General features: G+C 62.6%; 92 protein-coding genes and 3 pseudogenes (2 of these 95 only partly in view). 54 read left to right on the forward strand and 41 right to left on the reverse strand.

The window, feature by feature from the left end:
- A protein-coding gene (locus CXZ05_RS02990) for a PaaI family thioesterase (protein ID WP_102971130.1) crosses the window boundary here: on the reverse strand, nucleotides 1-162 show its beginning. The gene continues 363 nt to the left of window position 1, outside the view; only the first 162 of its 525 coding nucleotides appear in the window; its start codon is at nucleotides 160-162; its stop codon lies beyond the left edge, outside the window.
- A 48-nt stretch (nucleotides 163-210) separates the two neighbouring features.
- On the reverse strand, nucleotides 211-927 hold the full coding sequence (locus CXZ05_RS02995) for an SDR family oxidoreductase (protein WP_102971131.1): 717 nt from the start codon (nucleotides 925-927) through the stop codon (nucleotides 211-213).
- A gap of 126 nt (nucleotides 928-1053) precedes the next feature.
- On the opposite strand from CXZ05_RS02995, the gene CXZ05_RS03000 reads away from it, so the two are divergent.
- Nucleotides 1054-1536 (forward strand): helix-turn-helix domain-containing protein, encoded by a 483-nt coding sequence (locus CXZ05_RS03000; RefSeq protein WP_102971132.1) that lies wholly within the window; start codon nucleotides 1054-1056, stop codon nucleotides 1534-1536.
- A gap of 59 nt (nucleotides 1537-1595) precedes the next feature.
- Here the strand turns inward: CXZ05_RS03000 and CXZ05_RS03005 are convergent, their stop codons facing one another.
- Nucleotides 1596-1919 (reverse strand): hypothetical protein, encoded by a 324-nt coding sequence (locus CXZ05_RS03005; RefSeq protein WP_102971133.1) that lies wholly within the window; start codon nucleotides 1917-1919, stop codon nucleotides 1596-1598.
- A 126-nt stretch (nucleotides 1920-2045) separates the two neighbouring features.
- Nucleotides 2046-2402, reverse strand: a complete 357-nt coding sequence (locus CXZ05_RS03010) for a hypothetical protein (protein WP_146033036.1) — start codon at nucleotides 2400-2402, stop codon at nucleotides 2046-2048.
- A gap of 330 nt (nucleotides 2403-2732) precedes the next feature.
- On the opposite strand from CXZ05_RS03010, the gene CXZ05_RS03015 reads away from it, so the two are divergent.
- The gene (locus CXZ05_RS03015) at nucleotides 2733-4247 is read left to right on the forward strand and encodes an MFS transporter (RefSeq protein WP_102971266.1); all 1515 of its coding nucleotides are present in this window, start codon (nucleotides 2733-2735) and stop codon (nucleotides 4245-4247) included.
- Between the two features lie 43 nt (nucleotides 4248-4290).
- Here the strand turns inward: CXZ05_RS03015 and CXZ05_RS03020 are convergent, their stop codons facing one another.
- Both CXZ05_RS03020 and CXZ05_RS03025 read right to left on the reverse strand, forming a co-directional pair.
- Nucleotides 4291-5271: a hypothetical protein gene (locus tag CXZ05_RS03020; RefSeq protein WP_146033037.1), complete on the reverse strand. Its 981-nt coding sequence runs from the start codon at nucleotides 5269-5271 to the stop codon at nucleotides 4291-4293.
- Between the two features lie 369 nt (nucleotides 5272-5640).
- Complete coding sequence (locus CXZ05_RS03025) at nucleotides 5641-6876, reverse strand: MFS transporter (protein ID WP_102971136.1); 1236 nt, start codon at nucleotides 6874-6876, stop codon at nucleotides 5641-5643.
- A 490-nt stretch (nucleotides 6877-7366) separates the two neighbouring features.
- On the opposite strand from CXZ05_RS03025, the gene CXZ05_RS03030 reads away from it, so the two are divergent.
- Nucleotides 7367-7696, forward strand: a complete 330-nt coding sequence (locus tag CXZ05_RS03030; protein WP_102971137.1) for a DUF4234 domain-containing protein — start codon at nucleotides 7367-7369, stop codon at nucleotides 7694-7696.
- A gap of 981 nt (nucleotides 7697-8677) precedes the next feature.
- A complete protein-coding gene (locus CXZ05_RS03040; protein ID WP_102971139.1) occupies nucleotides 8678-9691 on the forward strand; it encodes an EcsC family protein in 1014 nt (337 codons plus the stop codon).
- A gap of 1135 nt (nucleotides 9692-10826) precedes the next feature.
- Here CXZ05_RS03040 and CXZ05_RS03045 read toward each other — a convergent pair.
- Nucleotides 10827-11267, reverse strand: a complete 441-nt coding sequence (locus CXZ05_RS03045) for a phosphohydrolase (protein WP_219726523.1) — start codon at nucleotides 11265-11267, stop codon at nucleotides 10827-10829.
- Between the two features lie 245 nt (nucleotides 11268-11512).
- Here CXZ05_RS03045 and CXZ05_RS03050 point away from each other — a divergent pair, with 245 nt between their 5' ends.
- Nucleotides 11513-11893: a hypothetical protein gene (locus CXZ05_RS03050; protein WP_146033038.1), complete on the forward strand. Its 381-nt coding sequence runs from the start codon at nucleotides 11513-11515 to the stop codon at nucleotides 11891-11893.
- 14 nt (nucleotides 11894-11907) lie between these two features.
- On the forward strand, nucleotides 11908-12096 hold the full coding sequence (locus tag CXZ05_RS22730; protein ID WP_146033039.1) for a hypothetical protein: 189 nt from the start codon (nucleotides 11908-11910) through the stop codon (nucleotides 12094-12096).
- A gap of 7 nt (nucleotides 12097-12103) precedes the next feature.
- Here CXZ05_RS22730 and CXZ05_RS03055 read toward each other — a convergent pair whose 3' ends face one another.
- The 5 genes from CXZ05_RS03055 to CXZ05_RS03075 all read right to left on the reverse strand — a co-directional run bounded on the left by CXZ05_RS03055 (nucleotide 12104) and on the right by CXZ05_RS03075 (nucleotide 23144).
- Nucleotides 12104-15298 carry an exodeoxyribonuclease V subunit beta gene (locus CXZ05_RS03055; protein WP_102971142.1) on the reverse strand — a complete coding sequence of 1065 codons (3195 nt, stop codon included), beginning with the start codon at nucleotides 15296-15298 and terminating at the stop codon, nucleotides 12104-12106.
- On the reverse strand, nucleotides 15295-17928 hold the full coding sequence (locus CXZ05_RS03060; protein WP_180987244.1) for a PD-(D/E)XK nuclease family protein: 2634 nt from the start codon (nucleotides 17926-17928) through the stop codon (nucleotides 15295-15297). The genes CXZ05_RS03055 and CXZ05_RS03060 overlap by 4 nt, the downstream gene beginning before the upstream one ends.
- Nucleotides 17929-18107: 179 nt before the next feature.
- The gene (locus tag CXZ05_RS03065) at nucleotides 18108-19199 is read right to left on the reverse strand and encodes a 5-methylcytosine-specific restriction endonuclease system specificity protein McrC (RefSeq protein ID WP_102971144.1); all 1092 of its coding nucleotides are present in this window, start codon (nucleotides 19197-19199) and stop codon (nucleotides 18108-18110) included.
- 1 nt (nucleotide 19200) lies between these two features.
- On the reverse strand, nucleotides 19201-21378 hold the full coding sequence (locus CXZ05_RS03070; protein WP_102971145.1) for an McrB family protein: 2178 nt from the start codon (nucleotides 21376-21378) through the stop codon (nucleotides 19201-19203).
- Between the two features lie 89 nt (nucleotides 21379-21467).
- Nucleotides 21468-23144: a nuclease-related domain-containing DEAD/DEAH box helicase gene (locus CXZ05_RS03075; RefSeq protein ID WP_102971146.1), complete on the reverse strand. Its 1677-nt coding sequence runs from the start codon at nucleotides 23142-23144 to the stop codon at nucleotides 21468-21470.
- Between the two features lie 477 nt (nucleotides 23145-23621).
- Here CXZ05_RS03075 and CXZ05_RS22735 point away from each other — a divergent pair, with 477 nt between their 5' ends.
- From CXZ05_RS22735 to CXZ05_RS03125, 8 genes and pseudogenes are all read left to right on the forward strand, one after another.
- Nucleotides 23622-24911: a PIN-like domain-containing protein gene (locus CXZ05_RS22735; RefSeq protein ID WP_146033040.1), complete on the forward strand. Its 1290-nt coding sequence runs from the start codon at nucleotides 23622-23624 to the stop codon at nucleotides 24909-24911.
- 362 nt (nucleotides 24912-25273) lie between these two features.
- Nucleotides 25274-28429: a DUF3427 domain-containing protein gene (locus tag CXZ05_RS03085; protein ID WP_102971148.1), complete on the forward strand. Its 3156-nt coding sequence runs from the start codon at nucleotides 25274-25276 to the stop codon at nucleotides 28427-28429.
- 1102 nt (nucleotides 28430-29531) lie between these two features.
- Nucleotides 29532-30371: an EcoRI family type II restriction endonuclease gene (locus CXZ05_RS03100; protein WP_102971151.1), complete on the forward strand. Its 840-nt coding sequence runs from the start codon at nucleotides 29532-29534 to the stop codon at nucleotides 30369-30371.
- A gap of 2 nt (nucleotides 30372-30373) precedes the next feature.
- Nucleotides 30374-31390 carry an adenine-specific methyltransferase EcoRI family protein gene (locus CXZ05_RS03105; RefSeq protein WP_102971152.1) on the forward strand — a complete coding sequence of 339 codons (1017 nt, stop codon included), beginning with the start codon at nucleotides 30374-30376 and terminating at the stop codon, nucleotides 31388-31390.
- Nucleotides 31391-31888: 498 nt separating this feature from the next.
- Nucleotides 31889-32149, forward strand: coding sequence for an IS110 family transposase (locus tag CXZ05_RS23645; protein ID WP_374754622.1), 261 nt, complete (start codon nucleotides 31889-31891; stop codon nucleotides 32147-32149).
- A complete protein-coding gene (locus CXZ05_RS03115; RefSeq protein WP_180987259.1) occupies nucleotides 32032-32412 on the forward strand; it encodes a hypothetical protein in 381 nt (126 codons plus the stop codon). The genes CXZ05_RS23645 and CXZ05_RS03115 overlap by 118 nt, the downstream gene beginning before the upstream one ends.
- A 244-nt stretch (nucleotides 32413-32656) precedes the next feature.
- Nucleotides 32657-33703 carry an IS110 family transposase gene (locus tag CXZ05_RS03120; RefSeq protein ID WP_258006419.1) on the forward strand — a complete coding sequence of 349 codons (1047 nt, stop codon included), beginning with the start codon at nucleotides 32657-32659 and terminating at the stop codon, nucleotides 33701-33703.
- A gap of 330 nt (nucleotides 33704-34033) precedes the next feature.
- Nucleotides 34034-34629 (forward strand): annotated as a pseudogene (locus tag CXZ05_RS03125) (recombinase family protein).
- An 835-nt stretch (nucleotides 34630-35464) separates the two neighbouring features.
- Here CXZ05_RS03125 and CXZ05_RS03130 read toward each other — a convergent pair.
- On the reverse strand, nucleotides 35465-37030 hold the full coding sequence (locus CXZ05_RS03130; protein WP_102971155.1) for a competence protein CoiA: 1566 nt from the start codon (nucleotides 37028-37030) through the stop codon (nucleotides 35465-35467).
- Between the two features lie 100 nt (nucleotides 37031-37130).
- On the opposite strand from CXZ05_RS03130, the gene CXZ05_RS03135 reads away from it, so the two are divergent.
- Together CXZ05_RS03135 and CXZ05_RS22745 are read left to right on the forward strand one after the other, a co-directional pair.
- Nucleotides 37131-37793, forward strand: a complete 663-nt coding sequence (locus CXZ05_RS03135) for a hypothetical protein (RefSeq protein ID WP_102971156.1) — start codon at nucleotides 37131-37133, stop codon at nucleotides 37791-37793.
- An 81-nt stretch (nucleotides 37794-37874) separates the two neighbouring features.
- Nucleotides 37875-38063 (forward strand): hypothetical protein, encoded by a 189-nt coding sequence (locus CXZ05_RS22745; RefSeq protein ID WP_146033041.1) that lies wholly within the window; start codon nucleotides 37875-37877, stop codon nucleotides 38061-38063.
- Between the two features lie 282 nt (nucleotides 38064-38345).
- Here the strand turns inward: CXZ05_RS22745 and CXZ05_RS03145 are convergent, their stop codons facing one another.
- The 6 genes from CXZ05_RS03145 to CXZ05_RS03170 form a co-directional block, all read right to left on the reverse strand.
- On the reverse strand, nucleotides 38346-39167 hold the full coding sequence (locus CXZ05_RS03145) for a hypothetical protein (protein WP_102971158.1): 822 nt from the start codon (nucleotides 39165-39167) through the stop codon (nucleotides 38346-38348).
- A 106-nt stretch (nucleotides 39168-39273) separates the two neighbouring features.
- Nucleotides 39274-39417, reverse strand: a complete 144-nt coding sequence (locus CXZ05_RS22960; protein WP_180987245.1) for a hypothetical protein — start codon at nucleotides 39415-39417, stop codon at nucleotides 39274-39276.
- 148 nt (nucleotides 39418-39565) lie between these two features.
- Complete coding sequence (locus tag CXZ05_RS03150) at nucleotides 39566-39847, reverse strand: hypothetical protein (RefSeq protein WP_146033042.1); 282 nt, start codon at nucleotides 39845-39847, stop codon at nucleotides 39566-39568.
- Nucleotides 39848-40452: 605 nt separating this feature from the next.
- Nucleotides 40453-41094, reverse strand: a complete 642-nt coding sequence (locus CXZ05_RS03155) for an HNH endonuclease (RefSeq protein WP_102971160.1) — start codon at nucleotides 41092-41094, stop codon at nucleotides 40453-40455.
- A gap of 19 nt (nucleotides 41095-41113) precedes the next feature.
- Entirely contained in the window at nucleotides 41114-42208 is a 1095-nt protein-coding gene (locus CXZ05_RS03160) for a hypothetical protein (protein WP_102971161.1), read from the reverse strand.
- 830 nt (nucleotides 42209-43038) lie between these two features.
- The gene (locus CXZ05_RS03170; RefSeq protein ID WP_102971163.1) at nucleotides 43039-44664 is read right to left on the reverse strand and encodes a class I SAM-dependent methyltransferase; all 1626 of its coding nucleotides are present in this window, start codon (nucleotides 44662-44664) and stop codon (nucleotides 43039-43041) included.
- Between the two features lie 74 nt (nucleotides 44665-44738).
- Here CXZ05_RS03170 and CXZ05_RS03175 point away from each other — a divergent pair, with 74 nt between their 5' ends.
- Nucleotides 44739-47705: an Eco57I restriction-modification methylase domain-containing protein gene (locus CXZ05_RS03175; protein ID WP_102971164.1), complete on the forward strand. Its 2967-nt coding sequence runs from the start codon at nucleotides 44739-44741 to the stop codon at nucleotides 47703-47705.
- A gap of 72 nt (nucleotides 47706-47777) precedes the next feature.
- Here CXZ05_RS03175 and CXZ05_RS23650 read toward each other — a convergent pair whose 3' ends face one another.
- From CXZ05_RS23650 to CXZ05_RS03190, 3 genes are all read right to left on the reverse strand, one after another.
- The gene (locus CXZ05_RS23650; protein ID WP_374754618.1) at nucleotides 47778-47903 is read right to left on the reverse strand and encodes a TraM recognition domain-containing protein; all 126 of its coding nucleotides are present in this window, start codon (nucleotides 47901-47903) and stop codon (nucleotides 47778-47780) included.
- 636 nt (nucleotides 47904-48539) lie between these two features.
- Nucleotides 48540-49211: a helicase associated domain-containing protein gene (locus CXZ05_RS03185; RefSeq protein WP_258006420.1), complete on the reverse strand. Its 672-nt coding sequence runs from the start codon at nucleotides 49209-49211 to the stop codon at nucleotides 48540-48542.
- 617 nt (nucleotides 49212-49828) lie between these two features.
- Entirely contained in the window at nucleotides 49829-50674 is an 846-nt protein-coding gene (locus CXZ05_RS03190; protein ID WP_102971166.1) for a ribokinase, read from the reverse strand.
- Between the two features lie 142 nt (nucleotides 50675-50816).
- Between CXZ05_RS03190 and CXZ05_RS03195 the strand changes: the two genes are divergently transcribed.
- From CXZ05_RS03195 to CXZ05_RS03220, 6 genes are all read left to right on the forward strand, one after another.
- Nucleotides 50817-52250 carry an MFS transporter gene (locus CXZ05_RS03195; RefSeq protein ID WP_374754619.1) on the forward strand — a complete coding sequence of 478 codons (1434 nt, stop codon included), beginning with the start codon at nucleotides 50817-50819 and terminating at the stop codon, nucleotides 52248-52250.
- Between the two features lie 33 nt (nucleotides 52251-52283).
- Complete coding sequence (locus CXZ05_RS03200) at nucleotides 52284-53291, forward strand: nucleoside hydrolase (protein ID WP_102971168.1); 1008 nt, start codon at nucleotides 52284-52286, stop codon at nucleotides 53289-53291.
- A 239-nt stretch (nucleotides 53292-53530) separates the two neighbouring features.
- Nucleotides 53531-54145, forward strand: a complete 615-nt coding sequence (locus tag CXZ05_RS03205) for a TetR/AcrR family transcriptional regulator (protein ID WP_180987246.1) — start codon at nucleotides 53531-53533, stop codon at nucleotides 54143-54145.
- Nucleotides 54146-54226: 81 nt separating this feature from the next.
- Nucleotides 54227-54946: a maleylpyruvate isomerase family mycothiol-dependent enzyme gene (locus CXZ05_RS03210; protein WP_258006427.1), complete on the forward strand. Its 720-nt coding sequence runs from the start codon at nucleotides 54227-54229 to the stop codon at nucleotides 54944-54946.
- Between the two features lie 125 nt (nucleotides 54947-55071).
- Nucleotides 55072-55308: a hypothetical protein gene (locus CXZ05_RS03215; protein ID WP_102971171.1), complete on the forward strand. Its 237-nt coding sequence runs from the start codon at nucleotides 55072-55074 to the stop codon at nucleotides 55306-55308.
- 161 nt (nucleotides 55309-55469) lie between these two features.
- Complete coding sequence (locus CXZ05_RS03220) at nucleotides 55470-55916, forward strand: hypothetical protein (protein WP_258006421.1); 447 nt, start codon at nucleotides 55470-55472, stop codon at nucleotides 55914-55916.
- A gap of 161 nt (nucleotides 55917-56077) precedes the next feature.
- On the opposite strand, the pseudogene CXZ05_RS23655 reads toward CXZ05_RS03220, so the two are convergent.
- Nucleotides 56078-56487: pseudogene (locus tag CXZ05_RS23655) on the reverse strand (Wadjet anti-phage system protein JetD domain-containing protein).
- 84 nt (nucleotides 56488-56571) lie between these two features.
- Between CXZ05_RS23655 and CXZ05_RS03230 the strand changes: the two are divergent.
- The 7 genes from CXZ05_RS03230 to CXZ05_RS03260 all read left to right on the forward strand — a co-directional run bounded on the left by CXZ05_RS03230 (nucleotide 56572) and on the right by CXZ05_RS03260 (nucleotide 64755).
- Complete coding sequence (locus CXZ05_RS03230) at nucleotides 56572-57387, forward strand: IclR family transcriptional regulator (RefSeq protein WP_102971172.1); 816 nt, start codon at nucleotides 56572-56574, stop codon at nucleotides 57385-57387.
- A 130-nt stretch (nucleotides 57388-57517) separates the two neighbouring features.
- Complete coding sequence (locus CXZ05_RS03235; RefSeq protein WP_102971173.1) at nucleotides 57518-58852, forward strand: MFS transporter; 1335 nt, start codon at nucleotides 57518-57520, stop codon at nucleotides 58850-58852.
- Complete coding sequence (locus tag CXZ05_RS03240) at nucleotides 58852-59895, forward strand: zinc-binding dehydrogenase (protein WP_102971174.1); 1044 nt, start codon at nucleotides 58852-58854, stop codon at nucleotides 59893-59895. The genes CXZ05_RS03235 and CXZ05_RS03240 overlap by 1 nt, the downstream gene beginning before the upstream one ends.
- Nucleotides 59895-61076: an L-rhamnonate dehydratase gene (gene rhmD / locus CXZ05_RS03245; protein WP_102971175.1), complete on the forward strand. Its 1182-nt coding sequence runs from the start codon at nucleotides 59895-59897 to the stop codon at nucleotides 61074-61076. The genes CXZ05_RS03240 and rhmD overlap by 1 nt, the downstream gene beginning before the upstream one ends.
- A gap of 28 nt (nucleotides 61077-61104) precedes the next feature.
- Nucleotides 61105-61962, forward strand: a complete 858-nt coding sequence (locus CXZ05_RS03250; RefSeq protein WP_102971176.1) for a fumarylacetoacetate hydrolase family protein — start codon at nucleotides 61105-61107, stop codon at nucleotides 61960-61962.
- Between the two features lie 239 nt (nucleotides 61963-62201).
- Nucleotides 62202-63467, forward strand: a complete 1266-nt coding sequence (locus CXZ05_RS03255) for a S8 family serine peptidase (protein ID WP_102971177.1) — start codon at nucleotides 62202-62204, stop codon at nucleotides 63465-63467.
- A gap of 46 nt (nucleotides 63468-63513) precedes the next feature.
- Nucleotides 63514-64755: a S8 family serine peptidase gene (locus CXZ05_RS03260; protein WP_102971178.1), complete on the forward strand. Its 1242-nt coding sequence runs from the start codon at nucleotides 63514-63516 to the stop codon at nucleotides 64753-64755.
- Nucleotides 64756-64806: 51 nt separating this feature from the next.
- On the opposite strand, the gene CXZ05_RS03265 is transcribed toward CXZ05_RS03260, so the two are convergent.
- A complete protein-coding gene (locus CXZ05_RS03265) occupies nucleotides 64807-65589 on the reverse strand; it encodes a GntR family transcriptional regulator (RefSeq protein ID WP_102971179.1) in 783 nt (260 codons plus the stop codon).
- A 1507-nt stretch (nucleotides 65590-67096) separates the two neighbouring features.
- Here CXZ05_RS03265 and CXZ05_RS03275 point away from each other — a divergent pair.
- The gene (locus CXZ05_RS03275) at nucleotides 67097-68272 is read left to right on the forward strand and encodes a serine hydrolase (protein ID WP_102971181.1); all 1176 of its coding nucleotides are present in this window, start codon (nucleotides 67097-67099) and stop codon (nucleotides 68270-68272) included.
- A 121-nt stretch (nucleotides 68273-68393) separates the two neighbouring features.
- Here CXZ05_RS03275 and CXZ05_RS03280 read toward each other — a convergent pair whose 3' ends face one another.
- The 3 genes from CXZ05_RS03280 to CXZ05_RS03290 all read right to left on the reverse strand — a co-directional run bounded on the left by CXZ05_RS03280 (nucleotide 68394) and on the right by CXZ05_RS03290 (nucleotide 71486).
- A complete protein-coding gene (locus CXZ05_RS03280; protein WP_102971182.1) occupies nucleotides 68394-69140 on the reverse strand; it encodes a haloacid dehalogenase type II in 747 nt (248 codons plus the stop codon).
- A gap of 123 nt (nucleotides 69141-69263) precedes the next feature.
- Nucleotides 69264-70655: an SLC13 family permease gene (locus tag CXZ05_RS03285; protein WP_102971183.1), complete on the reverse strand. Its 1392-nt coding sequence runs from the start codon at nucleotides 70653-70655 to the stop codon at nucleotides 69264-69266.
- Nucleotides 70656-70667: 12 nt separating this feature from the next.
- Nucleotides 70668-71486, reverse strand: coding sequence for an Asp/Glu racemase (locus tag CXZ05_RS03290; RefSeq protein WP_102971184.1), 819 nt, complete (start codon nucleotides 71484-71486; stop codon nucleotides 70668-70670).
- 175 nt (nucleotides 71487-71661) lie between these two features.
- Here CXZ05_RS03290 and CXZ05_RS03295 point away from each other — a divergent pair, with 175 nt between their 5' ends.
- Nucleotides 71662-72447 carry an IclR family transcriptional regulator gene (locus tag CXZ05_RS03295; RefSeq protein ID WP_102971185.1) on the forward strand — a complete coding sequence of 262 codons (786 nt, stop codon included), beginning with the start codon at nucleotides 71662-71664 and terminating at the stop codon, nucleotides 72445-72447.
- Between the two features lie 20 nt (nucleotides 72448-72467).
- Here CXZ05_RS03295 and CXZ05_RS03300 read toward each other — a convergent pair whose 3' ends face one another.
- The 3 genes from CXZ05_RS03300 to CXZ05_RS03315 all read right to left on the reverse strand — a co-directional run bounded on the left by CXZ05_RS03300 (nucleotide 72468) and on the right by CXZ05_RS03315 (nucleotide 77449).
- Nucleotides 72468-74645: a glycogen debranching N-terminal domain-containing protein gene (locus CXZ05_RS03300; RefSeq protein ID WP_102971186.1), complete on the reverse strand. Its 2178-nt coding sequence runs from the start codon at nucleotides 74643-74645 to the stop codon at nucleotides 72468-72470.
- A 456-nt stretch (nucleotides 74646-75101) separates the two neighbouring features.
- Nucleotides 75102-76502: a xylulokinase gene (xylB, locus tag CXZ05_RS03310; protein ID WP_102971188.1), complete on the reverse strand. Its 1401-nt coding sequence runs from the start codon at nucleotides 76500-76502 to the stop codon at nucleotides 75102-75104.
- A complete protein-coding gene (locus tag CXZ05_RS03315; protein WP_180987248.1) occupies nucleotides 76502-77449 on the reverse strand; it encodes a sugar-binding transcriptional regulator in 948 nt (315 codons plus the stop codon). The genes xylB and CXZ05_RS03315 overlap by 1 nt, the downstream gene beginning before the upstream one ends.
- A 208-nt stretch (nucleotides 77450-77657) precedes the next feature.
- Between CXZ05_RS03315 and CXZ05_RS03320 the strand changes: the two genes are divergently transcribed.
- Genes CXZ05_RS03320 through CXZ05_RS03340 form a run of 5 tightly spaced genes read left to right on the forward strand, consistent with a single transcriptional unit; the run spans nucleotide 77658 to nucleotide 83511 of the window.
- Nucleotides 77658-79004 carry a sugar ABC transporter substrate-binding protein gene (locus tag CXZ05_RS03320; RefSeq protein WP_102971190.1) on the forward strand — a complete coding sequence of 449 codons (1347 nt, stop codon included), beginning with the start codon at nucleotides 77658-77660 and terminating at the stop codon, nucleotides 79002-79004.
- A gap of 26 nt (nucleotides 79005-79030) precedes the next feature.
- Nucleotides 79031-79999: a carbohydrate ABC transporter permease gene (locus CXZ05_RS03325; RefSeq protein WP_102971267.1), complete on the forward strand. Its 969-nt coding sequence runs from the start codon at nucleotides 79031-79033 to the stop codon at nucleotides 79997-79999.
- Entirely contained in the window at nucleotides 79996-80925 is a 930-nt protein-coding gene (locus tag CXZ05_RS03330; RefSeq protein ID WP_102971191.1) for a carbohydrate ABC transporter permease, read from the forward strand. The genes CXZ05_RS03325 and CXZ05_RS03330 overlap by 4 nt, the downstream gene beginning before the upstream one ends.
- Before the next feature lie 34 nt (nucleotides 80926-80959).
- A complete protein-coding gene (locus CXZ05_RS03335; protein WP_102971192.1) occupies nucleotides 80960-82018 on the forward strand; it encodes an NAD(P)-dependent alcohol dehydrogenase in 1059 nt (352 codons plus the stop codon).
- 26 nt (nucleotides 82019-82044) lie between these two features.
- Nucleotides 82045-83511 (forward strand): mannitol dehydrogenase family protein, encoded by a 1467-nt coding sequence (locus tag CXZ05_RS03340; RefSeq protein WP_102971193.1) that lies wholly within the window; start codon nucleotides 82045-82047, stop codon nucleotides 83509-83511.
- Between the two features lie 85 nt (nucleotides 83512-83596).
- On the opposite strand, the gene CXZ05_RS22970 is transcribed toward CXZ05_RS03340, so the two are convergent.
- The 3 genes from CXZ05_RS22970 to CXZ05_RS03350 form a co-directional block, all read right to left on the reverse strand.
- The gene (locus CXZ05_RS22970) at nucleotides 83597-83746 is read right to left on the reverse strand and encodes a hypothetical protein (protein WP_180987249.1); all 150 of its coding nucleotides are present in this window, start codon (nucleotides 83744-83746) and stop codon (nucleotides 83597-83599) included.
- An 87-nt stretch (nucleotides 83747-83833) separates the two neighbouring features.
- Entirely contained in the window at nucleotides 83834-84547 is a 714-nt protein-coding gene (locus CXZ05_RS03345) for a hypothetical protein (protein ID WP_102971194.1), read from the reverse strand.
- On the reverse strand, nucleotides 84544-84930 hold the full coding sequence (locus CXZ05_RS03350; RefSeq protein ID WP_102971195.1) for a PadR family transcriptional regulator: 387 nt from the start codon (nucleotides 84928-84930) through the stop codon (nucleotides 84544-84546). Before CXZ05_RS03350 ends, CXZ05_RS03345 begins: the two co-directional genes overlap by 4 nt.
- A gap of 910 nt (nucleotides 84931-85840) precedes the next feature.
- Here CXZ05_RS03350 and CXZ05_RS03355 point away from each other — a divergent pair.
- Nucleotides 85841-86326 (forward strand): hypothetical protein, encoded by a 486-nt coding sequence (locus CXZ05_RS03355; protein WP_146033043.1) that lies wholly within the window; start codon nucleotides 85841-85843, stop codon nucleotides 86324-86326.
- 55 nt (nucleotides 86327-86381) lie between these two features.
- On the opposite strand, the gene CXZ05_RS03360 is transcribed toward CXZ05_RS03355, so the two are convergent.
- Complete coding sequence (locus tag CXZ05_RS03360) at nucleotides 86382-87248, reverse strand: AraC family transcriptional regulator (RefSeq protein WP_102971197.1); 867 nt, start codon at nucleotides 87246-87248, stop codon at nucleotides 86382-86384.
- 139 nt (nucleotides 87249-87387) lie between these two features.
- Here CXZ05_RS03360 and CXZ05_RS03365 point away from each other — a divergent pair, with 139 nt between their 5' ends.
- Entirely contained in the window at nucleotides 87388-87897 is a 510-nt protein-coding gene (locus CXZ05_RS03365) for a hypothetical protein (protein ID WP_102971198.1), read from the forward strand.
- Between the two features lie 37 nt (nucleotides 87898-87934).
- Here CXZ05_RS03365 and CXZ05_RS03370 read toward each other — a convergent pair whose 3' ends face one another.
- Entirely contained in the window at nucleotides 87935-88567 is a 633-nt protein-coding gene (locus CXZ05_RS03370; protein WP_180987250.1) for a flavin reductase family protein, read from the reverse strand.
- Between the two features lie 196 nt (nucleotides 88568-88763).
- Between CXZ05_RS03370 and CXZ05_RS03375 the strand changes: the two genes are divergently transcribed.
- Both CXZ05_RS03375 and CXZ05_RS03380 read left to right on the forward strand, forming a co-directional pair.
- A complete protein-coding gene (locus tag CXZ05_RS03375) occupies nucleotides 88764-89918 on the forward strand; it encodes a serine hydrolase (RefSeq protein ID WP_102971199.1) in 1155 nt (384 codons plus the stop codon).
- Nucleotides 89919-90011: 93 nt separating this feature from the next.
- Entirely contained in the window at nucleotides 90012-90452 is a 441-nt protein-coding gene (locus CXZ05_RS03380) for a VOC family protein (RefSeq protein ID WP_102971200.1), read from the forward strand.
- Between the two features lie 18 nt (nucleotides 90453-90470).
- On the opposite strand, the gene CXZ05_RS03385 is transcribed toward CXZ05_RS03380, so the two are convergent.
- A complete protein-coding gene (locus tag CXZ05_RS03385) occupies nucleotides 90471-92144 on the reverse strand; it encodes a thiamine pyrophosphate-binding protein (RefSeq protein WP_102971201.1) in 1674 nt (557 codons plus the stop codon).
- Between the two features lie 119 nt (nucleotides 92145-92263).
- On the reverse strand, nucleotides 92264-92767 hold the full coding sequence (locus CXZ05_RS03390) for an Lrp/AsnC family transcriptional regulator (RefSeq protein ID WP_102971202.1): 504 nt from the start codon (nucleotides 92765-92767) through the stop codon (nucleotides 92264-92266).
- 93 nt (nucleotides 92768-92860) lie between these two features.
- On the opposite strand from CXZ05_RS03390, the gene hisC reads away from it, so the two are divergent.
- The 5 genes and pseudogenes from hisC (at nucleotide 92861) to CXZ05_RS03415 (ending at nucleotide 98596) form a co-directional block, all read left to right on the forward strand.
- Nucleotides 92861-93970: a histidinol-phosphate transaminase gene (gene hisC / locus CXZ05_RS03395; RefSeq protein ID WP_102971203.1), complete on the forward strand. Its 1110-nt coding sequence runs from the start codon at nucleotides 92861-92863 to the stop codon at nucleotides 93968-93970.
- 54 nt (nucleotides 93971-94024) lie between these two features.
- Nucleotides 94025-95449, forward strand: a complete 1425-nt coding sequence (locus tag CXZ05_RS03400; RefSeq protein WP_180987251.1) for an amino acid permease — start codon at nucleotides 94025-94027, stop codon at nucleotides 95447-95449.
- Between the two features lie 444 nt (nucleotides 95450-95893).
- Nucleotides 95894-96937, forward strand: a pseudogene (locus tag CXZ05_RS03405) (IS110 family transposase); the annotation flags it as partial.
- A 125-nt stretch (nucleotides 96938-97062) separates the two neighbouring features.
- A complete protein-coding gene (locus CXZ05_RS03410; RefSeq protein ID WP_102971205.1) occupies nucleotides 97063-98130 on the forward strand; it encodes a CHAT domain-containing protein in 1068 nt (355 codons plus the stop codon).
- 274 nt (nucleotides 98131-98404) lie between these two features.
- Entirely contained in the window at nucleotides 98405-98596 is a 192-nt protein-coding gene (locus CXZ05_RS03415) for a hypothetical protein (RefSeq protein WP_102971206.1), read from the forward strand.
- 159 nt (nucleotides 98597-98755) lie between these two features.
- Here CXZ05_RS03415 and CXZ05_RS03420 read toward each other — a convergent pair whose 3' ends face one another.
- Entirely contained in the window at nucleotides 98756-99028 is a 273-nt protein-coding gene (locus CXZ05_RS03420; protein ID WP_102971207.1) for a DNA gyrase subunit A, read from the reverse strand.
- Between the two features lie 92 nt (nucleotides 99029-99120).
- Nucleotides 99121-99621, reverse strand: a complete 501-nt coding sequence (locus CXZ05_RS03425; protein WP_258006422.1) for a DUF2975 domain-containing protein — start codon at nucleotides 99619-99621, stop codon at nucleotides 99121-99123.
- Between the two features lie 227 nt (nucleotides 99622-99848).
- Between CXZ05_RS03425 and CXZ05_RS03430 the strand changes: the two genes are divergently transcribed.
- The 8 genes from CXZ05_RS03430 (at nucleotide 99849) to CXZ05_RS22975 (ending at nucleotide 113862) form a co-directional block, all read left to right on the forward strand.
- Nucleotides 99849-100415 (forward strand): recombinase family protein, encoded by a 567-nt coding sequence (locus tag CXZ05_RS03430; RefSeq protein ID WP_102971270.1) that lies wholly within the window; start codon nucleotides 99849-99851, stop codon nucleotides 100413-100415.
- Between the two features lie 1159 nt (nucleotides 100416-101574).
- The gene (locus tag CXZ05_RS03440; RefSeq protein WP_102971208.1) at nucleotides 101575-104697 is read left to right on the forward strand and encodes an RHS repeat domain-containing protein; all 3123 of its coding nucleotides are present in this window, start codon (nucleotides 101575-101577) and stop codon (nucleotides 104695-104697) included.
- Nucleotides 104698-105931: 1234 nt separating this feature from the next.
- A complete protein-coding gene (locus tag CXZ05_RS03445; RefSeq protein ID WP_180987252.1) occupies nucleotides 105932-106450 on the forward strand; it encodes a DUF2599 domain-containing protein in 519 nt (172 codons plus the stop codon).
- A gap of 629 nt (nucleotides 106451-107079) precedes the next feature.
- Nucleotides 107080-107676, forward strand: coding sequence for a recombinase family protein (locus CXZ05_RS03450; protein WP_102971210.1), 597 nt, complete (start codon nucleotides 107080-107082; stop codon nucleotides 107674-107676).
- 377 nt (nucleotides 107677-108053) lie between these two features.
- Nucleotides 108054-108899 (forward strand): DNA-processing protein DprA, encoded by an 846-nt coding sequence (locus CXZ05_RS03455; protein ID WP_308410978.1) that lies wholly within the window; start codon nucleotides 108054-108056, stop codon nucleotides 108897-108899.
- Between the two features lie 626 nt (nucleotides 108900-109525).
- Nucleotides 109526-110551, forward strand: a complete 1026-nt coding sequence (locus CXZ05_RS03460; protein ID WP_102971211.1) for a DUF4192 domain-containing protein — start codon at nucleotides 109526-109528, stop codon at nucleotides 110549-110551.
- Nucleotides 110552-111034: 483 nt separating this feature from the next.
- The gene (locus CXZ05_RS03465; RefSeq protein WP_102971212.1) at nucleotides 111035-112099 is read left to right on the forward strand and encodes an IS110 family transposase; all 1065 of its coding nucleotides are present in this window, start codon (nucleotides 111035-111037) and stop codon (nucleotides 112097-112099) included.
- Nucleotides 112100-113709: 1610 nt separating this feature from the next.
- The gene (locus CXZ05_RS22975) at nucleotides 113710-113862 is read left to right on the forward strand and encodes a hypothetical protein (RefSeq protein ID WP_174182301.1); all 153 of its coding nucleotides are present in this window, start codon (nucleotides 113710-113712) and stop codon (nucleotides 113860-113862) included.
- A 462-nt stretch (nucleotides 113863-114324) separates the two neighbouring features.
- On the opposite strand, the gene CXZ05_RS03470 is transcribed toward CXZ05_RS22975, so the two are convergent.
- Both CXZ05_RS03470 and CXZ05_RS03475 read right to left on the reverse strand, forming a co-directional pair.
- Complete coding sequence (locus CXZ05_RS03470; protein ID WP_102971213.1) at nucleotides 114325-114903, reverse strand: hypothetical protein; 579 nt, start codon at nucleotides 114901-114903, stop codon at nucleotides 114325-114327.
- Nucleotides 114904-114905: 2 nt separating this feature from the next.
- Nucleotides 114906-115343, reverse strand: the 3' portion of a protein-coding gene (locus tag CXZ05_RS03475) for a hypothetical protein (RefSeq protein WP_102971214.1). Its footprint extends 138 nt past the window's final position; the window shows 438 of its 576 coding nt (coding positions 139-576); the start codon falls outside the window, past its right edge; it ends in the stop codon at nucleotides 114906-114908.

Below are 115343 nucleotides of genomic sequence, written 5' to 3' on the forward strand. Positions count from 1 at the left end.
ATCGAAATTCATCAGCGAAGCGATCGGCGGCGGCGGAATGCTGCCGTCGCGGAGGCCGGAAAAGTAGTCCAGACCCGACAGCCGTGGCAGCTGTTCGAGCGCGATGGCCGGATCAGTCCAGGTGAAGGTTTCCGAGCGTTCCGCTGAAGCGTTGGTTGACACGGGGATTTTCTCCTTAGGTTCTCTGCAGGTCTTCAGGCTTTGTCGCGGTCATGCCGTGGCGTCGGCTGCCAGGGCAGGGTACAGATCCGAGATCGAGCCCGACAGGCCGAGCTTCACGCCGGCGCTGATGTCGTCCACGATGACCTCGTAATCACCCTGCTCGAGCCCATCGAACGACTTCCGCGCGACGTCCTCGGGGGAGGTCTTCGGGGCATCCACGCCTTTGGCCATGGCTGTGTCCATGTAGCCGACGTGAACGCCCGTGACCTGCGTGCCTTGCGGGGCCAGTTCCACACGGAAGGAGTTGGTCGCCGACCAGAGTGCGGCCTTGGATGCGCTGTAGGCGCCGGTGAGTGCGATCCAGCTGAGCACCGAGTGGATGTTGAGGACCGCTGTTGTCTCGCTGGCGGCGAGCACCGGCGCGAATGCCCTGGTCAGGGCGACTGGTCCGAAGAAGTTGGTCTCCATGACTTCACGGATCTCCTCGTCGGAGAGTGCCAACAAGGTGTCCGATTCGACGCTCATGCCGGCGTTGTTGATCAGGACCGTGACGTCCCGGGCCTGGGCAACGGCGGCCCGGATCGAGTCAGCGTTGGTGATATCGAGGGCGAGAGGGACGACCCGGGAATCGTTCCACTCTTGCGGGCGGCGGGCTGTCGCGTACACCTTCGCAGCGCCTCGGGCGAGGGCCTGCGCCACGAGCTCGCGGCCCAGTCCTCCGTTCGCACCGGTGACAAGAACGACGGCGCCAGATAGCAGTGGCATGGGTTCTCCTGGTCTCAGGTCGGGCGGCGACGCGGTTGTCACGGCCTCAAGATCTCAGGTTAGCCGAGTCGGTTGGATTTTCCAACTGACTGTACAATTGGAGAAAGTACTGAAAGCGGGTGAACGATGAATCGGCCGACCGAAACGCCAGCAGATGCGCCCAGGGCGTGCTTCATCGCGGCAGGCCTCGACGTTTTGGGGGAGCGCTGGGCGCTGCTGGCGCTTCGCGAGATGTCGTTGGGCGTTCACCGGTTCGATCAGATCGCGCGCAATACCGGCGCGTCCCGCGACATCCTGACGGGCCGGCTCCGCACGCTGGAAAGCCGTGGCGTGATCGAGCGCGTCCAGTACTCCGAACGCCCCGCGCGCTACGAGTACCACCTCACACGTTCTGGAGCCGAAGTCGCGCCCATTCTCATTTCCCTCGCGGCTTGGAGCAGTACGTGGATGCGGGACGAGACGCCCCGTGCCTCTTACAAACACACTTGCGGGGCCGACCTGAAACCGCTGGTGTTGTGTGCGGAATGCGGTGAGGAGTTCAAGCCAGGAAGTTTGATGCTCGGACCGCTTGTGTCAACAGGCGGTACGGACCCGGCGTCGGACCAGTAAGAACAAAACCGAAACAGAGGACGACGGCGGTACATCCCGCCGTCGTCCTCTGGCCACCGCTACTGGGTGGAGCGCCGGTTGTGTGCCTGCCGCGCCAGCCAGCTGAAGGCAAAGACGAAGACGGCCTCGATCAGCACCATCAGTCCGAGCAGCAGCCACCGGCCCTGGCTGATGAACACGGCCGCGCCGGTGAGGACCAGTACTGTTCCAAGCGCCAGGGCGTAGACGGCGAACCCGAGGGCCACCCTTGCACTGCGCACACCGGTGCGGAAACCAAAGCCCTGCGGCTGTCCGCCAGGCAGTCCCCGGACGCGGTCGGGCCCTGCGGGAGGGAGCCGGTCGAACTCCTGCCACAGATCCTCGTCGTGATCCCGATCGGTCATACTTCCATTATCCCGCGTCCCTGGGCGGCTGCCCCATGTTCCGGGAGGCGCGCAGGGGAGTGTCCCCGAGGGCGCAGGAGATGGCTAATCTCGGCAAAGGCACCAGCGGCATGTCCTCCGATTCACCTATCCGCAGGGTGCGCCAGCAACGATGTCCGCAATCCTCGCAGGCACCTGGACCGGATCGACCTGGAACTCAGCGAAGCCTTTATGTTTGCTCTGGTCAATCTCGGCCTCTAAAAGCCTGATCGGCTCCGTCAGCCGGAAGTCACCGAAATGTCCCGAGTGCATTCTGCGCTGATAGATCAACGATCCGATCTCACCCGCGATCTTCTTCGACAGGTGCCCGACATCGCGCAGACGAATGACCTCATCGGCCACGAACCGGGCCTCCCGCGCCAAAGGACTCGTGTCCTCCAGCACGTTCGCCACTGCCAACCACAGCTGAGCCGCGGGCAGCTCTACCATCACGTCGTCACTCATCCCCATACGTCCACCTTTTCGATGTCACTGACCGCAGTACTCCAACTCTGCCCTACCACCCGGTGAAGTGCAGTTATCAGTAGGTCCGGCCGGCAAGCTCTATGTTCCTAGTCTTTCGATTCTCCGGCTTGGGTGCCCAGAAATGATCAGAAGATAGCAACCCGAGGAAGCGGACGACGGCGCTGCCCGAGTCGTGTGAATCGGCTGCGGTTCCCATTGTTGTGCCAATTGGGCAGTGGGAAGATGGTCGGAGAGTTGGGCCTCCACCGATCGGGGATGCCGGCAAACTGGCGGCACGTGCCCAGCCTGAAAACAGGCGGTGACGGAGCCATGGCAGAGCGACCCCTGCAGCAGCGGCGATTGCGTGTGTCCGACGTCAACGTCGTCAACCACCGCACCCTGCGGAAAGCGCTGGGCGGCACCATCGTGGGCAACACGATGGAATGGTACGACGTCGGCGTGTTCGGCTACCTGATCACCACCATGGGCCCGGTGTTCCTGCCCGAGGCGGACCGGGCAGTCCAGAACCTGTTCCTGCTGGGGACCTTCGGCGCCACGTTCATCGCCCGCCCTTTGGGAGGCGTCTTTTTCGGCTGGCTCGGCGACAAGATCGGCCGCCAGAAGGTCCTGGCCATGACCCTGATGCTGATGGCCGGGGCGACGTTTGTCGTCGGCCTCCTCCCCGGGTACGCGGTGCTGGGCATCTGGGCCGCTGTGCTGCTGGTGGTCACCAAGCTGATCCAGGGCTTCTCCACCGGCGGCGAGTACTCCGGCGCCACCACGTTCGTGTGCGAGCACTCCCCGGACCACCGCCGCGGCTTCTTCGTCAGCTTCCTGGACATGGGCAGCTACCTCGGCTTCGCGCTGGGGGCCGGGATGGTGTCCGCCCTCCAGCTGATCCTCGGGCAGGGACAGATGGAGGCCTGGGGCTGGCGCATCCCGTTCCTCGTCGCGGGTCCGCTGGGCATCGTCGCCATCTACTTCCGCATGAAAATCGAAGAGTCGCCCGCCTTCAAGGCCACCCAGGAGGCCGAAGCCGTGGCCGCCGCCCACCACGAGACCGGCGACGAGCTCCGCCCGGTGGGCCCAGTGGGGATCTTCAAGGACCACTGGCGCAGCATTGTGCTGGCCATGATCCTGGTGGCCGCCGGCAACACCGTCGGCTATGCCCTCACGTCCTACATGCCCACGTACCTGACCACCAACAAGGGCTACGACGAGATCCACGGAACGCTGCTGACCGTTCCGGTGTTGGTGGTCATGTCGCTGTGCATCCCGCTGACAGGGCGCCTCTCGGACAGGATCGGGCGGCGGCCGGTGCTCTGGATCGGGGCCATCAGCACAGTGGTGTTTTCACTTCCCGCGTTCCTGCTGATCTCGATCGGAACCGTGCCGGCCACGCTCGCCGGCCTGGCCCTGGTCGCGTTTCCGGTGGCGTTCTTCGTGGCCATTCTCGCGTCCGCGCTACCGGCCCTCTTCCCCACGGCCCACCGCTACTCCGCGATGGGCATCGCCTACAACTTCGCCGTGGCGATCTTCGGCGGCACCGCCCCGTTCATCATCGCCGCGCTCATCCAGGCGACCGGCAACGACCTGATGCCGGCGTTCTACCTCATGGCGACGTCGGCCATCGCGGCGGTCGCCATCTACTTCCTGCCGGAGTCCGCCCAGCGGCACCTGCCCGGTTCCATGCCCAGCGTGGACTCGGATGAAGCCGCCCGCGAGCTGGTGGCGACGCAGGACCACAACCCGCTGCTGGAGATGGACACGCTGCCGTTCGACAGCAGCTATGAGGCCGCGCGGGCGTCCCATACGGGAGGCCCCGAGCGTCCGCCGGTGATGTGACAATTTCGCGGGTAATCGAGAGGGCTGTCGTGCGAATCCGCCGTCATTCGATAATGCGGTAGCCGTCGCCAGTAGCCTCAATATGCACTGGTTGGCCAGGGACTACCAGCTCGGACATCAGGGCAATGCCGAGACCCAGCCGACCGGACTTACCGTTACCAGGGTGCCAGGTCGCCGTCTGCGTTGCGCCCCTGACGATGACTGTTACCGCTCCCGGCTCGGACGGGAAGGCGTACTTCGAGGCTGCCGGAATGCGGAGGTAGGCGCGGTTTCGGTCTTTTGGCGTAAGCGCCTGCGACGGAACGATCACGTTGCTTACAGGCGCCTTGAGGCCAGCTCTGATCGATTTCAATGACCTGCCAAGAGGTTTGGCCAGCGTTGGATCAGGAGAAACGGAAGACGGTTCAGTTTTCGTACTTCTTGACACCTTGTAGTGGTCCAAACCATGCGCTTTATTGCCGTGTCCCGGAATTAGCACGTTTGCGAATGGACCGATGCGGTTCCTGTCCAGGAGCTTGGCCCGTGATGTCGGTGACAGCTGGCTCGCGAACTGGCTGATGAGGGCCCTCTCGGCGGCGTCGGCGTCAGTGTTTCGTGCGTAATGAAGAGTCAGCTCGGGAAGGATAGATAACACCTTGAGCCACCAGCCGCCGGCGTGCGGTCCCGTAGCACCAAGCTTGGTCGAGTAGTAGGCACTCGTCCTCGCTGTCAGCGACGTTTCCGCTTTGCCGATATATAGAATCGGCTCCTCGGGCAACCAAAAGTGCTGTAGCCGGTTCCTGAACGAACCTAGCGTTGCGGGCCCACCGTCAACGGCGAGGAACGGGCAGACACTCATCAGTTCATAAAATGCTCCAGTGCTCAGCGGTAGCTCTGCGACTGTGCCATGTGAAGCATAAGGCTCGGATGTCATCGAAAGCGCGTAAACTCCGGGCTCGTCAAGGGGAATCCGCTGTCTCCACTGAGCCGCTCCTGCCCATTGCAAGCCACACTGCTCAAAAAGGGCGCCTACTGAAATAGCCATGCTCAACCCTAATCGGTGACGCGCATTGGTAGAGGCCTTGCCCCAAGGAATGTTCGCCGAGCTGGGGAGCCTTGGCAGCCCGGAAACGACATTCAATTCGCCGGGCGGATTGGCCTGGGCTTGGCCAACTCTCAGTTAATACTCTGCGCGGCGCGTATGCCCTTGTTGTTTCACTGAGGGTTTTCAACTAGACACTGGATCCCATAAGCGCTTGCTTCGACCCCGTCGTCTAGTGATTTACGACGGAGACCGGTTGGCCCATCACATTCACGTTCGGACGCCAATGGTGCGCGGAAATCAGGGAGATAGACATGACCCGCCGTATGAGACTCGGGAGAAGACCCGAAAAATGTCAGGGACCGCCCATTGCTAGCGCTGTGGCACTGCTTCCTTGACCTCCGGCTCAGACCCTCCACGCTCCTTGCGTCCCGGCGGGTAGGCGTGCCTCCGGCCCGCCAGCGTGATGAAAAGTGCGACGACGACCGGGAGCGCAGCGGCGACCGGCACCATGAGCGGGCCGGCCACCATCAGGGCGGCGGAGCCGTAGAGCGCGCCGATGGTGATGCCGAGCTGGATGGTCAGGACGGTGAGGCCGTTGGCGGCGTCCCGGTCCTCGCGTCCGGCGCGGAGGATGGCGGCCTGGTTGTAGATGCCGATCGCGCCAAGGCCTGCGCCCCAGACGGTCATGAGAGTCATGGCGCCGGGAATGGTTCCGCTGCCGAGCGGGAGGAGGAGCATCGCGGCGGCGATGGCCGCCGTCGTGATCAGCAGCGAACGGCGGGGCCGGGAGTCAACGGTGATGCCCGCGATCCAGATGCCGATGAGGCCGGCGGTGCCGAGGACGGTGAGGGAGAGGCTGGTGGCGTAGTCGGGCAGGCCGGCTTCGCGGATGAATGGCGCGATGTAGGTGAAGAGCGCGAAGTGGGCCAGCACCAGCAGCGGCCACGCGATGGCCACGGACTTCACTCCGGGCTGGGCGATGGCTTTGCGCATCGAGGGGCGGACGGCGTCGGGGACCCGGCGGACCTGCGGAAGTAGCCAGACGGCCAGGCCGGTGAGGAGCAGGCTGAAGCCGGCCAGGAAGAGGAAGGAGGCGCGCCAGCCGAGGAGTCCGCCCAGCGCGGTGCCAACGGGGGCGCCGATGGCCATGCCCAGGCTGTTGCCGCTGAAGACGATGGCCAGGGCTTTGCCCACTTTGTCCACCGGGACCACCCGCGAAACGAACGGCGCCACGGTGGTCCAGAGCAGGCCGTGCGCCAGGCCGCCGACAAGCCGTGCGCCCATGGCCGCTGCGAAGCTGGGTGCGAGCCCGACGAGGACGTTGCTGAGCGCGAAGGTGAGGACGAGGGAGATGAGCAGCGTCTTCCGCGGGATCCTGGCCAGCAGCCGGGCGGCCGGGATCACGGTGACCACGATGACGGCGGCATAGGCTGCGGCAAGGTAGCCGGCCACCGGCTCGGAGACGTTCAGGCCTTCGCTGATCTGGGGCAGCAGGCCGGACGGCATGAGTTCGGTGGTGATAGCCGTGAACGTGATGGTGGCAAGAACCAGCATCGCGGCAAGCGGGAAGCGTTTGGGCGCAGGCAGCGGCAGTGCGGAAGACATGGGGGAGCGGATCCATTCAAAGGGGAGGAGCGGAAAGGGGCATCGCTGGCCCGGAAGTTCCAACCATAAAGTTAGCGGATTTATTCTGCGCGAGGCAGGGTCTGCCAGTGCCTGTTTAAAGGCCCTCCGCTCAGGGCAAGGCGGACATGGCCGCCGTTGAACTCCGTGAAGGGATCGCCCGGCGCCTCGGGGTCGAAAATACGGCTGACACAACGACAAGTACGAAAGACGTGCGACGGCGCCGCCCGGTTGAATGCGAACGTGGCCATGCTCCAGGGGATGACGGGTAGATGGAGCGCCAAATAGCCGCTTAGGAAAAAGTCACTACGACTGTCGAATATGACATTTCCCGCAGGATCACCTCAAGAATGGCGCAGATTCACTGCCCGAAGGACGGCCGGCGGATACGGTCATTCGGGGGAAATCTACGACGCTGTGTTGCGTCAGAGGTGTTACTCCGACAGTTTCATGAAACGTACTAAGGAGAATTATGAAATACCGCAGCATCGCAGCGCCCCTACTTCTGCCCCTCGTCACGTTCGGAATCTACTCTTTGGTTTGGAGTGTGAAAACGAAGAACGAAATGAATAAGTATGGCACGGGCATACCCACTGCTTGGTTGCTCATCGTTCCTATTGCCAACATCGTTTGGTTGTGGAAATACTCCGTGGGCGTCGAGGTTTTCACGCGTCGAGGCATGGGACGTCACGCAGCTTTTTGGCTGATGCTCCTTCTTGGAACCATCGGCTCAGCTATTGTCCAGCACGAGTTTAACCGGAAGGTTGCCCCAGCCTCGGTGAATGTTCCTGTCTCCGTCTGATCATGGATGCACTCGTCGACGCGTTCGTGCGCGATGTCAGACAGATCCCTGAAGAGCGGCTCGAAACTTACCGAAATGGCTGGGAAGGGCAAATCGGTATGGCCCTACTCGATGCCGTCTATTCCAAGCAAACGCAATATAGGACAAAACGGGGCAAGGGTCTCCTCCCACGGTTGCTGGCCTTCCATGGCAAGTATGAGCGGGCACGTTCGGACCTCCGCGACTGTCTATAACCCACGAACAGTACGAGCATCTGAACCCTTCCCACAGAAGTACTTACCTTGAAGTTCACGGATTGGGCCCTGTCACCCACAATTAATTCGGGATGTTGCTCGGCTATCCCGACACGAAGCCGGATACATGGATCATCCGCGCGGTTCAGCGGGTTGCAGATGCTGAGAACCTAGGAATTGTAGTCAACTCAATGCTGGCGAGGACTGTAGTCACTGAGGCGCATGTCATAACGAAACTGGGAGAGACTGTCACACATATGGACCACGCCATTTGGCTGACTGAACGCGACCGAAGAGCGTTAGATCAAGAGTGACGCACCGCAAGGAGGCCTAGCGTGCAGGTGGCGGAGGTTTCGCTGGAGACCGTGCAGCGGGTGGGGGAGTCATTCCCGGCATTCTGGCAGAGGCGGTTGTTTTCCAGGGCGGGCATTTTCAGCAGGCTTGGAAGAAAGTCATGAAGAGTATTTCCGTTGCCACGGCTAGGAGAGGTGTTGTGGCTGTCTGGGTCTTTCATCCCGGGATCCAGGTGCTGCAAACCCGCGGTCTAGGAGAGCGACAGAGACGAATCGAACGTCGGGTCCAGGCTATCGACAAGCCGAATCCTGGCCAGCAGGCGGGCGGCCGGGCTGTGATCGTCTGCCGTCACGTTCCGGAGAAACGACACGGACATCTAGGCGCTAATTGCAGGCGAATGCCTTGAAGACATGCATCATAGACCAAGCGATCACACTCGAAATGGAGAACCTCAATGAGCACTTATACCGGCACTCTCGTCGACGGGGCGATCTCGATGAGCGCGTACGAGGAGCAGGTGTGGGACACGCTCAACGAGCATTGGGAGCGCCGCAACAATCGCCGTGGTCTGCCGAACTGGGCGAGCACCGCGCTCAATCGTACCGGTGAGGCTGCGGGAAACGCCGTCAGCCGGGTTGCGGACGCCGTTCCAGAGGTGGTCATGAAACCGATCCGCCGCGCAGGCGACGTGGTCGCCAACAAAGCCGCGCGACCGGCCCTGGAAGGCGCGGCAGCGCTGCTCGAGCTGGTCAACGACTGGGCCATGGAGCTTAACGACCCGAAGACCGTCGAGAAGCTTGCCCGCAAGCAGGGTTTGGAATTCAACAGTTTCACCGATTTGCGGCAGCAGGACCTTAAGGTGTGCGACCGATTGTTGAAGTTCAACACGCTTACGTGGCGGACCGCTGGGGCGCTCGAAGGTGGCGCCATGGGACTGTTGGCGACGGTCCCCGTCGCTGGTACTTTCGCCGCGATGACAGCGGACATCCTCGTCATACAGGTCCTGAGCACGTCAATCGCATCGCGCATCGCCTACTCCTACGGCTATGACGCGAAAGACCCCGATGAGCAGATCTTCATCCAACGCCTAGTACGCCGATCCTTCATGGCGCAGGCGGCCAAAGCTGAGCCGTTGCGCGAGGCCGCCCGTGCGGCACACGCGATCAGGGGACGCGTCAGGTGGTCGGACAGGCTCCGTGCGGATCACCGTCTTCTCGCTGCCCTCGAAAAGTTGCTGCAACACCTAGGACCGGCAGGGGCCAGGGTCCCAGTTCAGAACGTCGCCAAGGTCGTGCCGTTCGTGGGTATCCTCATCGGTGCCGGCATGAATTCCGCGATCCTCGGCAATGTGGCCGCCGACGCTCAGCGGTACTGCCAGACCAGATTCCTCTGCGACAAGTATGGGCTTCCGCTGCCGGCCGCATTGACGACTGACCCGGAGGACGACCCCCAGAGTGATGCCACGTAAGCGGTGACCGCTCGGTTTACGATGCAGCCTCTGCGCGGGCGGTCCGTCGAGCTGTTCTGACTGCCCAGCCGCGGTCGTGAGTGCCACCGGCCTGCGGCAGTTACAAAAAATGCATAGGGCTAACCGTCTTTTGTAACTGCCGCAGGTGTCACCACCCAGGGATACATTGCATCCATGACTAACTACGTGAAGCCCGCAAAGAAGCGGGAGACTTTTCGCAGATGCCCTGTGTGCGGCCAGGAAGCGTGGCGGATTGCCTACGGCATGGTGGGGCCCGATGCCATGGCTGAGAGCTCGAAGACGGAGTTTGCCGGTTGCTGCCTGACCGAGGAAGTACGGATTTATCCAGCCACCGGCAAGGTTGAATCTGGGATACCGAGGTGGGCGTGTCAGAACCCGGAGTGCCGGCACCGCTGGTGGTGACGGTAGACAGCGCGAATCTCGATCAGGTAGCCGGGACCATCCAGAATCCCGCCATGGCAGTGTGGTCCGGGTCAGTGGCCGTTGGAGTGATTCGGACGGATACTGGACCTGGTCCAAGCCCCAGTTTCACGCGCTGTGTAGTTCCGCAGGCCAGAGCCGCTTCACGTGTTGTTGCTCCTCGTTGGTCGGGCTGCGAGATGGTTAGCGATGCTTTGTGCATGCCCACGCATTCAGCAGTGACTGTGTAGCTTCCCTTTGGTACTTCAGTCGCCGACGCCCGAAGTCCGCCATCGCCCAGTCCGCCTGAGCCGCCCAAGACAAGACCGTCGGGCGGGAGGCCCAAACGCTTTTCCAGTTGCGCCTGGTTTCTTACTCTGACTCGGGCAAGAGTGGGGTCCTCCTTTGGCAGAGCCGGGGAGAACACGGCCGGAGTGTCAATAGGAGCCGGGCTTGCTATCGGCACGGGTGGGCGAGATGACGGGGCGGCTACAGCTGAGGCGTCCGAGTGAGCCCGGCTGTCGTCTTGGTACTCGCAGGCACTTAGTGCGATTCCGCAACTGGCCAAAACCAGCGAGAGCGCAGTAGCTCGAGACCAGCGATTTCCCCCATGTGTTGTCATGCGCCAACCCTATCGGCACGGACGACGGATTCGCCTTGCCGGAGGGAGTCCGACGCTGAAGGTGCACAACGGTAAGCAACAACATCGGTCAAGCTATTCCTTGCCGAGCAGCCTCTTCGCGTTTTCGTACTTAGCCGCAAGCCGGTGTCGAACTTCGGGTTCCAGACACGCCGTCCGCTCCGGATCGGTATTGTCTGCGATGTCAGCCAGTTTCACAGCCAAGGCAATGGGATTCTCGCGAATGGCCTCGTAGTACCCGTTTCCCGTGTTGTCCTCGCTGCGGGTGAGCAGGACGACGGCGTCAATCACCTCCTTGCTGATCCCGGCAGCTGCAAGATTCTCCGCTGTGATGCCGCAGTCCTCAATAACGTCGTGCAGCCAGGCCGCCGCAATGTGCTGCGGGTCGTCCAGCCTGGCCGCGACCCGGCGAGGATGCTCGATGTACGGCACGCCGATCTTGTCGGTTTGGAACCTGTGCGCGATGGTCGCGATTGCTTTCGCTGCCGCTACTTCGGGATCGTTGTCGTGATTCACCAACGGAACCGTCCTTTCCGGGCTCTTCGGCTCTTCTCGGTCAACAACGGCAGGCTATCAACGGGGCCTGACATTCAGAGGTCTCCGCACAACCGGATGAAAAATGTCAGTGGTGCCTCTGACAATGAGGGCATCGGTTACAGATGAAAGGCGCCGACATGCTAGATACGATCACACTTCCCGAATCCTCACTGAAACTAAGGCTCGAACTTGAATACCACGAACTGTTGGAATGGAAAGCTCAGGTGGGTAAGTGGGACACGGGCTGGCACGACGTGGAGTCATCCTCCCATCTGGTTGGCCTCATCCAAGGGGTCTCCCATGACGGCGACTGGCTGGTGGTGCAGACCAGGCACGTCGATGTGACGCACTACGGGAGGTACGCCCAGGCCATGAGCACGGGAAGCGGTTACCACGTAGAGGTTGCAATAGTCAGCGGTGGGGTCACCAATAACTGGCGCATCGGACTGGGACCTTTGGCAGATGAGGCGGGGAACGAGCCACATACAGGAGTCGCTCCGTCACAGAACCTGAGCCTGGCCGGGGCTTGCGAAGTGATGGTGTCCTGGCTGAACGGCCACGGGCTCCCGCTAGGCTACGGGGCGGCACTCCACGTTTACGGCTGAGCCGGTGGGCGAGAATGTGGAGTCGTGACGTTACGGTGGGCGACCTCCGGAAGTTCCACGAGGAGACGAAGGATAAGCCTTACCTATCGACCCTTGACTGGATCGCGACCGGGGCCTTCGTGGACCGGGGGCAGCCTGATGACACGCCGCTGTTCCCCCGGTCCGCGGCCGTCAAGCCCACGAAGGAAGCCGGCGCCGAGTGATCTTCTCCTACCTAGAGGTCCCGGCTACTACAGGCTCAATCTCATAGACCTGTCCTAGGGCGGGAAAGTGGATCAGAGTGCGCAGTACCGGCTTGCCCGTAGCAGCAAGGACAGCATCCCCGTACGCGGACATCTGGCCTAGGTACTTCTCTTTCACATGGCCTTCGGGATCATTGCCGGGGTAGGTCTTGTGGTCGACGAGTACGAATCCGTCGGGCCCCTCCAGCAAAAGGTCGATCCAGCCTTCCATGACCTGGTTGTTCGGTCGCCAGCCGATGGCTGCTTCCCGGTGCCGCGCCCAGCCAGGGAACTCCACGTCCAGATAGGACTCGAATCTTTCCCCGGCGGTGAGCAGCAGGGAAGAATCGATCGTGCTTTCCACCTGCCATCGTGCAACTATCCGCTCTGCAAGGTCCCGCTGTTGGGCGGCGTCGAGCACCGAGAACTCGGTCCCGAGGTAAGCGTGCACGGCACTGCCGACTGCACCCCAATCGTCGGATCCGTGCTCTGCAAGCCGGGAACCGAGCTCGGCCACTGCCCTGACAGAGGCTTCGTGTCCGGCAGACTCCAGCGACGAAGCAGCAAACCGCGCCGGAGCGAACACAACGCCCGACGGTTCGGCCGGCACGTCGGAGAACCTGGGCGTCCAGTCCGCCGGCGCGTGTTCCGCGTCTGCGGGTTCCAACTCTTCCACTCGCGCTGGCAGTTGCAATCCGTCGGCGACACGGATGGCACCGTCTGAGGTGTCGTCGGCGCCCGGCTTCCATCCCAGCAGGGAGGGAATGCCAAGGTTGTTAAGCAGCTCCGGCGCAGGCTTCTTACCTGTCAGGACGGTTGTTTCGACGGCGCGGGTCATGCCGACGTACATGAGCCGGGCCATGTTGCGGCGCTCGCGTTCCTCGGCCCGGAGTGCCACGTCGCTCGTCGTTCCCCGGACATCCAGCTGGGACCCGCCATAGGGGAAGGGACTAGGCCAGAATCGGATCCAGCGGCCGGCCAAAGGTTGCGCCAGGTCGAAGCTGCCGTCCTGTTCCACTGCCGCGCCGAATGCGGCGAAGCGCAGGTCCTTGTCGAGCCCCTCCAGCACCACCGCCGGCCATTCGAGTCCCTTTGCTTGGTGGTACGTCAGGACGTTAACTACGTCAGTACCGGCGTTGTCCGCGGATCGTTGCTCCTCCGAACCGAAGAATGTGAGGAAGCCGCGCAGGGTTGCGGGTGAGCGCAACGCGAGGCAGCGCTCGTAGTACGTCTTGATGACACCGCGGACGGCGTCTAGGTTCCTCAGCCGGGTGGCGGGGGAGGACCAGCCAGCAATCAGCAGGGGCAGCCCGAGCGCACCGACCACGGCTTCGAAGACCTCCGTGGGCGTAGCCGCTGCCGTCCGGGCACGAAGAGCATCTAGGGCTTTGAATACTGGGTCCGAATTCCACTTTTCGAGTACCGGGGCAGGGTCGGCGGCTGACAGCAGCTCCTGCTGCCAAGTTGAGTGAGAGGAGTGGCCGGGGCGCATGGCGACGATCTCGGCCAGTGCGACAGTGTCGTATCCATCCGCGACGAACGCCATTCCGGCGCGCGCCAGTTGCACCTCCCGGGCGTCCGAGAGCTTGCGTGGATTGCGGCTCGCACGGATGCCCAGGGCATGGAGGGCAGCGGACAGCGATTCGACGTCGGCGTTTGACCGGGCCAGCACCGCCACGTCGCCGGGACTGAGCTCTGGCCGTCGGGCCAACAGGGCGGCCACACCGGCCGCAGTTGCCTTCAGCCGCTCACCGTCGTTGGATTGCGGCCGGGTCCAGGCTTCGAGCGTGCCGGGGGACCAATCAGAATGCGCATCCGGAAGCTTGAGGTGGACGGTATCGGCCGGCATCCCGTGCTGCTCGAAGACGGACTCGAATACGGCGTTGCTCAGGTCAACGACCGCCTGATGTGAACGCCAAGTATGGGAGAGCTGCTCCCGGCGGCTCACCTTGTTCACCACAGCCTCCATGAGCTCGGGGTCGGTGCCCCGGAACTCGTAGATGGCCTGCTTGGGGTCGCCCACCCACACAGCCTCCTTCGCCAGTCGGCTGAGCTGCAGGAAGAGTTCAAGCTGAAGAGGGCTGGTGTCCTGGAACTCGTCCACGACGAGAAAGCGGATCCGCCCCGGGAAGGAACGGCGGAAGGCCTCGTTATTCCGGGCGAGGTCCAGGACCAGGGTCTCCTGGTCCACGAAGTCCATGAGGCCGTGTAGGCGCTTGAACTCTGAATAGGCAGTCAGACACTGCTCGGCGCAGGTGAACAGGAGCCGGATGTACTGCTCGAGGTCGTCATGGAAGGCAGGGTTCGAGAGCAGGCCTCCCTTGATGGCGCCCGTAACCGGAGCGAAAAGGCTCTTGACGGCGGCTGGGGCTGCGGAGCCCACCACTCCGCGCCACGTCTCCCACGGGATGTCTTCCACTGCGCCCATAGTGCCAATCTTGTGGAGGATCTTCGGCACGTGCTCGGTAAAGGTGGCAGAGCCGGTATCCACCTTTTTGCCGGCCTGAGTCTTGCCGTCCCGGGCCATGGCCTCGAGTTCGGTCACGGTGTCGCGAAGAGCAGACAGCCACTGAGCCCGGTCATCCGTACCCTCCGCGTCGAGTAGCTCACGCAAACCGGACCAGGACCGGTCGGCGCAGACGGCCAGCTGCTCCGCTCCCAGCAGGTTCGTGCGGGCGGCGCCCACGATGGCTCGCACAGTTTCCTGCCAGGTTTTCGCGTCCAGGGCTCCGTTGCCGTCGGTTCCCATGCGCCGTGCGATGGGAAGGATCCCTGGAGCGTGTTCGGCCAGCACTTCATCCGTGGCGAGGTGGAAGATGCTGGCGAGTTGCTCCTCGCCAATCACCTCTAGGGCAGGAGACAGGCCGGCGTCGATGGCGTGCTCCTGCAGCAGCTGGCCGCACACGCTGTTGACCGTGCCGATGAGGCTCGCTGGCAGCTGCTGGGAGGCGAGCCGCAGCGCGGCGGAGGAATCGGCGTCGTCGGTCTGGTCCGCCTGCTCAAGGAGACGGGCTGCGATCCGTTCGCGCAGTTCGCCGGCGGCCTTCTTGGTGAAGGTGGTGGCCATGACGGCTCCCGCCGGCAGCCCCGCGGAAATTTGATCCACAATCTTGCCCGTAAGGGTGAAGGTCTTTCCGGTGCCGGCGCTCGCCGACACCATGGTGACGTTGTCCAGCAGGTTCATGAGTAGTCCCCCTTGAGTCCACAGAGCGTGCCGAAGTCGCAGTACTTGCAGTTCGGCTTCATGTGCAGGCGGCCGCTGGCTTCCGCGATTGCGTCAGCGCCGGGTTCGCCCTTGGCCACGGCGTTGGCTGCCGGCTCTGTTGCCGTTATCCGTCCGGCGAGCACCTCCTCGACGGTGAACTCAACCGCCCGAACGGCCTGCTGCCACAACTGTGACGGATCCTGGCTGGTCTGGATTGCTGAACCGAATTCCGGGTGGGTTGAGGCGAAGCTGCCCTGCTTGAGCATGTAGTAGGCAGTCGGAGCATCCGGCGGGAGTTCACTGGGGCTGAGTGCCCACTGGTACAGCGCCAGCTGCAGGGCCTCGCCACGTTGGACTTCCTCGCGGCGGTACTTGTCGCTGTTGGTCCACTTGAGGTCGACGACGGCGGTGCGGCCGGCCGCGTCGATGCCCACCGCATCGGCGCGGCCCTTCACTTCGACCGTGTAGCTGTTTCCGCCGGCCGTGAAGTGCAGGTCCTTCACGAACTCCTTCTCCATCTCCTGCAGCACGACGCCGCCGTGCTGCAGCTGCTCAAAGAAGGTCATGACGGTTGTTTCGATCGTGGCCCGCACGCCTGCAAGGCGGCTCTTCTGGCCGGGCAGGAGCAGCTCCGAGGCGAGTTGAGGGAGTAGACGTTCGACGGCGGCCCTTACTTCTTCCCGTTCGGGAACCGCCCGGTGTTCCGCCCGAAGTTGCTGCTGGAGCACCTCCACTACTTTGTGGGCAAAGAGCCCGAGCATCTGGTTGTCCGACGGGACGCTGGCAGCAGCGGGAACAGTGAGGTGCGATTTGTGCTTGAGCACCCATGCCAGAGAGCAACCGAGAAGCGTGGACAGCTGAGTGAAGGAGAGGCGTTCCGGGACGAGGGCGGCGTTCGGGCCCACCTGGTGGACGGGGCGCGGAGCAACCGGGCGGTGCTGGGGGACAGCAGCGAGCTGCATTTGGCGGCCTGCGAGGGACCAGCGGCCGGTGTCATCAGCCAGCGAGTCGGGCCTGCACGTGAGCGCAGAGAGACGGTCGGATAGCGACTCATCCGCTCGGCTCGGCTGCGCAGCGGTGAGAGCCTCCAGCAGTGGATCGCCTTCCACCCGCTCACCGTCGCGCTGCTCGATCTGGACGAGGAGCAGGTTCCTGGTCCGGCTGGTTGCAGCTAGGGTCTGGCTGACCTCGAGGGCGCTGAGTTCTTCTGGCGTTGGCAGGTGAACACCCACCCGGGACAAGGCCTCGACGTCGTGGGTGTCCCAGCGGCGCACAGAGGGTGTGCGGCTGCTCTGGAAACCCCACCACAACACCTGGTCAACATCGTCGGCCAGCTCGGCCAAGTGCCCGAGGCGCAGCCAGGGCCCGGCTTCTGCGGTCACGAGCGCGCCCGAGGATGGGGTGATCACCGATGCGATGATGCGGCGAAGATCCCGGCGTGAAACGCGAGGAAGCGGCGTCACCAATGCCAGGATCCGCTGCAGCAGGGACGCGGTGGCCTTGGCGGCGTCGTCTTTTGAGGCGCGGGCACGCAGTCGCCCGGCGAGCCATTCTGCTCGTTCAGCAAGCTGAGTGCCGCTTACGTTCTCGTCTTCGACGAGCACATCGGTGCAAAAGAGCCTGCTCAGTGTGGCGGCGAGTTCGGAACCGAGCTGGGGGTCCGCGGCGATGGCGGAGATTGCCGCCGTCCACGCATCGCCCCCGGTGCCAGGCTCTTGCTTCAGCGCATTAAGGAGGTGGCGTGCCGCGTCACGCCGCACGGGCGAGCCGGGCAGGGTGAGGAGCTCCGCGAGGAGCTGTACGTTCGGCGGCGACCAGATGACCTCGAAGAAGAGCGGAATTAGCTGGTCCTGGGGACGCCAGATGGACGGGGTACCGGTGCCGATGGCAGGCAGGCCGTGTCCAGCCAGGTAGTGGTCCAGGAGGGCAGTGCTGTCTGAGGCGACCACGGCGGTGCTTCGATTGTCTCCCGCAGCGAGCCAGCGGGCGCTGTTTTCGGCGGCTTCCCACTCTGTTTCCGCGGTGAGAACTGTCAGACGTGGCGCACGGCCTGTGGGCACCGCTTCGCTGACTTGGACTCCGCGGTTCCGGAGCTTTCCGATGATGACCCGCCAGATCTGCGGGAAGCTGCCTTCGGGATGCTGTAGTACCAGATGGTCGATGCCAAGCGGCAGGGGCGAGTCGAGCGCCGTCACCAGTTCGGCAATGTCATCGGCCAAGGAGGGCGCCAACCGCCCGGGTGCCTTTTCCGCTGCCGCCAGCGTCTGCAGCAGCGGCGACGGTTCTGGCACGCCCGGCTGCCACTCGGGGAGCGTGCCGTCCCAGCCGTTGGCGACTGCGTCATCGCGGGCGGCGAGCAGCTCCTGAGCTGTCGACCAGGGATCCACCTCGAATGACTTGTGGAACCACGCATCGGTGGAGTCGACCTTCCGAAGGCCTTCCAGATACTGGCTGACGCGCTCAGCATGGCCAGTATCTGGGCGAGTGATGCCCAGCCGGGTCTGCAGCAGCGCCGTAAAGTTCTTGCGTCCCACGCGGATGCGGTTGAGGCCTGGCTGGGTGTACGCCCACGGCGCACGGTCCAGGTGCCACGCGAACTCGATCTTCATTAATCCCCCATGCATTGACTGGTGGTCGTTTTTATCACGCTAGCGGCAGCCACTGACAATCTGTCTCACCGATGGTTGCAGGGTCGTCGACGCAGGCCGGATTGGTTCATCAGCGGTCTCGCCCACTGCGCAAGCGGCGAAAGAGGCCAGGTGCCTGCATCGCGCCGGCGGTGACGTTCCTAGAGCTCAATGACGTCGAGTAACTGCTGCCGAATTTCGCTCGCGGTTCTTCGCAGGTCCACGGTTGCCACGGTGAAACGGTGGCCTCCCGTATGAAAGCTCTCGCGGAGCATACGGTCGACTGCTGGGTACAGCAGCAGGCCCTCGGCAGACCACGAGAGCGGATCGGAAGGCGCCTCTTGGGTGCGTACGTATGTGTAAATCTGATACAGATGACCACTTTTCAAGGATTCCCCGCCGTATTGGCGATGAGCCAATGAAGCTGTGAATTTCGTATCCAGGATTATTCGCCTGTTCGACGAGCAATTCTCAAGATAGATGTCTGTCTTCATCTTGGGGAGCAGCGCACCCAGGCCGGGAGTTGATGCGCTGGCGTTCCACGAAATCTGCCGCCCCGGATGAACCTGCCAGCCCAGTTGCCTAATGGTTGCCAAATAGAAGCCTCCGACAGCGCGTTCGAATAGGGACCGGAATTCGTGGTCCGTGAGACCAGAGCGCCTGATCCCCCCGCCGCGCTCGTGGCTGGGCAGTCTGAACTGCAGCGCAAGCTGCGCCGCGAGTATGACTGCCCTGTCATGCGAATCATTCCGACTGAACCGGAAGGGGGGGGTTTGTGGCTTTCGCGAAAAAACTGAGGAAACTCCGAGGCTCGCCAGGCGGTGAGCTTGGGCCCGGCAGCCGTGACCTAGTTCTTTGGAAGACACGAGCGGTGCTAAAGCCGATAGGGCAGACCGAACCAAACGATTTCTTGGCGTATCCACCGTGAGTTCCTCGTACCTGCAGGCAACTTGACCGCGGTTGAGTAGTTGATGAGATTCTGTCCGAAGGACGTCAATCCGGCCGCGGACCCGCCGTAAGTCGCCCTTGGTGGCGGTGAACTCGGTTGTCAATGGCTGCTTCAGTCGGTCCCCGACGCTGGCCACAAGGATTTTAGCGAGGAGATCCGGCAACTGGTCAGGACAGTTCTCGATGCCATCAAACGACTCCGCCCCCGCCTTGTAGAACTCCGAGGCATAGAGCATGAGCAGCCACAGGTTTCGAATCGGTATGTGCGCTTTTCCGGAGACGAAAACAAAGTCGTCTGATCCCACGTCAGATCAAGCCGTCCACAAGCCGCTGCACTTCTTCATCGACCTTGGTCGGTGCATCAAACCAATACTCTTTAAGTGTCGGCGCTATCTCTGTTTCCACAACAACTTGGAACCAATCAAAGTAGGAATCCACACGCTCGTCTGCGGGTGGCGTAACAAAGCTGTGCCCAAGCATGAATTCGGGCCCCAGCGTCGAGTCGTTCTCGATAGAGGCATTCAAAGCCTCGAAACGATCCCGAACCGCTTCGAGTTGAGCAATGTCGACGTCGTGCTTGCTGCTCATCCAATCAATCCAATGTTGGTTGAGGGACGGAGAGAGCGGAATAAACCCGAACCGGCGGCGGAACGCCAAATCCATAATGGCCAGAGAACGGTCGGCCAGGTTCATGGTGCCGATTATGTACAGGTTACTGGGAACGTGAACCGTATCGTCAGAATCGCGCGTATATGCGAGATGAAGGGCTTCCCGTGGTGACCGCTTGCCTGCCTCGATGAGCGTCAGTAGTTCGCCGAAAACTTGGACGGGGTTTCCTCGGTTAATCTCTTCCACGAGAACTACATGTGGCACGTCTGGTGCCGCGTTCGCACGGTCGACCATTTCCAGGAAGGGTCCATCGACGAGTCTCAGTTTGCCGTCAGATCCGGGCCGCCATCCGCGTACAAAGTCTTCGTATGACATGTTCGGGTGGAATTGAACCGCACGGATGGCTGATTTGAGGTCGTTGCTGCCAATCAGCGCGTAGGCGAGGCGTCTAGCGAGCCAAGTCTTTCCTGTACCCGGAGGACCTTGGAGGATAATGTTCTTCTTCGACCGCCAGCGGTTGATGATGTCGTTGAGCTCGGAATGAGGGACGAAGCAGCCGTCGGCGACAATATCCGCAATCGAGTACGGCTTTAACGAAAATGCCGGGGCAAGTTCAGTCGTTGTCTCATCAGCGTTGTCCGTTGGCTCGATGGGTGCGGCGGGATCAAGGAACGCATTCCAAGAGAGCTCCGGAAAAGAATGCACGGGATACTCAGGATCATCGAACTTGGAAATCAAAGTGTCGAGAATGCTCAAGTACTGGCTGCCGTTGGCCTGGAACAGGTTGCCGTCCAGCATGAGGACTGTTTTCAAATAGCTCCGAGACTGCCCGTCGAGCGGCAGAAAGTTCCAAGGGCGGGCCCAGAAGAGGCCCATGCTGAGTTTCCCGCCTACGCCATGGATGCGCCTTGCCGGGTCATAGGCTTTCGCGAACCTCATTCTCGAAACATCCTCGTTTGAGTCGGCAAGAGCCAGTGCCGCTTCGAAGACATCCCACAGAGCATCAATGTCGCCTTCGCTCCGTTCGGGTTTGTAAGAGAAGAACCATGAGTTCTGATTGTTCAGCAGCGGAATCGATTGAAAACCCGTTGGCGCCGGCGTCGTCACGCCGAGGACCTTGGCCCAGTCAGCGGCCAAAGCAGTGCGCTTCGCGTTAGTGATGCCGCGGTTAAAGGTGCCGAAGATAGTGAACGGACAGATGTCGTCCAATGGCAGGTACTCACCGTTCTCGTCCTTATCGGTTAGATACCCGAGAACGTCGTGGCTTGCCTGGAGGTCATTCAGAGCTGATAAAAGCTCATCGCGTCGATCCCTATATGAAAGAAGTGCTGTAGCCAGTTCCTCATAAAAGGTTGTCCAAGCAAAGTTCTCTTGGGGCGCCGGGTCCTCGTCACCGAATCGTTTGGCCCACGCCGCGACATTGCGGAATCTGTCGATGTCCTGCTGCTCGCCGTCGAAAGCAAACTGAATTAGGGCGTCAGGCATCCAGTCGCCGGGGAGCACCTTCCAAATAGTCGCCCGTCCGGTGTAAAAGTACCACTCTCGAGGCTCCCGAACAGGGTTCCAGTCAACGTCGACCCTTCGGCCATCTCCGTGGTTCCGAGTGATCCGTCCCGTCGCCTTGATGACCATGGTCGAAACCATGTGTCCCCGGGTATCGAAGGGGACGCCGTGCTTTCGTACGTAGCTCGATTTGATCGCAATTCGATCACCGGGCCGCATGGATTTCACGGTCTCCAGGTGACGGTCCTCGAACCCATTCTCCCAGATACCTTCGGTGAAGAATCTTTGGGTTTGGTCCTGGGGTTCCTTATCCGCGTAAAAGGCCCCGACGAACCAGTATTGCGTCGGGAGGACGACCTCTTCTGATGACATATCCGCTGAACTCCTGTGGTCACATATGCCCCAAACCGAGGCCAAGGATTATTAGATCACCGCCCACGGACCTTGTGGGCCACTCGTGTTCAAGTCGATGGCACCCACGCCTCCGCCTTCGACAGCGCCAACTTCAGCTCCCGGCCGCCGGCTTCTTCCAGCAGTGCGCTCTCGCCGACCACTACCAACAAACTCCGCGCCCGGGACAGGCCGACGTACAGCTGCTCCGCCGCGCGTTCCGGGTCCTTGAAGCCATTGACGCACAGCACCACAACAGAGCGCTCCAGCCCCTTGAATCCCAGCACGTGGCCGTAGAACACATCGTTGTTTGCATGGAAGTCGAGCCAGTATTCGGCGATGGAGCCGTTGTCGAAGCGCTCCTGGTGCACGGGATGCCTCGACTTGGTGGTCAGGAGGGCGATCTGGCTGTTGGCCCAGCCCTCGTCCATCAGCGCGTCGATGCAGCCGTCGGCGGCACCGAGGGCGTCATCGGTAAGGCATTCGACCCTCCGGACGGGCAGGCCGGTCCCGCCGCGGGGCGTGAAATGCTCGCCGGCGAACGACTTGAACGTCTCGGCGATCTTCCGGGTGTTGCGCAGATTCTCATCGATGTGAATGGGAACAAAGGTGGCCGTCGGGCCTGAGGTGAGGTCCGCCGTCGTGCCGCCCCACCTCTTGTAGACGTCCTGGCGGTCATCCATGAAGGCGTAGACTTCACTGTTCCCGGGGTCTGTGGTGCAGGCGAGCAGGGCTTCCCACCACAGTGGGGCAAAGTCCTGGGCCTCATCGATGACGACGGCGTCCAGCCGCTCGTGCGGCCCAAGCCCGGCTCCCAGCTCCTTGAGCATGCGCGGCATCTCGACGTCGAAGTAGTCCTGTCCGGAACCGTCCTCCACGCCCAGCCCGCGGACGTATTCGTGAAATTCGCCGGTGAAGACGGGCTGGTTCTGCCGCCAGCCGGATACCTGCCGCTGGAGGTACTGGCCGAGGCCCTTGTTGTAGCAGAAAAGTCCCACGCGTTTGCCCTGCCGGCAGAGCAGCCTGGACTTTTCCAGGGCGAGCCAGGTCTTGCCGCTGCCCGCACCGCCAGTGAACCGCACGCGCCTGAGCGACCGGGTGGCCTGCAACAGCACGGCCTGCCGCTCCGTAAGGTGGTCCTGCGCGTCCTCGGCTTCCTGCGGATCCGGCAGCCCGTCGGAGTCCTTGTTCAGGTCCCCGCTGAGGTGCCGGCAGATACGCTCCACGAAGGCGGGCGCCAGCGCGCAGGCGCCGCCGCCTTCGTTTTCGATGGCATGCCGTATCAGGTCCGCCGGTGACTTCATGTCGGTTTGGTCCAGGATCAGCGAACGGGGGCATCCGGCCATCTCCCAGTCCCTCGGGACGTCCGTGTAGGGAAGGCTCACGAGGTATGCGAAGCGGCTGCTGAGCTTGGAACCGAGCCGGCCTTCGAGCCAGGTCTTGAACGCATGCTGCGAATTCTGGGACTGCGCTACCGGGCTCTGGATCTTGTGCCTGCCGACCCTATCGGACTGGTACCACTGCCCATTTTCGACGCCGACCTTTCCGCCCTTGACTTCGATGGCGGCCACGCCGACGCCGGGCCACAGCACCAGCAGGTCGATCTCGTGCTCAGCCCGCCCATCCCGGACCTGGACGGAATGGGCCAGGACACAGTCGTCCGGCAGGCTTCTCCGGAGAGCTTCCCACGCAACCCGTTCGGCCGATTGGCCGTCACCGAACTCCGGCTTCTCCGGAATGCATCTCACCGCTGCCCCCATGCCCTATGGCGGCTACCGCGCCGCGGAATATTTTGATCATCTTATGGTGCAGATCACTCATTGGCGGACAACAAGCGTGAACGGTGCGTACATGCTTCAGCTTTGCTGAGGAACTCCATGAACAGAGGGTTCGGCCGCGCCCCAGGCAGGACCCGGCGCAGGTCTTCCAGGGGTCGCAGTGGGCTGGCCGGCAATCAACGCCTCCACGGTGTCGGCCGAGCGCCAGGCTCCAGACCCGAGACCGCAATCAGTCTGATGTACCGGTGACGATCAGACGGCCACCAGTTCCTCAACGGCTCCCCCTCGTTGCCCAGGACTGTTGTGATCCTGGGCTTGCCGGTCGTGGCGCCCCGATCACGCGCGGCTTCAAAGGCGGAAGGGGCACCTCGAGTAGACCCGAAGCGGTGCGGTGCCTCGCCGTGGTAAGTTGCAAGCCGTATCGGCGTTTGTTCAATTGGGGGGAAAATGCTCAGAAATGGTCTTTTTGACGGGTTTGAAGCCTACCGTGTGCCAGCCGAGAGAGACCTTCGTGAGGCACTCAAGAATGGCATCGTAGCCGTTGACACCAACGTTCTCTTGAATCTTTATCGCTACGCTGAAACTACCGTCGAAGACCTTCTGCGTGTACTAGGTACAACCGACGACAGGCTTTTTGTGCCTCACCAAGTTGTTCGAGAATTTTGGCGCAACAGGCAGGGCGTATTGGGAAATCCGACTAGTGCCATCAAGGACACCCAATCTGCATTGACTAAGAATCACACATCAACAGCTGATGCGATAAGACGCTGGGCGAAAAACGTCGCTGCCGATCCGGCCGTCAGAAACGAAATACTGAGTCTCGTCGACCAGTTCTTTGTCGACATCAAGGACCGGATTGGTGACGGCAAGCCGACTCGAGTAAGTGTTGCGACACCGACAGACGATGATCGACTTCTCGTACGAATCGCCGAACTTCTCGAGGGCCGTGTTGGCACCCCTCTCACTCCCGATGACTGGGAAAAATGCGTTGCTGAAGGTGAACGCCGGGTCGAGAAGATGGTTCCCCCAGGGTACATGGACGTAGACAAACTCGAATCGGACCTTCCTGAAGGCGCATCAGGCGACTACCTAGTGTGGTTTGAACTTCTACGTGAAGGGGAGGCTCAGAAAAAGCCATTGATTTTGGTTACGTCCGATACCAAAGAGGACTGGTGGAATCAGCCAAATGGCTCTCGGCCTCTCGGACCACGAAGGGAGCTAGTGGAGGAATACTCGGCTGCCAGTGGCCATCAAGTGTTTCTCCTTGAACCAGCTGACCTTCTTAGCCTCTCAGACTCACTCGGTATTGATACCCGAAGCGAATCTGTGCAGGACATCGAACGAGTCAAGAATGAGCCCACAGAAGCGACCCCGTGGACGCCTGAGTCCGTCCATGCCGTCCTTGACGAGCTCGAAAGACAAGGACACGTTCAAGCCTTCGTCATCCGCGAGGCCGCGGATCACGGCGGGAAAATCACCCGCGAGCGTGTTTACGAAATAGATGGGCGCAGCGACGAACAGATGCTTAGAGGTTTTACGCGGCCGGTTCGGCGTGTTACTAATGAGCTCCAAGCTTTGGGGCTGGTCCCAGAGGGGGTTGCCTCATTGCTGCGAGCCGTCTACGAAACAGGTGTGAAGTCTTCACATTTCGGGATACCCGCTGAAGTTGTGGAGATCTTGGAGTCCCGCGTAACCCCCACTGACGGCCTGTCACCGATGAAGGACACTAATACGTAAAAGCGCGATCGCGTCATTCCCCGGGGCCAATTTCTCCCGAACTTCTGCGGTTACCCTAAAAGGTCCGTCAAACTGATCGCCCAGGTACGGAGACCCTGTGAGTGTTCCTTTCTGCAATTTGAGACGAGCAGTGGTGCCCGCGACTTCAATGAACCGAGGTCGACCGAGGCTGTGCAGGGTCCCAAGGTGTGGGCACTTTCTGGGGACATCGAAGGACCTTGGACGTACTCATGGCGGCCAGTGAACCATCGATGCTCAAGTCCCGGAGGTTACTGCGTGATAACACTCTGCTTTTGTCCAGTAACTCCCGTTCAACACGAAGCCGGCTGGCCTTTCTTGCCTGGACAAAATAACCTGGCGCAATGGCTAGGTTCATTGGGGGAGAGTCCGCGGAGAAGCTGCGCGAGGGCTTGTACGAACTTCTCAGCACGGAAGCTCTCGGCAATTTGCTACACGACGAACAACATTTGCAGCCAATCTTCGCAGAGATAGCCGAACACGACGCCCCCGACATGCTCTCCCGCCACGTCGCCAATGCCGTCCGCGACGCTCTCACCGCAGCCAAACCGGCAGATAGAGTCGGTCTAGCTAACCGCCTCCTGCAGGAACTGAAGACCACTAACCGCATCAGTCCAGGTCCCACCCAACTCCACGCTCTCCACCGCCCTGACACGCTAAAGCGCAGGCAGCTTCGCCGGCCCACCACTAAGCTGTCCGACTCCGCCCTCCTCACCAACAGCAAGGATGACCCCAACCTTGCCGCCGAACTCCGCACCGAGATCGAGTCAGCCGACACCGTCGACCTCCTCTGTGCCTTCATCCGCTGGACCGGCCTTCGGCTTCTCGAACCCGCCCTCGAGCAGCTAAGGGATCGCGGCGTCAGGCTGCGAGTCATCACCACAACATATATGGGAGCAACGGAGCGCCGGGCCATTGACCACCTGGTACAGCGCTACGGCGCCGAGGTGAAGATCAGCTACGAGATACATTCAACGCGTCTCCACGCCAAGGCCTGGCTGTTCCGACGCAACTCCGGCTTCCACACGGCTTACGTCGGCAGCTCCAACCTCAGCAGCGCTGCGCTCCTCGACGGCCTTGAGTGGAACGTCCGCCTCAGCTCGGTAGCCACACCGGACCTGCTAAAGAAGTTCGAGGTCACCTTCGACAGCTACTGGGAACAGCGCGCATTCCACAGTTACGACCCCCAACGGGACGCGGGCAAGCTGGACGCCGCCCTTGCCCGTAACGGCGGCAAACTCACCGGGCCTCCGGACGCTGCAACAGGTTTGGAAGTCGAGCCCTTCCTCCACCAGGTCGAGATGCTCGAGGATCTCGAAGCAGAGCGGGACAAGGGATACCACCGCAATCTGCTCGTGGCCGCCACGGGTACCGGTAAGACAGTCATCGCTGCCCTGGACTACAAACGCCTCTGCGAAGCGGCCGGCCGAGAGCTGAACCTGCTCTTCGTGGCACACCGCCAGGAGATTCTCAAGCAGTCCCTACGGACCTATCGCGACGTGCTGCAGAAGGGTTCCTTTGGCGAGCTGTTCGTCGGTGAGCACAAGCCAAAGGACTGGAGACACGTCTTCGCAAGCGTTCAGTCCCTTGCTGCACTGGGAATGGACAAGATCAGGCCGGACGACTTTGACGTCGTCGTGATCGACGAGTTCCACCACGCCGAAGCGCCTACCTACCGGAGGCTCATAGACCACCTCAAGCCCAAGGAACTCCTCGGCCTGACGGCAACACCGGAACGCGGCGACGGGGTGGACGTCGCCAAGCAGTTTTTCGAGGGTCGGCGGGCCAGCGAACTCCGGTTGTGGGACGCGCTCGACGCCGATCTGCTGGTCCCGTTTCACTACTTCGGAGTCTCGGACGACGTTGACCTCAGCCGCTTGGAGTGGAAGCGCGGCAGCTACGACATCGGCCAGCTCGATGCCCTCTACACCGGCAACGAGGCCCGTGCCGGCAAGGTGATTCGCGATCTCCGGGACAAGGTCACCAGCACGAGTGATATGAGGGCTATCGGCTTCTGCGTCTCCGTGCAGCACGCCGCCTATATGGCCGAGGTCTTCAACCGGGCCGGTATATCCTCAGTTGCGGTTTCGGGGCAGACCGACGACGCCGAACGCGCCCTCGCGCTGCAACGGCTGCGGTCCCGCGAAATCAACTGCATCTTCGCCGTCGACCTGTTCAATGAGGGCCTGGATTTGCCCGAGGTAGACACCATACTGCTGCTCCGGCCCACGCAAAGCGCCACGATTTTCCTCCAACAGCTGGGCCGGGGGCTTCGTCGCGCCGGAGACAAGGCCGTGCTCACGGTGCTGGACTTCATTGGACAGCAGCGCCGTGAGTTCCGTTTCGACCTCAGGTTTCGCGCCCTAACCGGCTACGGCCGCAAGGAGCTGGAGAAGGCCATTGAGGACGAATTTCCCTTCCTACCGTCTGGCTCGCAGATCGTGCTTGACCGGGTGGCGCAGGATGTGGTGCTCGAGAACATTAAGGCGCAGCTCAGGTTCAACAGGGCTCAGCTGGTGCGGGACATTGCCTCGTACGGGGAAACAGAGCTAGAAGCTTACCTGGAGAAGTCCGGCAGCGAGCTGAAGTCCATCTATCGTTCCACGAAGGACTCCTGGACCGGTTACCTCCGCCAGGCCGGGCTGATCGAGGGATATTCACCGCTCGAAACAGTCCTCAGCGGAAAAATCTACGCTCTTTCGGACGACGCCGAGAAAAAGCTGCTTGCGCGCATGGTGCGGCTGATTCACGTAGACGACCCAGAGCGCGCGGAGGCGTACTCCATGCTTGTTAGCCCAGGTGCGCCCAGTTATGCGCAGCTTGGCCCGCGAGAGCAAACCTTCGCCCGCATGCTCTTTTACACGCTGTGGGATGACGGCGGCGGTTTTCAGGCCTACGACGCCGGCCTGGACCATCTGCGCGGATACCCGTTTGTTTGCAGCGAAATCCGCCAGCTGGTGAAGCTGGGAGTGGCAGCATCCAAGCATACCGGCAAGAGCCTGGGCGCAGGCTTGCAGCACATCCCGCTGCTCACCCACGCGACGTACCGGCGGGAAGAGGTACTGGCAGCCCTTCAGTACGGTTCCCTGGAGCTGGGCAAGAATGTGCAGCACCGGGAGGGTGTGGCCTGGTGCCCGGCAACGGCTACAGATGCGTTCTTTGTGACCCTCAGCAAGGACGATAGGAACCATTCCGCCACGACGATGTACAAGGACTACGCCATCAGCCCCGAGCTGTTCCACTGGGAGTCGCAGAACGCAACCTCGCCCAGCAGCCCGACAGGTAAGCGGTACTTGGACAGGCTGAAGCACGAGTCGCACATCCTGCTTTTCACCCGGGACACCGCCGAGGACGAGACCGGCTTAACGGTTCCCTACACCTCCCTGGGCCAAATGGATTATGTCCAGCACTCGGGGGAGAAGCCGATTGCTATCACCTGGAAGCTGCACCGGCCGATGCCGGGGGACGTGTTCGCGTCCGCGGCTGCGGTGGCTCAATGAAGGCTGCAGGAGAGGGAATCTGAAGCGGCACTCCAGCTCTGGTCGCCGGTCAGACCGCGGTTCCAGGATTTGTGCGAGGCCGGACGCCGAAAATGAGACGTGGGCATGCTTCTTGACAGGACCCGGTCAGTCGTTCGGATGGGCAGCAAGATATCTCCGAAGAATCAGGACGGCTTCGTGGATATGGTTAAGCTTTAGTTGTTCGTGCGGTCCGTCGTAGTCCAAGGGGTCCATCAATCGCCACTTCTCCGACTCAGAAAAGAGGTGGAAATAGTGGTGGGCAGACTTGCGAGCCTCCCGGGTGCGGTCCCTGTAGTTACCCTCGATTGTGTCAGGGCGCTGGAAGATTAAGTGATTCTCCCAGTCGGAAGACACCTCTTCGAGTACCCGAAGATACTCTCGCAGGGTTCGGTTTCGACACGTGTCAGCGATGGTCGAAAACAGTACCGGGGAGGATTTGCGGGGAATCGGGGCGGAACGTCTTGCTCGCTGGTGTAGGCGAGGACTCTCTCCTGAGTCAGATCCTCCGGCCCACGCAGCGCATCGGGATCACTCGGCTTAAAGGTGTGGCGGATGACGTGTATGTTCTCCAGGGGGACCGCTGGATCACAGTCCGAACCTATGCCGCTAAGCACATGACCCAGGGTAAGGGACGCGCGGGAATCCAGCTCTGCAGAGACCATGGTCTCCGCAGGCACGTAGAGGGCAGAGGCTCGCAGATCAGACACTGGAACACCTTATGCCACTGACTCATGCCTTCTAGTAAGGGTTACGTCAGCGATAGAACAGTGCCCCTCACCGGTCCGTTCTAGCGTTGCGATCACGTCAGCTGTTTCAGGGTTGCCATTGCAGATGCTGCCGTACGAGGGAGCTGACCACGCGTGGCTATTTTGTATCAGGCCATGACCAGAAGGTCGTCCACGAACGCAGGCCGTGAGGGCCGAGAGCGAGGATGCTGGCAGCGAGGCGAGGCGGCCAGATGTGCGGTGGTAAACGGCTAAACTACGCAGGGTGCTCTGGAGTCGTGTTGCGCTCGGAGCGCTATGCCTGTCGAACACCGTGGCACGAAGCACATATTCAACGCAACATAAATAGGACGGCCATGGCAAACAAGAATCAGTCAAGTAGACTGACAGATCAGCACATCTTATCTAAGGGTGTTATAGGAATCTTTGGCGAATATGCAAAGAATCACGATCTCAATGTGTCTGAAGTTTCTCAGCTGCTTGTTAAGCAGTTGAAAGTGGAGTACCCGATGTTGCAATTCCGATATCGGGTAAGTGTAACAAAATCTGAAATCAATGCCGCGTTGCAGAAAATCGACGCCATGCTAGGCCAAACCCTTTTTGTACCAAACTCCAGCATCAGACCTGACGGTGGGCTGATTGAGGTCAAGGATGACCATGGTGCATGGCGGATTGTTGTTGTCTCAGAAGCAAAGCATCAAGGTAAGGATATTGAAAACATTCGTGCCGGTAAGCTGGTTGGTACGAAAAGTAATCAAGACCTTATGGCTGCTGGAAATGCCATTGAGCGATCACATAAAAATATTTCTGAAATCGCCAATCTAATGCTCTCCGAGTCGCATTTTCCCTATGTGCTCTTCCTTGCAGGATCAAATTTTCTCACCGAATCGGTAACCGTAACACGTCCTGATGGACGGAACGTTGTTTTGCAATACAATTCAGGGATGCTCAATAGATTAGATAGGTTGACATCTGCGAACTATGGAATGCCAATCAACACAAATCTGTGTGAGAACAAGCTTGTGACATACCAAGAGAAGGCGATCTCGCTTCAGGCTGCATCCATCTATTCTCAAGGAGATGGCGAGGCGTGGGATAGCATCGAGATGATGAGCATCATGTTAGATGTAGCAAAAACATCCCTCAAGGTGCTTGCGAGTGATCTATTTACTCAGATGACGGAAAAGGGTATCTAATTGTGGCGCGCGTAGTTCAGCATTCATTGCTACACAAAGCTAAGAAGAGCAAGAACGATGAGTTTTATACGCAACGGGTGGACATTGAGAAAGAGTTACAGCACTATACCTCTCAATTTATCGACAAAGTCGTTTACTGCAATTGCGATGATCCTACTATTAGTAACTTCTTTGCATACTTTTATGAGAACTTTGAGAGACTCGGTCTCAAAAAGTTAATAGCAACTGGGTACGCTAACGATGAACGAGGGTCTGGCAGTTTTTTTGAGTACACGGGTAAACCTGCAGAGAGAATTCGTTTTGAAGCGAACGACATTCACAGTCTTGAGGGGGATGGCGACTTTCGTGGCCCGGAAAGTATAGAACTCCTCATGGAAGCAGACATCGTCGTCACCAACCCTCCTTTCTCCTTGTTCCGAGAATTTATTGCTCAGATGGTTGAGTTTGACAAACAGTTCCTGGTAATTGGAAACGTCAACGCAATCACCTATAAAGAAGTCTTCAACCTCGTCCAAGCCGAAAAAGCATGGCTGGGCGTCCATCTCGGAAGGGGAATTTCCGGGTTCATCGTTCCAGAGAATTATGAGCTGTATGGGACCGAGGCGCGAATTGATAGCAATGGCAACCGAATCGTGTCGCCGAATAATTGTTTGTGGCTAACGAACCTAGACTACCAGAAAAGGCATAATGAATTAGAGCTCACCAAATCGTATCACGGAAATGAAGCAGCATACCCTCGATATGATAATTTCGACGGAATTAATGTCAACAAGACAAAGGACATCCCCGCCGATTACACCGGATATATGGGTGTTCCGATCACTTTTCTTCACAAGCATAACCCTGATCAGTTTGAAATAATCAAATTCAGAAAGGGCGACGATGGGAAAGATTTATCGGTAGGTGGTAAGTGTCCGTTCTTCAGAATTATCATCAGAAAAAAGAGTGAAAACCCGGACCCGAAAAAGGCGACGGTAGAACTTCTTGAATCGCAAGGCTGGCAGACCAGGTTGTGGTAAGAGCTCCTCGCGTTGGAACCCACCTGAACAATAACGACTTGACTTGGCCCTCGGCAATCTTGGTGAGTGAGGAGACTGAGGTCGTCACAGGGTAATTGGAGGCAATGCTTCCTCAGGAAGCGTTGCCGGTTCAGGACTCTATGCAATGCCGAGCAATCGATCTACCCGCTTGCCCTTTGTGAGATTGACAAGTGGGCCCAGTGCCGGCGGCCTGAACAGTGATGACGGGAATCTCGTGAGGCTGAAGCGGGCGGCCGGGGACAGGGCGAATGTCGAGCGAAGTAATGCGGTCTTCTTCGTGTTTTCTGTCAGATCTGCGCTGCTTTCGCTGTATCCGCGGAGCCAGTCAATTGACCTGGTGAGGAGGCCGTCGAGACAGGAGGCACTGACAAAGTGGACCCCTACCGCCACCACGCATTCGTGGTGCAGCTGCATCTGAACCGCATCGATTAGATCGAGGCGACCCTTGCGGCCCTCGACAGCCGCATCGACATGGTGATGGAACCTTTTTCTTTAGCCCGGGAGCTGCTGATGACCGTCCCTGGGATTTCGAAGAATGTCGCTAACGTCATCATCGCCGAAGCCGGCGTGGACATGAACGTCTTTGACACTGCGGGCCATCTGGCCTCGTGGGCGGGAGTATGTCCGAGCCAAAACGAGTCGCTGGACGGATCAAGTCCACCCAAACCCGACCCGGCGACCACTACCTCAAAGCCGCACTGGGAATCGCGACCCTGGCCGTGTCCCGATCAAAAATGACCTACCTCGCCGTGAAAAAATACCGTCGCATTCAGTCCCATGCCGGCGCCCTGCGTGCTGTAGTCGCACTCCAATACACGCTGCTCGTCATTGTCTGGAACATGCTCCACGACGGAGTCGCCTACGACGAACTCGGCATCGCTCATTACGCCAAAACGAACCCCGAACGCGCCAGGAAACGCCTCCAACGCCGAATGGTCGTGCTCGGATTCGAGCCCAACCTCATCCCGCTTTCCGCAGGGAGCTCACCTTCGTTTTCTTAGTAGCCTTTATGCCCCTTGTGGGGCGCCCGTTCCGGGCTGAAAATGCCCGTGTGGTCGCCTGCCAACGCCGTGTTTCTATGGTTCGTTGAGGCCGTCTAGTAGCCGGGCGCAGGGGGTCACGCTGTGGGCCCTTCACTGTTTCTGTTGCATAGGACGAGGACTAGATTCTGTTCTCCCTGGTGATTCCCTCGGGCGGCCGCGCATGTAGTCAGCGGTGCGTTTTGGTGAGGAGATGACGTGAAGCATGCTGGCCGAATCCCAGGATGAGGAAGAAATTATCGCCAGGGTCGCGGCACTGGACATCGGCAAGGCCGAACTCGTGTGCTGCGTGCGGCTCCCCGCGGAGGGGAACCGGAAGAAACGGTTGCAGGAGGTGTCCACGCATTCGACCATGACCCGTTCGTTGGGGGACCTCGCGAACCGTCTGGTCGATCTGGGCATTGAGCGGGTGGTGATGGAGGCGACCAGTGATTACTGGAAGCCGGTGTTTTACCTCCTGGAGGCCCATGGGCTGGAGCCGTGGCTGGTCAACGCCCGCGACGTCAGGCATCTGCCCGGGAGACCGAAGACGGATGTGCTCGATTCCGTATGGTTGTGCAAGGTCGCCGAACGTCAGATGCTCCGTCCCAGCTTCGTCCCGCCGGCCCCCGTCCGCCGGGTGCGGGATTTGACCCGCTACCGGATTGATCTGGTCGGGACACGGACAGCAGAGAAGAACCGGGTCGAAAAGCTCTTGGAGGATGCCTGCATCAAGCTTTCTGTTGTCGCCTCCGACATCTTCGGGGTCTCCGGACGGGAGATGATGGCGGCACTGGTAGCCGGCGAACATGACCCCAAAGTGCTCGCCCAGCTGGCACGGTCGGTGATGCGGAACAAGATCACCCAACTCGAGGAAGCCTTCACAGGCCGTTTTGATGATCATCACAGATTCCTGCTGGCACGGATGCTGGCAAGGATCGACGGGATCGACGTCGATATCGCCGCGGTTGATGAACAGATCGAGGCGCAACTGGCCCCTTTCGCGTCGGCGGCGGAACGCCTGGATGAGATCCCGGGCATCGGCCCCGTCGCCGCCGCCATCGTCATCGCCGAAATCGGGGTCGACATGTCACGGTTCCTGGCCGCGGGGCATCTGTGTTCCTGGGCAAAGTTCTCCCCGGGCATCAGCTCCTCAGCGGGTAAGACCAAGGGCAACGGCTCGAGCGGGCACGGCAACCGGTATCTCGCCCGGGTCCTGGGCGAGGCTGCCGTCATCGTTGGAAGGACCCAGACTTTCCTAGGCGAACGCTAGCGGCGGCTGGCCAGGCGGAGGGGAAAAGCACGGGCCATCGTCGCCGTCGGGCGTTCCATCCTCGTCATCATCTGGCACCTCCTGCAGGATCCCGAAGCCCGGTTCCATGACCTCGGAGCCGACTACTACCAACGGCGCACCAACCCCAACGCCAGGAAACGCACTCACATCCGCCAACTCGAAGCCCTCGGCTACACCGTCACACTAACCCCCGCCGCGTAACCCCCAATACCCTGTTCTACCGGGGGCCTTCCCACGCCTCCCGCATACCCCTGCGCACCGAAGAACGCACCTCACCTCATTTTCGGACTAGACACATCGGAGGCAGTCATGTCGAAACTTATTGACTATGCACGGGATTCGACGCGGCAGCAGTCCACGGACCGGCAGCGGGCGGGTCTACTCGCCGCCGGCGTTCGACGTGATGACCTCTACGTCGACCAAGGTGTCTCCGGAGCGCGTGCGTCGCGACCACAATTCGATCAAGCATTCGACGCACTCATGGAGGGTGACACCCTCGTCATCACGACTTTGGATCGGCTCGGGCGATCCAGTCAAAACATGCTTGCCTTCTCCGACGAGCTCCGCAGCAGCGGCGCCGGCCTGCGCGGCCTGAACTTAGGCGGGGCGACGTCGACACAGCAACCCCGGTGGGCTCTATGTTGTTCACGATCATGGCCGCCCTTGCGCAGGTGGAACACGAGATCAAGCGCGAACGCGTCACCGACTCCATCAACAAGCGGCGAGAGGCTGGCCTGGGCCTTGGAGGTCGGCCCCGCCGGGTCACTGACAGCCAGATTCAGAATGCTGTCCGGCTGGTTAAAAGTGGAGAGCCGGCGGCCCAGGTTGCTAGGGACCTGGGAATGTCCCGGGCGACCTTCTACAGACGATCACGAGTCCTTACTGACCAACAGGGAGCCGTTTAGCACCGCACGCCCGGCGACCAAATGGTGCGTTGTGCATCTTGCACCGCACAGTGAACGAAAATCTCTCACCGTGGTGAACGGCTTGAGCCCACATCCTTAGAGTTTGCTCTCCCAGCGGGAACCTAATCGCCTCTGTTCTTCCCTGGCCGCAGCCAGAATGTTCTCGATGGGCCAACCCTCAAGCTTCCTTACCCGCGCGAGCATCCTATCCACGCGGACATCTCCTGAACTCATTGTCATATTCCTTCTACTAACGACCACTGGACAGGGTGACGATACGTCCAATCCTCACTGCCGTGGGGTACAGAGGCCGTGGCGACTATGGCAGTGTGATTCAGGATCGGTGTGACGGTTTGAACCAGGACCGCCCATGACTCGCGGGGCAGTAGGGACGGTTATTCGTGGCCCCACCTTCAACGTTGGAGAGTTGCGCCGTCTTGCCTGCGCGTGGTTAGCACTTGCCGCGTCTCCAATGGCTCCTTGCCCTTTTGATTGCGGCCTCGCTTCTCCTGGGCACGGTCTCTGCCTACCTCGGACTGAAAGAAGAGGGGGCGTTCATATGCTGTCCCGGTCCTAGGAACCGGAACACCCGAACGTTGTGGAATGCCGTGCCGCTCAACCGGCTTGAGCCGGTAATGGCAATGTGAGAGGTATCCGGAGGCCTTGGCGAAACTCAGGGAAGCTTGGCGCGACCTGGAAGCAGCAGTCAGGGGCTGGACACGGAATGGAACAGACTGGAAGAAGGACCAAACACCGATAGAGCGATGGCTGGTCCGGCTCGGAAATACGGCCGGCAGGACAATCCTGCGGGGTGAGCAGCGGAGCGCTTCAATCTCTACCGCCAGCCGGCGCCCCTTACGCCAGAATTGAGGCAGCCCCCGTCTGCATGGATGCCTTCGTTATCGTCTTCGAACATTCCTCCGCAGTCGGTGCATTGGAAACGGAACCCGTTGGGGCTTGCGAGGTATCGCGGGTTGTCCCTAATCGCGTGCATGCGCGCTGCGCGTGCGTCCTTAGCGGCCTGTCGCTCTGCGATCTCTTCCGCGTTACGGGCTTCCGATATCCAGAATGGTTTAGGTTTCGGGCCAATAAAGCCCGGGTCCGCCTCTTGGTATGTCCGCTGATGGTGCGCAGCAGGAGACTTTTTCCTGCCCGCGCGTAGCTGCTCTGCCTGCTTGCGGCGAAGCACCTCCCAAGGAGGGAGCGTCCGGCCCGAACGGCTGGGAGTGCCTGCCGCTATGAGTGACCATTTGGTGTGCGGAAGCGCCGCCACCCACCGGCCTTGGATGACTTCCTTGCATTCTGGGCAAGAGAACCCTTGTCGTTTTTGGGTGCCCTGGAGGGGAACTATCTTTGCCTCCGCCAGACCACTGTTATGCGCCTCCAGCCACGCGGTCACATGTACGCGTACGTGTTGGAAATTCTCTGGCCCTGGCCTGTAGGGGCGGATGTTGATTCGGGCCGGCGGTTCAACCAGCCGCCAAATGAGCATTGGATGACCAAAGCCAACGCAATGGACAACGCTCGCCCAGATGTTCATTCCGGCAGCGACGGCAGGGGTTTCATAGATATCGGGCGCTTCGGCCCGCTCCAAGAACAACGCATCCCGCTCCGCGTTCTTGCGGACGGCCTCTTCGTCGGCTGCCCGTTTAGCTTCTAAAGCAGCGGCCGCCTGCAATTGCGCAGCCGCTGCATTCTTCGATCGTTTGGCTTCCTCCTGAGTGAGTTTTTCTTCCTGCTGTTTTGGTGTGCCAGGTGCCCAGCGGAACGACGGGTGCAGAATCTGGTCCACGACTAGACCGACGCGCTCCACATTCCGCACGACGGGTTGATATTTCACCGCTTGCATGAGCACCGCCGGGTCTTCGGGCAGGTCGCTACGCTTACCGAAACCTGTCACGATCATCGGTAGCTTCACACGAAACCAGTCCAGGCCTCCGGGGACAATCCACACCGGTGCGATGCCGTCGTCCAGGTAGCGCTGTGATCGGAGGACGTACTCTTCTTCGCTCTGCGCCGACAGTTGCACCTCGAACGCGAGTTTCCGGCCGCTCGTGTGGAAGGCCATTACATCGGCAATCCAGGCCCGGTCGGGACGTGCATGCTCGACTTCAGCGCGCCAACCGGGGGTCGGGTTAATCCGGTCTTTTAGCGCGCGCTTCATCACCAGGTGCTGCTCTGATTCAGACTTGTGGTTCACGGGGCATTCGACGTCGGGATAGTGCTTGAAGAACTGACGTCCTCGGCGTGTGACCCTGCTTGCCCGTAGTCCGCACTCCTGCAAAGCAAGGGTTTCGTACAGCGGATGATGTACCAAGGCCCGCCAAGGATCATGGGCCATCTCCGTGGCGTCTATCCGCTCACCCTTCAAGTACGCAACCAGCTGCACAAAAGCCCCCATTTTTAGCTCCGCATTTTGCTTGGCCGTAAATATACTGCGCGGAAGGGCGAAAACCGGGACCCGTGTACGTGGCGGATCCTGGGGCAGATATGATCCGGGCATGACTGAATTGGAACTGCTCGTGAAGGCCATCGCTGCAGATCTCGGCGATCCTTCCGAATGGCGCCCACCTGTGGAGTTTCGGGACTCTCTTGCCCTTTGCGCCCTGAACTCGGCCTACTCCCTGCGGGCCAGCTCAGCCGCAGCGACGAAAGCACTTGCCCGGTACCGTGCGCTTCGACCAACGGCAGACACAGACAATGGCCTAGACCTGATGGAGGCCATGGATAGCGCAGGCGGCCCTGCAGATTTTGCCCGTGAGATCCTGGGCAACGAAAGCAAGCTCCCCGGTACAAACCGTTTGCGACCTGAGGGCATTTACGAGGGGCTGTCCCGGCTCGCAGCCCTGGACACCGCAGTAACGAGCACCGAGCACCTCCGAACCGCCGCGGCCAAGGGAAGTACCTCCGCAAAGGCGGCATGGATTTCAGTCAAAGGCTTCGGCCCGCTTGCCTGGTCATACCTGATCATGAATGCAGGAGTCAGCACAGAAACAAAACCGGACGTAATGGTGCAACGCTACCTTGTACGAGTTCTTGGCGATGAAGAAAGACTTACTCCCGCACGAACGCGGCAGATCCTCCAGCTGGCGGCCGCTAAGCTCACGGTTGAGCCCCGGGACTTCGACCGAGCAATATGGCTGCACGAGAGCCCGTCGAAGTAGTGAGTACAGCGCCGTAGCGCTTGGCGGCGCCCGCCGACGTCATAGCACCCGAAGCCCTCGGTGGCTCACTAAAGTGATTACATGCTCACCGCAGACGACATCGAGGCCGGCACGACTGCCAAGGGCGGTTATAGCCGTGAACAGTTGGCTGCGTGGGGCGTGCCATGGCCGCCACCAAAAGGCTGGAAGGAAGCTCTGCTGAGCAACGAGAACCCCAACGGGGCGAGCGCCGCTACAACCTTGAAGGAGAAATGTGGGTTTTTTCACTAGCTTATTTGGCGGATCCGCCGTCAGCAGCGATGGAGATGCAGGAGACGAGGAGACGACCCTGACGTGTGATTCGTGTGGTGGCGACGTTGACGAGAACGATATGCAGGAGGGCCAGTGCGAAGAGTGCTATAACGACTACTCTGGCCCCACGTACTGCTGCGGCGCCATTTACGAAGAGGGGGAGGACACTTGCATGAGCTGTGGCGAACCTCTGTAGCTGTCCAAACGGCTTGACCTCCGCTCCCCAAGGCCACGTGTCGAATCTTCCCAACCGGGAATCTTTCACCCCTGAGGCAGATCTGCGAAGTATCCAGCGTGGTGTTCCAAGATGCCCTGTAGGGCCGGAGCGAAATGTGCCTCCAAGCCGGTCACACGCGAATATCCATAGGCGGCCCCAATGAGCGCCAGAATTGACACCGCCGCGCAGTCGGCAGCCGGTCGGGACCGGGCTACCGAGAGCAGGGCCATATAGTTGCTGCCCGGTTTCTTATCGATGTAAGGCTCGGCGGAGTCGATCGATGGGTGGCTGGCTGCAGTGTAGGCGAGCCATGCGAGATACATGCTCTTGAGCCGGTCCTTTATCTCCTCTGGACTCTTGTCTATCGCATGTTTCAGGTGGGTGAAGTCATTCAGACCTTTGAATGCATCGGTAGGAGCATCCGCGTACTGCTGCAACTGGTCAGCGATAGCCCGCTCGAATCGCCAACCGTCATGCTGGGCCGCGAGCATCCTATTGCTGGTGTGCTTCTTGGCCAGCATGGCGACCTCGACAAACTTCCCTCCTCCTGCGTCCGCCCAGACAAGGCGCATCGCGTGTTCGAGGGCAGAGCGAAGGAGGGGTGCGCATTCGCTGCCGTAGCCACTCTTCTCAAGTTTGATCGCAGCCTCGCCGTTGCGTAGCGTGCGCTGGAGCCAGCCCCAGGCCAGCCCAGGTGCGGCTGCCCGGCGCTGCTCCACGTCGCACTCATTGTCGATCCACAGCGGTTGCGGCTTGGGCGCCTGGTTGACCATGCGTGCCAGGTTGCGATAGATCGCGTACCCGGGATCCTTCTCGGTGGGGATGGTTCTGTCAGTGCGCTTATGGGAGTTATTTCTAGTGCTCATGCCGACACCCTTTCAAGGAACCCAAGCCGGATGTGGGACGACGTCCGAGTCGCGCCTGCGGCGGAACATTCGGGCGGAAGTATTTCTGGCGCGTTCTCCCAGGTCCTCAGACGGTGCGGATCGCGATCGCTTTGGCGCCCACAGGAATCATTGCTTTGGCGACCGCTTTTGCCTCCTCGTATGTCTCGCCTTCCGCGTCGACATAGTTGAGCTGGCCATCGTCGGCTCCTACGGTCAGGATCACTTTCACCCATATATCCTATGGGAGGAGGCTCTGCGCTAACTGTCCTGGCATCTGCCCGTGAAGCTGACAAGACCGCGGCCTTGATCCTCACACTTCTACGATCATCACAGCCATGAGGCGGAGGTACAGCGATTGGGTGGTTAGGGCAAGAGGACTAGTTGTCATCATTGCCGGAGGCGGCCTCGCGTGCAGCCTTCCGATCGCGGCGAACCAGAACCGCATACCGTATGCCGATTTGTGCGCCGATCGCGGCCGCCGTGATCCCATAGACCAGAAGTTGAGCTTGCATCGATTTCTGATCCAGAAGCCGCATGCCGCCATCGATGCCGCCGCCACCGGACGCCTTCGAGCCGCCGGCAACCGCAGCCATTGTGGCGTGCTCCGCTGCGACACCTCGGAGCAAAGGGATGGGTGTGCCAGTGCTGGCGTTCTTCATGGCCGCACCGTCAAGTATCGACTGTCGGACCGCAGATCCAGCCCTGGCACCCGCGATGCCGCTTGGGATCGCAACCTCGATGCCGGAGTCGATAAGTACGTCACTGATTGCGATAAGGAGCCGCGGGTCCATCGTTTTACCTTCACGTCAGCAGAACGCAGCCCGGGGTGCGCTGCTGCTCTATCCTAACGATGACGGGGTTGTGGGGCTTGAAATGAGTGGCAATTCGTTTTTTGGTTGCCAATATCCTTCGCGGTCTCCGTAACAGGCGAACACCCCCTTCACTCGCGCGGATTCTCGGTAATCCGGAGGATTCGTCCGGAACTGGGCAGAAGCAGGTGCTCGAGGCTAGGGACGCTCTGCTGCCAAAAAGGAGGCGAGCTCGGCGTCAGTTGGTTCTCGAAGTTCCACCGGAATTGTCGCCGGGGTTGGGCTGAGGTGATCATTGATAGACGTTTGACCGTCCAATGGAGTGAGCGGCTGGTGTTCGGCATCTGTGTGCATCACGGCCTTCCTGTTTGTTGCTCGTAATACCATAGCCGGGGTGGCGTAAGTTATGCCGCAGGCCGCGCGGACCCTGCGGTATGGCGCGTTCCCGCGCGCTGTCACTGTCTGTCGGCGGTGGAGTAGAGGTAGTCCCGGTGCCATGCAAAATATTGGCGAGACTCCTCGCCATGGGCCAGGCATTTCCGGTCGACGACGTGTTGAATTCGGTCCGCAACCTGCTCGGAACGGCGTTTGCCGGGTTCGATGATTCCCTGCTCGCTGACGACAACGTAGCCTAGTTCAAAGAGAGCATCGCAACCCAATAGACATGCGAGCATGGCAACATTTCGCGCATCCATGCGTTCGTTCTCTGAACAAGCCCAACGGGGCTTGATGTGCGCCGCGACGAACAATTCGTCCGGAAGGGACAGCCCGCAGAGCGAGCAGGTATTTCCCCTGTACAGAAGCTGCTGGCCTCGTAAGAATCGCTGCTCGGCCCGTACCGACGCGATGGTTAGTCTGTCGCTTACACTGCCGCTATACCCGTCCAACCGCTCCGCATGTTCCTCGTTTTCGCTCACTGCGTCGGTCGTTTGCATGCCTGCCATACGCAACAGCTGTAGGGCGTGGCCACTATCCAAGGGAAAGAAATAGCCATTCCTCAGAGTCCCGCTCGACGTCACCGGACCTTGGCCACCGTCGAGCACGCCCAGGGCCTGGCTCCGTGGAATCCGTATCTTCTGCACCGTTTCGGTGAGCACGAGGGTGCCCTTCGTGTCGTCAGCACATCGTCATAACCGCGGGAGGATAGGCACGCTGCGGCTTGGTTGCTACCCGACTCAGACCCCGGATCTCCGGGCTGTCATAGTGAAATACGAGGTCGCCGGGAAGGACGCTGTCCAGCGTACGCCAATGGTCAACCTGCTGGCCGCGGCGGTCCTTTAGAGGCGCCCAGAGTGTCCCGTCGTCGTACACGGGCTCAAAGTTCGTAGATTGGTTGGCCCACCAGAACTTCGTGCTAGGACTGATGGCGATCCTAACGGGACTGGCTTTGTCTTGGGCTATTTCACCGAGGGTATCCACCAAGTCGTAGCCCAGCCCATCGAGTATGGTGCGTGTTTGTTCTCCGCCACGAAGCCGGGGAGGTCCGTCTTTGCCGCAGGCAAATTGCAGTTGGAATGCCATGGCTAGCAGCGGCTTGCTGGCAATCTGCTGTCCTTGATCGATCACCACGTACCGGTGAGACTCCTCGAACCTCGTTCGGCCGATGAACTCTTGACTCCCAAGCTGGTGCCACAGCTGAATGGCCATCTCGATGCTTCTCGGCTCCAAGTCCGCCCAGGATCTCTTCATGGATTCATTCATACCGGAGCATTGCTGAGACGCTATGCGATTCGATTGATCAGCCGCCCCCTGTCCCCGAAGGCCAGGCCTAGAACGCACGCTCAAATCTCGCCGCACCGCAAAAACGAGTTCCCTTTTCGTAGCCTTCGCCCGTTCCCGCAGAGGATACCGTTCCCCGGCATCGGGGCCAACGCCACGAGCTGCTTGCCCCATCTCCCACGACTCATCGGTCAAACGAGCACTGAGCTGCGTTACGTCATCTGGACTGACCACCGACAATCGCCCGTGCTTCGACACCAGATCGAACACCATGTATTTTACAGATATGTCATCAACTTTTGGGAGTCCTGTCTCCAGGTACAGCGCGTCAAATGCCCCGAGGAACTCGGAGTAGGCCGTCTGCTTCTGATTCCTCAGCCATTGCTGATGCTCCGTTTTTCTGCCCAGCCACGACCCGTACCAGCTTCCTAGCAAAGCCAGTCCACCCGTTAGGAAAGGAACACCGAGGAGTAGCCATTGCTCGAAGGTCATGTTTCAAAGTACAAGAGAAATTTCGGGAAACGATGGCGCCCACACGTAGGGCAACTTCCACGGATAACAGCTCATCTGGCCTTGGCATGGTGATTGCGTCTCAACGCACGCACGGATCCTTGCGGTTGGGATGACCCAATTGAGGCATTGGTTCATCCGCTTCCCCATGCATTCCGGCCTACCAGTATGAAATATTGAGGCATGGGAAAGAGAACGGCGTACTTGCTCGTCTTGGACGAGCGTGAAGCAATCCTCTGGGTGCTCCTGAATGAGCAGATGGCGTTTCCAGCCACACCGCGACGAGAGGTCTCCGCACTGAGACCGGGGGACGAACTCTTCCTACTGACGACGCGGGGCGCCTATCACAGTCCCAATCGGGACCGAACCAGAGTCATCGGCACAGCAAGTGTGCAGAGCGAGGTTAGCCAGCTGGACCCGCAAGTGGAGATTGCGGGTCGTACGTTCGCGAGCGGTTGTCGGATCAAGCTTCAAACACTGGCGCCCTGCCGGACCGGCCCGGATATAGGACTGCTGGCTCCGCAGATCCACGCGCTGCGCGGACAAAAGAATTGGGGTCAGTTGCTCCGTAGGGCCCTCGTCCCTATCGATGATTCAGACGTCATGCTCTTCAGCCGCGAGCTGCAAGACCACATTCGTCCGTTGGACGAGTCTCTTTTGACCTACAGCAGCAGTATCAAAACGCCATGATCAGTCGATCGTGATTAGCAGCGAACCAACACCTCTGTTTGAGATGAGGGACATGCAGGATTGCGGCCTTCCAAGCCCGGGCGGTCCGGCGCGTCAGATACTTTCCACCGTCTCACGACAGATCAAGCCGTCCGTAGCTGCCCTGCATTACTTGCTGCCCCTCGTCCTCGTCCGAGCCGGCGTGCCCGAAGACGATCACCTGCGGCGCGCACTAGGGAGATCTCCGCTTCTGTAAACCCGACAGTCTCAACCATTAGTCGCATGTCAACCATCGAGATGGCGTTATTGATCTTGCCGGCCCTCAGCAGCTTGTCGACATCGTTCACTAAGGCGTCATCCACGATGCTGGGGTCGGGAACGGGAAGAGAAACGGCTTCTGTGGGTTCAACCTCTAGCAGCCCCCCTCCGTAGCTACGCCCCGTGACCTCAGACATGGCAAGAGTCGCTGAGTTGAGCGCGGCAACTGCGAGCTTTCGCATATCCACGCCGGGCTGGACGAAGACCCTATGCACGGTGTCTGTACTCGTGGCGTTGGCATCGTTGCTTATCAGACGTAGATATGTCGACACCTGCCTCAGCATGAATCCGGCGGGCTGGGAAACGGAGGGAACAGACCACCAAGAAGATCGGATGCGACACTTGTAGCCCTCATGCACGCCGTCGAGTTCCCCAAGCCTGAGATAGCGCTCGAGCGCAGGGTCCTGTTCGACGTCGTGGTCGGCTGCAAGCACGAGAAGGCGAGTCTTAGACCCCGTCATCGCCTGGAATGCCATGTCGTTCCCGGTAAGGCCAACGCCAGTGAACTGAGCAGACCGCGAAAGAAGATTAACCGTGTGCTCTTCGATCTCGCGTTCCTTAGCTTCCGCCTCAGTCATGCAGAAGAACGAGTTGCGACCGGTGACTACCCCGACATTGATCTTCGCAAAGGTGCCGAGGCGGGCGAGCCGGCTGTCCTGTCGCAGGTCCCTCAGTGCCGAGATCTGAAGGCTCGTGAGGAAATACTTGGTCCACTTCTCGGTCTCGTGCAACGGTGCGCGCGTCCTCGCGCCGTCGAGCGTCACTTCGTCAAGATGAGCGCCGTTCTGCACTTCGACCGTACGGATGGCAGCAGGTCCGGGCCCCTTGACCGCGAGGAGAAGGACCACTTCCTGGAGGATTCCGGGGAATAGGAGCTCCTTGAAGGCGACCACTGTGATTTCGCTACAGCTGTCTACCAGGTATGCGCGGAGCTGCGCCGCGTAGCCGACTTGAAGGAGTTCGGCGGGGATAACAAGTCCTACTCGTCCACCTTCACGGACGGCGACCAGTGAGGCGACGACGAAGGGAAGCCAGGCGTTTGTCAGGCGAGTGGGTGCTAGACCTTGGCCACGCATCAGGTCGAACGCGGGCTCGCGGTAGCGCTCTTCCCATGACCCGAACCGAATGTAAGGAGGGTTCCCGGCGACACCATCGTATTGACCATGGCGGTCAGGAGTGAACCAGGTGAAGAAGTCACCATCTTCTACCGGCGCACCCGTTCGTGCGCGGGCGGCTTCGGCTTCTTCCGGGAACAATTCGATACCGGTGGCGTCACCGCGGGGCGCAAGGAACTGCAAAATCGAGCCGTCACCGCATGAAGGTTCGAGGAGCCTTGGGCCGGCGTCTGCGACCCAGTCCGCCACGAATCGAGCAATGGGTTCAGGGGTGTAGTAGCCACCGCGTAGTTTCTCATCGGAAGGGGCAGCTTTGGCGGCGAAGACAGTGGACATCCCTCAATTTTGCCTTGTTATGGCCCTGCGTGTGACATCCGCTCCCTGCGTGGCGAGCCCGTACCCTACTTAGTATGGTTTTTACACGAGTTTCCAAGCCTGAGGGGCTTGCGTTGGTGAGGGAGCTCGTGGAGCGCTACCGACACCTCGCCCCAGAGCTTACAAGGCCCGGCTCTTCCTACACTGAGACAGATGCTCGCGTCGGCTACATCGACCCACTGCTCCGGGCCCTAGGGTGGGATGTCTCAAACGACGGCGGTTTGCCCCAGCGGGCCGCTGAAGTTGTGATGGAACGCACAGGAGCCGATGCGGAGGGCGGTCTCGGCCGACCGGACTATCGGCTCCGTCTCGACGGCAATGATACGATGCCGGTCGAGGCCAAGAAGCCGTCCGTGCACATCTCCACTGATGCTTCCTCAGCCAGGCAGGCGCGTTCCTACGGCTGGTCACTGTCGCTTCCCGCCGCCATGCTTACGAACTTCGATGAACTGGTTCTATTCGACACCAGAATCGAACCTCAGGAGGTGGACAGCGCAGATATCGCCGTAATACCTGGCGGACGATTTACTTTTGAGGAATACGTCACGCGGTTCGATGACCTCTGGCGGCTGGCTTCCTACGAGTCGCTCACCGAAGAAGGATTAGAAGGTGTCTACGACTACAAACGTCCACCACGCGGCGAGTCGCCGTTCGATGTACGTTTCCTGGGCGAGTTCAGGAAGTGGCGGCAGACGCTCGCGCAAGCCATCGCCGACGGAGAGCCTGACTGGGGTGCCGCTGAGATTGGTCGCCGAACGCAGAGCGTCCTGAACGCGTTGCTATTCCTTCGCGTCTGCGAAGACCGGGACATCGGGCGCTACCAGGACCTTCTCGAGTCGGCAACGTCCAGCCGGATCGTCGCGTCTTTCCGGGAGGCGGACCGAGCGTTCAACGCTGGGCTGTTCACCGTGCTTAACGAAACCAGAGTGAGCGAAACTGCAATCGCAGACGTCGTGAAGGAGATGTACTGGCCGCGGACCCAGTTCGCCTTCGGCATCCTGGATCCCACCATCCTTGCCGGCGTTTACGAGCAGTACTTGGCGGAAAGAGTCGTACTCGGCGACCTTAGGAGGGTACGACTTGAACTGAAGCCGGAACTCGCTCATGCCGGCGGCGTTGTTGCAACACCGGATTACATAGTTCGTGAGATCGGAGAGAAAACCCTCGATCCGCTGCTCGCCCAGGGCGTCCCTGTAAATCTGACAATTCTTGATCCCGCGGTGGGAAGCGGCGTCTTCCTCCTCGACGCTTTTGAACGGGTCTTGGCGGCGTCTGAATCCTCGGGGGCAACCCGCTCCTTGGCTGAACGAGGAGATCTTGTCCGTAACCACCTTTTCGGGATCGATATCGATGCGGCTGCCGTAGAGGTCGCGAAGCTCAGTCTTTTGCTCGCAGTGTTGGGCAACGAGCGCGTTGATATGGTGGTCGCACGTAGCGTGCTGCCCGATATCGGCAAAAACATAGTCGCGGGCAATAGTGTCGTGCGGGAGGATTTTGACGCGCTGGTTCCCAGCGCAGCGCGCGTCCCGCATCGTCGGGCTCAGGCGAGTCCTCTCAACCTGCGGGCAGCGATGGGAGAACGCTACCCACGTCATGGTTTTGATGCTGTCATTGGCAATCCTCCCTACGTCCGAATTCAGGAGTTGGCCAGGCACCTCCCGGACCAGCTGGAATACATGCAACATCCCGGTTCCGGATACGAGGCGCCTAAGGCGAACAATTTCGATCTTTACCTCGTATTCATCGAGAGGGCACTGAGCTTACTTTCGTCGAACGGCCGATTAGGAATGATTGTGCCGAATCGGTTCACCAGTCACCTCTCCGGCAGCGGGGTTCGACTCAAACTCGGGACACATCTTGAGTACATGGTGCATTTCGGCGAGCAGCAGGTCTTTCCGCGTCGAACCACGTATACAGCGATCATCATCGCCGGGGCCAAGTCAGATGACCCGGTGACCGTCGACATGGTGAGTGATCTTGAGCATTGGCGGGAAAATAGAGTCGCGACCAGGATCGAGATCGAACGCGGTGACTTGGGGGCCGGAACCTGGCCGTTCGCGACAGCGGATCAGACCAAGCTATTTGAACAGCTCGAAGCGTACAGGGTCGCCAAGCTCGGCGACCCCGGATGGGTGCACATCTTCGTGGGAGTCCAGACGAGTGCCGATGACTGGTACTTCATCAGCCCGCTGACGGGCTTTGACGGGGATGTCGTGGAGTTCATCGATAAGACCGGCGTTCCTACATCGATCGAACGGGCCCTCGTCCGTCCGGCAGTCAAAGACCAGACGATCGAATTTATCGACGGCCAACCTACCCCTGACCGGTTCGCCATCTTCCCATACGACATCAACGACGAGACGGGCCGCGCCCAACTCATATCAGCCGATGACATGCGGACCTACTACCCGCTAGCCCATGCATACTTCCAACGGCACAGGATGAAACTGCAGCAGCAGCGCAACGTAACCCCGAATCCAGGTGATGCATTCTGGGCCTACGGCAGGTCGCAGTCGTTGAGCCAATTGAGGGGCCCAAAACTCATCGCACGGGTGATGTCATTGATTCCCAGGTATGCACTCGACGAAGCTGATTTCGTTGCCCCTGGCGGTGGCGACGGCGGTCCCTATGGTTTCCTCCGTCCCAGGCCTGACTGCCCGTACTCCATCGACGTCATCCAGGCCATAGTCTCGCACCCGGTAGTCGATTTGATGGTCGCCGTGAAGGGCAAGAAGTTCCGGGGCTCATACGCTGTCCACCGCAAAGAATTTCTCAAAGAGATTCCTGTGCCTGAACTGACTGAACAGCAACAGACTTATATCGAAACGCGTGCCGCAGAGCTCCGCGGTCTCGCGACCCAACTGCGGAGCGAGCACGACAGCGCGATTGTTAGAAGCATGACCGAACGTCGCGCATTGCTGGCGTGCGAAATCGAGACCGTCCTTTCGAACGCCTACCACCTGGATAGCGACCTCATTGCGCGCGTTCTCGGAGCTGGGTGATCTTGGTTCCGAATCCGCGACGAGGGACTGTTGCACTTATCTAGCGCTTCTGTAGTGACGCGTAAACAATGTCTACCCCTGTGACCAGGACTGGGGGATGGTCATCAGGACGATGCCGCGGGAGCCGTAGTGGCTGTAGATGTTGGGCAGCTCGCGCCACCGGCAGACGTTGGCTGCCTCGTCGAGGACGCCGATCATGGGCGTTTGGAGGCGCCCGCCGCAGGAGTGGACGGCAAGTTCTTAGGCCGCTTCAACGGTCGCCACGGTCAGGGCGGTCACCAGAGGACCGGCGGTTCCCTTGCCTTCCTTCGAGAGGCTGTACAGCGTCCCCTCGGATCGGACGAAAGCAGCCGGGTCGAACTGCGGCCGGTTATCTGCCGGGCCCTGCGGGGTGACCCAGCGGGAGACCTGGCGGTTGGTGAGGCAGGAGAGGCCATCTGCAGGGCCGTTCCGTAGATGCCGCCGCGCTGTTTGTCGTGGAGGTTGACTTCGCCCTGAACCGCGTTGCCGGTCTGAACGAAGCCGTGGTCCATCAGGATCGGCAGGGCGGCGTCGTCGCTTGGGTCGGCCAACCAGGTGTGCACCTGTCTGATGGGAAGGTCGTGTCCACAACTGTGGACACGACCTGAGTTCCGCGCGCCGAACGGGGTGGCTGGCCGCCGAGGATTTCAGGGGCTCAGCAGCGGTGGAGCGGAGTCCGGGGGAGTAGGGCCATGGCGGCGGGGGGCGGTCCTCCCGGGCGGAAATTGCCGGATATCCGGCGGTTCCGGCCAGGAGGCATTCATCACGGACAAACCGGAGCGTTTGCACCGACCACTTGTCGGTGTGGGTGGGTCAGTCGCTGTTGCCGCTGCCGTTCCTGGGTTTGCGGCCGCGTTGCCGTCCCGCACGCCAGCCCGGCAGCAGTTTATCCAGGGCCTGTGCTTTGGCCGGGTGGAGGTCGCCGCGGTGGGCCTTTTGGCGCTGTGAGTGAAGCCAGAGGCCGAGGTCGTGTTCTTCCCCGGAGGGAACTGTTTTGTGGCGGGGCCAGTCGTGCCCGGCCGCCCGGTACCGGACAAGGGCAGCGAACCGGTCCTGCCACCGGACTTCGTCGGCCACCGGCCGGGGCGGCCGTTGCCAGTCGGGAAGCACTGCCAGTCCGTCCCGGTAGGCAGGCGCGAGTGTCCCGGCAGTGGCGTCGTGACGGCGCCGCTCCAGCCACGCCGCCAAGCTCCGCTCGTCGGTGGCAGGGGAGGTGCGCGAGGGGTAGCGGCCGGTTTCCTGGACCATGGCCACGAGCTGGCGCATCCGCGCGACCCCTTGCACGCTGACACGTGCCCGCGTGCTGGCGGCGTTCTCGTGGGCGGTCTGCAGCCCCGGATCCGCGGCCCGTGCCATGGCCAGGTGGTAGCCGACGGTCGAGGGCGGTGCCCGGGTGAGCGCGGCGATCCGGGAGCGGGTCAAGCCGCCCCGGTACATTAGCACCCACTCCGCGTTCGGAGCCGCCATATGCCGCCTGGTGGTCACGGCACCATCCTGCCACCCAGCCGGCCCGGGACGTCCCCTGGGAACGGCCGCGTCCACCAACTCGCGGCGCAAGCCGAGTGTGCGGGGGGCAGTTCCGCCGGGGCCGGCTGCATGGCGGAGCAGCCGGCCCCGGTGCTTGGGCCTACAACGTGTCCAAGACTGCGGCCCCTGGGGATAAGACAACTCTGCGCTGCAGGCCTTAGCCTTGAGAGTTCATTGACCGTTTTCTGAGAGTTACCGTGCTCGCGGGGCTCGGCTTGCACCCACTCGGGCGCCCACTCCGCTTCGCTCCTCGGCGGACTGTTGGGTCCAGGGCGCGCCATCTGCCTCGTGACTCTTGAGGGCTTCCTAACCACTGCGGCGTCATGCTCAGCCTGCAGGCCGGGATCAATCCTCCGTGCCACGCCGAAGTGGTAGCCGACGGTGGCCGATGCCGCTTCGACAAGCTCCGCTTTCTGACGTCTGTCCGGGCCATGACCATACAGACGATACATCAGTGCCCACTCGGCGTTCCGTGCCTTGCCCCGAAGTTTGGTGGTCACGCCACTATCCTGCCACGAGCTATCGCGGTGAGTTCGGAATTCGTAGTCCGCGACAATGCAGGGCGTGTGCGAACCCTACTTCTCTACGTAATGTGTCAGCGGGGCTAGGGCCGCTTGCGACGAAGGATCACCCACCGCATCCGCCCCCACGGCATTGGCGACAACCAGGGAACGCTCATGGGAAAGCCCAGAACGAAGCGCCAGGACCAGCGCCGCGCAGAACGCGTCGCCTGCCCCGATCGTGTTCGCCACCGTCACTGCAGCAGCCGGCGCCTCGGCCACCTTCCGGCCGTGCTCGAACATCGCCGAGCCGTCCTTCCCGTAGGTCACCGCGACAAGCTTCGCATCGGCCAGCGCCGGGATCAGTTCGTACTCGGTCTCGTTGACGATCACCAGGTCGCACCGCTCCAACAGCTCGGCCGGCAGGTCCATGGCCGGGGCGGCGTTCAGGACGAAGAACCCGGAGGAACGTCGGGCTGCCTCCAGCACCACCGGCAGCCCGACCTCGAGCTGGCACAGCACCGTCTCGTCCGGCGCAAACGAAACGCCCTCCAGCGAAAACCCTTCATTAGCCCCCGGGCACACCACGATCTGGTTCTCGCCGTCGCGGTCCACCACGATCAGCGCGGTACCCGTCACGTCGCCGTCGACGACGGCTACATCCGCCGTGTCGACGCCAGCGGCGGAAAGAGACTCGAGCATCAGACGGCCCTGGGCGTCGTCGCCCACCGCACCGATCATGCGGGCGCTCCCGCAGAGCCGCGCGGCGGCCACGGCCTGGTTGGCGCCCTTGCCGCCGGGCTGCTGCTGCAGCACTCCGCCGCCGATGGTCTCCCCGGCCGTGGGCAGCCGGTCTGTGGTGGCGATGATGTCCAGGTTGATGCTGCCGACGACGGTGACGGCAGGAAGCTGAGTGCTCATAAGGAAGTCCTATCAGGTCGAGCCAGGGGCGGCTGAATTAGGAAATAGTGTACGGCATGGTTGTACTTGTTCGTCATACATGGTTGTATAACAACTGATTTCCCATCCGCAGGACCACCTGCAGAGAACAATGGAGTTTGATGTGAACAACACCCCAGCCAGCGCCACCACCTCGTCGCCCACCGCCGTCGAAAGCGAAACCGATGTGAACAGACTTGCCGGCCGTCCCGCCGCCCTGCTCATTTCCACCCTGCTGCTCGGCGTGCTGTCCTTCCAGCTCAACGCCAGCATGGTCACCCCGGCGCTGCCGAAGATCGCGGCCAGCTTCGGCCAATCCGCTGACGCCGCCGCCCCCGTGCAGTCCATGTTCTTCCTCGCCGGGGCCATCGCGGGCCCGGTGATCGGCAGGTGGAGCGATTTCATCGGCCGCCGGGCCGCCCTCCTGCTGGTGCTGGCCATCATGGGCGCCGGCACCATCCTTTGCATTGCGGCCCCCACGCTGCCGCTGCTGATCGCCGGCCGGTTCCTGCAGGGCGTGTCCAGCGCCGTCTTCGCGCTGTCCTACATCGTGCTCAGCGAAAACCTGCAGCCGCGCGTCTTCGGCACCTCCGTGGGCATCATCGCCGCCATCAACGGCGGCATCGGGGGAGTGGACGGCTACGTCGGCGGCCTGATGTCCGAGACGCTCGGCTTCCGGTCCATCTTCGCCGTCGTCCTGGTGCTCACCGCCGTCGCCGCCGGCTGCATCCTCAAGACCGTCCCCAAGGGGCGGCCGCAGCACGTCCGCGGCGCCATGGACTGGTGGGGTGCGGGCTCGCTCTCAGTGTTCCTGGTGTTCATCACCTACTTCGTCTCCGGCGGATCGGCCGCAGGCTGGACCGCGCCCGGCACGTTGGCCCTGCTCGCCGGCACCATTGTGTCCTTCGCCGCCTTCTGGATGATCGAGAAACGGCGCAGCCACCCGCTCATCGCCGTCCACCACCTCCGCTCCCGCCAGGTCTGGCCCGTCATCGCCACCACCGTCCTGACCCTCGCCGGCATCTTCGCCGTCATGAACTTCACCGTGGTGCTGCTTAGCCAGGACGCCCGCTCCGGCTTCGGGCTCAGCCCGTCCCTCTCCGCCCTGCTGTTCCTCACCCCGGCCGCGCTCATCGGCGTCTTCGCCGCCCCGCTGGCCGGCTGGCTCGCCGGCCGCCGCGGCTGGATCAAGACCCTCCGCACCGGCACCGCCCTGAGCCTGGCCTGCGCCGTGGCGGCCGCCTTGTTTGCCGGCAACCAAGTGGCGGTGATGATCGCCGTCGCGTCCCTCGGCACCTTCTACAACGGCCTGTTCCTCACCGCCATCAACGGACTCTCCGTCCTGCTCTCGCCCAAGGAAGCACCCGCTTCCCTGCCAAGCATCAACGGCGCCTCCTTCGGCATCGGGGCGAGCCTCGGCGTCGTAATTGTTGCCCCGTTCGCCGCCCAGGCGACCTCAGCCGGCTACGCCACCGCCCTCTGGATCTCGGTGGGCATCACCACCGCCGCGTTCATCGTCAGCCTCTTCGTCGCCGCCCCCAAGGGCGAATCCCTCTAAACCTTTCCCCTGACTGAAAGAAGGACCACTCCCATGACCAGCCACCCGTTCTACCTCGACTGCGACACCGGCATCGACGACGCCCTCGCCCTGGCCTACCTCCTCGCCTCCCCGCAGGCGGACGTGCAGGGGATCGGCGCCGTCAGCGGCAACGTCAGTGCCGCCGTCGGCGCCCGCAACACCCTGGACCTGCTCGAGCTCGCCGGGCACGCGCACATCCCCGTCGCCCTCGGCGCGCACGACCCGCTTCTTGGATCCTTCGGCGGGGGAGCGCCGTGGGTGCACGGCTCCAACGGCATCGGCGAGGTTGAGCTTACGACGGCGGCTGCCGAACTTGCGTCCGAAAGCGCACCGGAGATGCTGGTGCGGCTCGCGCACGAGCACCCCGGCACCCTGCGGGTCCTGGCCATTGGCCCGCTCACCAACGTCGCCGAGGCGCTGCGGCTGGAGCCTTCCCTGCCGGAGTTGGTCGCAGAGATCACCATCATGGGCGGCGCGGCTCTGGCCCCGGGGAACCTCACCCCCGTGGCGGAGGCGAACATCGCCAACGACCCTGAGGCCGCCGCCCTGGTGCTGTCCGCCGGCTGGAACGTGACTCTGGTGCCGCTGGACGTGACCATGACCAACGTGCTGGAGGAGAACCACCGGCAGGAACTGCTGGCCTCGTCCGGTCCCGTGCCGCGGGCGCTGGGGGAGATGCTGGGCTACTACTTCCGGTTCTACGAGGGCATCTTCGGGCGGGCCTGCTCCGCCATGCACGACCCCCTCGCGGCGGCGCTCGCGGTTGGCTCTGTTACCGCCGCGGTTGCGCCGGTGGTGCACGTCGACGTTGACACCACGTCCGGTCCGGGCCGGGGGCAGACCGTTTGCGACCTCCGCGGGCTGTACATGGACTACCCAGAGCAGCCCGGTGCCCGCTGCCGCGTGGTGCTGTCGCTTGAAGGCGACTTCGCGCCGCATCTGGTGGAGACGCTGCTGGCATTCTATGGAAGTACGACGGCGGCACTCCAGTCCGCGGACCAGGTGCCAGCGGTCGCCTGACCACGTCCCTCGCCCGGAGTTTTTGTACAGATAACCCGCGTCTGGCTCGGTCCAAGCCGTGATACCTGTACAAAAACTCCAGGGCGGGGCCGTGGGGTGAAGACTGGCGGGACTACATCGCGGCGTTCAGGTGGAGGGCCGGACAGGTCGGGCAGTTTCCCTATGACCTATAGGAAAACTATTGACAATAGGCGAGATGGTCGTAGGCTTAACCCATAACACTTTCAAAGAGAGGTCTTGTGGAGGCTAAGGCTAAACCGCAGGACCCGCGCCCGGGCCGCCATGCTGCCCGACGCGGCGAAATCATCCAGGCGGCTTGGGCTGAGGCTGAGGCCCAGGGTTTGTCCGCCATATCGCTGACTCAGGTCGCCCGCAGGGTAGGGCTGCGCCAGCCGTCCCTCTATTCCTACTTCCCTTCCAAGAACGCACTGATCGACGCAATGTTCGCCGAAGCCGCTGGTGCACTGCTCAACACGGTCGATCATGTGCCTTACCCGGAATCACCCCGGGACGGCGCAAGGATGCTCGCACGAACCGTATTGGAGTTTGGGGTCTCCCACCCGATTCAAAGCCAGCTCATCTTTCAACGCACCATTCCGGGCTTCGAGCCGTCCGCGGAAGCGTATGCGCCAGCTTTGAAGATGCAGGAGAAATACTCCCTGAAACTCATCGAGGCCGGGCTCACGGCTCCGTCGGACGTCGACATCTTCACCGCTCTCGTGGCCGGATTGTCCAACCAGCAACTGGCGAATGAACCAGGTGGCTCCCGCTGGGTCTCACAGCTGGACACTGTTCTTGACATGTTTTTCGAATATCTGGACAGGCGGAACCGGACCAGGTCTGAGCCGCCGTAAGCGAAGGCAGGGATCGCCATGCCGGCGGACATCGTTCCTACAGACGTCGCAGCGGTCGTCCGGATCGCACACGGCGAAGCCATGCAAATCACTGCAGAGGAAAATCGGCGATTTCTTGTCCTCTTGCAGCAACTCAGCTCCGCAGACTGGCAGAAGGCCACCGACTGCACCCGCTGGACAGTGCGGGATGTCGCTGTCCATGTCATTGCCTCCGCGGAGGCACAGTCCTCGTCCGTGGAGTTCTTGCGCCAGGTCTGGCAGGGACGGAAGCTCACCGCACAAATTGGCGGCCGGCACTGGGTCGACGGGGTCAACGAGGCCCAGCTTCAGAACCGGAGAGACCTGACTGCCGCCGGCATTCCGTCACGCTGGGGGTCCGCTTCCAGCGCGGCGCTCAGGGCCCGCCAACGGATACCAGCCGCAGTCCGGGGCCTTCGGCTCCTGCCTCTGGGTGAGATGGACGGGGTCGACTTCGGATGGCAGCCGCTGGGGTACCTCTTCGACATTGGGTTCACCCGGGACGTATGGATGCACCGTATTGACATCTGCCGGGCGACCGGCCGAGACCTGGGCCCGACCCATGACCACGACGGCCGGATCGTCGAAGACATCGTCGCCGAATGGGCGACCCGCCACACGGAACCGTTCACCTTGAAGCTGACCGGTCCGGCAGGTGGCATGTTCACCCGCGCGGGGAGCCCGGGGAGCGACCGTTTGGAGATCGACGCCATCGAAAGTTGCCGCCTCCTCGCTGGCAGGGGAACGCCCCACGGCGTGCTCCGGCACCCTTTGCCACTCTGAGGCAGCCAACCGCACTTGAACCATGTCCGATGCCACGGCACCGGCACCGGCACCGGCACTGGCACTGGCACCGCTCCATCCACTGCGCCCAGAATTCCGGGCGCCCCCATCCAAGGAAAGTCACCATGAAATCAGTTATCAGCCTTGCAATGGTCCTCTCTGCCGTCAGCTTTGCTGGCACTACGCCCGGGTCCGTCCAGGCGACGGAGGTTTCATCCAACGGCGGGGTCGTCGCCCTTCAGGGCGCCTATATCAACGAAACCGGCCACGCGGCGGGCGTCGGAGAATCCATTACAGGAGGAGGGAAAAAATGGGGACTCATCAACGACTCTCCTTCCTCGGAAGGAAGAAAGTGGACGTAGGCACCCTGTAGTGGATCATCGCCCACTCCGGGACAGGCAACTGGGGGGCGACAGCACATCAGGAACTAGCCGGTTGCTCCTGGCCCCGCCTAGCCATGCATCAGAGAAACCGTAACCACGGCGTCGCAGACATTACGATCTACGAAAGCTGGTAAAGGGGAATGAAGCAGACAGAAGCCCGTCAAAGACTGTCCGACCGCATTGAAGAACAAGAGGCGACAATCAGCGCCTACTTGCGCCGCGAACGGCCACGCCGAAACAGGCTCACAAACATCAGTGTCTGGGGCAGCGTCCTCGCCGCCATCCTGACAGCCGGGCCGGCGTTTGGCGGGACAAGATTCACATCAGCTCTACAAGGCGTCTTCTCCCTGCAGGAGTCATCAGCAGTGTGGCAGATGCTCTGCCTCTCAGCGGTTCTCCTGTCGGGCGTCGCTGCATTGACGACAAACCTTGCGGCCTCTCACTCGGTTGCAGCCAAGGTCAGCGCCGCAGAAACATGCAATGCACAGCTGGGCGCACTGCAGGTGGCGCTGGACCTTGGTTACCTCGACCCGGAGGACGCAGTAAAGCTATTTCCGGCAGTATGTCGCCCAGGTCCCGTTCATTGACAATACGCCCCCGGGTGACCGTCGAACTGTCAATAGGACGATGAAGCCGCAGTAGATCCATTTTCCGCCCTATCCAGCCAGTGCAGCTTCGAGCAAACATAGCCATGAAAAAACTTGTCATAGCCAGCTGCGCTACCGCACAACTACCGGGTTCAACAGGCTCAACCACCGGGGCGAAGCCGCTCGAGGGCCCAGTCCCAGTTGATCAGCTCCTGATCGAGGCGGACTGATGGGCCGTATCTGCTGTTGATAAGCGACTCGTAGAGGGCAGCTTCCTCCGGAGTTAGCCTGGTCAGCGCGGCCGTCGACGGCGATGGTCCTTTCCCCAGGCATTGCTGTGCGCGAGCAGCGTCTCCTCGTCCATCAGCATGCTGGCCACGTGTGGATGAACGGCGCGGAGCTGGTCCAAGATCCGGAACCCGTGGGTGTCGATGTCCCTCTCCGCCGTGCCAGTGTCCTTGTAGGTCAGCGTCTTGTCCCGAGCGCCGCGGCGGTGAGCTATTCGACGGCGGCCAGCGCCCCGCCGTCGTCCGTCAGTGGAATCTCCGCGAGAATGCTTTCGCGCCTGCACGGCACCGGGGCCTACTATTCATGTATGCGAACTAGCCCGCTCTGAGCCTAACGACGGCGGGCTGCATCAATCTCGGGAGCAGACATGAACGAAGACCGGACCAACCCGACAGTGAAGTCGGCGGACCGGGCCCTGGCTGTGGTGGAATTCGTGGCGGGGAAAGGGTCGGCCAGTTTCACTGAGATCCTCGAGGGCCTCCGTTTGCCACGGTCCAGCGCACATGGACTGCTGAACACCCTGTGCTCGGCCGGTTGGCTGGACCACAATACAGCCAACCGTCAGTATTCGCTGGGACTCAGGGCCTGGCAGGTTGGCCAGCTGTACACCGGACACCAGACCCTGGCTAACGTCGCGAAGCCAGTCATGGACCGGCTTTCCAGTTCTTTGGGGGAGACGGTTCAACTGGCGCTCCTTGATGGGGTGGAGAACGTGTACATCGCCATCAGCCAGGCCTCCAGCGGCATGCGGCTAGGGTCCTCGGTAGGAATGCGCCTTCTGGCACACGCCACCGGAATCGGCAAGGCGCTGCTAAGCATGCTCGAACCCGAGGACGCACAGCAGCGGCTCAGTTCCGTGGCGCTGCCGAGGCTGACGGCCAAGACCGTCACGGACGTCAAAGCCTTGGCGGAACTGGTCGCCGACGCGAAAGCCAATGGATTCGCCTTGGATGATGAGGAATATCTCGAAGGCTGCCGGTGCGTGGCCGTTCCGCTGACCAGCGAGGCCGGCGGAGGAATGAACGCTGCACTTTCGGTGACGATGCCGACCCTACGGACGGACGAGGAGTGGCCGGGAAGCATCCTGCGGCCGCTGGCAGGAGCAGCGCAGGAAATCCGCGCTCTCCTGGGGGTCCGTGAGCCGGGGATTGCATTGCCGGCCGCACCGGTGAAGGCGTCTTAAACCGGTTCTAGAGCCCTGCCTCAGAGAGGCCATCAAGTAACTGTTGCTGCCTAGGGTGACCTGTGCCATACTCATCCTGTTCACATTCTTGAACTCCAATTCATGCTCATGAACTCAATGAGGAGTTACTTTGTCTCAACAGGCTCCCACCAGCGAAACGCTGGCCCCGATCATTCGACGAGTTACCCGGCGGCTGATTCCGGTCCTGCTGCTGATGTACATCCTGGCGTTCCTTGACCGCTCCAACCTCGGGTTTGCCAAGGCGGCCTATCAGGCCGACACGGGCCTGTCGGACGCGGCGTACGCGCTGGGCGCCGGCATCTTCTTCCTCGGCTACGCTGCCCTCGAGGTCCCCAGCAACATTTTGATGCGCCGGCTCGGCGCCAAGATCTGGTTGGCGCGGATCATGATCAGCTGGGGCATCGTCTCGGCGCTCATGATGTTTGCGCAGAATGAATGGTCCTTCTACCTCCTCCGGGTCCTGCTCGGCATCACGGAGGCAGGCTTCTTCCCCGGCGTGATCCTGTACCTGACCTACTGGATCCCCACCCAGTTCCGCGGCCGCGTCAACGGCCTCTTCTACTTCGGCGCGCCCCTCGCCTTCATCTTCGGCGGACCGCTCTCGGGCCTGCTTCTGGACCTCGACGGCCTGGGCGGCCTCCAGGGCTGGCAGCTGATGTTCGTCGCCACGGGCGCCCTCACAGTCGCCGTCGGCATCTGGGCGTTCTCCTACCTGGACAACGGCCCCGCCGATGCCAAGTGGCTGAACGAGAGCGATCGGTCAACACTGATTGCAGCCCTGAACGCGGAGGAGCAGGGCAAGTCGGACCACTCTCCAAAGGGCGCCCTGCGGGCCCTGACCAACCCGAAGGTCCTGTACTTCTGCGTCATCTACTTCACCATCCAGATGAGCGTCTACGGCGTGACCTTCTACCTGCCCACCCAGATCGCCGCGCTGGTAGGCAGCAAGGTGGGACTCGGCGTCGGTCTGATGACTGCGGTGCCCTGGGGCATTGCCATGATCGCCACGTTCCTGCTCAGCCGCCTGGCCGACCGGACCGGACGCCGCCGCCTCGTGGCGGCTGCCTCCCTCACGGCCGCCGCCGTCGGCATTTTCGGCTCCGCGCTTACCGACAACCCACTGATGGGGCTGGCGGCGCTGTCCCTGGGCGCTGCCGGGTTCATCAGCGTGCAGCCGGTGTTCTGGACGCTGCCGACGGCGATGCTGGTTGGAGCTGCCGCTGCAGGCGGCATCGCACTGATCAACTCCATCGGAAGCCTGGGCGGCTTCGTCGCCCCCATCGCGAAAACCTGGGCCGAATCCTCCTTCGGCCCGAAGGCAGGACTCTTCCTGCTCGCCTTCACGGCACTGCTCGGTGCCGTCCTGCTCTACAACAGCCACCGGATCAGCAAGGTCGTTGACACCGCGCCGCTTAGGCAGCCCACCGAAGAGAAAGTGCACTGATGAAGGCCCTTGAACTGAAAGACTTCCACCAGCTGGTGGTCGTGGACCGGGATGAACCGATGGTTGGCCCTGGCGATGTCCTGATCGACGTCGTCGCCACCGGCATCTGCGGATCGGACATTCACGGTTACACGGGCGAGAACGGGCGGCGCGTCCCGGGACAGGTCATGGGGCACGAAACGGTGGGACGCATCGCGGCCCTCGGCGCCGGGGCGGATGCCTACGGCCTGGCCGTTGGCCAGCCGGTCACCTTCAACCCACTGATCAGTTGCAACGCCTGTGAAGCGTGCGACGCCGGCCAGCAGCAGCACTGCCCCGAACGAACCGTGATCGGCGTGAATCCGTCCATCGTGTCGGCCTTCGCCGAGCAGGTCGCGGTGCCCGCGCCGAACGTCGTGGCGCTGTCCGCCGAAACCCCGATCGTCTATGGCGCGTTGATCGAGCCCCTGGCCGTTGCGTTCCACGCCGTCCGACGGGCCCAGATCAGCGCTGGACAAAAGGTGCTGGTGATCGGGGGCGGGCCCATCGGCCAGTCCGTCGTCCTCGCTGCGATTCAGGAAGGGGCGGGGCAGGTCCTCGTCTCGGAGATGGACCCGGCCCGGCGGGCTTTGTGCCAGCGCCTGGGCGCGACAGCCCTCGACCCTGCTGCCGGGCCGCTCGACGAGCAGGTCCGGGCCGCCTTCGGAACTTTGGCCGATACCACCGTGGATGCCGTCGGCATCAGGCCCACGATCGCAGGTGCCCTGGAGGCCACCAAGTTCGGCGGCGTCGTTTCGCTGGTGGGCATGGGCTCGCCCGAACTGGCCTTCAACGCCTACCGCGTCTCCACGGAGGAACGGGAGATCGTGGGCAGCTTTTGCTACAACAACCAGGACTTCCGTGACGCCGCGGCCTGGGTGGACCAGGGATCGCCCGTCCTGGCCGAACTCATCAGCCGTGAAGTGTCCATGGACGACGCCGACGCTGCCTTTGCCGGGCTCGCCTCGGCCGACGGCACCGCCGGCAAAGTCCTCGTCCGCCTCGACTCAGCAAGGAACAATTAGTGAGCATCGAAAACCGCATCCGCCACGTCCGCGCCTACACCCTTCGCGGCGGCGGCGCCGACTACCACGACCAGGACGCCGGGCACTGGATCGACGACCACATCGCCACTCCCATGTCCGTCTACCCGGAATACCGCCAGTCCCGCCAGAGCTTCGGGCTTAATGTCCTCGGCACGCTCGTCGTCGAGATCGAGGCCGACGACGGCACGGTCGGTTTCGCCGTCACTACGGCTGGGGAGCTGGGTGCCTTTATCGTCGAGAAGCACCTCGCGCGTTTTGTCGAGGGCGCCCGGGTGACCGACATTGAAAAGATCTGGGACCAGATGTACCGCTCCACGCTCTTCTACGGCCGCAAGGGCGTGGTGCTCAACGCCATCAGTGCCGTGGACCTGGCGCTGTACGACCTGCTGGGAAAGATCCGCCAGGAACCCGTTTACGCTCTCCTTGGCGGGCCGGTCCGGGACGAACTGACCATGTATGCCACCGGCGCGCGCCCGGACATCGCCAAGAAGCTGGGGTTCATCGGCGGCAAAATGCCCCTGCACCACGGGCCGGCCGAGGGCGAGGAGGGCCTCCGCAAGAACCTGGAAATGATCCGGGACATGCGGGAGAAGGTGGGCGACGACTTCTGGCTGATGCTCGACTGCTGGATGTCACTTGATCTTGACTACGCCACCCGGCTGGCGCACGGCGCGGCGGAGTACGGCCTGAAGTGGATCGAGGAAGCTCTTCCCCCGGATGACTACTGGGGCTACGCGAAGCTCAAGAAGCAGGTTCCGCCCAAGATGCTGGTGACTACAGGCGAACACGAAGCCACGCGCTGGGGCTTCAAACTGCTCCTGGACATGGACTGCGCCGACATCATCCAGCCCGACGTCGGCTGGTGCGGCGGCATCACCGAACTCACCAAGATCTCGGCGATGGCCGACGCCAACGGCGCGCTGGTCATTCCCCACGGATCGTCCGTGTACTCGTACCATTTCGTGGTCACGCGGACCAACAGCCCCTTCGCCGAGTTCCTGATGATGCATCCGACTGCTGAGGAGATCGTCCCCATGTTCTCGCCGATGCTTCTCGGTGAGCCCGTCCCGGTCAACGGCAAACTCAAGGTCCCTGAAACCCCGGGCTTCGGCGTCGAGCTGAACCCGGAGCTGGAAAAACTGCGACCGTACACGCACTGACCATCCTCTACAAGCAAGGAAACGAATAATGGAACTCATGCGCTTGGGCGAACCCGGGCAGGAACTGCCGGTCGCCAGGGAAGGCGGGAAATACTTCGATCTGCGGTCCCTGACCGCTGATATCGACGGCGGCTTTCTCGCCAACGACGGCATCGCCAGGGTCCGCGATGCACTCACGGCGGGCCTACCGGAACTTGAAGGCGCGGCATCACTGCGCATCGGAGCACCAGTCGCTCGGCCGGGGGCGGTTCTTTGCATTGGCCAGAACTACGCCGCCCATGCTGCAGAATCCGGTGACGCCCCGCCGTCGGTCCCGATTCTCTTCTTCAAGCACCCCAACACCGTGGTTGGTGCCTTTGACCACGTGGTGATTCCGCCCGGAGCCGTGAAAGTGGACTGGGAGGTGGAACTGGCCGTTGTAATAGGCAAACGCGCCTCGTACCTCGAGTCTCCCGAGGAAGCACTGGACTATGTTGCCGGGTACGCGGTCAGCAACGATGTATCCGAGCGGGCGTTCCAGGTGGAACACTCTGGTGGGCAGTGGTCCAAGGGCAAGTGCTGCGCCACGTTCAACCCGCTGGGTCCGGCGCTGGTCCCCGCCGCGGAAGTAGGGGATCCGCAGCAGTTGCGGCTGCGGTCCGCCGTGAACGGGGAAACGAGGCAGGACTCGAACACCTCGGACATGATCTTCTCGGTGGCCCACATCATCTGGCATCTTTCCCAGTACCTGGTCCTGGAACCCGGTGACATCATCAACACCGGGACGCCTCAGGGTGTGGCGCTTTCCGGCAAGTTCCCGTACTTGCGGGAAGGTGACCGCATGGAGATCAGCATCGAGAAGCTGGGCCGCCAGGAGCAGAAACTGGTCAGTTACACGAAGCAGTAACTGCAGCCTGGGTGCCGCCCGCGTCACGGCCTGCCACGTTGGGTGAGGGCAATGCGCAAGGTGGTGCCGCCGTCGTCCGTTTTCAGGGTGCGGCGGCGCCTAAATTCAGCCCAACCCCCGAGTTTTTGTCCAGTTGTCGTCCTCTTGGCACGATTCAAGCCACGATATCTGGACAAAAACTCGGGGTAATCTTCGGGCAGACACTAGGTGGGCGGGCCAGGTTGAAGCAAGATAACCAAATGAAAAGAGTTGTTTTTGCCAGCCTCGCCACAGTTGTCGTAGGTCTTGGCGCGATCACCGTAGCTGTCCCCGGCAACGCGGCAACGGAGCCGCAGCAGGTCACGGGCCAGATCATCGTCAAGTTCCGGGACAACGGCGCGGCACTTGGCCTGCTACGCCAGCAGGGCCTCAGCGAGGGCGCTGGCATCGGCAGCACCGGCGCGCACCTCATCAAGGTGCCGGCCGGTAAGGAATCACAGCTCATCGAATCTTTGAGCCGGAACCCGGCCGTTGAGTACGCCGAGCCGGACGCGCTGGTCACCGCCGCTGCCGATGAACCCGACCCCGACTATTTTCCTCGCCAATACGCTTTGCAGAACGAGGGCCAGTCATTTACCGACACCAACAACACGCTGACTGTGGCCGCGGGCAAAGCCGACGCCGATGTGGACGCGGTCGAAGCTTGGGGCGTCACCACCGGTGACGGGATTAGGGTTGCCGTGCTCGATACGGGCGTCGCCAGCGACAACGCCGACATCTCGCCGAAGGTTGTTGCCCGCGCCAATTTCAGTACTGCGGTGACAGGTGAGGATAACTACGGGCACGGCACCCACGTGGCCGGAATTATTGCCGCCACCAAGGACACGACTGGTGTCTCCGGTGTATGTCCCGGTTGCTCCATCCTTGACGGCAAAGTCATAAATGACAGCGGATCCGGCTCCACATCAGCCATTGTGAACGGGATCAACTGGGCGGTTGAAAACGGCGCCAAGGTCATCAACATGAGCCTCGGGCAGCGCACTCCATCTCAGGCACTCGAGGCTGCCGTCAATGATGCGTGGAACAAAGGTGTGGTGATCGTGGCAGCGGCCGGCAATGCCGGTACTCCGGACCAGTTCTACCCGGCCGCTTACCCTAACGTCATTGCGGTCGCGGCGACCGACAACAGCGATGCCAAAGCCTCCTTCTCAACCTACGGAAACTGGGTGGATGTGGCAGCGCCCGGCGTCAATGTGTACTCGACCTTTCCGAAGCACCCGTTCGTCATTGGCAGTTCGAGCGGCCGCTCCATGGGGTACGACATCGCCAGCGGTACGTCAATGGCTTCACCTGTGGTCGCCGGCGTTGCCGGGCTTGTCTGGAGCACGCCTGCCGGCACCGCAAACACATCAGTCCGCGCTAGCGTCGAATCAACCGCCGACAAGATTGACGGCACTGGCACCAACTGGGTACATGGCCGCGTGAACGCGTGCAAGGCTGTGGCTGGTGTCTGCGATCAGCCATGACGGGCAGACACTATCCAGCCAGTGCAGGTTCCGGCAAGATAACCAAATGAAAAAACTTCTTATAGCCAGCTGCGCAGCGGCAGTCATGGCGTTTGGTGCGATTAATTCGGCCGCAATAAGTAATGCCGCGACCGATTCCTCACAGGTCGCGGGACAAATCATCGTCAAATTCCGCGACGAGGGCGCGGCAGCGGGTGTACTGCGCCAGAACGGCCTCAGCGAGGGCACTGGCATCGGGAGCACCGGCGCTCACCTTGTCAAAGTACCGGCCGGTAAGAAACGCCAACTCATCGAAGGGCTGAGCCGCAACCCTGCCGTGGAGTACGCCGAGCCGGATGAACTGGTTACTGCCACGACCGCTGACCAGTACTTCCCCCGGCAGTACGCCCTGCAAAACAATGGCCAGTCATTCACCAACACCGCCAACACGCTGACCGTAGCCGCGGGCAAAGCGGACGCTGATGTGGACGCCGTCGAAGCATGGAACGTCACGACAGGCAGCGGCATCAGGGTTGCTGTACTCGATTCGGGTGTCGCAACCGACAACCCCGACATCAACCCGAAGGTTGTACTACGGGCCAACTTCAGCAGTGCGACAACCAGCGAAGACAACTACGGCCACGGCACCCATGTGGCCGGCATTGTGGCCGCCACCTCCAACAACACAGTAGGTGTCGCCGGGGTGTGCCCGGGCTGCACGATCCTGGCGGGCAAGGTGCTGAATGACAGCGGGGTTGGATCAAGCTCGGGCCTTGCGAAGGGCATCGACTGGGCCGTCAGCAATGGCGCGAAGGTCATCAATATGAGCATAGGAGTGCAGGCGTCGCGCACTCTCGAAACTGCCGTCAATAAAGCGTGGAGCAAGGGTGTGGTGCTCGTGGCCGCAGCAGGCAACGGTGCTAACCAGACCAAGATCTACCCTGGCGCATACCCCAACGTCATTGCCGTCGCCGCCACCGACAACAATGACGCCAAAGCATCGTTCTCAACCTACGGAGCCAGCTGGGTGGACATCGCAGCGCCCGGAGTTAACGTCTACTCGACGTTCCCGAACCACCCGTTCGTCCTCGGAACGCAGAACGGGCGCTCTTTCGGTTACGACGTCGGCAACGGCACTTCCATGTCCTCGCCCATCGTCGCTGCGACCGCCGCGCTTGCCTGGGCCTCGCACCCTGGCGCCACCAACACTTCTATCCGTGCAGTTGTCGAATCAACCGCAGACCCGATTTCCGGCACGGGCACCTACTGGGCGCATGGCCGCGTGAACGCAGACAAAGCCGTCCGTTAGCCGGAGCCCTAGCTAAAAGACTCCGCCCACTCAGCTGGCGGCGTCTTTGCGTTAAGACTGGAGTGACTGCATCACCGAGAGGTGGCCTGCCCTGTCCGCGATGAGGCACTTGGCCAGGTAGAAGGGCCGGTTGGCGTGCCGCACGTACTGGGTCAGCACGAGGACCGGATCCGACGCGCGCAGGTCCAGCAGCTTGGTGCGGCTCGGGCCGACCTGGCTCAGGCTGATCTGGCACTCGCCCGGCCCCAGCCCCCGACCCGCCGCCGTGTTGAGCGCCGTGAGCAAGGTGATGCCGCCGTCGTCCTTTATGTCCAACGGCGCGGCGGTGCCGCCGGCGAAGCTGACGGGGAGGGCGGAGATGTTCTCCTGGAGGTGCGCGATGGGCTCGCCGTCGCGGATGAGGACGGATTCCCAGAGCCAGCAGTTGCTGCCGGGTTCGATGCCGACGCCGGGGGCCACGAACTCGGAGGCCGGCTGCTTCTCGACCTGGATGCGCTTGATCTCGACCTGGTGCCCGGGGCCGCCGAGGACCTCCTCGAAGGGGCGGATGCGTTCGATGCCGATGCGGGGGAGGGTGTCGGAGACGAACCGGCCGACGCCGCGGCGGGCGCGGATGAGGCCGTCCTCCTCGAGCAGCATCAGGGCCTCACGGACCACGGTGCGGCTGACCTTCATGTCGGTGCCGAGGTCGGTTTCGGTGGGGAGCATGGAGCCGGGCGTAAGCAGGTTGTTGCGGATTGCTTCGGCGATCCGTGAGTAGACGGCGACCCGGAGCGGCGAGCCGGGCTGGGCCTCCACCGGCTGGGACAGGAACCGGACGGCGTCCTCGTGCACTTTATGCCTCGCTTGCTCTTGTTTGGGAATTCCAGCGTAGCAAGTCCTACATGTTTGTTGGACAAGGTAGTTGCAGAATGGTGGAAACCTTGTTCAGTGCAACATTCAGTGGCCCGAACACTTCAGCGTGGGACCTCTTCATGGCCTGCGGCTTCGTCGGCCTGTTCCTGCGCTTCAGGACTGGAGCGGAGCCCTCTCTGGGACTCACTGCCACAGTCTCCATAGTGATCGGGTTTGCGCTGATGATGGCCGGCAACGTGGCCGAATTCAGGTTCTCCAGCCATCTGCCCTACGAGGCGGATAACGCCCGTATTTGGGCGTGGTTAATATTCCTGCTCGGGTTCCTGTCAGTGCTCGTGCGAACCCTGCTCCTTGGAGTGTGGACTCGGCCCCACGAGCTCCTTCCCCGGTGGGCCGGATGGATGTTCCTACGGGCACTTCCGGCCACATTTTTGGCTGCCGCCGCATCGCTGTATCCCGTTCCGCCGTGTCTGGCGACACTCGCCGCCGTAATACCGGCTGTTCGGCAGGGGCCCATGCCGCACGATGTATCTGACCCCACCATCGCCGGGCTACCATGACTGCGTTCATCGTGCTGGGCTCCGCGCTGCTCCTGCTTGCAGGTACCGTTCTCATCGTTCTGTGGGGCGGCGCCCCGGTTCGGCCGCCAAGGCACGACGATGATCCAGACCCGTCCTCGGACGGGAGCGAGGGACAGAACAAGGCGCTGCAACGGTACCTTTGGTGGGCCAACCTCGCGTGTTTCGCTGCCGCCGTCCCTGCGCTGCTCATTGCCTGGCCCGGTGGCCGACTGGTCATGCGCGTGCTGGCCATGCCTCACCCGCCTCTGCCCAAGGCCAGACGACAGAAGCTCAGGCGACTATTGGTCTTCCCAGCCTGCACGGGACGGTGGGATTGCTGCTATTCGGTGGGCTGCCGGCCGGCTTCATAGCATCCCTCATTTTTCTGCTTATCCACCGCTGGCCTCCGTCAGGCAGGCTAGGCGGGCCGCTGGCAGGTCCTCGCCGTGCTGGTGGGTGCCCTCGCAGCAGCAACGGGTGGCTGGTGCAGCCAGCGACTGCCGTTGCAGACCCGCCAGACTGCGAAGGCGCACTTCCCGCTCCTGACAAGCCTGGTATTTCCGCCGGCAGCAATCCTGATCGCCGTCGGTGCACTGCTGGTGATCTTCTGGTCGGCCGTCGTGCCGAGCCCGCATAGCTGGTCTTCAAGGAGATACAAGTGGGCCGGTAGAGCCCTCCTTGGGCTGGCCGTGCTCGCAGCCCTGCCAGCGTTCATTGGATCCATATACTTCATAGCTTCGGGGTGAACAGGGACCAGTCGCTACCCCTGGACGCCTAGCCTTGCCGGACCCGACCACTGCTTCCCCATGACGAGCGCCCGCCTTACGATTGAGGTGCTGGGGCGACGGCGCCGTGGCAGGTCTGGCCGGACGTGGTGCCGCAGGCGGCCAAGCATCTGTGAACTCGTCCCGAGCGGATGGCCCGCAATGAGCACGAAGAATCACGTCTGGAGGCGAGCGGCCTTCGCCGTCGTCCTCGCTGTCTCCGGATGTACCTACACCACAGACGACACCACACCGTCACCAACCGCGCCGGATCCCCTCGGTCCTTTGGAGCGGCAGGTCCAGCTATTCATGGATCAAGGCGCGGTGGCCGCCGTCGTAGAAATCCGGTGGCCCGGTGGTGAGTGGTCCAAGGCCTACGGGGTGGGCGATCTGGAGTCCATGACCCCGGCGCAGCCGACGGACAGGGTGAAGATCGCCAGCGTCACCAAAACGATGACGGCCGTGGCTGTGCTCAAGCTCGTGGACGATCGCCTCATCGGCCTCGACGACCCGGTCAATGAGGTCATTCCCGGTTTCAAGGCCGCGCTAAAGCCTCCGGGTCCGATCACTGTGAGGCAGCTGCTCAGCCACACTTCAGGGATGCCCGAGGTCAACGGTGCCCTGCCACGCGATGTTGACTTCCGTCCCCTTCTTTCCCGGACGCTGACCATGGAGCGGGGCGTTAAGTTAGCAGGGACCCTCTCCTGGGCCGCGTCCAGCGTCGGGTCCTTCACGTACTCGAACACGAATTACCTCGCTCTCGGCCTGCTGATCCAGACACTGCGGCACAAGCCCTTCGTCCAGGTCATGCGTGAGGAGGTCTTTGACCCGCTCGGGCTGAAGAACACCAGCATGGACCGTCTCGACCCGCACGAGACCGGGCTTTTGCACGGCTACGTTACCCTCCGCGGTGAGCGCATCGACACCACAGACAACATCTTCTCTGTCGGCTCTCCGGCATCGGGGGCCGTGTCGACAGTGGCGGACATGAACCACTTCATGGCGGGCCTCTTCCAGGGACGGGCTCTCTCTGCGGCGTCGCTGCGGGAGATGAAGACCAGTCCGGGCTTCGCCCCGTACGGGCTGGGTCTGTGGGAGCACGCGGACGGATGCTCGATCGAGTCACGACACGAGGGCGTGGGCTCCTTCTGGGACTACCAGACGGTAGCAGTCAGCAGCGGCGATGGGCGCTACCAGGCCGCGATGACCGTCACCACGCCACCGATGCCCACCGAGTTTGAGGACGAATCCAGCCAGAGCAAGCGTGAGCTCCTGAACGGCCAGATCGAATCCACCCTCAACGAGACCCTGGACAGGCTCTGCGTGCCCGCCGGCTGAGCCCAACCCCGGAGATCGTACTTCGGGAAGATCAACAAACAGACGCTGAAAGAAGACGGGTTCGCCGGATTCCGGTCGTAGCAAGGTTGGCGGGCCCCGGGGTCCCTGGCAAACCTGTTGCTCAGGCCCCAAGCCCGCGGGCGAGTTCGGTGATGCTTGACGCCGCGAGGTCCCAGTTGCTCTCCGGTGCCAGGTCTGCAGCTTGGCCGGGACCGTGCTCGGTGGGGCGTGCGATGAACGCCGTGGCCAGACCCACCTCCCGGGCAGCATGCAGATCGTTGTTGTGGGCGGCGGCGAGCATCACTTCGCCGGGCCGGAGATCCAGGACTTCCGCTGTTCGCAGGTAAGCCTGGGGCAGCGGCTTATAGGTGCGGGTCAGGTCCGAGCCGATGATCACATCCCACGGCAGGCCCGCACTCCTGGCCATATTTAGTAGCAAGGAGGTATTGCCGTTGGAGAGGGGGCCCACGATGTATCGGCGGCGGATGGCGGCCAGGCCCTCGACGCTGTCCGGCCATGGGGGCAGGCGGTGCCAGGACTTGTTCAGCTCCTCCAGGGTCCGTGGGTCAAGCCGGTCCGGATTGAAGCCGTGGCGGCGGAGAACTCGGTCCAGATTCTCGCGGTGGAGTGTATCCAGGGTGGCGAATTCACGGGATCCGGAGCGGATGGCCTCCACCGCCGGCTGGTAGAGGGCGCGCCAGTCATCGGCGAACGCCTCGGCGTCGAGGTCCTGCCCGCGTGCCGCCGCGAAGGCGGCCGCCTGCCGGGCAATGCCTGTGCGCCAGTCCACCACCGTGCCGAACGTGTCGAAGAGGACGGCGCCTACCTGGCACCCGGTTGATGGTGAGCGGTACGGCTGGAACGCCATGTCCTGTCTCCTTCCCTGGTTTCTCTGACCGTTAGTCTGTCAGCAAGCCGCCAAAAGAAAGGGAATGGGATGGCGACGGGCCATCCCATTCCCTTTCGATATGTGCGGGTTGTTATGTGCGGATCAGCCGAGGCCGAGCTGGACAAACAGGAACCACACGAGGAGCGGCACCACGCCGATCATCGCGATGGCCCACAGCAGCAGCGCCCGGAAGAACATCCGCTCGTCCTTGGGCTGCGCGCTCGCCATCAGCAGGGCACCGCTGGTGGACATCGGGCTCACGTCAACCACCGAAGAGCTGATGGCGATGGCCGTCACTACGCCGATGGGGGTGAGCAGCGGATCCATGGCGATCGGTGCGACCACCGGGCTGATGACGCCCAGGGTGCCGGTGGTGGAAGCGAAGGCCGAGACGATGGCCACCACATAGCTCGTGATGAGGGCGGCAATGGAGCTGTTGCCCAGACCCGCGATGCCTTCCTGCAGTTCCTTCAGCGCACCCATCTCTTCCAGCATGCCCACATAAGTGACGATGCCGGTCACCAGGATGATCGCGGACCACGGCATGCTTTCCACTGCCGGCTTCTGCACGCTGGAATCCAGGACGATCAGCACCGCGGCGATGACGAGCGACGCAACTCCCACGTCCATGCCCAGGACGGTGGTGAGCACCAGCAGGGAGGCGATGCCCACCAAGGTGAGGATCCGCATGGGCGTGGCGGCTACCTTCTCGGGGCCAGTCCTGGTGGCGGTTCCGGTAGCCGCAGAAGTGTGTGCCGGGGCGGTGAGTACAGCCGTTCCGGAGCCGGACCGGCCTGACGCGTCGCTTCCGGCGGAAGCGCCAGCGCCGCCGTCGTGCTTTACACCGCCGGCCTCACTGGCCTGCTGCCCTGCGTCCCCCTTGGCCGCGCGGCGCTTCATAATGGCCTGTACCAGAACGTAGGCGATCACGGCCAGGATGGCATTGAAGACGAAGCAGTAAGCGTAGAGCTTGAAGGAACCGTCAGCGGCTCCGGCACCATCCAGCATCTTGTTGGCCAGCACGCCGAAGGGGTTGACCGGGGAGAATGCGCCGGCATTCGCGCCTTGGACGATGACCAGGCCCATGGCCAGGGTGCTGATGCCGAACCGCATGCCCAGCGCCAGCCCCACAGGGGCCACGATCGCGATGGCGGCCGGGGTGAAGGCGCCGGCCGAAGCCAGGGCGGCCGTCAGCAGGAACATCAGGATGGGGACCAGAATTTTCCGGTCGCCGGCGAGCCGTTCAGCCCAGTAGGCCAGCAGGTCAATGGTGCCGTTGATCCGCACAATGGCGAAGAGCAAGGTGGCGCCGACCAGGATGAAGAACAGTCCGGCGGGGAACTGGCCGATGACGTCCTTGATGGACATGCCGGCCAAGAGGGTTCCGACGCCGAACGCGGCGACGGTGGCCAGCAGGCCGGCGTTGATCTTGGTGAAGGATCCGATGGCGAAGGCCGCCACCAGGACCAGGAACGCGATGATTGACAGGGGCATGGTGCCGGCCGCCTAGCGGTTCGCGGGGGAGAGGATACCGGCGCCGGACAGCAGGCTGCCCGCGCCGGTGATGGCGGGCTGGTGACCGAGTGCCTTAAGGATCTCGTAGGTGGTGGCCGTGGCCGCCGTGATCACCGGCAGGCCGAGTTCGTCCTCCACTGCCTGGACCGCAGCCAGTGACGGCATCTGGACACAGGCGGAAAGCACGACGGCGTCCGCGCCTTCGCGCTGCAGGCTGCGGGCAAGCGCGGGCAGGTTCTGCGGGTCAAGGCAGCCGACCTCGAGGTTGTCGGCCACTTCGAGGCTGATGGCGTCCAGCACCGTGATGCCGGATCCTTCGATGTAGTCCACCACCATCTTGGTGAGCGGCTTCATGTAGGGGGTGATCATGGCGACCTTGAGCGCGCCGATTTCCTGCAGGGTGCGGACCAGGGCACCGGCGCTGCTGGTGACCGGGGCAGGGTGCCCGTTGCCGGCGGCGGCTTCTGCGATGACTTTCTCCGAACCGACATGGGCTTCGGAACCCTGAGCCATGACGGCAACCAGACACGCGTAGGCGATCACGTCCACGTCGGCGTCGGACACTGCCTCGGCGCAGCCAGCCGCCTTGCCCACCATGGCCAGCAGCTCTTCCCGGGTGACTTTCTTCATGCCGGCGCGGGCGGAGTGGAACGTGTATTTGTGGCCGGTGGCCTCGGCCTGGCGGCGGAACAGCTCCGGCAGTTCCGTCTCCATGGTGGTGTTGGAGCTGGGGACGATCAGTCCCACTCGGGAGGAGCCCGGGCGCTTGGGTTCCGGAGCGGTTTCGCAAGTGGTTTCGGGGATGCTCATGGTTTCTCCACGTCTTTGTGCTGCGGCTTGATTGGGGAAACCCACCTGGTGGGTTGTGTTCCCATGATGTGGGTCAGTCGAATAAAATGTCAAACAGGTCACGTTCCTGTGGCCTGCTTCCAGCTGACTAAGCTGGAGGCTGCCCGAGGAAAAGTAGCGAAGGGATATCGAAGCGGTGGCGACGGAACCGGGAGCGGGAGGCCCGCCTCTGCTGGTCCTGCACAAGGTGGCGGAGATCCTCGACTGTTTTTCGGTCCAGGATCCGGAGCCGACACTGCAGCAGATCATCCGGAAGACGGGCCTGCCGTCCAGCACCTGCCAGCGGCTGGTGCAGAACATGCTGCGGGAGGGCTTCCTGGACCGCGACGGCGACCGGTACCGGATCGGGATCGGGCTGGTCCGCTGGGCTACCCCGGGGACATTCGGGCTGGACGTGGTCCGGCTGGTAAAGCCGATTCTGCAGCAGCTGCGCGATGAGACTGGCGAAACGGCATGCCTGTACGTCCGGGATGGGGCCTTCCGGACCATCGTTGCCGTGGCCGAGACGCGCCACGTGGTGATGCGGCCTTTTATGGTGGGCATGGTTATGCCGCTGCACGCCGGAGCGCCGGGCAAGATTTTCCTGGCGTTCGATCCGGAGGCATGGGGTGCCCTGGACGAGCACGGCCTCGACCGCTTTACGTCGGACACGCCGGCCTCGGTGGAGATGCTCCGGCAGCAGGCGGCGGTGGCGAAGGAGCAGGGGTTCTACGCGGCCTTCGGGGAACGGAACGAAGACGTGGGGTCCATCAGTGCACCCGTGTTCGACCACGCCGGGCGGCTGGCCTGTGCCATAGGCTTGGGATTCCCGACCCAGCGGATCGGGCCCGCCGATGCGGAACGGCTAGGGCCGGTGGTAGCCCGCGCGGGCCTGGAAGCAAGTTTTGCGTTGGGGTATGCCGGCAGCCCATCCGAGGGTTAAGCCTGCCCGGCCGGGCTTCCTCACAGAGGCGGAACTGGGCGATGCTGATCGCCTGCGAGGTTCGCCTTTTCCGCGAGGTCAGACGCCCAGGGACGGACTCCGTGGTGGAACAGCATGCCTTCGGGCAGTCCCTGAACGTTCGCGACGGAACCGGAAATGTCGATGGTGATCCGGCTGTCGGCCATGGGGGCGTTGGTGATGTGCAGGTCGCCGTAGGATTCGGGGAGAACGGGATCCATCCAGAGGCCGCCTCGGGCGACGTCGGCGTAGTAGCCCATCAGGCTCTTCACGAGCTGGATCGGCGTGGTGGCGGCCCACGCCTGCGGCGAGCATGCCGTGGGGTAGGGGACGGGTTCGTCGAAGTGCTCCCGGCTGAAGCCGCAGAACAATTCCGGCAAGCGTCCTTCCGAGTACTCGGCCGCTTCAAACAGGGCTGTGGAGATCCGTTGCGCCTGCTCTACGAGGCCGTAGCGCAGGAGACCTGACGCGATGATCGCATTGTCGTGGGGCCAGACCGATCCGTTGTGGTAGCTCGCGGGGTTGTAGGCGCCCATGTTGCTGGCCAGGGTTCGCACGCCCCAGCCGCTGAACATCTCGGGGGACATGAGCCGCTCCGCCACCAGCGGAGCCTTATCGGCATCGATGATCCCAAACAGCAGGCATTGCCCCATGTTGGAAGTGCAAGCGTCCACCGGCCGCTTGTGGCCGTCCAGTGCGACGGCGTAGTAGCCGCGGTCCGGCAGCCAGAACTGTTCGTTGAACTGCCTCTTCAACTGTGCCCCGAGGTTCCGGTACCTGGCCGCAAGAGCCATGTCGCCGGCGTCGTAAGCTATCCAGGACCGCGCCATGTAGGCGCTGTAAACGTAGGCCTGCACCTCGCAGAGCGCGATCGGGGGTTCGGCCAGGGTGCCGTCCGCGAAGTTGATGCCGTCCCACGAGTCCTTCCAGCCCTGGTTGATCAAACCGGTGTCGTTGAGGCGTTCGTACTCGACGAAGCCGTCGCCGTCCTTGTCGCCGTAGTCGCGGATCCAGTCCAGGGCCCGGTCCACGTGCGGCAGCAGTTCCGAGGTGGTTTCTGCGGCGAATCCCCAGCGGCTGACTTCCCCGAACAGGGCCACGAACAGCGGCGTGGCGTCGACGCTGCCGTAGTAGGCGGACTTGCCACCCAGGGCCAGGCCGCTGGAGACATCGAGCCTGACCTCGTGCAGGATCTTCCCCGGTTCCTCCTCGCTCATCACATCCACGACCGTGCCCTGGCGGTCGGCCAGCGTTTGGATGGTGCCGAAGGCCAGGGACGGATCCACCGGCAACGCCATCAGCGAGGCCCACAGGGAGTCCCGGCCGAACAGCGCCATGAACCAGGGCGCGCCGGCGGCCACCACGATCCGGTCCGGGTGGTCCGGGTCCTCGATGCGAAGTGCGCCCAGATCGTCATAGCTGCGGCGGAGCGTCCGCTCGATGGAGCGGTTGCCCATGCGCAGCATCGGAATCTTTGACACCCACTCCTGCCGGCGGAGGTCGCGCGGAGACAGCCCACCCTCGTCCGAACGAACAAAGGGCGCCGCCGGACCGGACATGTCTGCTGTGGGCACCACGCTGACGGTGGCGCTCCATTCTCCATGCGGCGGGACACGGGCGTGATACGTCAGGGCCTCCGGTGTGGCTTCTGCGCCGGCGCCTGACACGACGACGCCCTTCCGGATGTCCTGCCAGACGGCCCGGATGGTCAGCGCGTCACCGTCCGCCTGGCGGGACTCGTCCCAGCGCCGCTGAACGCGCGCCTCCTTCACCTCGAAGAGGTCAGCGAAGTCAGCGTCGACCCTGAGGGAGACCACGCAGTCGGCCGGTGCCGTCGCGTAGTTCCTGACGGTGATCTGCTCCAGGATTCCGGTGCCCACCTCGCGGAGGCGTTCGACAATCAGCGGGCTGTCCGCGTGCCCGTCCGGGCGGGGGACGCGGCCGGCGAACAGGGCCCTAAACGGTTCCTTGGTCTTGGCAGCGAGGGACTCCAAGGGGGCTCCGTTGACGGTCAGATGCCACCGGGACAGGATCCGGGTGTCCTCAAAGAAAACCCCATGGGGATACTCCGGGCTGATGTCGCCGTTCGCCCCGGAGATGCAGAATGATGAGCCCTCCACCAGGGTGACCGCGCCTGGCCCCGGCGAACCTGCAGCAGTGTCAGCATTCCATCCAGCCATCCCTGCTCCTTCAAAGGACCGACGTCAACGGCCCAGCGCCGCACAGCGCCGGGCCGATCCTCCGGCGATCGCCTGCTCAAACCGACGCTACGCCTGCGCGCCGGCTGACACCAGTGGCGCAATCCGGGCGGCCGCCATGCTGGTGTCCAGGTGGACGTGTTCCATCCGGGTTGAGGCAAGCTCCCGGCACTTCAGTTTCCTCGACGACGAGTTTGAGCGCCGCTGAGGTGTCTAAGTAGATGATCAACGGTCGCCGCGCAGGTCGGACAGCATTTCTGCGGTACCTGCGTCGGACGTGACGCTGCGCAGGACTTGGAAATCGACAGGACCTGAGGCGGGGCGGACATTCCCGGATAGCAACAGCCGTTCGAAGGGCGAGGCCGAAGGAGGAATCAAGGTAGCCGGCGGCGGCGGTTTCGAGGGGCTCAACCAGCCCACGGCTCAACCTAGCGGCGCTCACACCCCGTAGAAGCCCTTGCGCACCTCGGCATAGCGTTCCCGGACGCCGAAGCCCCAGTCTCCTTCGGGTTCGTAGGCGGCTTCGATGCTTCGTTTCCAGTCGGGAAGTTCTCCCGTGGCTGCCCATGCGGCCTGTTTGGCTGCGCCGAGGGCCACGTACTCCCTGGTTGTCGGAATCTCGACCGGCAGGTTGAAAATGGTTGCTGCTGCCTGGCGCAGCGCCTGCGATTTGGAGCCTCCGCCAATCAGGAGAACTTTGTCCGGGGCGCCACCGGATTGCCTCAGGACGTCGATGCCGTCAGCCAGTGAGTTCAGCACGCCCAGCACGGAGGCGCGGGCGAGGTTCTCCGCGCTCATGTTGCTCCTGGTGAGACCGGCCAGGTTGCCTGTTGCGTGGGGAAGATTGGGGCTGCGCTCGCCGTCCAGGTAAGGAAGGAATGTCAGACCGCCGGCATCGCTGCCGGCGCCCTGTGCCAGGGAATCCAGTGTTGCAAGGTCGACGCCGAGCATGGTGGCGGTCGCTGCCATGACGCGGGCAGAGTTGAGCATGGCCAGCAGCGGCAAATGTCCGCCGGCGGCGTCCGCGAATCCGGCGATAGCACCGGTATGATCCGGCATCGCGGAAGGTGTGGTGGTGAAGACGGTTCCGGAGGTGCCGATGGAGACGACCACCTCGCCCGGGCGCAGACCGAGCCCCAATGCGGCTGCGGTATTGTCCCCGGCGCCGGCGGCGAGGACAGCGCCGTCAATGCCCCAGCCGTTTTGCACGGTGCCGGCCTGCTCGTGCGACGCCACCACGCGCGGCGGGCGCGGGACCCGTCCGAAGAAGCGTTCCAGCAGGTCTGTCCGGTAGCTGTTGGTGACGGGGGAGAAGTAGCCGGTGCCGGAGGCGTCGCTCCGGTCCGTGATGAACTCCCCGCCCATGGCACCGTTGAGCCAGTCGTGGGGGAGGACCACCTGGTCGACGCGGCTCGCGGCATCCGGTTCGTTCTGCGCCAGCCACGCCAGCTTAGAGATGGTGAACGAAGCGACCGGGACAAGGTTGACGGCGTCCACCCACTTTTCGGGCCCCAGTTCATCCCGCAGCCTCGCCGCGTCCGGCGCGCTGCGGGTGTCGTTCCACAGCAGTGCGTCGTGCACGGGCGTCCCGGAACTGTCGAGGGCCACCATCCCGTGCTGCTGGGCGGCGATGCCGGCAGCGGAGACGGACCCGCCCAGCCGGTCAGCGCCGGCGGAATGCCATGCTTCCCGCAGCGCGGAGGTCCACACGGACGGGTCCACGGCGGTGAGATCAGGGTGGGCCGCCGCACCAGACGTCATCACGTCACCGGTTTCGGCGTCCACGGCAAGGACCTTGCAGGACTGGGTGGAGGAATCCACCCCGACAACAATGCTCATTAACTCTTCTCCTCGTCGACCAGGTCAGTCAGGGCTTGGGCCAGCGGTGTATCAATGATCAGCGTGGTGACAAAGCCGGCCTTGGCCACGGCCAGCACGGCTTCGGCCCGTGCTTCCCCCTGGGCCACGGCAATCACCTTCGGGGTCCGCTGCAGCTGCTTGATGGTGACGGCGATGATCTGTTCGTCCAGCCCCGATTCCACCGCAACGCCTGTAGCGTTTAGGAGGCGGCCCGAGCATTCCCCGACGGCGCCGGCCTCCACTGCCGCCTGCCTCACCTCGGCGTCGGCCCTGTCCCAGACGGTGGACGTGCCCGGCTTCCAGGCACCGATTGCCACGATGGCCAGGTCGAGTGAATCCGCCTTTGCCAGAGCCTCGGCGATCTCTGGCTGGCGGCGCAAGCCGGCCGCCGTCGTCGGATCCTCCACCACCAGAGGTGCCCACAGCGGCCAAGTGAGCCCCCCACTCACATGTCCCAGCCGCTGGATCAGCTCCAGGGGGTTGCTCTCGCCTTCGGTGGGAAGGGCGCCGGCAAGCTGGACAATGTCGCACCGGGGAAGTTCCCGGACCAGCCGCGAGGCCACGTCCAGGGTGCGGGACCAGGAGATGCCGATGGTCCCGCCGGCGGGTGCCTGCCGGGAGATTTCGACGGCGGCCGCCTTGGCCAGGATGGCGCGCGCCTGGATCACGTCCCCGGTGGTCTCGGCGACGATTACCTCCCTGATCCCCAGTGCGGACTCGATGCGCCGGATATCAGCAGCGGAAACGCGGGAGGGGAAATGCACCTTGATTTCCAGGATGCCCTTCTCGCGGGCCTCTGCGAGCAGGCGGGCAACCTGGAACCGCGAAATTTCATAGCTGGCGCCGATCTCCACCTTGGAGCGGTTTTCCAGGTAGTACTCGCTGCTAACGCGCGCCAGAAGTTCTTCATGGGAATGCTCCGTCATTCTGGTCACCTCTCGCGGATCGATCATTTGAGTATTGCCTCTTGCTCAAATGAGTATATATGACTAGAGTCACATGGCAGATGAGCAATTGGTTTTGCTCATATGAGCAATCCCAACTGAGAGCCGGCAGGGACCGAGTGGCCCTTTCATCCGGTCCCCGACTTCAGCCCGGACTCGTGTCCCGACTTTTGAGCACAAAGGAGTTCTTATGCGTCCCAGCATGCGCGCAGCCTCGATGGCTGCCGGTGCCCTGTGCATCGCACTTTCCGCCTCAGGCTGCGCCGGCGCCGGCGGAGGAAATTCCGCAGGCGACCCGAACAGCATCAGTGTCCTGATGGTCAACAACCCGCAGATGGAGGATCTGCAGCGGCTCACCGCAGATAACTTCACCAAGGAAACCGGCATCAAGGTCAACTACACCGTGCTGCCGGAGAACGACGTCCGGGCGAAGATCAGCCAGGAGTTCTCCAGCCAGGCCGGCCAGTACGACGTCGCCTCCCTGTCGAACTACGAGATCCCCTTCTTCGCCGCCAACAAGTGGCTGGCACCCCTGGACAGCGTGGCCAAGGATCCCAACTTCAACCAGACGGACATCCTGCCGGCCTACACCGCGTCACTCACCGGCACGGACGGCAAGCTGTACGGTGAACCGTTCTACGGTGAGTCCTCGTTCCTGATGTACCGCAAGGACATTCTGGAGGCCAAAGGCCTGGCGATGCCGGAGAAGCCGACCTGGGACCAGGTCGCCGACATAGCGGGGAAGGTCGACGGCGCAGCCCCGGGCATGAAGGGCATCTGCCTGCGCGGCCAGCCCGGCTGGGGCCAGGTCTTCGCGCCGTTGACCACCGTGATCAATACCTTTGGCGGCACCTGGTACGACGAGGACTGGAACGCGAAGGTCAACGCCCCTGAATTCACCGCAGCCACCGAGTTCTACACCAAGCTGGTCCGCGAGCACGGCGAGGCCGGCGCCGCGCAGGCCGGGTTCACCGAGTGCCTGAACAACATGAGCCAGGGCAAAGTGGCCATGTGGTACGACGCCACCTCCGCAGCTGGGGCCCTGGAAGCCGAGGCCTCGCCGGTGAAGGGCAAGATCGGCTACGCCCAGGCCCCGGTGAAGAACACGAAGTCTTCCGGCTGGCTGTGGACCTGGTCCTGGGCCATGCAGGCGGCCTCGAAGAAGCAGGATGCCGCCGGGAAGTTCATCGCCTGGGCCAGCTCGAAGGACTACGAGGAACTGGTGGCCTCCAAGCTGGGCTGGGCGAAGGTTCCCTCCGGCAAGCGCATCTCCACCTACGAGAACGCCGAGTTCCAGCAGGCTGCGCCGTTCTTCAAGGCTGAACGGTTCGCGATCGAGAACGCCGACCCGAAGAATCCCGGCGCCCAGGCGCGCCCCGCCGTCGGCATACAGTTCGTCGGCATTCCCGAGTTCGCCGCCCTGGGCACCAGCGTCTCCCAAGGCGTCAGTTCCGCCATCGCGGGCCAGGGGACCGTGGCCGACGCGCTGGCCAAGGGCCAGGAAGCCGCCCAAAAAATCGGCAACAAGTACAAGTGACCTCAACCGAACCGCAGGAGAACATCATGACTACCGCAACGGCGCGCATCTCCCGCCCGGGACACCATGCAGCCACACCTTCACGGAACACCCGGTCGCGGGAACGCGCCCTGGCCTGGGCGCGGCGTGCACCGCTGCTTCCGGCCCTGATCTTCCTCATCATCGTCACCCAGCTTCCGTTCGTGGTGACGCTGATCATCTCGTTCCTGAACTGGAACAGCCTGAGCCCCGACAAGACCGCCTTCGCCGGCCTGGAGAACTACGTCACGGTCCTCACCGACCCGGACCTGCGCCAGGCCATCTTCACCACCATCCTCCTGACCGTCTCGGTGGTCCTGTTCAGCCTGCTTATTGGCCTGGGCCTGGCCCTGCTGCTGGACAAGAAATTCATCGGCCGCGGACTGGCGCGGACCCTGCTGATCGCACCGTTCCTGGTGGTCCCCGTGGCCGCGGCCCTGATCTGGAAGCATGCCCTGCTCAACCCCACGTACGGGCTGATCAACGGCGTCCTCACCTGGGCCTGGTCACTGTTCGGCAGCACCGCAGCGCCCCAGCTGGACCTCCTCTCCCAGGCACCCCTGATGGCCGTCATCGTGTCATTGGTCTGGCAGTGGACCCCCTTCATGATGCTCATCCTGCTCGCCGGCCTGCAGTCCCGGCCGATGGACACCGTGGAAGCCGCGCAGATGGACGGCGCCACGCCATGGGGCATCTTCCGGCACCTGACCCTGCCGCACCTGCGCCAGTACATCGAACTCGGCGGACTGCTCGGTGCGATCTACATCGTGCAGAACTTCGACTCCGTCTTCACCCTCACCGCAGGGGGACTGGGCACCGCCAACCTGCCCTACGCCATCTATCAGACGTTCTACTTCGCCAACGAATACGGCCTGGCCTCCGCCGCCGGTGTCGTGGTGGTCATCGGCACCATCATCGTGGCGACCTTCGCCCTGCGCACCGTTTTCTCGCTCTTCAAGAAGGAAGCAGCCCGATGAGCACCCTCACCGCACCCCAAAGCACACCCTCCGGCCCGACGGCCCTGAACACCGGCGCCCCCCGCCACGGCTTCGGAAAGTTCAGGGCCAAGTCCCGGATGGACCCCACCCGGAACAACACCGCGGCCGGCATCGGCGCCTGGCTGCTGGCTCTGCTCTTCGCCACACCGGTTCTGTGGATGATCCTGACCTCCTTCCACTCCGAAACCGACGCCGCCACCAACCCGCCCTCCATCGCGGCCAACCTCACGCTGGATGCCTACAGGGAGTTCTTCGGCGCGAGCTCCGGGGTCAGCCCGTGGCCGCCAATGATCAACTCCGCCACGGCCTCGATCCTCTCCACCATCCTGGTCCTCGCGCTGGCCATTCCGGCCGCCTACGCGCTGTCCATCCGGCCGGTGAAGAAGTGGACGGACGTGATGTTCTTCTTCCTCTCCACCAAGATGATGCCCGTGGTGGCCGCGATCCTGCCGCTCTACCTCTTCGCCAGAACCGTCGGCGCGCTGGACAACATCTGGTTCCTGATCCTGATGTACACGTCCATGAACCTGCCCATCGCGGTCTGGATGATGCGCTCCTTCCTCGCCGAGGTGCCGGAGGAAATGCTCGAAGCCGCCCAGATCGACGGCGCGGGCCTCCTGCTGATCCTGCGCAAGATCATCGCCCCCGTCGCGATGCCCGGTATTGCCGCCACGGCCCTGATCTGCTTCATCTTCAGCTGGAACGAACTCCTGCTGGCCCGCGTCCTCACCGGCGTCGTCGCCGGCACGGCCCCGGTCTTCCTGACCGGCTTCGTCTCGGGCCAGGGCCTCTTCCTCGCCAAGGTCTGCGCGGCCGCCGTCGTGATCTCCCTGCCCGTGCTGTTCGCCGGCTTCGCCGCCCAGGACAAACTCGTCCAGGGCCTCTCGCTCGGCGCCGTGAAGTAACCGGCCAACCCATCAATTCCCGAGGAATACTTCGATGACTACATCAACCGCACAGTCTCCCGCCCCCGGCAACGAACTGCCCGCCACCATGCGCGCCTCCGTCCTGAAAAGCCAGGGCGACATGGCAATGGAAACCCTGCCCGTCCCGCACCTCGAGCCCGACCAGGTCTTGGTGCAGGTCGCCGCCGTCGGCGTCTGCGGCAGCGACGTGCACTACTACGAGCACGGCCGGATCGGCGACTACGTGGTGGACCATCCGCTGATCCTCGGCCACGAACTCTCAGGCCGGATCGCCGCCGTCGGAACCGCCGTTGACCCTGACCGCATCGGCCAGCGGGTCGCCGTCGAACCCCAGCGCCCCTGCCGCACCTGCAAACAGTGCAAGGCAGGCCGCTACAACCTCTGCCCCGACATCGAGTTCTACGCCACCCCTCCGATCGACGGCGCCTTCGCCGAATACGTGACCATCCAGGCCGACTTCGCCTACGACATCCCGGACACCGTCAGCGACGAGGCCGCCGCCCTCATCGAACCGCTGTCCGTGGGGCTGTGGGCCTGCGAACGGGCCGGAATCCGCCCCGGCAGCCGCGTGCTGATCGCCGGCGCCGGACCAATCGGCCTCATCGCGGCGCAGGCTGCCCGCGCCTATGGTGCCACCGAGATCTACATTTCCGACATCGCCGACGACCGCCTGGCCTTCGCGCTCGAGCACGGCGCCACCCATGCGCTGAATGCCAGGACCGACAGCGTTGAAGGGCTCGACGTCGACGCCTTCATTGACGCCTCCGGCGCGCCCCAAGCGGTCCGTTCCGGCATTAAGGCCGTGGGCCCCGCCGGCAGGGTGATCCTGGTAGGGCTCGGGGCGGACGACGTCGAACTCCCCGTCTCGTACATCCAGAACCGGGAGATCTGGCTCTCCGGCGTCTTCCGCTACACCAACACTTGGCCCCTGGCGATCCAGTTGATCGCGGACGGCAAAGTGGACCTGGACATCCTGGTCACCGGCAAATTCACCCTCGCCGAATCCGAAGAAGCACTCAAAGCCGGCAAGCAGCCCGGCCAGCTCAAAGCCGTCGTCTACCCCGGCCGCTGACAGCCGGCCCGGAAAGGAAACACCATATGCTCACAGATGCAGCACTCACGGAACTCACTGTCGGCCTGGCCAAACCGTCCTATGACCGGTCAGCCCTGACAGCTGGGATCGTCCACTTCGGCGTCGGCGGCTTCCACCGCGCCCATCAGGCCATGTACCTGGACCAGCTGATGAACGCCGGCCTGGCACATGACTGGGCCATCTGCGGAGTGGGCGTCCTGCCCGGCGATGCCCGGATGAAGCAGGTCATGGACCAGCAGGACTGCCTGTACACGCTGGTGGTGAAGAACCCCGACGGCACCCGCGAAGGCCGGGTCATCGGCTCCATCATCGAGTACCTCTTCGCCCCTGACGATCCTGAGACCGTCATTGAAAAAATGGCGTCCGACGCCGTCCGGATCGTTTCGCTGACCGTCACGGAGGGCGGCTACAACTTCCATCACGTCACCGGAGACTTCGACGCCGGGAACCCCGACGTGGTCCACGACCTCCAGCCGGGTGCCGCGCCGCGCACAACCTTCGGGCTCATCACCGAAGCCCTGCGCCGCCGTCGTGAACGGGGACTGGCACCTTTCACCGTGATGTCCTGCGACAACATCCAGGGCAACGGTGATGTGGCCCGGAAGATGTTCACGGCCTTTGCTTCGCTTAAGGACCCGGCACTTGGCGCCTGGGTCGCCGAGAACGTGCCCTTCCCCAACAGCATGGTGGACCGGATCACCCCCGTCACCACCGACGACGACCGGCAGTCAATCGCCCGGGAATTCGGTGTGGAGGACGGTTGGCCGGTGGTCTGCGAACCCTTCGAACAGTGGGTTCTGGAAGACCACTTCAGCCTGGGCCGCCCGCCCTTCGAAAAGGCCGGCGTGCAGCTGGTGGAGGACGTGGAGCCCTACGAACTGATGAAGCTGCGGCTCCTCAACGCCAGCCACCAGGGCATGTGCTACTTCGGCTACCTCGCCGGCTACCGCTACGCGCACGAGGTGGCGCAGGACCGGCTGTTCGCCCGGTTCCTGCTGGACTACATGGACAAGGAAGCAACCCCGACCCTGCAGCCGGTACCCGGCATCGACCTCGACGCCTACAAGCGCACGCTGATCGAACGCTTTTCCAACGAATACGTCCGCGACACCCTTGCCCGGCTCTGCGCCGAGAGCTCCGACCGGATCCCGAAGTGGCTCCTGCCCGTGGTCCGCATCAACCTCGAAAACGGGGGAGAGATCAAGCGGTCGGCTGCCATCGTGGCGAGCTGGGCACGGTATGCCGAAGGAGCGGACGAGCAGGGCAACCGGATTGAAGTGGTGGACCGGCTCAAGGACACCCTCATGGCCGCCGCCGCACGCCAGCAGCAGGAGCCGCTCTCGTTCATCTCAAACCGTGAAGTCTTCGGGGACCTGATCGATAACGAGCGCTTTGTCACCGCGTACTCCGAAGCCCTGGCCAGCCTGCACCGCGGGGGCGCCAAAGAGACGCTGACGAGCCTGGAGTCCTGAGTTCCCCCGTGTCAGGCAGGTCCGGTGGCGAACTGTCACCGGACCTGCCGGCGTCATTGCAGTTTTTCTTGGCCTCTGGCTGCGCTCAGCCCTTCGGGTTTATGGAGCGCTGAGCCTTTCGGCGTTCCAGCCTCTTGCGGACCCTGCCTTTGCCCGAGGCCCTTCCGCGAAGGAACAGGTGCTCGACGAAGGTCAGCGCACCCTCGATGAGCAGGAGTATGAAGTCAACGACCATGCGGCCCCCATCTGCGGCTTCCGTTTGAAGTGCTGGTGCGATCCAGACTTGCCCAGTCTTCCCTATGGCTTGAGCCTTGGCATGGGCTCAGCGGAAAGACAGTGCGAGACCGAGCATGGCCAGGGCGAGTATGGGGAAAAGCCAGTTGGTAATCAGCACGACTACTTTCGTGCCCGTTCCGTTGCTGTGCGTGGTGGTGGAGCGCGGGTCCAGGATGTCGTCGTTATTAGGGCGGAGAGATCGGATGGTGTTCATGGTCGACAGGACCACCATGGTTAGGGCGCTCCCGATCAGCCATGGCAGCGGGTCAATCGCTAGCCATGCTCCGGCTGGGGTTGTCGGCGCTACGACGCCGGAGAGGAGTCCGGCAAGCGCGCAGATTGCACTCAGGGCGATAAGTACCCAGATGCGTCGGATGACGGCAGTGAGATAGAGCGGCAGGAGGGCTATGAGCACGACTGGTGTGGCAACAAGAGCTAACTGCGCAGGTGAAACCAGCATCTGCTCCGACCGGACCGCGGACACGACTGCCTGATTGAAGAGAAGGAAGGCCAGCAGTCCGAGCAGCGACGGCCAGAGCGCCCTCCGCACCCACTCATGTTGCGGTGCAGAGGGTAGTTCGAGCGCAGCGGCGTAGACCCGGGCCGGTCCGAATGCTTCCTCAGCCCGCTGGCCGGTGTCGGCGAGGAGCTCGTGCGCGCTTGCTACGGTGTCACCGATGGCGCTCCCATGTACCTGGCGCAGGCGAAGTTCCAGAACGAGTTCGTCGAACCATTTCTTATCGGTGGTCTCATGCATCATGTGGAGGACTCCTTCGTGTGCACCTCGGGGTCGAGGTAGTGGGTGCTGAGGTTGGTGAAGCGTACCCAGTCAGCGGTGAGGCGGATGAGTTCGGCGCGGCCGTGATCGGTCAGTGCGAAGTACTTTCGGCCGGGGCCACCCTCGCCGGCCCTCCATTCGGTGGTTACCATGCCGGCAGCCTCGTAGCGGGTGAGAAGCGGATACAGGGTGCCCCCCTTGACGGTGCCGAACCCGTTGCGCTCGAGTTCACTGATGATGGCGTAACCGTAGGAGGGCCCGGCGGACAGTGCGCGGAGGGCCAAGAAGCCCAGCGTTGCTCTAAGCCAGTCGCTTGGCCAGTGCGCGCCCCCTGCAGTTTCGGGCGCTGAAGTGGAAACATCCATGACTATATTGTCAGTCTAAGTAGTTAGCCTGTAAAGCATCGGCACCCAAGCGGTTCCTTCTTCCTATTCATTTGTTCCGCCGCATGTTTTGCTAAGGGCGTGGAGGTGTCCGTAGAGCGGGCGAAGAAATGGTCAGGACGCGCGCGCCGCTATTACGAACTTACGGAAGAGGGGCATCGCGATGAGCGCTAGTCGATGGGCCCATGGACTGGGCGCGAGGACCACACATCGCTGGGCCGCGGGCTTCGCTGTGACGGCCCTGCTGGCGTTCATAGGTGCTACCGGGCTGTTGTTGAGCAACGCGATAATGCTCCCGGGAGCAGGGTTTGTTCGGCTCGTGTTGGCGGTGTTCATTGGACCGCTCGCTTCAGCCCTCTCCGCCGTCGTCCTTTTGCATCAGGCTGGGCGGCTCTCAGCCCCGGCGGCACTGTCCACCGCGGCAAGTGCCGTACCGGCGTGCGGTTTGGCGGCCCTGTCCGCAGCGAGTTGGTCGGTCGGTTTCGACGAAGCTGATGCGGGTCTGGCTCGCAGCTGGTTTGGATCGTCGACCCTCCTGTTCTTCATCCTCGGGTGGGTGGCCGGAACGGCCTCGCTCGTTGCACCGGTCACCTCGGTGCTGGGCAAACGGGGCTCTCCACCCCGCCTCTTGCAAAGTACGTTTCTGGCAGCACCTTTGGCCCTTGTCCTCGGTGCACTGATGCTGATGGCACCAATGGTCGGTACCCTCGGTGCTGTGGTGCTGCTTGTCGTAACTCTGCGACACGGCAGTGCGCAGCACCCGGCGGCACGACGTGAAACTGTTCCGGTAGCAGCGCGAACGCGGACACCCACACCCGCTTGGACCCGAAGGAGGGACGCCGCAGCCGGCGCAGCCGCGCTGCTGACCTTGATTGTGGGACTTGGGTGCGCAGTGTTTGCCCTCACCGGCAGTAACTGGGCAACAGCTTTGGATTCCACCCGAGCCATGAACCTCGGCCTGGCCGCTGGCGCGTTGGCAGCCATCCCTGCGACGGTGGCTGCGGGGATGATGCTGACCCCGCGGTTTGGCAGCGTCATGCGCTGGTCGGCCCTCACCTGTTGCGCAAGTCTCATCGTGGAAGCGGCCGCCCAGCTTCTCGGGGCCGGGCATCCCACGCAGTGGCCGCTTATCCTCGTCGCAGCAACACTGATGGGCTTCGCGGTTGCACTGCCTTTCGGGCGGCTCATTCCTGGAGGGCGCTCACTCCGTATTGGCGTGACGGCGATGCTCGGCTTCGCCGGTTCGATCATCGGACTCAACCTGGTGGCAATGGCCGCTTTCATCGCACCGATTGCTGCCGCCGCACTCGTCGTTTGGTCACTGATTCGGCTGTCAGGGCCGGGTGCAAAACCAAGCCAGCCACTGGTCAGGCTTTAACGGGTGGCAGACTGATTGCAAGCAGCAAGATGTCGCCGGTCGCGCGGCTGCTCGGCTAGGCGCGTTCTACGGGGAGCCACAATTCACAGCTGGCTGTGCTGAAGTCGGCGGCGCGGTCGAGGATTGCCACGATTGAAGGGCCGGGCCGGAGCCGCCACGGGCTTGACGGGAACCAGTCGGTGGCGGTGGCAGCCCACGTGGACTGCAGGACCGCCGGGTACTCACCTTCGGCTTTAAACACCGCCCAAGTACCGGCAGGAACCTCGATCGCGTCGAGCTCCTCGGGCACCGGCGTCTTGTCGGCGACGGCGACGCCGTGGAGGTAGGTCAGTCCGCTGCCCTCCGTGTAGTCCGGGTCCACATCCGCGCTCACCTGGAGCAGGCCCGCCGGCTCGGTGTTGCTCAATTCCTTGAGCCGAATGTGCTCGCCTGCCGGCAACGAGGCGATGTGCGCTTGGATGTGCGGATTGGCGCCGTGGTGGATGAGTGGCACACGGGCCGAATGGCCGATGAGTCGGAAGGCCGGTCGATCAGCAATGCGGGTGTCCATCGTGGTGTTTCCTTCTACGGTCAGGCGGAACCTGAGCTGCGGTTGCGTGCGGAGGGGGCCGCCGGCTCGGCGCACGTCACCAGGGGCGACGCCATGCACCGATCGGAACGCTCGGCCGAATGCCTCGGTCGAGCCATAGCCGTACTTCACCGCGATGCCCAATAGCTCGCCCTCTCCGAGAACGTCCGCTGCGGCGACCGCCATGCGGCGCCTCCGGACATACTCGGACAGCGGCATACCGGCCAGTGATGAGAACATCCGGCGGAGGTGGTACTCCGTCGTGCCGAGACTCATCGCCAAGCCGGCGACGTCGATCTCGTCTGTCAGGTGGCCCTCGACGAATTCAACGAGCCGGTTGAGCACTGCGATCACGGTTCCCCCTTTCGACTTCAAGCCTGCCCGTCTGCTTCGCCCCGCACCCTACTATCGCCGTCGGATCCGATCATTATCCATCTCGCAGGCCCGCCCGTAAGCTGGTCCGTCTAGCCCAGAAAAACTTAAGGAACACGCATTGCCGATCAATGGACAGACGCTGAAAGACGACGGGTTCACCGGATTCAGATCATTTGATCAGCTGGATATCAACCGGGTCCCACGGGCTCCCGGACTCTATGTAGTGCTCAAACCTGAGGGCTTCGAACGGGTGTTCCTTGCGAAGAGCTCGGGAACCCGCTTCAAGAAGCGGGATCCATCCCTGCCCAAACCTGCCTTGGAGGCGGAGTGGATCGACAACGCGGATGTCCTCTACATCGGAAAAGCCGGCCCAGGAAGCACGGGCAACCGCGGACTGCGAAAGCATATCCAAGAGTTCACTGACTTCGGCCGCGGGAAGCCTGTCGGCCATTGGGACGGCCGGCTCATTTGGCAACTCGCCGACTCCAAATCGCTCATCATCGCGTGGAAGGAGTTGGCAGCTGAGGAGCTGAACCATGCCGAAGCCGCGTACCACGCGGAATTCGTCAGGAATTACGGAAAGCTGCCCTTCGCCAACTTGGTCCAAGCCAGGAAGAAGGGAGTCTAAGCACTGGAGGGGACCGGCGTTCAGACTCTGTACCCTTTCACTCATCCTGGCCAGCCCGGCCAAAGTGACCCGGCCAGTCCTTTGCCCGGATGCGGCGGATCTCCTGGATCGGCCCAAGCGTCGCCCACTCATTGCGCCCCAACCGGGACAACGGCTCCAAAAGATCAATCTGCGGATGGTCACCCTCCAACACGCGCGTGGACACGACCGCGTAGACCACCTCACCAAACACCAGCGTGCAATTACCCAGCGGTAAGGTGCTGTGCAACCGGCATTCCAAAGCCACCGGCGAATCCTTCACCCGCGGAGGACGCACCACAGCGCTCGGTTCCCGGGACAAACCAACGGCGTCGAACTCACTCGTCTTCGGCGGAAAGTCCGTCCCGGTGGCATTGACCTCTTCAAACAGGGAAGCCGGGGTGAGGTTCACGACGAACTCACCCTGCGCCTCGATGTTGCGCAACGAATCCTTCTCGCCCACCGAAGTGAACTGAACAATGGGCGGATCCACAGACGCCACCGTATAGAACGAATGCGGTGCCAGATTGTCCACACCCTCCGCCGAGGTAGTGGACACCCAAGCGATGGGTCTGGGAACCACCACCGCAGTCAACAACTGATAAAAATCCCGCGATGACATCTGTGCCGGATCAAAATCTTTCCGCGCCATGTGCCCTCCTGCTCTCTCCAGCCACCCGCCCCACCTCGGTGCAGGCCTTCTCATCCTTCCTTGACTGTAGCCCCTGCCTGTCGCCGGCACCCTGGACATCTTCCGCCGGCGAAGGGCAAGCAGTTATGGTCTCTTTCACAAAGGGTGCTTCACTGCGCGCAACCGGCATCTTGACTGCTGATGGGAAGGAAATGTCATGAGCGCCGCTCACAACCCATCTCCCGAGGCGAGCGCGCAGCCTGGCCGAGCTTCCGCCGGCCGTATCGAGGCCATCGCCGGGGAGATCGCGTCAGCCGCGCACATCCCAGGGATTTCCATCGCGGTGGCCACCCCGGACAAGGTCCTCTACGCCGGCGCCGTCGGATACGCCGATCTGGCACGGCGGCGCCGCGCCCAGCCCGAGGACCAGTACCTCTGGTTTTCCATGACCAAGATCGCCACGGCGACCGCGGCGATGCGGCTGCACGCCGATGGGCTCCTCGACCTTGAGGTCCCCATCGGCACCTTCCTGCCCGGCTACCGACCGCACCCGGGGCACGGCCACCCGACCACGCGGCAGCTGCTCACCCACACCGCCGGACTGGGCAATCCACTACCCGTGCGGTGGGTCCGCCCCGAGCATCAACCGGAGGACCCGAATCGGCTCACCAGCATCGTCGTCAAGCACGGCACGCCACACAAAACGGTGGGCACCCGGGCGGCCTACTCCAACATCGGCTACCTCCTGGCGGGGGAGGTCATGCAAGCCGCCACTGGCCGCCCGGTCGAGGAATGCGTCCACGACCTGGTGCTCAACCCTTTGGGCATGACCGCGACGGGGTACTACTACAACCGCGAGGCTCCCCGGGCGGTTGGCTACGTGCGCATGGCACGAGGGCTGCGACCGGTGCTGGTTCGGATATTGCCTAAAGGGATCGTCGGAGCGCAGGTTGGGCGGTACACCAGCCTGCACCCGTTCCTGGTCAACGGCCCCGCATACGGGGGTCTCGTCGGCACCGCCGCCGACGCCTGCCGGTTGGCCGCGGCACACGCCGCCGCGGCTGCGGACCCGCACCCGGTCCTGGAACAGGGAGACATCGAGGATATGCGAACCATCAACGCCCAGGGCAAACGGTTTGACCACGGGATCGGCTGGTTTCGTAGACCAGCAGACGCCACGCGAAGCCCTGCGTTTGTCGAGCACTACGGGACCGGCGGCGGCTTCTGGAACGCCATGCGCGTCTATCCCGATGACCGGCTCGCCATGGTGGCGATGGCCAACACGACCGCCGCCTGGGACGTCGACCGTCTCTTCACCCAGCTCAAGGGCCTGTCATGGGCAGAACTCGCCCGTGAGACCCACCATGACTAAGGCGTTCCCCAGGATCAGCATTTCCCACTCGACGAACAGACAGTGGCGCCTCGCCACTGGAGCTAATCGCTCCGCCTTGGTAGCTTTCAACGCATGGCCATCAAACTTGAGAATGTGGGTATCGCTGTTCGCGACATCGAAGCAGCAATCGCTTTTTTCACGGATCTCGGTCTTACGGTCATCGGCCGTGACACGGTCAGCGGCGAGTGGACCGATACTGCCGTTGGACTTGACGGAAACCACGCCAAAATCGCGATGCTCCAGACCCCCGACGGTCATGGCCAACTTGAGCTCTTCGAATACATCCATCCCGAGGCGATCGAGTCGGAGCCAACGCGTCCCAACGACATTGGCATGCACCGCGTGGCCTTCTCGGTAGACGACATCGATAAGGCCCTTGAGGTAGCTGCAAAGCACGGATGCTATCCGCTACGCGGCGTGGGGACCTACGCCGACCTCTACAAGCTCACGTACCTCCGCGGTCCCAGCGGAATCCTCGTGATGCTCGCCGAGGAACTGAAGAAAGGCAGCTGACGCCGGGAATTCAGGCACCTAACTGGCGACCGCCTCCTTTGCAGCCGTCTCCTTCGCCTTCATCCATTCGCTCAGCCACGGCGCCCGGACGCTCGAGGTGATGCGGCAGTCGGCCACGAAGGTGCCCCTGGCGCCGGCGTCGATCCAGTCCTGGAGCGCGGACAGGTCCGCCAGTGTGCGGATGATCGCCGACTCGGCCCCGATCGCGCGGGCGATGCCACTGAAGTCCACCTCGGGGATCAGCATGGGCTTTTCGGTCAGGCCCTGCGAACCGTACTGATGAATCTCGGCCCCGTAGGCGGCGTCGTTATAGATCACGACGACGGCGCTGCTCGCCGCGCCCACGAGCGACTCCAGGTCGGACAGGCCCATCAGGAATCCGCCGTCGCCGGCGGCCAGCACCAGGGTGTTGCCGTCGTCCACTGCCCGGGCGGCCCCGACGGCGCTGGCGAGGCCGAGCCCGATCGACTGGAAGGCGGTTCCCACCATGACCAGGTCCTGGGGGCGCGGGATGCGCCAGTACATGGGTGCCCAGCCGAGGAAGTGCCCGCCGTCCTGGACCACGGTGCGGCGTTCCGGCAGGACGGCATCCAGTGCCGTGGCAAGCGCCCGGGGGTCAAGGCGGCCGTCCGGGGTCTCCGCGGCGCCGGGGTGGTGGCAGGGTCCTTCGGCCAGGCGCTTGACTGCCTCCGCGCGCCAGGCCTTCGATGCCTCGGCCCCGGAGAGGGCGATATCCAGCAGGCGGAGGAGCCGGCCCGCGGCGGTCTTCGCGTCCGCACTGACGAACAGGTCCACCCGCGGGTTCGTCGGCTCCATGCCCGCGTCAATCTGGATCACGGTGGCGTCCGGGCCGATCAGGTGCCCGAAGCGCATGGTGAAGGGGCTCAGGCTTGCTCCCGCCACGAGCACCACGTCCGCCTCGCGCATGGGCCCGGCGGCGGTATCCGTGCCGAATCCGCCTGCGACGCCGAGGTAACCCTCACCCTGCAGCAGGCTCAGCGCCAGTGCCGTCCCGGCCGTGAGCGCGCCGAGGCGGTCGGCGAGTTCCCGGAGTTCGGGGCCGGCGCCGGCGAGGTGCGCACCGCGGCCGGCAAGGATCAGCGGCCGCTTCGCGACGGCCAGCAGTTCGGCCGCCCGTCCAAGTCCGCCGTCGACGACGTCCGCAACTGCTGCCGCCCGCGGCGCGGGAAGCTCTTCCTCCGCCGCCCCAACGGCCGCCAAGTCGTACGGAATGGCGATGACGACGGCGGTCCGCCGGGCAAGTGCGTACTCCAACGCTTCCTGGGTGATGGAGCCCGCGGCTTCACGGGTGACCGTGAAGGTGGCCGCTCCCAGCCCGGCGGCGATGGCCGCCTGGTCCACGTCCCAGGGCCGGAGGCCGTTGCTCGGGGCGTCCCCGGTGACGAGCACGGTGGGGATCTGCGCCTTGACCGCTTCCGCGAGGGCCGTCAGGGCGTTGGTGTAGCCGGGGCCGTAGGTGGTGGTCCCGGCCGCGAGGCGCCCGGATGCCCGGTAGTAGGCGTCCGCCGCCGCGATGGCGCCGCCTTCATGGCGAACGGCGGTGAAGCGGAGGCCCTCCTTCTCGGCGGCGTCCAGGAAGTAGACGTTTCCGTTGCCCATCACGCCGAACACATCGCTGAGATAACTGCTGAGAACCTGCGCCACACGGCCGGACACTGTAAGTGAAGTCATGCAGGAATCGTCGGATCCAGACGCTCAATAAGCAAGAGACCGGCTTTCGGCTGGGAGATTTGTCAGTAAAACTTAGAAGTACTGCGAATCTGCACAACTGTGGCAGCGGTCACCCCACGCTAGCCCGATGTACGAGATTCCTGCTGCGACAGCCGGTTCAGCAGGCCGTCGAAGCGGGGCGGCATGAGTTCCAGGACCGAAATGGCGGTGCTGGTCCGCTGGATCCCCTCGATTTCCAGGATCTGGTTGGTGATGCGGTAAAGATCGGCCGTGTCCCGGGCCACCACCTTGGCCATGAGATCCGCGTCCCCCGTGGTGGCATGCACCTCGATGACCTCCGGAATCGCTTCGAGTCCGTTTTCCACCGAGCCCGCGCGGGTCTGGCTGATGGCCAGGGAAAGGAAAGCCATCAGGCCGTAGCCGAAGGCTGCCGGATCCAGCCTCCGGCTGAAGGACCTGAGGGCGCCGCCGCGCTCGAGCCTGGCCAGGCGCGCATGCACCGTGTTCCGTGCGACGCCGAGTGTCCGGGAAAGTGCCAGGGCGCTGGCCTCCGGGTCCTTGTCGAGGGCGAGGATGATCCTGGCGTCCAAGGAATCAAAGGCGCGGGGATTCGGGATGGTCATATATTCACCACAGACGTTAGAAGTTGAGCAGAAATCCCAAGGGACCAAGAGTATCTTGCAATGTGGCCCCGGTCACTTCCATGATCAAGCCTCATGACCACAGATCAGATCCTGACGGCAACCGAAACCGCGCACCCCATCCTGCGTGCGGCGGTATCCGGACTCCCGTCCTACGTCCCGGGCCGGCGCAGTGCCGGCGCGGACATCGCGGCCCTCGCCAGCAACGAAAGCCACTACGAACCCCTGCCCGCGGCCGCCGCCGCGGTGGCCGAAGCGGCCGGCAGGATGAACCGCTACCCGGACATGGCCGCCGTCGAGCTCCGTGAACGGATCGCCGGGCACCTCGGCGTCAGCGCCGGGGAAGTCGCGGTGGGACCTGGCAGCGTCGGCGTCCTTCAGCAGATCATCACCGGGATCTGCGACGCCGGGGATGAAGTGATCTTCGCGTGGCGGTCTTTCGAGGCCTACCCCATCCTGGTGGAGCTGGGAGGTGCCCGGCCCGTCCGCATCCCCCTGGACGACGCCGAGGGCCACGACCTCGACGCCATGGCCGCCGCGGTCACCGAACGGACCAAGGTGGTCCTGCTCTGCACGCCCAACAACCCGACCGGCGTCCCGATCAGTCACCAGCGCATGGAGGCGTTCCTCCGCTCCGTCCGCTCCGACATCCTCGTGGTGATCGACGAGGCCTACGTGGAATACGCCGAGGCCGGCAGCGGGCCGGACTCCCTGGCTCTCTACCGCGAGTACCCGAACGTCTGCATCCTTCGCACCTTCTCCAAGGCCTACGGACTGGCCGGCCTGCGGGTGGGGTATGCCGTGGCGGCTCCGGACATCGCGGAGGGGCTGCGCCGGACCGCCATTCCGTTCGCCGTGACGGCTCTGGCCCAGAAGGCTGCCGTCGCTTCGCTGGACGCGGCGGACGAGATGCAGGCGAGGGTCGCCGTCGTCAGGAATGAGCGCTCGCGGCTGGCCGCACGGCTGGAAGCCCAGGGCTGGAAACTGCAGCCAAGCCAGGGCAATTTCCTGTGGATCCGGGCAGACGATGACCTCACGGCGAGGCTCGTGGCCGCCTTCGACCGGGCGGACATCATGATCCGCGCCTATCAGGGCGACGGCATCCGGATCACCGTTGCCGACCCCGCCTCCAACAACCGCGTGCTCCAGGTTTTGACAGCCGTCCTGGCAGCCCAAGCGGCCTGAAACCCCCACCCGTTCCACCTTTACCCGTTCGACAGACAACCCAGAGGATTCCCCATGGAACAACAGACAATGACGTCTGCCCCGGCGCTCGGCGCCGCCCTGAAACCCCGCCAGCTCACAATGATGGGACTCGGAAGCGCCATCGGCGCGGGTCTCTTCATCGGTTCGGGCGCCGGCATCCAGGCCGCCGGCCCGGCGGTGCTGATCTCCTACCTGGTGGCCGGCACCCTCATCATCCTGGTGATGTGGGCCCTCGGTGAGATGGCCGCCGCCAACCCGGACAGCGGGGCCTTCTCCGTCTATACCGCCCGGGCCTTCGGGCCCGTGGCCGGCGCCACCGTGGGCTGGCTCTGGTGGCTGCAGCTGGTGGTTGTCATCGCGGCTGAGGCGCTGGGTGCAGCAGGCCTGCTTTCCACGATCTTCCCCGCCCTGCCGGTATGGCTGATGGCCTTCGTGTTCATCGCGGTGCTCACCGCCGTGAACCTCACCCGGGTGAAGAACTTCGGTGAATTCGAGTTCTGGTTCGCGCTGCTCAAGGTGGCGGCAATCGTCGGGTTCCTCCTCATCGGCGTCGCCCTCCTCTTCGGCTGGCTGCCGGGCGTCCAGTCACCGGGGGTGGCCAACTTCACCGGAGGCGACTTCGCCCCGCACGGTTTCGCGGGGATCGCGACGGCACTCTTCGTGGTGGCCTTCGCCTTCGGCGGCACCGAGATTGTCTCCGTGGCCGCCGCCGAAACCCAGGATCCTGCCCGCAGCGTCGGAATGGCCGTCCGCACCGTCCTCTGGCGCATCCTCATCTTCTACATCGGTGCGATCTTCATCATTGCGGCTGTGGTTCCCGTAGGGTCGGCGGGCCTGAAGAGCCCGTTCGCTGCCGTGCTGGAGGCCGCAGGCATGCCCGGCGCAGCCACCGCAATCACCCTGGTTGCCGTCGCGGCACTGCTCTCTGCCCTCAACGCCAACCTCTACGGCGCCTCCCGGATGGCGTTCTCCCTCGCCGAGCGGGGTGAGGCGCCGCGCAAGCTCGCTTTCCTGTCCAAGGCCCGGGTCCCGGTCGTCGCAGTCCTGGCCAGCGTCTCCTTCGGCGTCGTCACGGCCGTGCTCGAGGTGGCCTTCCCGGAGAAGGTCCTTCCCCTCCTGCTGAACATCGTGGGATCGACGTCCCTGCTGGTGTGGGCTTCTGCCCTGCTCGCCCAACTTGCACTGCGTCTCCGTGCGGACCGTGAGGGAACTTTCCTTCCGCTGCGGATGGCGGGCTTCCCCTGGCTGACGGGCATCGGCCTGCTCATTCTGGCGGCCATCTTCACGGTTGGCTTTATTGGCGAGGATTCCCGTCCCCAGCTCCTGAGCACTTTCGGCCTCGTGGCCGTCCTGGCGGCGGGGAACTGGCTGCACCACCGTTCCATGAAGCGCTCCATCAAGGCACCGGAGCGCGCCGAGTCCCCGGAGCGTGTCGAGCCTCCGGTGCTTATCGACTGAACCCCGGCTTGGGGATTCCGAGCAAATTGGAGGGCGCGTCCGGCCTGGCCGGGTGCGCCCTCCTCTTCCCATTCGCCTCACCCCGAGTTTTTGTCCAGATAATCCTCGTTTGGGACGATTCAAGTCGCGATATCTGACCAAAAAAACTCTGTGAGTCTTGCAGTGGCTGGTCTGGGACTAGCTGGCAGTGTTGATGCCGGTCGTTCTGCCTCGCGCGTGACTCGAAAAAACAATTGCCCCTTGAGGGTGCATTTCCCCCGACTTGTCCGCGCTGGGTGGAGCGACCGGCATTGACCTGTCCCACGACGGTGGCTTGATCAGAAGCTTGCCCAGCCCCTGCGGTTGTGGCTCATCACAGTACTGCCTCGACGTGACTCCTCCCAGCTCAGTGCCGGTCGCGATGCGACCCGTCTTGCCCATTCGAAAGGAAGGAGGGTGGCCGCGTTGACCATCGTTGCGCAGACCCGCCCATTCGTCATCGGCGTGGACTGCCACGCCCGCACACACACTTACGCCATCATCGAGGCCAGCACCAAGCGACAGGTCGCGTGCGAGCAGTTCCCGACCACCCCGGCAGGGATTGCCCGGGCACTTGCCTGGGTAGGCCGACGGTCAGACGGCGATATGTCCTGTCTATGGGCCGTTGAGGGTATCGGCTCCTACGGGGCGCGCCTGGCCCGGGCAGTAACCGACGCCGGCTACGACGTCGCCGAAGCTCCACGGATGAACGCCCGAGGGCGCCGCGCGGTCGGCAAATCCGACCCGCTGGACGCCGCAGCCATCGGAACCGCAGTCCTGGCCCTGGAGGAGTCCCAGCTTCGAGCCCCGCGCCGGGACGAAGGAACCCGGGCCGGACTCAGGATCCTCAGCACAGCCCGAGATCAGCTGACCCGGGACCGAACAATGAATGTCAACGCACTCATCGCCCTGCTCCGGGCACACGATCTCGGAATCGACGCCCGTAAACCATTGGTTCCCGCCCAGATCGCCACGATCACCCGATGGCGGGAACGGCAAGAGCAGATCGAACTATCGATCGCGCGCGAGGAAGCAGTCCGGTTGGCGCGCCGCGTTCTCGAAGTAACCACCCAGCTGACTGCGAACCAGAAGCGCATGACAGAGCTGATCCAGCAAAGCCCCGCCGCACCGCTATTGGAGATGGTCGGCGCCGGGGCCGTCACCGTCGCCACCGTCCTGACGGCTTGGTCGCACCCAGGAAGGGTTCGCAGCGAAGCTGCCTTCGCCTCACTGGCAGGAGTGAATCCCTTGCCAGCCTCAAGCGGTAACACTGTCCGGCACAGGCTCAACCGGGGCGGTGACAGGCGCCTGAACCGGGCCTTGCACACCATCACCATGACCCGGATGGTCCACGACCCTGGAACACGGGACTATGTCACCAAACGCACCGAAGAAGGCCGCAGCTACCGCGAAATCCGCAGATCCCTCAAGCGCTACATCGCCCGAACCCTCTACCGCCAACTCAACACCCTGTACGCAATCGCGGAACCGACTCGACCCCACCCAGAAGGTGCAGACCTCAGGACCGATGTTTGTCGGGGAGTCAACGTAAGCTCACCGACAAAGATACGATCTGTCGAACTCGGAGGGGTTGGATGAGTGCAAGTCAGTACCGCGGACAGTTGGACCGGAAGCGTAAACAGCGCATGGAGGCGGAGAAGAAAGCTGGGGAGTACCGGAATAAGGAAACAGTGAAACGTTCTGCCGCTGCCAAATCACGGGCCGCTGCGGAGAAATCAACAAGCCCGACCGGCGCATCCAGCAAGCGACGAGAATCTGAGCGCTATGAAAATGAGGCCGCCGGGGCGGGCAAGGAAGCGAACCGCTGGCAGGACAAGGCGGCTGCCTATGCCCGGGAGGAATCTAGCCTGCAGGGCAAATTAGCAAATGCGGAGCGCTCTGAAGCCGACGCGGCCGAGCGCAAGAGAAAGCGCGACCAGCAGCAGAAAGACCGCCGCATAGCGGCTGACTCTGCCGCGCTAAGCCGCCGGATTGTTCAAGCTGAAGCCATGGCCAGCAGCGCGGTGAGGAGTTTGCCTTCTCCGAAGCCGGAGCGTTTGAGAATCCTCATTCTCGGGGCAGCTTCCAAAGGCGACCTCCGCGTCGGGCGAGAACAGAAACGCATCCGAGCGGCTGTAGAAAGCGCCCTTCACCGGGATCTCGTCGAATTGGATGTGCGGCCTGCAGCTACGACTTCCGACCTGCTCGATGGGATTACCAAGTTCCGGCCTCACGTAGTGCATTTCTCCGGGCACAGCAATGATGACCTGATTATGTTCGAACGCGATGAGGACGCAAAGCATCAGGGCGTCATAGTTAGTGCAAGAGCTTTTGCGTCCGCCGTCAGGGCGACCGACACCCCACCGCTCCTGGTCCTGCTCAACTCCTGCAACTCCGCAGCCCAGATTGACCAGCTCGTAGACGATGTCGCTCCATTCGCGATAGGGATGGCCGATGAGATAAACGATGGTGACGCCATCAGGTACGCCGCACAGTTCTATGCAGCGGTTGCCAACGGGCAGTCCATTCAGTCGTCTCATTTCTCGGCACAAGCCGCTCTTGAACTTGGCGGTCTTGAGGACGCAGAATTGCCAACTCTAGCCTGGGCCGCCGATGTAGACCCTTCGATCACAGTGTTGGTCAAGCCCGCTGAGACGCTCTAACGATCCTCGCTAGAGCGTCCCATACCGCTAGGAATCCAAGGCGCCCAGGTTTCGAGAGACGTTGCGTCGGGCTAGACGCAGCTTCGGGTGCCCGTAGGGGGATCCTCTTACGTGACTTATCGAGTAAGGCCATGACTCGGACGGGGAGCCGACAAAGCGAGGTAGTCGCGGCTTACTTCATCGCCGGGTGAGGTTCGTTGGCAGGGTTCAATGGGCGTCGATGAGACGGGAGGTTCGACGCTCAAAAGTTTTTTGGCTGTGGTTTAGTAGCCCCATGGATAACAGCTTTATGAGTGGGGGCGGGGTCTGGTTCGCCATCGCGCTGATCAACGCCGGGTTGGCTGAACAGAAGAACCGAAGCCGGCTCGCATGGTTTTTCATCTCAATGTTCATCGGACCATTCGCCACCCTGCTCGTCGTAGTGCTTCCGCCGCCGCTGGCGGCTTCCGCCGTACGTCGGCGATGAGTTAGGCACTGACTCGCGCAGTTTCCCTGCTTTGCACGCTGACGAAGGTGCCATCAACATGTCTGGCGGCCGCGGCCGCGTCTGAATGGGGATCGGCTTATGGGAAGCCCCACGCGAGCCGCGACGAGGGAGACAGCATTGATGGACGGCGCCGAGTCCTCAGCGCCGATCAGGAAGCCGTGATCTGAGTTCTTCTGCGAATGACGCGATGGCCCGACGCCTGTCTCGGGTGAATGTTCTAGCCTGCATGTCCAAAACTGCCCGGCTCCCGTGCTCGTCCAAGCCCAACAGCTGACCCACCCGACGGATCGCTTCGTCCATGTCCTGAGAATCCTCAATCTCATGGAAGACCTCGTCTCGCCGATCCATCGCCTGCACCAGAGCCTCGTGGAGCATCAACTGCTGCCTGAGCTGCCGCTCGTCCTCATCCATGCGGCGATTCTCGCACGACGAAGGTCATGGCCTGGAGTGCCGGTGGAGGATCCTTCTACGGGCGTTCCGATTACTGCCCCGGCGTCGTCCCCCTAATTCTGCGAGTACATGCTCAATGAGGGGTTGCTGCCAAGAAAGACGGCTAGAGCTCCCGCTGAGATCAGCGCGATGAGCCCTCCCGTGGTAAGCCCGAGCAGCACCCCTGGCGGCGTGTCGCCTCTTTCGTTCAGCGCGATGAAAGCGGCCGTTACGAGCGCGGCGAATACGAGCAGGGGCCCGATTACCGCGCCAATCCACCTGCGAGTTGATGAGTCAGCTCTATTTCCGAGGGCGCGGCTGACCAGCTCCAGCCCAATCACGGCAATGACTTGCCAGCACAGGACCGCGCAGACACCCCAGAGGATTGCCTGGGCAGCGAGAGGACCCGTTTCAGGGAAAAGGGCGACCGTCCGATCCACCGCCGCCGGCCACACCCACACCTGCACCACGACGGACAAGAGAAGTAAGGCCACCAGCGCGACAAACAGTGCGAATAAGATTCTCCGGCTAAAAAACAGGCTCGGCTGAACTGTGCGTTCTTTTACGTTCCCCATGGCCAAAGCGTAACCCTCCCCTCGGAGACGGCCCAGCCACGTGGGAATGAAATCAAACGATGCCAGGCAGCCTTCCTCAACTGTCCCGTAAGACGGTCGATCACCGTGCCCAGGAAACGCGCCGCCACGTCCCGTGCAGTTACTGGCCCAGGCCATGTACGTAAGACCCGCACGATCAAATGCACGGTGACGGGGGGATTACTGCAACCCTGTTCCTCATGACTGGAATGAAGATCGGTTATGCCAGGGTCTCGACAAACGACCAGGACCTAACCGCCCAACGAAACGCTCTCCTTGCCCTTGGTGTTGAAGAGAAGCAGATCTTCGTTGATCACGGACTGACGGGATCTAACCGTGTGCGCCCTGGCCTCCGCGAAGCGTTGGCGGCATGCCGAGCCGGCGATACGCTCGTGGTGGCCAAGCTCGACCGGCTGGCGCGCTCTCTTTCCGATGCCAGGGACATTGCCGATGAGCTGACGGCCAAGGGTGTTGTGCTTAGTCTCGGCGGCAACAGTCACGACCCGACCGACCCGGTAGGACGGCTGCTGTTCAACGTCCTGGGTATGGTGGCCGAGTTTGAGGCGGATCTGATCCGGGCGCGCACCCGCGAGGGCATGGCTGTCGCAAAGGCGAAGGGGCGGCTGAAAGGCAAGCAGCCAAAATTGTCCAAGACGCAGCGGAAGCACCTGCTGGGACTGCATGACGCCGGCGAGCATACGCAGGCCGAACTGGCCGAGCTGTTCGGGGTGTCACGGACGACTGTGTACCGCGAGCTTCAAAGGCGAACCATCTGAAGACGGATGCGGCCCCCCGCTAAGAGTGCCACTAAGCGCTGCAAAAAGAACGCCATTTAGCGCTGCGATTCACAGGCTGAAGCTGCGCAACGCTCTCCCGCCACCAGCAGGCCCGTGCTGCACGGCGAGAGCACCACTACGTAGCCCGGAAACCACGCGCTGCTTGAACACTCCGGTTTCCGGCCTCGCTTAGCCAGCGCCCAGCTCGACTGCACGGACCTCGCTTCGCTCGGGCCGTAGAAGCGTTTTTCTGTTTTTGCTGCTGTCCTCCGGATCGTACGTGCCCGCTCCACCGACTCAACCGTCCTACGGACGGCTGCGCAGCCGATGCCTTGTGTCGGCGCTTCGCTTATTTCCTCCCACAATCCATCCGCTGCTTGCCCTTCGGGTTGCCCCGGTTCCGTCGGGCACAGCTACGCGTTGCTCCGCCAGCAGGCAAAAACAACCGGGGGGAGAGGGGACGCTGGCCGGTCACCAAAGCCGCCCCACCCACCGGATCCTCAGCAAAGGACGAGAGAAACCATGAACGATCGCATTGCACGCGCAGCCCTGACCCGACTCTTCGAACCCGGCGACCGTGTCGGTCGGGCCCTCGTGGGCAGGCTCGGCGCGTACGCCGCGTTGAGGCTTGCCACCGGCGCCCAGCCCGTACACGCCATTCCGACTTTACAACGGCACAATTTACGCATCACAGAAAGCGGTCTTTCTGTCAACTCTTCCGTCAGACTTCGCTCCCATCGTGGTGGTCAAGCGCTGGTCCCTTTGTTGCCGCTCCTTTCGCACCACTGTTGTAAGGCAGCGGGATTCAAGTCTGCGCCAGAAGAAGCAGCTGTTGCTACCGAATTGGTAAGGAAGCTTCCTTGTCATGTGCCGGCTCAGCCGCGCACATTCCAGCTTCAATTCGAGGGTTCACGGGAAAAATAAATGGTTGCTGGTTCTTGCTTTGTGTGAACGCTGCCATTGATGATTCTGCTGTGCTCAAGGGGGAGCACGAAGTCGCTCGCTGGGGAGCGTATAGAAATGGGGGCGCAGCGTGGCTGCACAACGGTCTCTTTTGTCATGTCTTGTTTTATCGACTGTGGTTCTGACCGGGCTCTCTGCTCCGGCCCAGGCCCAAACACCAACCGCGGCGCAACCGGCCGCGCAGCCTTCGGCGGTTGTGCCGGCGACGCTCGCGCCGGCGGTGACCGCGCCGCTGAACCTGGCGGTGGCGCAGAGCCTGCCGCTCGATGATGATCTTCCGCCCGCCGCGGGCCCGGACGGACTCCTGTCGGGGTCACGGAAGGCTGCCGGAATGGTAGGCCGTGACCTGACGGACCGGATGAAGCTGGCATGGAACCCCACGACCGAGAACATCCTGGTCACCGGCCAGCTCCTGCACCTTGAGGGTAACGACCGGGACGTCGATCTGTCCTGGCGGTACAACAGCATCAACGATGACCGGCCTACCCTCTCGGAAGGGACGTCCGAATCGGCGGTGACCGTAGGGGCGGACAACTCCGTCACGTACACGGCCCCGGATGGCGGGACGTACAAGTTCGTGCCCAAGACCGGCGGCGGCTGGACCACCCCGCCAGGGTTGAACGCGACCGTCACTCAGCTGACCTCCACCGCGGCGGCGATCCGGTTCAACGACACGGGCAACGCGAACTGGTACGAGAACGTCGGCGGGGTCTACCGGCTCGCCTATACCGGGGACCGGCACAGCCTGGTCGCGGACCGGAACGCGTTCGCGTACGACACGGACGGGCGCTTGGAGACCATCACGATGGCCAATGGCCGGCAGGTGCTTTTCGAGTACGATGACGCGGACAACACCGGCCAGCCGTCCACGATCACGGACCAGGCCCTGAACCGGGTCATCACGATCGACTACGACAGTAACGGCCGGATGCAGGACCTCACCGACGCGACCGGCGCGCACACCGGCTTCGATTACTCCTCCGGCCTGTTGGATGAGATCACCGACGGCCGCGGCAACACCACTGAGCTGTCCTATGACGCCAACGACAAGGCCGCCGAGATCCGGTACACGTCCAACACCAATGACCCGACCGTGCACACCCTCGACGCTGTGGACGCCACCACCGCCACCCTGACCGACACCGACAACCGAGTGACGACCTTCAAGTTCAACGCCTCCCGGCAGATCACCTCGATCACCGACCCGCTCGGCCACGTCACCAACAAGACGCACAACGGCCACGATGACCAGCTCACCAACGTGAACGCGCTGAACCAAACCACGACGTCAACGTTCAACCCGAACAACACCCTGGCGAACATCCTGTCCCCGATCGGCGGGACCGGCCCCGGCAAACAGATCGCCTTCACCTATCCGGCCGCCACAGCAGGGGAAGCCTGGCTTGAGTTCCACCCCACATCCTCCACGGACAGCGAAGGGAACGTCACCAGTTACACCTACGACACCGTGTTCGGACGGCCTTACCAGACCATCACCCCCGGAGGTACGGGCGGGTCAGGCACCCTGACCAACCGGTACCAGGGCGACGCCGCAGCAACGACATGCGGGGCGCTGCGTGGGCAGCTGTGCAAGACAATCGACGGCAAGGGCAACACCACCTCGATCACTTACGACGCCGCGCACAACCCGGTTACGATCACCCGGCCGGCCCCGCTCGGGGTCATCACCAACACGTTCGATGCCGCCGGCCGGATCGCGACCAGCAAGGACGGCAAGGGCCAGACCGCGACCTACGTCTACGACGAGAACGACCGGCTGCTGCAGACACGCTTCGGCGCCACCTGCCTCCCCGCGACCTGCGTGACCTACGCGTACGACGACAACGGCAACCTCACCACCCGCGTCGACGGTTCCGGCACCACCACCCACGTCTACGACGAACAGAATCGCCCCACGTCCAAGGCCATCGGCGGAGTCACCACCTCCCTGAGCTACGACCACAACTCCAACATCACCAGCTTCACCGACCCGACCGGCACCGTGGACTACCGCTACGACGACGCCGACCGGCTGACCGCGCTGGCAGAACCCGGCGGTTCCTGCCCGGCCACCCTGGTGTTCCCGAACAGCACAGGATGCACCGGCTTCACTTACGACAACAGCGACCGCAGAATTGGCACGCAGTATCCGAACGGCGTGAAGAACGCCACCGAATTCGACCCAGCTGGACGAATCAAAACCATCACCGCGACCAACACCTCAGCAGCCGTCCTGGCCAAGCGCGCCTACACCTACACCACCCACCCGACCACGCTCCGGGAAGGCTCCCTGCGGAAGAGCATGACCACCGACACCGGCGCCGTCACCACCTACACCTACGACGCAGTCCAGCGGCTGAAAACCGCCGTCACTGGCACGGTCACCGAATCCTGGACCTACGACCTGAACGGCAACCGCCTCACCTCAGCCAAGACCGGGGCCACAACCGTCAACTACGCCTACAACGCCGCCGACCAGCTCTGCTGGACCTCCACCGGCACAGGCACCTGCGCGGCCCCGCCGGCAGGCGCATCGACGTACACGTTCGACGCCAACGGCAACCAGACCAAGGCCGGAACAACGACCAGCACCTGGAATACCTTCGACCAGCTCGCCAGCCACACCAATTCTTCGACAACCAGTTTCACCTACGCGGGGCAAGGCAATACCGAAAGGCTCACTTCCGGGACGATGTCGTTCCTGAACGGCTCCCTCGGCATCACGCGGCAGAGTAACGCCAGCGGCACGGTCTCGTTCATCCGCGACCCCGAAGGTAACCTCATCAGTATGCGCAACGTTGCCGGGGCGAGCTTCTACTACACCACCGACGCGCTCGGCTCCACTATCCTGCTCACCGACGGCACCCAGGCCAAGGCCGCCACCTACCTCTACGACTCCTGGGGCAACACCACCACCCAAACGGGCACGATGGCTACCGTGAACCCGTGGCGGTTCGCCGGCGGTTACAAAGATGACGTCACCGGCTATACCAAATTCGGCGCCCGCTACTATGGTCCAGGCAACGGCCGATTCACCCAACCCGACCCATCCTGGCAGGAAGCAAACCGCTACGCCTATGCGAGCTGCAACCCCATCAATTCAGTCGATCCATCAGGGCTGGACGACACAATCCTTGAAGACATCGGCTGCGGCGTCACCGCTTTTGGCACTGGCCTTGGAGGTATAGCACTTCTCTTCGCTGCCTTTGGTGGTCTGCCTGGCCTTGTGCTGGCCGGGACTGTATATGTAATCGGTTTGGCTGGCATGCTGCTCGGCTGCGGAACACAGATGGGAGCACCTTGGGGATGGGCTATTTGATGATTCTCTGGGTCACCTTCTTTGTACTGGCGCTGGTGGTTGTACTGCTGAACGCCAACGCTGCCCTTACTATCTCCTCCCTCCTCATCATGGTAGTAAGCGGGATTGGAATCGGCTACGGACTCCTGCAAAGGAGACGAGACAAACGCCAATGACTCTTAGCCAGAAAACGGTATCGCGGGATCATTCCGGGGTCATTTCGTTTCATGAAGTGTATGGGGAAGGGCAGCCACTTTCGGGAGTTGCGGTTCTTGTCATCGTGCATGTTTTCGCAGGGTCCTTTCACTCACACCGAACCCACAAAGGGTGTGCATATGGAACAGGGCGGCTGGAGGCGCCTTCGGCACAGCCGGCACTGCTGCTTTTTAGCCGACCCCTGGTGTGGGTAACGTCGCCTACGGGCTTGCTATTGGTACGGGCTTCATCGGCGGCGCCTCGGAGGATTTGTGAATGGAACATTCACATGTGCGGGATCGGGTCAGTTGTGATTTGCAGTGGTGAGTGGCGGTCTTTTCGCAGCGCTATTTGTCGCCCTAACTGTCCTCTGAGGGGCGATCCTGACTGGCATGGCGTTCTATGCGTTGGACCTGGAGTTGTCCCGCTGCAAGTGCCAAGAAGGGGTCCGTCAGGATCTTGGAATGCGGTTCGTCCGGCTTACTGAATATTTCAATTGACTTGACTAACGACGTGCTCTGAGAGAGGCTCGACACGCACCCTACAGCCAGGGCACGCGGAAAGGTCCGCGAAAATATATTGGGGGATATATGGGAAGATTTCGAGTGCGCTTTGCTGTGTCTGCAGGCGCCGCCACAGTGCTGTTATTGGCGGGATTGGCGCCGGCACAGGCAGAGGAAGTTAAAGACTCCAGTTCGTTGTCTAGAATAGCGCCGGAAACGCTCCGAGATACTGTTCTGGCCCGCGATCTCGGCAGGACAGCCGATGGCAACTCGCGGAAGTCCCTCGGGGCCAAAACGTGACGGTTCCGGAGGACACTGGCAAACCAGTAAGTCTCAGTTCGGCCGACGTAAATCTCGACATTTATCTTCCGGCACGTGCAAAGCGGGCAAAGTCAACCGTAGGCGACAATGGACAAGTCCAATTTAACAACCGTGACGGCAGCCTCACCAACATTCTTCCCAAGTCCGATGGGTCTCTTCAAATCGCTACGACGATTCTGAGCTCAGATGCCCCGACTACCTATGCATGCGACCTACATCTTGCCCCAGGGGCAACGTTGCAGACGCTCGATTCGGGTAATGTCGAGATCCTCTCAGCCAACGGCGAATTCCTCGCTGGCGTCGGCGCGCCGTGGGCCAAGGACGCTACGGGGAAAGCGATAAGGACAAACTACGAGGTGCGGGGCAACTCCATCGTCCAGGTAGTTGACCATGGCCCAGGCAAGAACCTCGCCTATCCACTCGTCGCTGATCCATGGTTTGGCATCGACCTCTACAATCAGCCGTGGGTACAGTTTGTATCCCAAGGCTATAAAATAACCGTCGTGCCCACATCGTGGGGCACGACCTACCGCAGTATCGATACTTGGTGGGCGCACCGGGATGAAATCAAGACGAAGCTCGGCAGCCAGTCGTGGAGATGGACGAACTCAATTCAAGAGCAGTTGTACTGCCACATTTATGGTTGGCCTGCCTCCTACCCCGAATACAACTTGGAGTCGTGGCGACCAACGATTAACTGGGCTGAGTCTCTCAGCAGGTATCAGTGCAATCCGTATGACGGTGCCTGGTCCTGACCGTTCCCCAACAGATAGTGGACATTGATTACACGAAAACAAATACTGGCCTTTTTGGGCACTCTGCTGACTGTCGTTGGAGGAGCTGTTGCGTCGTCCTTGTGGATTGCTTCTTTTTCCCGCTACGCGCGCTTGGAAGACCTCGGATTGGACGTGAACCCGTCTCTGGATCCAGAACTTCTTCGACAGCTGACGGTCTTCACAGTGCCTGAACGAACGTTGTTCTACGGGGCCCTAGCACTAATCCCGATCGGTCTGTTCTTACTTATCTACGGGCTAGTGACTTCCAAGCCCAGCCGGCCAGGTGAGTAGCCAGCCACAAATCGATGCCAGGCTCAGCGATCTGCTGAGCCTGGCATCTGTTCTTCATGGCGCGCCTGCTGGATTGTCGGATGGTAGATGGCTTCCACGAATCAGTCACTTTCGCCCGCTGAAGATGTTGGACGACTAGTCGTTGGCTAAACGGATCTGCATTGGAAACCAACAGCTTTTCGAGACATGCCATCGAGCTCATCTGGAGCCAAGGCGAGTGGGCGGAAACACCGGGCTGTCCGCGTCTCGTAAAGTCGTCTCACTGCAAGTCGTCTCGCTGGGGGCACGTTGGTGGCTTTTCGAGTCAGAATTGCTTTGTGAGGCTACTGGGTTATACCCGCGTGAGTACTTCAGGCCAGGACGCCCAGCTCCGGCTGGGCGCGCTGGTTGCCGCTGGTGTGCAGAAACGTGACGTCTTTGCCGATGTGACTTCCGGTAGCAAGACGGCGATCGAGCGGACCGGTATGAAAAGGCTCCTCGAGTATGCCGAGGAAGGCGACACCGTTGTTGTGTGGCGTGTCGACCGCTTGGGCCGGTCGCTGATCGACGTGCTGAACACGGTGGCCCTGCTGCGCGGCCGCGGTGTCCACGTGCGGTCCATCGCTGATGGCATCGACCCGGCAACCTCGACCGGCCGGCTGATGTTGAACATGCTCGCCACCCTTGCCGAGTATGAGCGCGAGCTCATCATCGAGCGGGTCAATGCCGGCATCTCCGCAGCACGACAAAACGGCACACGCTTCGGCCGGCCGCTGTCGGACCCGACCGTCATCGCCGACAAACTCGCGATCGCCCTGGACGCCCGCGCCAAGGGGCGCACCGCCGAGGACGCCGCGCGTCTCGTTGGCTGGAGCCGCGCAACGCTCTACCGCCACCAACAAGCCCGTGATGCACGCGAGAGCACCACAACGTAGCCCGGAATCCACGCGCTGTCTGAAGACTCCGGTTTCCGGCCTCGCTTAGCTAGCGCCCAGGTCTACTGCACGGACCTCGCTTCGCTCGGGCTGTAGAAGCGTTTTTCTGTTTTTGCTGCTGTCCTCCGGATCGTACGTGCCCGCTCCACCGGTTCAACCGTCCTGCGGACGGCTGCGCAGCTGATGCCTTGTGTCGGCGCTTCGCTTATTTCCTCCCACAACCCATCCACTGCTTGCCCTTCGGGTTGCCCCGGCTCCGACGGGCACAGCTACGCGCTGCTCCGCCAGCAGGCAAAAACAACCGGGGGAGAGGGAAAGCTGGCCGGTCACCAAAGCCGCCCCACCCACCGGATCCTCAGCAAAGGACGAGAGAAACCATGAATGATCGCATTGCACGCGCGGCCCTGACCCGACTCTTCGAACCCGGCGACCGTGTCGGTCAGGCCCTCGTGGGCAGGCTCGGCGCGTACGCCGCGTTGAGGCTTGCCACCGGCGCGCAGCCCGTACACGCCATTCCGGAGGCCACGGTCGAAGAACTGTCAGAGGCGTTGAAGCGGTGGGCTCCGCGGGTTCCGGAGGTCGACGCGGAGAAGGACCTAGCCACCATCGAACGCCTGGGTGGCGGCTTCCTCATTCCGGGGGATGAACACTGGCCTGAAGGCTTGGACGATCTGCCCGACGCCCCGTACGGGCTTTGGTATCGGGGCAACATCGGCAACGGCATCCCAGCACCTTCGAACTGTGTGGCCCTTAGCGGTTCCCGGGACTCGACCAGCTACGGCGCCTCCGTTACAGGGGACATGGCATACGGGTTGGCCCAACGTGGAATTTGCGTGATCTCAGGGCTGGCCTACGGCATCGATGCGCACGCGCACCGGGCCGCGTTGGCCGCAAGCCAAGGCGACGGACCGGCCACCCTTGCGGTACTGGCCGGAGGCCTCGACCGGGACTACCCATCCGGTAACGCTGACCTCGCGGCCGCGATCCGCGGCAACGGCCTGACGCTCTCGGAGCTCCCGCCCGGTTCCGCCCCGACCCGGTACAGGTTCCTGCAGAGAAACCGCATCATCGCCGCCCTCGCCGGGGTGACCTGTGTCGTGGAAGCCCGCTGGCGCTCAGGGGCGCTGAACACCGCCCACCACGCGGAGACCATCGCCCGGCACGTCGCGGCCGTCCCCGGGAGCGTACACAGCGCCAACTCCGCAGGATGCCACCGCTCCTGAAAGAAGGCGCGGCCGTACTGGTGTCCGATTCGGCCGAACTGGCCGAACTCCTCGCCAGCTAAACCCTTCAGGTGACCGTCCCGTTGCCGGGGCGGTCACCTGTGGCGGTCCGCCGTCGTGGCCGGCCTGCGTGGTGGGTCGGCTGCGGCGGACCGCCATTCGCACACTCAGTGCCGGCGACCGGGGGCGCGCGGCCGCCTATGCCAAGGGACGCCGAAAGAAGAATCGGGGTGCTGATGGAGGGTTCGCAGGGCTCACCAGGAAAAGGGCGTCCGCTGGCGCGGCCGGCAGTGGGTCCAGTGCCGGCTCCGCAGGGCTCCGCCGCCCCTGGCCCTGTTCTGTCTACGACGTTTTGGCTGCTGTCCTGTCGGATTGTACGTGTCCGCTCCGGCCCCTCTAGCCCCTCCTTCGTCGGGGCCCGCGGCGCAGGAAATGTCCCTGCGGCGCTCCTTCGTCGCTGATTTCCTCCGGGAATTTCCCGCCCCTTGCCCTTACGGGTAGACAGGCCTCCGTCGGCCACAGCTCCGCAAGCTTCGCCAGCAGCCAAAACAACGGGGGGGAGAGGGGACGCTGGCCGGTCACCTAAGCCGCCCCGCCCACCGAATCCTCAGCAAAGGACTTTCAACATGAACGACGCAATCCGCATCTCCAGCCCCGCCGACATCCTCGGTTTCATCCCGCACTCCCTCGGGTTCGTACCGCGGGAATCCTTCGTGTTCCTGACCATGCGGGGCAAGACGCTGGGCGCGACACTCCGCGTCGACGCCCCCGTGGCCGCCGAACCCGCCGGTTTCGCCCGCTCCATGGTGGACTACCTCGCACTGGACACACAGGCCACCGCGGTGCTGCTGGCCATCTACACGGCCAGCACCCCCGCCCTCGGCCAGCCCCGCCCCTTCCACGACCACGTCGAGGCCGTCATTGAAGCGCTGGACAGCGAGGGTACCCCGCTGCAGGACGCGTGGCTGGTCACCCCGTCGCACTGGCAAAACCTGCTGTGCGACAGCGACGCCGGGTGCTGCCCGCCCGAACCGCTCGAATCCATCACCGACGGGCAACTGAACGCGGAACTGGTGTTCCGTGGCAGCAGCTACCAAAAGACGCCCGGCACCAGCTATGCGCCGTTCGCAGGCCCAGCAGACAGGGAGGAACAGATCCGCCACGCGCTCCCGGGAGTGCTCGGCGCGGAACTGCATCCGGGCCGGGAACTGTGGGCCGAGGCCCTGACCCGGGACGGCTGGACGGATCCGCAGACAACGGTGGAGCTGCTGGCATGCTTCCAGCGCCCGGACCTGCGCGACACATTGTTTTGCAACGTCATCGACCCGGAGCTGCCGGACGCCGAGGACAGCGGGAATCTGCTCATGGGGGAGGGTATCGCCCCGAACTGGAACCGCGTGGACCAGGCGCAGGAAACAGCCCGGGACCTCATCGACGCCGCGCCGGAAGGCTACCGGGCGCCCCTGCTGACCTTGATCGGATGGCTGGCATACCTCAAGGGTCAGTCGTCGGTAGCTGCGGACCACTTCAAGCTTGCTCTGGCTGATACACCGGGCTACAGGCTCGCCGAACTGATGGACCAGCTGGTGAGCCGGGGAACCATCGCCCCGGTCGCGAAGAACCAGGCAACCGCCTATAAGCGGCACCGCTAAGAACAACGGGGCCGGACCGGGAAGGCGGTCCGGCCCCTTGGGTGCGGCGGCGGCCTCCCCCGCATGCGCACTGAGGAGAATAGGACACGGCAGGGGAGCCGTTCTTGACCTACCCGCTGCGTGACGATTGATGTGAATGTTGTGTGATCTGTCTAGGAGGAGATCTGTCAGCCCGGCTCTCCAGCTACCCACTTTTGGCATGCATCAGCGCGTCGCAGTTAGCAAGGGGAACGCACTGGCCAAGATAAGACCGTGGCAGGGGAGTGGTTCCTGACTTGCCCGCTTCGTGACGATTCGCAGCAAGGCGCGGATGCTGTCTACGCGGAGATCTGTCGGCTCCACTTCCCTGTCACTCACCTAGGGCGACCGGGCCGGACGGAGTCGTGACTTGATAGGAACGTGCAGCTTAGCTTTTCAGTGCTTTGTCCGCCCGGCCCGGTCAATCGTGCTCGCCACTCTCAACCTCGACAGGAATGAGCAGGCATGACACTCACAACGACACACCCAATCCGGGCCGTAACTATCGGAGTGGACACTCACCAACTGGTCCACCACGCGGCGGCAGTGGACCAGGACGGGCGACTGCTAGGTGACCGAAAATTCGCCGCTGGGCTGGACGGATACCGTGAACTGCTCGACTGGGCCGCAAGCTTCGGTATCATCAACGCCTTCGGCGTCGAATGCACCGGATCCTACGGCGCAGGGTTGACCAGGCATCTCCTCGCCGCAGGAATCGATGTAGTAGAGGTCAACAAGGGCCACTCCCAGGTTCGCCACCGCGTGGGAAAGAGTGACGCCGTGGACGCTGAGGCGGCCGCTCGTAAGGTTCTCTCTGGAGAGTGCTCAGATCCGGCCAAAGACACCACCGGAGCGGTGGAAGCCATCCGCAATCTTCACTTGGTTAGAGACTCTGCGGTCAAGGCCCGCAGCGCGGCATGTGTCCAGCTGCGCGACGTTCTGCTCACCGCACCGGACCACCTCAGGACCAGATTGACCGCCAAGACCCTTGAAGGCAAAGCGACGCAAGCCCGCGCCCTGCGGCCGGACCTGAGCCGGATTCATGAACCCGAGCAAGCAGTGAAATACGCTCTCCGAGAGCTCGGCCGCCGCGTTCACGAGCTCACGGCCGAAATCAACGAGGTAGACAAGCACCTGACCCAGCTGGTCTCCGCCGTGGCACCCAACACTATGGCATTGCCCCAGATAGGTCCCGTCAGTGTTGCCCAACTACTCATCACCGCCGGCGAGAACTTCGAGCGCTTCCGCAGCGAAGCTGCTTTCGCCCGGCTCTGCGGCGTTGCACCCATCCCCGTCTCGTCCGGGAAATCGCACCGCATGCGGCTGCACCGGGGAGGTAACCGCCAAGCCAACAGGGTCATCTACCTCATTGCTATCTGCCGCCTGCGATACGACCCAAGATCCCAGGCCTACCGAGACCGCAAGAGGGCACAAGGGCATTCATCAGCCGAGGCCATCCGCTGCCTCAAACGTTTCATAGCCCGGGAAATTTACTACAGCCTCAAAAAAGATCTGTCTCGAGCTAGCTAAGCTCTGGGCCAGTCGTGGAAGGCGTCCGCATTGCCTGCACTCGTGGTGTCGTTCTAGGTGGACTCGCGGAAAGTATCTAGGCTACTTCCGGCAAGCGTATCCAAGGTCGCAAGGCAATTAGCCCCTCCGGTTGTGATTCCGCCCATCGCACTAGCTCAGTGGTCAAATGCGGGACATGAACTCTAATCTCGATGTCTCCTGTTGAGCTGAGCCCTTGTCCAGCTGCGTAGAAAAACCAGCGGGCCTGCGCGAGCGAAGCCTGGGCTCGGTCTATTTGGTCCCTTGAGTAGGAGCTTGCCTGGACGACGAGGGAGTGGCTGTATAGAGGGCCCAGAATTTTTCTGGCTCGTTCTGCGTCGGATGCCAAGACGTAGGTGCAAGTCGTCGGCTCATTTGCCTGCGTATTGACTGGTACGTCCACCCGCCACAGAACGGTGCCGTCATCAAAAAGCCTAGGCATTTGTTCCCGGTCAAGTTCAGCCCGAGAACCTTTACTGGGCAACCAACCGGTAAGGGGTTCGTGCATTCGAAGCAGATTTATGAGAGGCGTCACCGCGCTGGTGGCCGGCCTGGCTAAGTTGCCACCGACAATACGAATACTTTCTCGGGCCCAAGTACCTTCAATGCTGATCACCGACTCGTGGCTGAATCGCGTCAAGACTGATTCGGGGTCCTCGAGCAGGACGCGTGGGTAATTTGTGTTGATGCTTCCGTTAGATTCGTCTGGATGTGGCGGCAAGGCAAACAAGGCTGGCCTCCTCTGGCTAAGGTCCAGTTGGCCCACTGTCGTCACTGAGTCATTCATTCTTAGAGGACGCTGTGTCACGGTCATCCTTAGATAGTGGTAGACGGATCGGATGCCGGCTGACGCCGGCATCCGATGCGGGGCTAGCAGCCTGCCGGTGCTAAGGAATCTGCAGCTTTAGTTCCCGTGCTGGTGGCTGTGGGATCAAAGCGGCAACCGAAATCGTCGATGAACTCAAGGTACAGAGTCCACTTACCGGCCTGCGTTCCGCGTTGGCAAAGCCAATTGTTTACATCAGGCTGAGACCTGACAAGGGATTGCCCGCGTGAGGCGCAGGTTTCGTAGCTATAGAACCAATTAACTTCATACGGGAGCCAAGTGTTTGCTTGCGCGGGAGCGGCGGACAGTAGACCTCCGCTCAGTAAGCAAACTGCCATACCGATGCTGGTCGCGATTTTACGTACAGACGATTTCAGTCTCATTTTTCCCCCTGGAAATGGTGTTCGCTGACAAGCCGAACAATACGCATCGTGCCAGGAAACACAAGTCAAGTGCACGGTGGCTTCATAGTGCGCATAAAAGCACGAGCGTCTGCACCATTGCCGTGAACATGACCAGCAGGACGATCTCTCCCGGACCCCATCCAAATCGCTGCATCGGTTGGCCGGAATCAATAAGGCGGGAGTTAGGCTTCGCCCATAAATTGTTTGATCGAGACTCATTCCGCGTTTGGTCTTGTCTATAGGAACATCTCCTCCGGCCGCCGATCACGCTGCCGCGGGCGCAGCACCACAAGCGGGCATCGGCCGGACGCGGGGCTACAGTGGAAAGGAACACGATCCACTAAGAGCCTGAGGGGCAGCACATGAGCCACGAGTACATCCTGACGGACGATGACGCAGCCCCTGCCGATGCCACCCATGCCCAGGACGTTCTCGAGCTCTCGATGTTGACCATGCCGCAGCCAGGCGCCCCGATCGTTGATATCTCCTGGGAGAAATCCCCGCTGGACCTGTAAGTTGCTGCAGCGATGACGCTGCAGCCCTAATTTTCCTTTTGCTGAGGGAAAACTGAGGCCGGCCCCAAGGGGCCGGCCTCAGCCCTTTAAACCCTGAAAAGGGCCTCGCTTCGCTCGGGCTGTAGAAGCGCTTTTCAGTTTTGGCTGCTGTCCTGACGGATTGTACGTGTCCGCTCCGGCCCGTCTAGCCCCTCCTTCGTCGGGGCCTGCGGTGCATGCATTTCCCTGCGGCGCTCCTTCGTCGCTGATTTCCTCCGGGAATTTCCCGCCCCTTGCCCTGCGGGTAGACAGGCCTCCGTCGGCCACAGCTCCGCAAGCTTCGCCAGCAGCCAAAACAACGGGGGGAGAGGGGACGCTGGCCGGTCACCTGAACCGCCCCCGGCACCAAATTGGTCCGCGCCCGCACCCGTTCCCAGCCGCTTGACAGACATAGAAGCGTCGGGGCCTGCCGGGCCGCGTGCGTTACGAGGCGGCCGAATTGAAACCGGGATCGGTGGTCGCGGTCTCCAGGAGCCGGTCGAAGCTGCGGATGCCGTAATCTGGTGGGGTGGCGGCGATGACGATCCGCGTCGTGATGACTGCATCAGCTTTTGGCTTGGCATCCTGCTTCGCCTTCGATGAGCGCTGCGGGATGACTTTCAGGTGCAGGCCGGAAACCCCGTTCACGGACAGCGGCAGGCTCCCGCCGTCGAGGAGCAGTGAGCGGAGCCCGTCAGCCGAAAGCTGTTGGGTCCGGTCCGCCGTAAGTTCCAGAATCACGTCATTGACGGTCCCGGTCAGGCGCTGCAGGAACGCCCGCTCGCTCGAACTCTTGGCCCGGATGGCAAGCGCCGTGAAGGCGGTGGCGAAGAGCGCGACAAACAGCATGGTGGCGCCGACGTCCCGAAGGCCGGGCACAAAGAGCATCAAAATCAGGCACACAACGAACCCGACGACGGAAAACCGGCCGAACGCGGCGCCCGCTTCCTCGCCCGGCTTGCCCGTCCATTGCCCGGAGGTGAAGCTGCAGACTTCCCGGGACTCGGTCCGTGGAGTTGGCATGATCAGTTCCCTTTCACTTCCAGCAGGGCTTCGGCCAGAATGATTGCTTCCCGCGCTTCGCGAAGGCTTTCCCGAAGGCCGGGATCCGGGAAACCGAGGCTGGTTCCCTCCGGGGAGACGGCAAGATCGTCGGCGACCTTCCGCAGATTCTCCCGCTCCAGCGCGAGCATCCGCGACGACGTCAGCTTGACTCTGCTCTTCTCCAGCTCAAACAGCGATGCGTTGATCTGGTCCCGGCGGGCACGGATCGCGCGGCACACCCCCTGCACGCGCTGTACGCGGCTGGTGAACATCCGCTCCATCTTGGCCGCAACGTCATGAAGTTCCCTCAGGGTGCTGTATCTGCGCGCCTCATGCGTTCCGCTGTGCCGGGCGAGGAGCTGACTGATGAGCGAGAGACGCTGACGCCACAGCTCGAGCCCGGTCTGGTTCTGGGTGAC

The sequence above is a fragment of the Arthrobacter sp. AFG20 genome (assembly GCF_002892795.1).
Taxonomy (GTDB): domain Bacteria; phylum Actinomycetota; class Actinomycetes; order Actinomycetales; family Micrococcaceae; genus Arthrobacter.

Excerpts from the sequence above, each read along its gene's own strand:
- CXZ05_RS03005 (WP_102971133.1), bottom strand. The coding sequence starts at position 1,919 with ATGACCGATCGGGATCACGACGAGGATCTGTGGCAGGAGTTCGACCGG.
- CXZ05_RS03465 (WP_102971212.1), top strand. The coding sequence starts at position 111,035 with ATGACACTCACAACGACACACCCAATCCGGGCCGTAACTATCGGAGTG.
- CXZ05_RS22735 (WP_146033040.1), top strand. The coding sequence starts at position 23,622 with ATGCTCAGAAATGGTCTTTTTGACGGGTTTGAAGCCTACCGTGTGCCA.
- CXZ05_RS03020 (WP_146033037.1), bottom strand. The coding sequence starts at position 5,271 with ATGGCTATTTCAGTAGGCGCCCTTTTTGAGCAGTGTGGCTTGCAATGG.
- CXZ05_RS03190 (WP_102971166.1), bottom strand. The coding sequence starts at position 50,674 with ATGAGCACTCAGCTTCCTGCCGTCACCGTCGTCGGCAGCATCAACCTG.
- CXZ05_RS03425 (WP_258006422.1), bottom strand. The coding sequence starts at position 99,621 with ATGGGGAACGTAAAAGAACGCACAGTTCAGCCGAGCCTGTTTTTTAGC.
- CXZ05_RS03000 (WP_102971132.1), top strand. The coding sequence starts at position 1,054 with ATGAATCGGCCGACCGAAACGCCAGCAGATGCGCCCAGGGCGTGCTTC.
- CXZ05_RS22745 (WP_146033041.1), top strand. The coding sequence starts at position 37,875 with ATGCTCACCGCAGACGACATCGAGGCCGGCACGACTGCCAAGGGCGGT.
- CXZ05_RS03300 (WP_102971186.1), bottom strand. The coding sequence starts at position 74,645 with ATGGCTGGATGGAATGCTGACACTGCTGCAGGTTCGCCGGGGCCAGGC.
- CXZ05_RS03230 (WP_102971172.1), top strand. The coding sequence starts at position 56,572 with ATGAACGAAGACCGGACCAACCCGACAGTGAAGTCGGCGGACCGGGCC.
- CXZ05_RS03175 (WP_102971164.1), top strand. The coding sequence starts at position 44,739 with ATGGTTTTTACACGAGTTTCCAAGCCTGAGGGGCTTGCGTTGGTGAGG.
- CXZ05_RS03325 (WP_102971267.1), top strand. The coding sequence starts at position 79,031 with ATGACTACCGCAACGGCGCGCATCTCCCGCCCGGGACACCATGCAGCC.
- CXZ05_RS03220 (WP_258006421.1), top strand. The coding sequence starts at position 55,470 with ATGAAGCAGACAGAAGCCCGTCAAAGACTGTCCGACCGCATTGAAGAA.
- CXZ05_RS03275 (WP_102971181.1), top strand. The coding sequence starts at position 67,097 with ATGAGCACGAAGAATCACGTCTGGAGGCGAGCGGCCTTCGCCGTCGTC.
- CXZ05_RS03330 (WP_102971191.1), top strand. The coding sequence starts at position 79,996 with ATGAGCACCCTCACCGCACCCCAAAGCACACCCTCCGGCCCGACGGCC.
- CXZ05_RS03130 (WP_102971155.1), bottom strand. The coding sequence starts at position 37,030 with ATGGGGGCTTTTGTGCAGCTGGTTGCGTACTTGAAGGGTGAGCGGATA.
- CXZ05_RS03070 (WP_102971145.1), bottom strand. The coding sequence starts at position 21,378 with ATGTCATCAGAAGAGGTCGTCCTCCCGACGCAATACTGGTTCGTCGGG.
- CXZ05_RS03385 (WP_102971201.1), bottom strand. The coding sequence starts at position 92,144 with ATGACTTCACTTACAGTGTCCGGCCGTGTGGCGCAGGTTCTCAGCAGT.
- CXZ05_RS03160 (WP_102971161.1), bottom strand. The coding sequence starts at position 42,208 with ATGACCTTCGAGCAATGGCTACTCCTCGGTGTTCCTTTCCTAACGGGT.
- CXZ05_RS03200 (WP_102971168.1), top strand. The coding sequence starts at position 52,284 with ATGACCAGCCACCCGTTCTACCTCGACTGCGACACCGGCATCGACGAC.
- CXZ05_RS03415 (WP_102971206.1), top strand. The coding sequence starts at position 98,405 with ATGGATAACAGCTTTATGAGTGGGGGCGGGGTCTGGTTCGCCATCGCG.
- CXZ05_RS03455 (WP_308410978.1), top strand. The coding sequence starts at position 108,054 with ATGAATGATCGCATTGCACGCGCGGCCCTGACCCGACTCTTCGAACCC.
- CXZ05_RS03260 (WP_102971178.1), top strand. The coding sequence starts at position 63,514 with ATGAAAAAACTTCTTATAGCCAGCTGCGCAGCGGCAGTCATGGCGTTT.
- CXZ05_RS03015 (WP_102971266.1), top strand. The coding sequence starts at position 2,733 with ATGGCAGAGCGACCCCTGCAGCAGCGGCGATTGCGTGTGTCCGACGTC.
- CXZ05_RS03085 (WP_102971148.1), top strand. The coding sequence starts at position 25,274 with ATGGCTAGGTTCATTGGGGGAGAGTCCGCGGAGAAGCTGCGCGAGGGC.
- CXZ05_RS03150 (WP_146033042.1), bottom strand. The coding sequence starts at position 39,847 with ATGAAGAACGCCAGCACTGGCACACCCATCCCTTTGCTCCGAGGTGTC.
- CXZ05_RS22730 (WP_146033039.1), top strand. The coding sequence starts at position 11,908 with ATGTGGAGTCGTGACGTTACGGTGGGCGACCTCCGGAAGTTCCACGAG.
- CXZ05_RS03375 (WP_102971199.1), top strand. The coding sequence starts at position 88,764 with ATGAGCGCCGCTCACAACCCATCTCCCGAGGCGAGCGCGCAGCCTGGC.
- CXZ05_RS23650 (WP_374754618.1), bottom strand. The coding sequence starts at position 47,903 with ATGATCGGCGTCCTCGACGAGGCAGCCAACGTCTGCCGGTGGCGCGAG.
- CXZ05_RS23645 (WP_374754622.1), top strand. The coding sequence starts at position 31,889 with ATGGAACCTTTTTCTTTAGCCCGGGAGCTGCTGATGACCGTCCCTGGG.
- CXZ05_RS03055 (WP_102971142.1), bottom strand. The coding sequence starts at position 15,298 with ATGAACCTGCTGGACAACGTCACCATGGTGTCGGCGAGCGCCGGCACC.
- CXZ05_RS02995 (WP_102971131.1), bottom strand. The coding sequence starts at position 927 with ATGCCACTGCTATCTGGCGCCGTCGTTCTTGTCACCGGTGCGAACGGA.
- CXZ05_RS03430 (WP_102971270.1), top strand. The coding sequence starts at position 99,849 with ATGAAGATCGGTTATGCCAGGGTCTCGACAAACGACCAGGACCTAACC.
- CXZ05_RS03210 (WP_258006427.1), top strand. The coding sequence starts at position 54,227 with ATGCAAATCACTGCAGAGGAAAATCGGCGATTTCTTGTCCTCTTGCAG.
- CXZ05_RS03250 (WP_102971176.1), top strand. The coding sequence starts at position 61,105 with ATGGAACTCATGCGCTTGGGCGAACCCGGGCAGGAACTGCCGGTCGCC.
- CXZ05_RS03170 (WP_102971163.1), bottom strand. The coding sequence starts at position 44,664 with ATGTCCACTGTCTTCGCCGCCAAAGCTGCCCCTTCCGATGAGAAACTA.
- CXZ05_RS03320 (WP_102971190.1), top strand. The coding sequence starts at position 77,658 with ATGCGTCCCAGCATGCGCGCAGCCTCGATGGCTGCCGGTGCCCTGTGC.
- CXZ05_RS03215 (WP_102971171.1), top strand. The coding sequence starts at position 55,072 with ATGAAATCAGTTATCAGCCTTGCAATGGTCCTCTCTGCCGTCAGCTTT.
- CXZ05_RS03350 (WP_102971195.1), bottom strand. The coding sequence starts at position 84,930 with ATGGATGTTTCCACTTCAGCGCCCGAAACTGCAGGGGGCGCGCACTGG.
- CXZ05_RS03030 (WP_102971137.1), top strand. The coding sequence starts at position 7,367 with ATGAAATACCGCAGCATCGCAGCGCCCCTACTTCTGCCCCTCGTCACG.
- CXZ05_RS03135 (WP_102971156.1), top strand. The coding sequence starts at position 37,131 with ATGACTGAATTGGAACTGCTCGTGAAGGCCATCGCTGCAGATCTCGGC.
- CXZ05_RS03460 (WP_102971211.1), top strand. The coding sequence starts at position 109,526 with ATGAACGACGCAATCCGCATCTCCAGCCCCGCCGACATCCTCGGTTTC.
- CXZ05_RS03240 (WP_102971174.1), top strand. The coding sequence starts at position 58,852 with ATGAAGGCCCTTGAACTGAAAGACTTCCACCAGCTGGTGGTCGTGGAC.
- CXZ05_RS03280 (WP_102971182.1), bottom strand. The coding sequence starts at position 69,140 with ATGGCGTTCCAGCCGTACCGCTCACCATCAACCGGGTGCCAGGTAGGC.
- CXZ05_RS03010 (WP_146033036.1), bottom strand. The coding sequence starts at position 2,402 with ATGAGTGACGACGTGATGGTAGAGCTGCCCGCGGCTCAGCTGTGGTTG.
- xylB (WP_102971188.1), bottom strand. The coding sequence starts at position 76,502 with ATGAGCATTGTTGTCGGGGTGGATTCCTCCACCCAGTCCTGCAAGGTC.
- CXZ05_RS03400 (WP_180987251.1), top strand. The coding sequence starts at position 94,025 with ATGGAACAACAGACAATGACGTCTGCCCCGGCGCTCGGCGCCGCCCTG.
- CXZ05_RS22970 (WP_180987249.1), bottom strand. The coding sequence starts at position 83,746 with ATGGTCGTTGACTTCATACTCCTGCTCATCGAGGGTGCGCTGACCTTC.
- CXZ05_RS03285 (WP_102971183.1), bottom strand. The coding sequence starts at position 70,655 with ATGCCCCTGTCAATCATCGCGTTCCTGGTCCTGGTGGCGGCCTTCGCC.
- CXZ05_RS03315 (WP_180987248.1), bottom strand. The coding sequence starts at position 77,449 with ATGACGGAGCATTCCCATGAAGAACTTCTGGCGCGCGTTAGCAGCGAG.
- CXZ05_RS03420 (WP_102971207.1), bottom strand. The coding sequence starts at position 99,028 with ATGGATGAGGACGAGCGGCAGCTCAGGCAGCAGTTGATGCTCCACGAG.
- CXZ05_RS03145 (WP_102971158.1), bottom strand. The coding sequence starts at position 39,167 with ATGAGCACTAGAAATAACTCCCATAAGCGCACTGACAGAACCATCCCC.
- CXZ05_RS03290 (WP_102971184.1), bottom strand. The coding sequence starts at position 71,486 with ATGAGCATCCCCGAAACCACTTGCGAAACCGCTCCGGAACCCAAGCGC.
- CXZ05_RS03410 (WP_102971205.1), top strand. The coding sequence starts at position 97,063 with ATGAGTGCAAGTCAGTACCGCGGACAGTTGGACCGGAAGCGTAAACAG.
- CXZ05_RS22975 (WP_174182301.1), top strand. The coding sequence starts at position 113,710 with ATGAGCCACGAGTACATCCTGACGGACGATGACGCAGCCCCTGCCGAT.
- CXZ05_RS03115 (WP_180987259.1), top strand. The coding sequence starts at position 32,032 with ATGTCCGAGCCAAAACGAGTCGCTGGACGGATCAAGTCCACCCAAACC.
- CXZ05_RS03380 (WP_102971200.1), top strand. The coding sequence starts at position 90,012 with ATGGCCATCAAACTTGAGAATGTGGGTATCGCTGTTCGCGACATCGAA.
- CXZ05_RS03345 (WP_102971194.1), bottom strand. The coding sequence starts at position 84,547 with ATGATGCATGAGACCACCGATAAGAAATGGTTCGACGAACTCGTTCTG.
- CXZ05_RS03370 (WP_180987250.1), bottom strand. The coding sequence starts at position 88,567 with ATGGCGCGGAAAGATTTTGATCCGGCACAGATGTCATCGCGGGATTTT.
- CXZ05_RS03340 (WP_102971193.1), top strand. The coding sequence starts at position 82,045 with ATGCTCACAGATGCAGCACTCACGGAACTCACTGTCGGCCTGGCCAAA.
- CXZ05_RS03390 (WP_102971202.1), bottom strand. The coding sequence starts at position 92,767 with ATGACCATCCCGAATCCCCGCGCCTTTGATTCCTTGGACGCCAGGATC.
- CXZ05_RS03120 (WP_258006419.1), top strand. The coding sequence starts at position 32,657 with ATGCTGGCCGAATCCCAGGATGAGGAAGAAATTATCGCCAGGGTCGCG.
- CXZ05_RS03255 (WP_102971177.1), top strand. The coding sequence starts at position 62,202 with ATGAAAAGAGTTGTTTTTGCCAGCCTCGCCACAGTTGTCGTAGGTCTT.
- CXZ05_RS03100 (WP_102971151.1), top strand. The coding sequence starts at position 29,532 with ATGGCAAACAAGAATCAGTCAAGTAGACTGACAGATCAGCACATCTTA.
- CXZ05_RS03060 (WP_180987244.1), bottom strand. The coding sequence starts at position 17,928 with ATGAAGATCGAGTTCGCGTGGCACCTGGACCGTGCGCCGTGGGCGTAC.
- CXZ05_RS03040 (WP_102971139.1), top strand. The coding sequence starts at position 8,678 with ATGAGCACTTATACCGGCACTCTCGTCGACGGGGCGATCTCGATGAGC.
- CXZ05_RS03470 (WP_102971213.1), bottom strand. The coding sequence starts at position 114,903 with ATGCCAACTCCACGGACCGAGTCCCGGGAAGTCTGCAGCTTCACCTCC.
- CXZ05_RS03025 (WP_102971136.1), bottom strand. The coding sequence starts at position 6,876 with ATGTCTTCCGCACTGCCGCTGCCTGCGCCCAAACGCTTCCCGCTTGCC.
- hisC (WP_102971203.1), top strand. The coding sequence starts at position 92,861 with ATGACCACAGATCAGATCCTGACGGCAACCGAAACCGCGCACCCCATC.
- CXZ05_RS03335 (WP_102971192.1), top strand. The coding sequence starts at position 80,960 with ATGACTACATCAACCGCACAGTCTCCCGCCCCCGGCAACGAACTGCCC.